Origin of the sequence: Rathayibacter sp. VKM Ac-2927 (assembly GCF_022815525.1) — a bacterium.
GTDB classification, from domain to species: domain Bacteria; phylum Actinomycetota; class Actinomycetes; order Actinomycetales; family Microbacteriaceae; genus Rathayibacter; species Rathayibacter festucae.
Window position 1 is genome coordinate 57672 of record NZ_JALGRT010000002.1, and the last position, 111812, is coordinate 169483.

Here is a 111812-nt window from a genome sequence, read left to right on the forward strand (position 1 = left end):
GTGCCCGTAGCCCCCACCCCCGGCACGTGAAACCGCCTCCGGCTCGCAGAACCCCCCGGTTCCCGCGAGCCGGAGCCGTTTCCGCGTGCCCGACCTCGCGCCTCCTGCTGGTCATTGCAAATTCGGCTTCTGACACCAGCGGATCTCGATACGCCCGCTGCGCGGGCTACTCGATCAGCAGGGGACGCGCCGCGGCCTCCCTCATGCTGGTCGAGTAGCCCCGCAGGGGCGTATCGAGACCCACCGCCGTCAGCAGGGCGGGTCTGCAGACTCAGCTTCTGACGCTGGTCGATCTCGAGCCACCCGCTGCGCGGGCTACTCGATCAGCAGAGGAGGGGGCGTCAGCCGCGGCCGCGCAGCGCGCCGACGATGGCGACCGTCGCGTAGTGCACGATCAGCGCCGCGATCCCGAAGCAGGCCAGGCCGCCGCTCGCCTCCGACCAGGGGCGGTGCGCGTCGGTCATGCTGCCGGGCATCACGATGTCGAGGGCGAAGAAGCCGACCGCGAGCCCGAAGCAGACGAAGCTGATGACCAGGAGCGCGCGGACCGCCTTGCCGACCGGGTCGTAGTAGCGCGGGTTCGTCATCGTGCCTCCGGTTCTCGTCCCTCGTGTCTACCCACCCGCGCCACCCCCCGCAACCACTCGACAGCCGCCCCCGCACCGCCCCCGGACGCACGAAACCCCGGCCTCCCCCTCCGCGAGATGCCACTTGTGCACGCGACACGCCGTGAAAAGAGTGCACAAGTGGTATCTCGCGGGAGGGACGCCGGGGGCGTCCGCTCACCAGACGGTGCGGGGTCAGGCTGCCAGGGGGAGGGTCGCCTTCGAGGTCACGACGAGGTCGTCGGCGACGGCGTCGACGCGGACGGCGCCGCCGTCGGTCACGTCGCCGGAGACGAACAGGTCGGCGATGCGGTCGTCGACCCAGCGCTGCACCAGGCGGCGGAGCGGCCGTGCGCCGTACTGCGGCTCGTAGCCGTGCTCGGCGAGCCAGTCGACCGCGGCCTCGGTGACCTCGAGCGAGACGTCGCGCGAGGCGAGGCGCGCACGGCTGGCCTCGAGCACCAGCCCGACGATCTCACGCAGCTGCGCGCGGCCGAGCCGGCGGAACAGCACGATCTCGTCGATCCGGTTGAGGAACTCGGGTCGCATCGCCTCGCGGAGCCGGCCCATCACGCGGTCGTGCAGGTCCTTCTCCGAGGCGAAGCCCTCGGCCGACTCGTCGCTCTGCGCGACGAAGCCGAGCGCACCGGAGCGCGAGGCGAGGAACTCCGACCCCAGGTTCGAGGTCATGATGATCACCGTGTTCCGGAAGTCGACCGTGCGGCCCTGACCGTCCGTCAGGCGTCCGTCGTCGAGCACCTGCAGCAGCAGGTTGAAGACGTCCGGGTGGGCCTTCTCGATCTCGTCGAAGAGCACGACCGAGTACGGGTTCCGGCGCACGCGCTCGGTCAGCTGACCGGCCTCGTCGTAGCCGACGTACCCGGGAGGGGAGCCGACCAGCCGCGAGACGGTGTGCCGCTCGCCGAACTCGCTCATGTCGAAGCGGATCACCGACTGCTCGTCGGCGAAGAGCGAGCCCGCGAGGGTGCGGGCCAGCTCCGTCTTGCCGACACCGGTCGGGCCGAGGAAGAGGAACGAGCCGACGGGCCGCGAGGAGTCGCCCATCCCGGTCCGGCTGCGACGGACGGCGCGGGCGACCGCGGCGACCGCGGCGTCCTGGCCGATGACGCGCCGGTGCAGCTCGGTCTCGAGCTGCGCGAGCCGGTCGCGCTCCCCCTCGGTCAGCCGCGACACCGGGATGCCGGTGGCACGGGCGACGACCGCGGCGATCTCGGCCTCGCCGACGACCGCCTCCTGCGAGACGGCTCCGTCGGCGGTCGCCGCGTCGAGCGACGCCTGGACCGCGGTGATCTCGTCGCGCAGGCGCGACGCCTCCTCGTAGTGCTCGGCCGAGACGGCCGCGTTCTTGTCGCCCTCGAGGGTGGCGAGCCGCGCGAGCAGCGCGTCGGTGTCGACCCCCGCGCCGAGCTTCAGGCGGAGGCGCGCGCCGGCCTGGTCGATCAGGTCGATCGCCTTGTCGGGCAGCACCCGGTCGGGCAGGTAGCGGGCGGAGAGCTCGACGGAGGCGCGCAGGGCGTCGTCGGTGAAGGCGACGCGGTGGTGCTCCTCGTAGGCGCCGCGGAGTCCGTGCAGGATCGCCACGGCGTCCTCGATGCTCGGCTCGCCGATGCGCACCGGCTGGAACCGGCGCTCGAGGGCAGGGTCCTTCTCGATGGTGCGGTACTCCCTGAGCGTGGTCGCACCGATCAGGTGCAGCTCGCCGCGGGCCAGCCGGGGCTTGAGGATGTTCCCCGCGTCCATGCCGCCCTCGCCCGCGCCACCGGCGCCGACGACGGTGTGCACCTCGTCGATGAAGACGATCAGCTCGCCCGAGTGGGCCGCGATCTCGTCCATCGTCGTGGTGAGGCGCTCCTCGAAGTCGCCGCGGTAGCGGGTGCCCGCGAGCATGGCGGGCAGGTCGAGCGAGACGACGCGCTTGTCGCGCAGCTGCTCCGGGACCTCGCCGGCCACGACCGCGCGGGCCAGGCCCTCGACGACCGCGGTCTTGCCGACGCCGGCCTCGCCGACGAGCACCGGGTTGTTCTTGGTGCGGCGGCTGAGGATCTCGACGGCCTGCTCGATCTCGTCCGAGCGGCCGATCACCGGGTCGAGCCGGCCCTCGCGGGCGAGCTCGGTGAGGTCGGTGCCGAACTTGTCGAGCATCGGGGTCTCGGACGCGGGTGCGCCCTGCTCGGGGACGGTCTGCTCGCCGGCGACGGTCTCGCGCAGACCCTGGGTGAGCGCCTCCGCGGTGACACCGGCACGGGCGAGGACCTGCCCGGCGGGCGCGTCCTGGCCGAGCACGAGCGCGAAGAAGAGGTGCTCGGGGTCGATGTAGGTCGAGCCGCTGGAGCGGGCGACCTGGTAGGAGTGGAAGAGCGCGCGCTGGGCGCTCGGGGTGATGGTCGCCGCGTTCTGCGAGGCCGGGGCCTCGCTCGCCTGCGGCAGGCGCGCCTCCGTGGCGGTCGCGATGGCGCCGGGGTCGACGCCGATGCGGCGGACCGCCTGCGACACGGCCTCGTCGTCGACGAGGACCCGCAGCACGTGCAGGGCGTCAAGCTCGGTCTGGCCGCGCTCGAGGGCGAAGCGCCCTGCGGACTGCAGGATGCTCTGGGTGCGTGCGCTGAGGAAGCGGCTGAGGTCGATGGACCGCGCCGCGCGGGCGCGCTCACCGTCGAGGTAGCGGGCGAGGAAGTCGTCGAACGAGCTCGCTCCGGCCTCGTTGAAGTTGTCGGGCACCAGTCCTCCTGAAAGAGTTGAGTCACTTGCACTCAAGTTCAACGCAGGGGGCCCTCCCCTATTCCCGCCAGCGAGATGCCACTTGTGCACGCCTTCTGCGGCGTGTCGCGTGCACAAGTGGCATCTCGCGGAGGGGGCAGACGAAGAGGAGGCACGGACCCTGTCCGGTCCGTGCCTCCCTGTGCGCCGACGCGCGTTTCTCCGGGGTGGGAGCTCTAGGGGACGATGTGGCCCGCGGCGCGGAACAGCTCGTACCACTCCGGACGCGTGAGCGGCAGGTCGGAGCCGAGGGCTGCATCGCGCACGCGCTGCTCGTTCGTCGTGCCGAGGACGACCTGCATCTTCGCCGGGTGGCGGGTGATCCAGGCGGTCGCGACGGCGAGGGGCGGGACGTCGTACTGGGCGGCGAGGCGGTCGAGGACCGCGTTCAGCTCGCCGTACTCGGGGTTGTCGAGGAAGACGCCGGTGAAGAAGCCGCTCTGGAACGGCGACCAGGCCTGCACCGTGATGTCGTTGAGGCGGCAGTAGTCGAGGATGCCCGCGTCGCGCATCACCGACTGGTCCTCGGCGATCATGTTCGAGGCCACGCCCTGCGCGATCATCGGCGAGTGCGTGATCGAGAGCTGCAGCTGGTTCGCGACGATCGGCTGGTTCAGCGACTTCTTGAGCAGCTCGATCTGGTACGGCGTCTGGTTGGAGACGCCGAAGTGCTTGACCTGGCCGGCGGCGTGCAGCTCGTCGAAGGCGCGGGCGACCTCGTCGGGCTCGACCAGCGCGTCGGGACGGTGCAGCAGGAGCACGTCGATGTAGTCGGTGCGCAGCGCCTTCAGCGAGCCCTCGACCGACTGCATCAGGTGCTCGTAGGAGAAGTCGAAGTACGGGCCGTCGCCGACGATGCCTGCCTTGGTCTGCAGGACGACCTGCTCGCGCTCGGACGGAGTGAGCGCCAGCGCCTCGGCGAAGCGCTCCTCGCAGCGGTGCAGCTCGCCGCCGTAGACGTCGGCGTGATCGAAGAAGTCGATGCCGGAGTCACGGGCGGTGCGGACGAGGTCGCGGATGGCGTCGTCGGTCATGTCGGGGATGCGCATGAGGCCGAGGACGACGTTCGGGGAGTCGAGGCCGGAGGCGCCGAGGGGGACGTGCTTCAAGGGAGTGCTCCTTCGTTGGATACCTCGACCACGGTACGGGCGCCGCCTGTGCGCCGTCCAACAGGGGGTGCTGGTGCGATTCATGCGCCGGAGTGGTGAATCGCGCGCCTTGCCGGGGAGAGGCCGCGGTGGGAGGCTGCCGCCATGACGATCGAGGTGCGTCCGGCCACCGTCTTCGACGACCTGGCGACGATGAACGGCCCGAAGCAGCCCGACGCGAGTGTGTGCTGGTGCCTGAGCTACCGGCTGCTCTCCTCCACCGAGAACAACGCCTTGCGGGGTACGGCCCGCGGCGAGCGGATGCGCGAGCTCGTCGCCGAGGATCCCCCGCCCGGCGTCCTCGCCTACGACGGCGGCGAGGTGGCGGGCTGGGCCGCCGTGCACCGCCGCGCCGACACCAGCTACGCGAAGAACCGCAGGATCCCGCACGTCGACGACCTCGACGTCTGGAGCGTCTGGTGCATCCGGGTCCGCCCCGGCTTCCGCAGGCGCGGGATCTCGCACGCCCTGCTCGCGGGCGCCGTCGACTTCGTTCGCGCGCACGGCGCCCCGGCGATCGAGGGCTACCCCGTCGACAACGCCGACGCGAAGGTCGAGCAGACGATGGCCTACGTCGGCACCCGCGCCCTCTTCGAGAAGGCCGGCTTCTCGCAGGCGGCGGACACCACCTCCGTGCTGAACGGCTTCCCGCGCGTGCTGATGCGGCTGCCGCTCGATTGACGCGACGTGATATCAGAGTGATATCGACTTGCTAGCATCACCTCGTGCAGACGAACTCGCTCGACACCGCCGCTGTGGTCCGCCGCGCTCGCGAGGACATCGGCATGTCGCAGAGCGCGCTCGCGCGAGCCTCAGGGCTCCAGCAGTCGAATCTCGCCGCGATTGAGACAGGCGCGCGGCGAGCCGGCCCGGAACTGCTCGCCCGCATCCTGCAGGCCGCCCGGTTGCGTCCTTCGCTGGCTCTCGAGCTGCTCGCGGACCAGGTCCGGGACCTCGCCGGCGAGCACGGACTGCACGACGTCCGCGTCTTCGGCTCCACGGTCCGCGGCACCGATCACGAGCGCAGCGACGTCGACCTGCTCGTCACCGCCGATCTCGCCGTCGACTACCTCGGACTAGCAGCTTTCCGCGGCAGGGCGGAGGAGCTGCTCGGCTTCCCCGTCGACGTGGTCGTCGACGACTCCGACAACGACGTCGTCCGGGCGATCCGAGAAGAGGCGGTAGCGCTGTGAACGGCTTCAGCGCGCGTCCGCGACGTCCAGACGACGACGACGGAAAGACTCAGCGCCTGGTCGTCGAAGTCGATCGCCTCAGCTCCAGGATGGAGAGGGCCGCACGCGACGGCCGTGACGAGTTCCTCGCGGCGGACTCGGACGGACGCGACATCGGCGCTCTAGCGCTGATCAATCTCGCCGATCTCGTCCACCGCGATCTGCCCTCGGAGGTTATCGGGCAGCTGCCCGCGCAGGACGTCGCAGGCCTGCGAGCGACGAGGAACATCGCCGCACACAACTACGCCGCCCTCGACAACGATCGCCTCTGGGCGACGATCACCGTCCACGCCCCCGCACTGCTCACCGCGATCCGCTCGGCGCTCCTCAAGCTCTGACCACTGAGTGATCCCGGGAACGAGGAACGGCTCCTCACCCGGGAGGGGAGGAGCCGTTCGCCGTGGAGGCCGGGACGTGGTGTCGACGCCTAGAAGTCCCAGTCCTCGTCCTCGGTGTTCACGGCCTTGCCGATCACGTAGGAGGAGCCGGAGCCCGAGAAGAAGTCGTGGTTCTCGTCCGCGTTGGGCGAGAGGGCCGACAGGATCGCGGGGTTCACATCGGTGACCTGCTTGGGGAACATCGGCTCGTAGCCGAGGTTCATCAGGGCCTTGTTGGCGTTGTAGTGCAGGAACTTCTTGACGTCCTCGGTCAGGCCGAGCTGGTCGTAGAGGTCCTGGGTGTACTGCGCCTCGTTGTCGTAGAGCTCGTAGAGCAGCGAGAACGTGTAGTCCTTGATCTCGTCGCGCTTGGCCTGGTCGACCAGCTCGAGTCCCTTCTGGAACTTGTAGCCGATGTAGTAGCCGTGCACGGCCTCGTCGCGGATGATCAGGCGCACCAGGTCCGCGGTGTTGGTGAGCTTGGCGCGCGAGGACCAGTACATCGGCAGGTAGAAGCCCGAGTAGAAGAGGAACGACTCGAGCAGCGTCGAGGCGACCTTCCGCTTCAGCGGGTCGTCGCCGCGGTAGTAGTCCATGACGATGGACGCCTTCTTCTGCAGGTTCGGGTTCTCGACCGACCAGCGGAACGCCTCGTCGATGTCCTGGGTGTTCGACAGCGTCGAGAACACCGAGGAGTACGACTTCGCGTGCACCGACTCCATGAACGCGATGTTCGTGTAGACGGCCTCCTCGTGCGGGGTGAGCGCATCGGGGATCAGCGAGACGGCGCCGACCGTGCCCTGGATGGTGTCGAGCAGGGTCAGGCCCGTGAACACGCGCATCGTGAGCTGCTGCTCGTCGTGGGTCAGCGTGTTCCACGACTGGATGTCGTTGGACAGCGGGACCTTCTCGGGCAGCCAGAAGTTGCTCGTCAGGCGGTTCCAGACCTCCACGTCCTTGTCGTCCTGGATGCGGTTCCAGTTGATGGCGTCGACGTGGCTGACCAGCTTGAGCTTCTCAGGGGGAGTCATGATCTCTTCTTCGTGCGGATAGGTCGTTCGAGACTGTCGGGGGATCGACGGGGGACGTTACAGCATGCAGCTGACGCAGCCGTCGACCTCCGTGCCCTCCAGCGCGAGCTGGCGGAGACGGATGTAGTAGATCGTCTTGATGCCCTTGCGCCAGGCGTAGATCTGCGCGCGGTTGATGTCGCGGGTGGTCGCGGTGTCCTTGAAGAACAGCGTCAGCGAGAGGCCCTGGTCGACGTGCTGCGTCGCCGCGGCGTAGGTGTCGATGATCTTCTCGTAGCCGATCTCGTACGCGTCCTGGTAGTACTCCAGGTTGTCGTTCGTCATGAACGGCGCCGGGTAGTAGACGCGGCCGAGCTTGCCCTCCTTGCGGATCTCGATCTTCGACGCGATCGGGTGGATCGAGGACGTCGAGTTGTTGATGTACGAGATCGAGCCGGTCGGCGGGACGGCCTGCAGGTTCTGGTTGTAGATGCCGTGCTCCATGACCGACGCCTTGAGCGCGCGCCAGTCGTCCTGGGTGGGGACGGCGATGCCGGCCTCGGAGAAGAGGCGGGAGACGCGCTCGGTGGCGGGCGCCCACTCCTTCTCGGTGTAGGTGTCGAAGAACTCGCCCGAGGCGTACTTCGAGTCGGCGAAGCCCTCGAAGGTGGTGCCGCGCTCGATGGAGATGCTGTTCGACGCGCGCAGGGCGTGGAAGAGCACCGAGTAGAAGTAGATGTTGGTGAAGTCGATGCCCTCCTCGGATCCGTAGTGGATCCGCTCGCGGGCGAGGTAGCCGTGCAGGTTCATCTGGCCGAGGCCGATGGCGTGCGACTTGTCGTTGCCGTCCTCGATCGAGCGCACCGAGGTGATGTGCGACTGGTCGGACACCGAGGTGAGGCCGCGGATCGCGGTCTCGATGGTGCGGCCGAAGTCGGGCGAGTCCATCGTCAGCGCGATGTTCAGCGAGCCGAGGTTGCAGGAGATGTCCTTGCCGATGCTGTTGTAGGAGAGGTCCTCGTTGTAGGTCGTGGGGGTGTTGACCTGGAGGATCTCGGAGCACAGGTTGGACATGTTGATGCGGCCCTTGATCGGGTTCGCCTTGTTCACCGTGTCCTCGAACACGATGTAGGGGTAGCCCGACTCGAACTGGATCTCCGCGATGGTCTGGAAGAACTCGCGCGCCGAGATCTTGGTCTTCTTGATGCGCGGGTCGTCGACCATCTCGCGGTACTTCTCGGAGATCGAGATGTCGCCGAAGGGCAGGCCGTAGACGCGTTCGACGTCGTACGGGGAGAAGAGGTACATGTCCTCGTTGTTCTTCGCGAGCTCGAACGTGATGTCGGGTACGACGACGCCGAGGGAGAGCGTCTTGATGCGGATCTTCTCGTCCGCGTTCTCGCGCTTGGTGTCGAGGAAGCGCAGGATGTCCGGGTGGTGCGCCGAGAGGTACACCGCTCCCGCACCCTGGCGGGCGCCGAGCTGGTTCGCGTAGCTGAAGCTGTCCTCGAGGAGCTTCATCACGGGGATGATGCCCGAGGACTGGTTCTCGATCTGCTTGATCGGCGCGCCGGCCTCGCGGATGTTGGAGAGCGAGAGGGCGACGCCGCCGCCGCGCTTGGAGAGCTGCAGCGCGGAGTTGATGCCGCGGGCGATCGACTCCATGTTGTCCTCGATGCGGAGGAGGAAGCAGGAGACGAGCTCGCCGCGCTGCGCCTTGCCCGTGTTGAGGAAGGTGGGGGTCGCGGGCTGGAAGCGGCCGGCGACGATCTCCTCGACGAGGGCGATCGCGAGCTTCTCGTCGCCCTGGGCGAGGCCGAGGGCGGACATGACGACGCGGTCCTCGAAGCGCTCGAGGTAGCGCTTCCCGTCGAAGGTCTTCAGCGTGTACGACGTGTAGTACTTGAAGGCGCCGAGGAAGGTCGCGAAGCGGAACTTCTTCGAGTAGGCGAGGTCGTTCAGCTCCTGGATGAAGTCGAACGAGTACTGGTCGAGGACGGCCTTCTCGTAGTACTCCTTCTCGACCAGGTAGTCGAGGCGCTCCTTGAGGGAGTGGAAGAAGACGGTGTTCTGGTTGACGTGCTGCAGGAAGTACTCGCGCGCCGCCTCGCGGTCCTTGTCGAACTGGATCTCCCCGTTCGGGCCGTACAGGTTCAGCATCGCGTTGAGCGAGTGGTAGTCCATCTGCGCGGCGTCCCGGGGGGCGTCGATCACTGCTGCGTCCAAAACGAGTCCAATCCTTCGTCGACGGCGCGGACGTCGTCGGGTGTGCCGAATACTTCGAAACGGTAGAGATGCGGCACCTCGCACTTGCGGGCGATGATGTCGCCGGCGAGGCAGTAGGCCTCGCCGAAGTTGGTGTTGCCGGCGCCGATGACCCCGCGGAGCAGGGCGCGGTTGCGCGGGACGTTCAGGAAGCGGATGACCTGCTTGGGGACCGCTCCCCCGCCGTTGCCCCCGCCGTAGGTGGGGAGGACGAGCACGTACGGCTCGTCGACGTGGAGCGTGTCGACCGCGGCGCCGTCCCGCCGGGAGTGCAGGGGGATCTGCTGTGCGGGCCGCCCGAGCTTCTGCATGAAGCGGTGGGTGTTGCCCGAGCTGCTCGAGAAGTACACGAGTCCGCTCATCGCGCGCCTCCCCCGTCCTTCCGTCGTCCGCCCTCGCGGGCGCTTGCGGACCCGCTCCCGCGGATCCTCCGCCGGCCCGGGGCAGAACCTGCGCACCCGGACCGGCGAAGCTGTGTGCTCCTGACCAGCTCAGCCCTCACTCCACCGGACCTCTCTGAGGTCCACGGGTGGTGAGTCGCAAGGCGGAGGAAGGAGCCGTAGCGGCGCTACGGCGACTGACGACAACGCCGCGAATCGCCGCCCGTGGGCCTCAGAGAGCGGAGATCTTGTCGGGGCGGAAGCCGGACCAGTGATCGTCGTCCGTGATGACGACCGGCGCCTGGAGGTAGCCGAGGGCCTTGACGGCGTCGAGGGCCTTCTCGTCGACGGAGAGGTCGAAGATCTCGTAGTCGATGCCCTTGCTGTCGAGGGCCCGGTAGGTCGCGGTGCACTGCACGCAGGAGGGCTTGGTGTAGACCGTCACAGCCATGGGTGTCGTCCTTTCGGAAGGAGGTGTCCCGAGGGCCGGATCCGGTGCCGCGCCGGGGTCCGGGCGGGCGGGGAGGCGGTCGTGGGGAGTTCTGATGTGGAGTGGTGCGGGGCGCTCGGAGACCGGGCGGCGGTGCCGGTGGGCCTCTCGGCCCGACCTGCTCAGCAATACTACATATAGTGGGCGGCCCGGCGGCAGCCCACTAGGAGTAGTAGTTACATCCGTGTAGTTATCCACCGGTCCTCCCCCGATCCATCCACAGGCCGGGGCCCGCGGACCCGCGGAAGGACGCGGATCTTCCCGAGTTATCCACCGCTGTGGACAGTCGCGATCCGTTCCCTGGGTACAACGCTCCCCGGCGTGTCGGCATGCCCGACATGCGGGTGCCGGGGCGCACGTCGACCACTACATCTAGGGGTCGGCGTGCTGCGAGGTCCATGGCTCGACGCTACGGCCGACCACCGACACCCGCGGGTGCGGACAGGCGCCGCCGGGGCGGCCTCGGCGGGGCCTCCGCGCAGCCCTCACGCACCACCACGGGTACTCGGGCAGCCGCACCGGCAGGGCCGACACCCGCCGCCGCGCGCCGTCAGGACGCGCGGCGCGCCAGCTCCGCCGCAACGGTCCGCAGGTGCGGCAGCGGGTCGGCGATCGCGGCGGCCGCCGACCCCGCCGCCTCGGTGAGCGAGCCCGCCGCGGCGAACGCGGTGGTCGGCGCCTGGATCGCCCCGGCGACCAGCATCGTGCGGGCGCCCGCCGCCTCCGCGAGCCCGAGCAGGTAGGAGGGGACCTTGCCGGCCATGGACTGCGCGTCGAAGCGCCCCTCGCCCGTGAGCACGACGTCCGCGCCCGCAACGAGGGCTGGGAGTCCGAGCGCCTCGCCGACCGCGGCCGAGCCGGGGGCCAGGCGCGCGCCCCAGGCGAGCAGGCCGAAGCCGGTGCCGCCGGCCGCGCCGGTGCCGGCCTCTTCCGGATCCGCGTCGAGATGCGCCGCGAGGTGGCGCAGGCCGTCGTCGAGGCGGAGCACGTCGTCGAGGGTCGCGCCCTTCTGCGGCCCGAAGACGTGCGCGGCTCCGGAGTCGCCGAGCAGCGGGTTGGTGACGTCGCTGAGGATGCGAGCGCCGCCCGCGGGGACGGGCCGCAGGGCGTGCCGGTCGACGACCGCGAGCTCGTGCAGCGCGCCGCCGCCGTCGCCGAGGTCGTGCCCGGAGACGGTGAGGAAGCGCGCGCCGAGCTCGCGCAGCGCCCCGACGCCGCCGTCGGTCGACGAGCTGCCGCCGATCGCCAGCAGCAGCGCGCGGGCGCCGGCGTCGAGCGCGGCGGCGATCGCCCGGCCGAAGCCGCGGGTGTGCGCGGTGAGCGGGCGCAGCGGATCGAGCAGCGTGATGCCGCTCGCGGAGGCGAGTTCGACCACAGCGGTGCCGTCCGGCAGCAGCAGCCAGGCCGTCTCGACGGGGCGGTCGTCGGGCCCGACCACGGTGAGCGTGCGGCGCTGCGCCTCCGGCACCGCGACCGCGAACGCGTCGACCGTGCCCTCGCCGCCGTCGGCCATCGGAGCGAGCACCAGCTCGTCGTCCGGCCGCACGCCGCGCCAGCCCTCGGCGAGCGCCTCCGCCACCTCGACTGCGGTCGCCGACCCCTTGAAGGAGTCGGGCGCGATGATCACTCTGCGGGCTCCGCTGCTCATGCGCTCCAGTCTGGCAGCGGCGCGCCCGGCCCCGAACAGACCGCGAATGGACGCTCGATGGGGTCTGCGCGTGACCCAGGACCCCTTCCGCGGCCATTCGCTCGCCTCCTGTGGAGAACGAGAGCGGGTATCTCCAGCCCTCGGGCAGGATGGCGCGATGCCGCGGCCCGCACCCCTCCCTCCCGCGCTCGCGGGGCGGGCGTTCTCGGTGCAGGAAGCGCTGGCAGCGGGGGTCGGGATCGAGCGGCTGCGCGCGAGTGATCTCGAGGCGCCGTTCCGGGGAGTCCGCGTTCCCCGAGGCCAGGCCGTGACCGTGGTGCAGCGCGCTCGCGCCTACGCGACCGTCATGGACGGATCGGTCTTCTGCGGCATCACCGCCGCCCGGCTGTGGCCGCTCGATCTGCCGCGGGAACCGCCCGGCGAGCCGCTGCACGTCGCGGTGCGGCCGCCGGCCCATGCGCCGCGCGGACGCGGTCTCGTCGGCCACTCCCTCGGCGACCCCCGGCTGCGCGCCGTCCGCCGCGGCGGGCTCCTCCTCGCGGACGGAGCGAGTCTCTTCCTCCAGCTCGCCTCGATGCTGTCGCTGGAGGACCTCGTCGCCGTCGGGGACGCGCTGGTGCTGGTCCCTGTCCGGCCTCAGCCGGGGCGGCCGTGGGTTCCGCTGCGCGAGCTGCGGAGGCGGGTCGAGGGTCACGAGGGACGCGGGGCCCGCGCGGTCCGACATGCGCTGGAGCTCGTCCGCGAGGGTGCGGAGTCGCGCCGCGAGACCCTCCTGCGCCTCGCGCTCGCGGCCGCCGGTCTCCCCGAGCCCGAGCTGCAGGCGGAGCTCGTCGACGCCGACGGGAGGATCGGGCGGGTCGATCTGCTGTTCCGCCGATGGCGGGTGGTCGTCGAGTACGAGGGCGACCACCATCGCACCGACCGCGCGCAGTGGGACCGCGATCTGATCCGCTACGAGCGCCTCGCCGCCGTGGGGTGGACCGTCGTACGCATCGCCTCCGCCTCCTTCGACGCGGACCTCGCCGGCTGCACGGACCGCGTCCGCCGCGCCCTGCTGGCCGGCGGCTGGCGCCCGTCGCGCTGACTGCACTCGACCGCCAGGGCCACTCGCAGATCGCCTCGCGAGCAGTTCCACGAACAGACGCCGACCGGCCTCCGGCGTGCGCGCACAGCCCGTTCTGCGTCCACTCGCCTGCCACGCGCCGCACGAGAGGACACGAACAGGGGGCCGCCACTCGCGCACGCCCCGGCATGCGTCCACTCGCGGATCGATCCGCTGCCGCCTCCTCGAAGAGACGCGACATGGGGTCCGCCTCGTGCGCACACCCCCGCATGCGTCCACTCGACGGACCCGGCCCGCGCAAATGGACCCGAACGGGGCGAAGGTAGACGTGCAGACCCCATCGCGCGTCCGATGGTTCCCGCGACAACGCCGCAGGCGGCCGTGCGGAAGCCGAACCGCCCGCGGGTCTCCGCGCGGTGAGCCGCAAGGCGGAGGAGGGCGCGATACCGGCGGTATCGCAACCGACGACAACGCCGCAGGCGGCCGTGCGGAAGCCGAACCGCCCGCGGGCCTCCGCGCGGTGAGCCGCAAGGCGGAGGAGGGCGCGATACCGGCGGTATCGCAACCGACGACAACGCCGCGGATCGCCGTGCGGAGACCCGCGGGCCTACGTGGGGGTGGACAGGCGGAAGCCGCGCTTGATCACGGTGGCGACCAGGCGCGGCTCGGGCAGGGCCTGGCGGAGGCGGCTGATGGCGACGTCGACGGCGTGGTCGTCGAGGGGCTCGGGGGCGGCGGCGGCGAGGACGGAGCGGGCGACGGTGGCGCCCTCGGCGGCGACCAGGGTGCGGAAGAGGGCGAGGGCGACGGGGGTGAGGGCGACGCGCGTTCCGGCGAGCACCGCGTGCCGGCCGCGCAGCTCGAGGGGGCCGTAGTCGGTGTCGATGCGGGGGGCGGACTGCTCGAGGTGCTCGCAGGTGAGGCGGATGAGCGCACCCATCCGGAAGCGGTCGGGGACGATCGGCAGGATCTGCGCCTCGACGAGGGGCGCGGCGGTGACCGGGCCGACGGCGGCCGCGACGACGGTCTCGCGGAAGGCGGCCTGGAGCTCGTCCAGCCGGCCGGCCGCCTCCGCGACGGTGAACAGCGCCTCGACGGCGGGCGCGCTGGTGAAGGTGACGGCGTCGAGGCCGCCGCAGCAGATCGCCTCGATCAGGCGGAGGACGCGGGCCGAGTCCTCGTGCGCGCTCCAGCGGTAGGGGGCGGCGGTGAGGACGGTCGCGCCGGCGTCGGTGAGGCGCTGCAGCTGCGCCGGGTCGGTGAAGCCGTGCAGCTGGACGGCGACGGTGCGGCCGGCGGCGCCCTCGCGCAGGGCGAGGTCGACGAGGGAGGTGGTGGTCTCGCGCTCGCTCATGCCGTGGTCGTCGAGGCCGGCGGCGCGGACGGCCCCGCGCGCCTTCGGGCCGCGGACGAGGATCCGGGCGTCCGAGAGCGCGTCGGTCAGGTCGTCGCCGAGGCCGGCGGCGTCGGCCGCCTCGAGCCAGCGGCGCATGCCGTAGGACGTGGTCGCGAGCAGGACGTCGGGGCGCGCGGCGACGATCGCGCGGGTCTCCGCCTCGAGGACGCCCTCGGTGTCGACGCCGCGCATCCGGATGGTGGGGGCGTGGGTGACGTCGGCGCCGCGGCGCTCGAAGGCGGCGATCAGGTCCTCGGAGCGGCGGTCCGAGGTGACGCCGATGCGGAAGCCGACGAGCTGGTCGGGCCGGAAGCCGGGCGATGCGGCGTCGGCGTCGGATCCGTCGGCGCCGGGGGCGGCGCTCGCGACAGCACCGGTCGCCTCGCCGCTCGCCTCGGTGCCGGTCATCAGCGGCCCCCTCGGGCGGTCACAGGGTGAGCGCATCGACCGCGCGGGCGATGCTCTCGGGATCCTGAGCATCATCGCACGCCGCCTGGCGCACGACCTCGCCGATGACGATGACCGCGGGCGAGCGCGGCGCCAGCTCGGCGAGCAGGCCGAGCACCCCGCCGACCGAGGAGATCGTGGTGCGCTGGGCGTGCGACCAGCCGCGCTCGACGATCGCCAGCGGCATGCCGGCGGCCATCCCGGCGCGCTGCAGCCCCGCGACGAGGTGCGGGAGCGTGTTCACGCCCATCAGCACGACCAGGGTCCCGCCGAGCCCGGCCAGGTGCCCGAGCTCCTCCTCGCTGAAGGGTGCGTGGCCCGAGACCACGGTGAACGCGCGGCTGACCTCGCGGTGGGTGACCGGGATGCCGGCGGCGGCGGGGACCGAGATCGCGCTCGTGACACCGGGAACGATCGTGAACGGCACGCCGGCGACGCGGCAGGCGCGCACCTCCTCCGACCCGCGGCCGAAGACGAACGGGTCGCCGCCCTTCAGCCGGACGACCTCGAGCCCGTCGAGCGCGCGGGAGACCATCAGCCGCTCGATCTCGTGCTGCGGGACGGCGTGGTGGCCGGGGGTCTTGCCGACGTCGATCAGCTCGGCGCCGGGCGCCCAGTCGGCGAGGCCGTCGTGCGGGCCGAGGCGGTCGAAGAGCACGACGTCGGCCTCGCGGAGGGCCCGGTGCGCGGCGAGCGTCATCAGCTCGGGGTCGCCGGGTCCGCCGCCGACGATGCTCACGTGCCCGATGCGGCGGTGTGCGGCGGGCGCCTCGTCGACGACCCAGACGCCATGGCGGGCGGCCTCCGCGGCCGCGGCCGCGCGGAGGGACGCTGCGCCCTCGACCCAGGCGATCAGGGCGGGACGGGCCGCGGGCAGGAGCGACGCGGAGGCGAGGCGCAGGCACAGCGCGTCGTCCGCGTCCCAGCGCTCCACGAGGGCGCCGGCCGCGCGGTAGCGGGCGAGGACGCGGCGGGTGCCGACGACGCTGCCGACGACGAGGACGCGGCGGCCGGTGAGATCGACGGAGAGCTGCATCACGCCTCCGATCCGGCCACGGCGGAGTCGGACGACGCGGCGGAGCCGGAGGGAGCGAACGGCGCGAGCGTCGCGGGTGCCGGCACCGACGCCGACGGCCCCACGACCGACACCGCGCCCGGCCCGATCGGGATCGACGTCCCGGCCACGAGCACCGGCCCGTCCGAGCGCTCGTCGCGCCCCGCCGGCCGGCTCTGCCCGCGCTCGCGGACCGTGCTCACCCGCGGATCCGCGGTGTCGGGCGCGTTGACGAAGGAGCGGAAGCGGCGCAGCCGGTCCGGGTCCGCGAGCGTCGCCGCCCACTCGTCCACGTAGGTGTCGACGTGGGTCGCCATCGCCGCCTCCAGCTCGGCCGCGATCCCGAGCGAGTCCTCGCAGACCACCTCCTTGACGTGGTCGAGGCCGCCGGGCAGGTCCTCCTGCCAGCGCGCGGTCCGCTGCAGGCGCTCGGCGGTGCGGACGTAGTACATGACGTAGCGGTCGATGTAGCGCACGAGCGTCTCGTCGTCGAGGTCCTGGGCGAGCAGCTGCGCGTGGGCCGGCTGGTAGCCGCCGTTGCCGCCGACGTAGAGGTTCCAGCCGGTGTCGGTCGCGATCACGCCGATGTCCTTCCCGCGCGCCTCGGCGCACTCCCGGGCGCAGCCGCTGACCCCGAGCTTGAACTTGTGCGGCGAGCGCAGGCCGCGGTAGCGCTCCTCCAGGAAGATCGCCATGCCGACCGCGTCCTGCACGCCGTAGCGGCACCAGGTCGAGCCGACGCAGGACTTCACGGTGCGCAGCGACTTGCCGTAGGCCTGGCCCGACTCCATCCCGGCGTCGACGAGGATCCGCCAGATCTCGGGGAGCTGCTCGAGGCGGGCGCCGAACATGTCGATCCGCTGGCCGCCGGTGATCTTCGTGTAGAGGCCGTACTGCTCGGCGACCTCCGCGATCACCTTGAGCTTCGCCGGCGTGATCTCGCCGCCCGGCACCCGCGGGACGACGGAGTAGGTGCCGTCCTTCTGCATGTTGGCGAGCGCGCGGTCGTTGGTGTCCTGGAGCGGCGCCTGGCCGGCGTCGAGGATGTAGCCGTTGGTCTGGGTCGCGAGCACGGAGGCGATGACGGGCTTGCAGACGTCGCAGCCGAGCCCCGAGCCGAAGCGCTCCATCACCTGCTCGGCCGAGGACAGGCCGAGGATCCGGACGGACTCGAACAGCTCGCTCCGGCTGAGCGAGACGTGCTCGCAGAGCGCGCGCGACACCTCGACGCCGGCGCGGGTCAGCTCGGTGTCGAGCAGCTTCTTCACCAGCGGCACGCACGAGCCGCACTGGGTGCCGGCGCGGGTGCAGGCCTTCAGCGGGCCGAGCTCGGTGCAGCCCTCGCCGATGGCGTGGCGGACGTCGCCCACCGAGACGTTGTTGCAGGAGCAGAGCTGCGCGTCGTCGGGCAGGTCGCCCGAGGGCACCTCGCCGCCGGCCGCCGCGAGGTAGGCGCTGGGCTCCGCGGGCAGCTCGCGGCCGAGCAGCGGGCGGAGCGAGGAGTAGGGACCGGCGTCGCCGACGAACATGCCGCCGAGCAGGGTGCGCGCGTCGTCCGAGACGACGATCTTCTGGTAGAGCCCGCGGGCGGGGTCGGCGTAGACGACCTCGAGCGCCCCCTCCCCCGCGCCGAGCGCGTCGCCGAAGCTCGCGACCTCGACCCCGGAGAGCTTGAGCTTGGTCGCGTCGTCCACGCCCGGGAAGGTGGCGTCGCCGCCCAGCAGGCGGTCGGCGACGACCTCCGCCATCGCGTTGGCCGGGGCGACGAGGCCGACGGTGCGGCCGTCGATCGCGGCGACCTCGCCGATCGCCCAGACGTGCGGGCGGCTGGTGCGGCAGGCCTCGTCGACGACGACGCCGCCGCGGGGCGCGACCTCGATCCCGACCGCGCGGGCGAGCTCGTCGCGCGCCGTGATGCCGATCGAGAAGACGACCATGTCGGCGCCGATGCTGGTGCCGTCGGTCATCGTGACGCCGAGCACGGTGCCCTGCGGCGAGGTGAGGACGGCGGTGGGGCGGTTGCCGAGGTGCAGGGTGACGCCCTGCGCCGCGATGATGCGGCCGAGCGCCTGCCCCGCGCCCTCGTCGAGCTGGGCGCTCATCAGCCAGCGGCCGGAGTGGATCAGCGCGGTGCGCGCGCCGAGCCGGTGCGCGCCGCCCGCGGCCTCGAGGCCGAGCAGTCCGCCGCCGACGACGACCACGCTCGCCGGGCGGCCGCGGCGAGCGCGGAAGGCGGCGAGGTCGGCGACGAGGCCGTCGACGTCCTCGAGGGTGCGGTAGACGCGGCCGTGCTCGGCGCCCTCGATCGGCGGCACGGTGGCGGAGGAGCCGGTGGCCAGCACGATCTCGTCGCCCTCGAACCAGCGGCCGTCGGCCAGCTGGACGCGGCAGTGCTCCGGGTCGAGCGCCACGACGCGGGAGGAGGTGACGAGCGTCGCCGACTCCCAGAGCGCGCCGTCGCCGAGGGTGAGGTCGGTCATCCCCTCGAGGCGCTTCGAGAGGGCGACGCGGTCGTAGGGGTGGTGCGACTCCTCGCCGAAGACGGTGATCTCGAGGGCGGTGGCGCCGGCGCGGGCGACGAGCGCGTCGACCAGGCGGTGGGCGGCGGGGCCGGCGCCGACGACGAGCACGCGTCGGGGGCCGGTGGGGATCGCTCCTCGGGATGTCATGGGCTCCACCGTAGGCAGGCGCGGTTTCGCCCCCGTTGCCCCTGCGTAACGTCGTGTGACCGACCTCTCACGACAGCGGTCCGGCATCGTGAGGGCTTCGTTACGCCCGTGACTCCGGAGGGGTGCTCCCGCGAAACGTGGGCTCTCTACCGTGGGGCTCACCGCCGCCGACCGGCCGCGGGCAGCACTCCTCCTCGGAAGGCGGGACGATGACCCTCCTCGATCAGCAGGTCACCGCCGGCCCCACGACGGCCCGCAGCGCTCCGGCCGGCACCGCGCCGGCCGCGACCTGGGTCCCCGTCTGCAATCGGCTCGAGCTGGAGCCGCTCTGGGGCGAGGCCGCGCTCGTCGGCGGCGTGCAGCTCGCGCTGTTCCTCCTCCCCGACGGCCGCGTCTTCGCCGTCTCGAACCTCGACCCGGCGACCGGCGCGGCTGTCCTCTCCCGCGGCATCGTCGGCTCCCGCGCGGTCGACGGCGTGCAGCGGGCGACGATCGCCTCGCCCCTCCACAAGGACGTCTTCGACCTCGAGACGGGCGTCTGCTACACCTCGCCGCGGCTTCACCTCGCCACCTGGAGCGTGCGGGAGACGGGCGGAGTGATCGAGGTCGCCCAGCGGACAGCGCTGGTCTGCGCCTCGCACGGCACCTCCGACGACGACGGCCGCACCGCGGTCGCCGCGCTGGTCCAGGCGGTCCGCGAGGCGAACCCCGCGGCCGAAGTCCTCGACTCCTTCGTCGACGTGCAGCAGCCCGACGTGCCGGCCTCCCTCGGCACGCTCGAGCCCGACCGCCCGGCCGTCGTCGTGCCGCTGCTGCTCTCGGCCGGCTACCACGTGCACGTCGACCTCGCCGAGGCCGCGGCGGAGGCGGACCGTCCCGTCCGCGTCACCGGCGCCCTCGGCCCGGACCCGCGGCTCGCCCGCGTCCTCGCCCGCCGCCTGCGCGAGGCCGGTCTCGCCGACGGCGACCGCGTCGTGCTGGCCGCGGCCGGCTCGAGCGATTCCGGCGCGGTCGCCGACTGCTGGGCCACCGGCCGCCTCCTGGCCGCCGAGCTCGGCCGCGACGTCGCCGTCTCCTTCATCTCGGCCGCCGAGCCGCGCGTCCCGGAGGCGGTGGCCGCCGAGCGCGCCGCCCACCCCGGCGCCCGCGTGCTCGTCTCCACCTACCTCCTCGCCCCCGGCTACTTCGCCTCGCTCGCCGCCTCGGCGGGAGCCGACCTCGCCACCGCCCCGCTGCTCACCGCCGTCGACCCGCCCGCGCGCGAGCTGGTCGACATCGTCTCCGAGCTCTTCGGCCGCAGCGCGTAAGCGCCCGGCCGCTCGACCTTCTCTCTGTCCTTCTCTCCCCGCACGCTCCCCGCTCTCTCGCCCCGCACTCTCTTCGGCGCGCCCGCGCCCACTCCCCGGAGGATCCGATGACTGCTGCACCGCCCACCACCGCCCCCGCCACCACCGGCCCCGCGACGACCGCCCCGTCGGGCCTCACCCGCCGCCCCGGCCGCTGGATCGACGGCTGGAACCCCGAGGACCCCGCGCAGTGGCAGGCGGAGGGGCGACAGGTCGCCGGCCGCAACCTGCGCTGGTCGATCTTCGCCGAGTTCCTCGGCTTCGTCGTCTGGCAGCTCTGGTCGGTCGTGGTCGTCCAGCTGCCCGCGGCGGGCTTCGACTTCAGCACCGGCGAGATCTTCTGGCTGATCTCGATGCCGAGCCTCGTCGGCGCGACGCTGCGGATCCCGTACACCTTCATGGTCCCCCGCTTCGGCGGGCGGAACTGGACGATCGTCTCGGCCGGCCTGCTGCTCATCCCGAGCATCGGACTCGCGGTCGCGGTGGGGAACCCGGACACGCCCTTCGGCGTGATGCTCCTGGTCGCGGCGCTGGCCGGCTTCGGCGGCGGCAACTTCGCCAGCTCGATGGCCAACATCACCTTCTTCTACCCGCACGCGCAGAAGGGCTACGCGCTCGGCCTGAACGCCGCGGGCGGCAACCTCGGCGCCTCGGTGGCGCAGCTGATCGTCCCGATCGCCGTCACGATCGGCGCCGCGGCCACGGTGAACCTGCCGCTGGCCGGCCTCATCTGGGTGCCGCTGATCATCGTCGCGATGATCGGGGCCTGGAAGCGGATGGACAACCTCTCGACCGCGAAGGCCGACGTCGCCGCCTCCCTCGCCGCGCTGCGCGAGCCGCACCTCTGGCTGCTGGCGGTGCTCTACATCGGCACCTTCGGCTCGTTCATCGGCTTCGCGGGCGTCTTCCCGAAGCTCATCGCCGACACCTTCCCCGAGTTCTCGCAGTTCTCCGTCGGCTCCGCGACGCTGACGCTCGCCTTCCTCGGCGCCCTGGTCGGTTCGCTCTCGCGGCCCTACGGCGGCCGGCTCGCCGACCGCTTCGGCGGCGCACCCGTGACGATCGCCGCATTCGTCGCCATGGGCGCCGGCATCCTCTTCGTCATCGCGACGCTGCCGCTCGGCAGCTTCTGGCTCTTCCTCGTCGGCTTCCTCGTGCTGTTCGCCTCGGCGGGCATCGGCAACGGCGCGACGTACCGGATGATCCCGACCGTCTTCGCCCTGCGCGCCCGGCAGAAGGGCGACGACGGAGTCGGCGCGCAGCGCACCGCGGCCGCGGCCCTCGGCCTGATCTCGGCGATCGGCGCCTACGGCGGCTTCGTCATCCCGCAGCTGCTCGGCTACTCGAAGACGACCTTCGGCGACTACACGACGGCGCTCGGCTGGTTCGTCGCCGCCTACGCCGTGATGCTCGCGATCACGGCGGGCGTCTACCTCCGCCTGGCCGCGAAGACCGGGACCCGGATCTGACGATGACCGCCGCTCCCGCCCCGACCGACTCGCACTGCCCGTACTGCGCCCTGCAGTGCGCGATGACGCTGACCCGGGTCGACGGCCCGACGCCGGTGAGCATCGCGGGGCGGGAGTTCCCGACCAACCGGGGCGGGCTCTGCGCGAAGGGCTGGACGGCCGCGGAGCTGCTCGCGAGCGGGCAGCGACTGCGCGCTCCGCTGATGCGCGGGTCGGACGGCACCTTCACCGAGGTCACCTGGGCGGAGGCGCTCGACGCGGTCGCAGCGGCCGTCACGAAGACCCAGGAACGGCACGGAGCGGACGCGGTCGCGGTCTTCGGCGGCGGCGGGCTGACCAACGAGAAGGCCTACCAGCTGGGGAAGTTCGCCCGGATCGCGCTCGGCACCTCGCGGATCGACTACAACGGCCGGTTCTGCATGTCCTCGGCCGCCGCCGCCGGCAACCGGGCCTTCGGCGTCGACCGCGGGCTGCCGTTCCCGGTGACCGACCTCGACGAGGCCGACACGATCCTCCTGCTCGGCTCGAACGTCGCGGCGACCATGCCGCCCTTCCTGGCGCACCTGGCCGGGGCGCGCTCGCGCGGCGGGCTGATCGTCGTCGATCCGCGCCGCTCCGCCACCGCCCGGCTCACCGAGGACGGCGCCGGACTGCACCTGCAGCCCGCGCCCGGCACCGACCTCGCGCTGCTGCTCGGCCTCACCCACCTCGTCCTCGCCGAGGAGCTGGCCGACCGCGACTACCTCGCCGCGCGCACGACCGGGTTCGACGCGGTGCGCCGCAGCGTCGCGTCCTGGTGGCCGGAGCGCACCGCCTCCGTCACGGGCGTTCCGGCCGAGCTGCTGCGCCGCACCGCCCGCCGCCTCGCCACCGGTCGCGCCTTCGTGCTGACCGGCCGCGGGGTCGAGCAGCACGTGGACGGCACCGACACCGCGACCGCCGCGATCAACCTCGCGCTCGTGCTCGGGCTGGTCGGGCGGCCGGGCTCCGGCTACGGCACCCTCACCGGCCAGGGCAACGGCCAGGGCGGCCGCGAGCACGGGCAGAAGGCCGACCAGCTGCCCGGCTACCGCTCGATCCGCGATCCGGAGGCGCGGCGCCACGTCGCCGGCGTGTGGGGCGTGGATCCGTCGACGATCCCCGGGCCGGGGCTGCCGGCCGTCGCACTCCTCGCCGAGCTCGGCCGCTCGGTGCACTGCCTGCTCGTGCACGGCTCGAACGTGGTCGTCTCGGCGCCCGACGTCGACGCGGTGCGGGCCGGGCTCTCCGCGCTGGACACGCTGGTCGTCTGCGACTTCTTCCTCTCCGAGACCGCGGCGCTGGCCGACGTCGTGCTGCCCGTGCCGCAGTGGGCCGAGGAGGAGGGGACGATGACCTCGCTCGAGGGCCGCGTCCTCCGCCGCCGCCGCGCGCTCGACCCGCCCGCCGGCGTCCGCAGCGAGCTGTGGATCCTGAGCGAGCTCGCCCGCCGCCTCGCCGCGCCGTCGACCTGGTCGACCGACCCGGCGGAGGTGTTCGACGAGCTGGCCCGCGCCTCGGCCGGCGGCGTCGCGGACTACTCCGGGCTCTCGCACTCGCTGCTCGACACCGGGATCGCCGCGTACTGGCCGTACCCCGCCGGCAGCACCGGCACTCCGCGGCTCTTCGGCGAGCACTTCGGCCACGCCGACGGCCGGGCCAGGATGGTCGCCGTCAGCACCGCTCCCCCGGCGCCGGTCGACGTCGGCGCCGAGCTGACGCTGATCACCGGCCGCTACCTGCAGCAGTACCAGTCGGGCACGCAGACCCGGCGGGTCGCCGAGCTCGACGCGGCGCGGCCCGAGGCGCGGCTGGAGATCCACCCGGCCACCGCCTCCCCGCTCGGCGTCCGCGACGGCGGACCGGTCTCGGTCGGCAACGCGCGCGGAGTGGTGCGGGCGCGCGCGAGCGTCACGGCCGACATCCGGCACGACACGGTCTTCCTGCCGTTCCACTACGCGGGCGAGCAGTGCGCCAACCTGCTGACCGAGGCGGTCGTCGATCCGATCTCCTCGATGCCGGAGTTCAAGCGGACGCGGGTCTGGATCCGCGCGGAAGGGGTGCTCGATGTCTGAGCCGATGAGGGCGGCAAGCGGAGCGGTCGCGCCCGAGCGGATCGTCCTGCTCGGCTACGGGCCGGTGGGCGCGCGCTTCGTCGAGGAGCTGCTGCCGGCCGTCCGCGCCGGGGCGGTCGCGCTGACCGTCGTCGGCGCGGAATCCGCCGACGCCTACAACCGCGTGCTGCTGGCCGAGTACGCCGTCGGGCGGGCGACCCGCGAGCGGCTCGACCTCGGCGACCGCGCCACGGCCGAGGCGGCCGGCGTGGTCTTCCGGCTCGGGGCCGCCGCCGTCGGCCTCGACCGCGCGCGCGGGGTCGTCCGCCTGCACGACGACGAGCGCCTCCCCTACGACCGCCTGGTCTTCGCGACCGGGGCCCGGGCGAACGTGCCGACCCTCGCCGGGATGGAGCGCTCGCGGCGCGACCGGCGGGTGCGCTCGGCACTGCCCGAGACGCTCGATCAGGGCGCGAGCCCGCTGCCCGAGCGCGTCGTCGCGCTGCGCGACCTCGACGACGCGCACGTCGTGCTCGACGCGGTGCGCGCCCGCTCCCGCATCGTGGTGCTCGGCGCCGGGGTGCTCGGGGTCGAGTTCGCGCTCGCCGCCGCCGAGCAGGGCGCCGAGGTCGTCGTGGTGCATCACGGCGACATCCCGATGGGGCGGAACCTCGATCCCGGCGGCGGGCGGATGCTCGCTGCGGCCGCCCGCGCCGCCGGCGTCGACATGGTGTCGCACGCCCGCTCCGAGAGCATCCTGCTCGCCCACGACGACCTGGGCCGCGCGCACTTCCAGGCGCTGGTCTGCGCGGACGGCAAGCAGATCGAGGGCGACCTGCTCGTGCTGTCCTGCGGGGTCGGGGCGCGCACCGAGCTCGCGGCGAGCGCCGACCTCGCGGTCTCGACCGGGATCCTCGTCGACGAGCACCAGCGCAGCTGGACGGACCCGCGCGTCTTCGCGATCGGCGACTGCGCCCACGTCGCGGCCCGGGGCTCGGCGCTGCCGGACGGCCGCGTGCCGGGCGGCCCGAGCGGCCTGATCGGCCCCGGCTGGCAGCAGGCCGACCGCCTCGCGGCGCGCATCGTCGCGGAGGCGGCCGGTCGCCCCGCCGACGAGCGCGTGCCGGCCGCGCGCCCCGCCGTGGTGATGCTGAAGGCCGAGGGCGTCGACCTGGTGGCGGGCGGCGATCCGACGGCCGAGCCCTGGGACGCCTGCGACGGCGCCCCGCACCCCGAGGTGACCGTCTGGGCGGATCCCGCCCGCGGCGGCTACGCCAAGCTCGTCACGGTCGGCGGAGTGCTGCGCGGCTTCGTCTCGGTCGGCCTGCCGCGCGTCGGCGCGGAGCTGACGCTGCTGTTCGAGCGCGGCTCCGAGCTGCCGGCCGACCGCTCGAGTCTGCTGCGGCTCGACGCTTCGGACGCGGGCGCGGCGCCGACCGGCGACCCGTTCGCTCCCGACGCGACGGTCTGCTGGTGCAACGGCGTCTCGGCCGGCACGATCGCGGACGCGGCGGCCGCGGGTCACGACACGGTCGCCTGCATCGGCTCGGCCACCCGGGCCGGCACCGGCTGCGGCGGCTGCACAGGCCGCATCGCGGAGCTGCTGGCGCGCACGGCCGTCCCGGCCTGACGGACGTCCACGAACACACCTGAATCGGGCCCCGGTTCCCGCATGCACCCCGACGCCTGATCCCTGAGGCTCGCGGACTCAGTCGGCGGCGTCCAGCGCCTCCGCCAGGCGGCGGGACACCGCGCGCAGCTCGAGCTCGGCGCCGCGGACGCGCTCCTCGAGGTCGGCCGTCCGCGACTCGCCGGCGGCGAGCAGCGGCGGAGTGACGGCCAGCGACTCCTCGGTCTCGCGGCGCAGCTCCGCCAGCGCGGCCCGGTCCTCGTCGAGGGCCGCGCGCAGCCCGGCCGTCTCCTCGCGCAGCGCCGCCGTCTCGGCGCGCACCGCCGCGAGCTCGTCCCGGAGCCCGGCCAGCTCGCCGCGGACCGCCGCGACCTCCTCGCGCACCTCCTCGGTGCGCAGCCGCGCCTGCTCGAAGTACGGCGCGACCATCCGGTGCACCGCCTCGCGCAGGGCGACGCCGCCCCGGCCGAAGCGGGTCGGCGCGGAGGCGGGGTCGGCCCTGAAGTCGTGGTCGTCGGTCATTCGTCGTCCCGTCCGGAGAAGCGGCGGTGGAGCACGTCCATCGCGCGGTGGTCCTTGTCCATGATCTCGGCCTCGAGGGCCGTGTCGGCGGCGCGCTCGGCGAGGCCCGGTCGCGAGCGGCGCTCGAGCGACCGCTCGAGCAGCTCGATCGAGCGCCCGAACGAGAGCGGTCCGCGGGCCGCCGCGCGCCCCCGCCGGCCGAGGGCCTCGAGGTCGGTCGCGCCGCTCACCACGTCGCTCATCGCCTCGAGCAGCGCCGGCGCCGAGCGGCGGATCTTGACGCAGTCGACCCCGTCGACGAGGAACTCGGCGACTCCGCTCGCGGCGGTCACGATCGGCACGCAGCCGGCCGCGGCCGCCTCCACCGGCGCGACGCCGAACGGCTCGCCCGCCCAGGTCGGGAAGAGGAAGGCGTCGGCGCGCCCGTGCGCGGCGAGCACCTCGTCGCGGGGGCGCGGGCCGTGGAAGGTCACGACGCCCTCGAGCCCCTGCGCCTCGGCGCGGGCACGGTAGCCGTCCACGTCGCCGTCGCCGTAGAGGTCGACCCGGAAGTCGCGGGTCCGCTCGGCGAGCGCGGCCGACGCCTCGAGCACGAGGTCGACGCCCTTGTGCTCGCCCAGCGACGCCGCGAAGGTGAAGCGCGTGACGCCGCCCTCGCGGTACGTCCGCGGGCCGTCGTCCTCGGGCACGACGACGCCGCGGCCGATCACCTCGACGTCGCCGAGCTGCAGCCCGCCCGCCTCGATCGTCTCGACGAGCGAGCGGCTCACGGCCACGATCTCGCCGCGGTCGAAGTGGTCGGCCCGGTCCGCACCGTAGACCGCGAGCACCTTCTCCGGCAGGCCGTCGACGAGCGCGTTCGGCGTGCGGTCGCCGAGGTTCCACAGCCAGCCCGCCTCGACCCGGCGCAGCAGGTCGACGATCGCGAGCCCGCCGATGCCCAGCAGGTTGAAGGCCACCACGTGGGTCGGGGCGAAGTCGCGCAGCTCCTCGAGCAGGATGCGGGTGTTCTCGAACCGCGACACCGCGCTCTCGTGGTGCATCAGCTGGGCGATCTCGCCGCCGGTCTGCGGCAGCGGGAAGTAGGTGCGCAGGCTCAGGGTGCGGTGCACCTCGACGCCGGACGGCTCCGGCGGCAGGTAGGTCGGCGTGGTCAGCACCCGCACGTCGTGGCCGCGGGCGGCCATCGCCTCGGCGACGCGGGCGCAGGTCATCTCGTAGCCGCCGAGCACCTGCGGCGGGTAGAGGTTGCTGAGGAAGAGGAGTCTCATGCGCTCGCTCCCTGCCGGTCGGCGTCCGCGGCGATGCGGGCGGTGACCTCGGGCGTGTAGCTGGCGCCGGCCTGGCGGTCGTTGCCGCCGTCCCAGTAGTTGACGAGGTAGAGGCCGGTCTGCTGCGTCCGCGGGACGAACGGGAAGAGCTCGGCGGCCGGCTCGATCTGCGCGACGCGGTAGCCCGCGTCGACGGCGCGCACGTGCAGCCAGATGTCGTCGGCGTCGGGCGCGACCTCCCGGAAGGCGTCGCCGTGCTCGGCGATCGCGACCATCAGCTCGCTCGGGAACAGCTGCCCGGACACCGAGGTGCCGAAGACGTCGAAACCGGCCCGCGTGTCCGCGACGGGCGGCCAGCTCGTGTACGGAGCGACGACACCGTCGGCGACGAGCACCCGGTGCGCGCGGTAGCAGAGCACCGTCTCGCGCGGGTAGCGCGAGCGGGCGTCGAGCAGACCCCGGAGCCAGCTGCGCGGATAGACGATGTCGTCGTCGGAGGTGACCAGGTCGCGCTCCCCCGCCCGCCCGGAGAGCAGGTGCGGGTAGTACTTGGTGTGCACGCGGTAGCCGTCGACCAGCCGGATCTCGAGGCCGCGGCGGCGCAGGCGCTCGAGGCTCGCGGGCAGCGCGGTGAACAGCGCCGGGTCGTCCAGCCAGAGCACGAGCCGGGCCGGGCGGGCGGACCCGCGGGCGATCGACTCGATCGCGACGTGCACGCGCCGGATCCGCTCGCCGTGGGTCGTCATCGTGACGACGACCTCGCCGGCCGGGTCGACGACCGGGCGGCGCGAGACGCGGTTGGCGAGGTCGAGGCCGAGCAGCTCGCGGCGGAACGCGAGCGAGCGCGGGTGGTCGATCGGGCGGGCGGCCACGACCGCGGCGCGGCGCTCACGGAGGTTCTGCGGGGCGGATCGGGCGCGGTGCGCCAGGCGGAGCAGGCGGGTGCGGGGGCGGAGCCGGGCCCCCAGCGCGGCGAGGCGCGTGCGGGGCCGGAGACGTCGGCCGAGCGCGGCGAGGGCGGAGTGCATCGGTCCAGGATAACCAGGCACCCCTGGACGGCCGGTGGTCTCAGCGGCCGCCGAGGACCGCGTAGGCCCGCACCGGGAAGGTGCCGAAGCCGCTCACCTTGGGCGGCACCGCGGTGAAGCGGGCTCCGGTGGCGGGGAGCTGCTCGAGCCCGCGGAGGTGCTCCACGACGTGCACTCTTCCGGCGAGGAGGAGGCTGTGGGCGGGCCGCTCGCCCCCGCCCTCGACGTCGTCGATGTTGACGGAGTCGATGCCGACGAGCACCGCGCCGCCGGCGATCAGCGCCTCCGCCCCGGCCGCGGTGAGGAACGGCGCGCCGCTCGCGTACCCGGGCGTGGCGAAGTGCGCGTCCCAGCCGGTCGAGAGCAGCACCGCGGCCCCGGAGACGTCGAGTCCGCCGAGCGCGTCGTGGTCGATCCCGCGCCGTCCCGCCGCGCGCGCGTCGACGACGACGGCGGGGAGGTCGACCAGCGTCTCGAGGTCGAGCCCGGCCAGGTCGGTGCCGCCCTCGTAGCGGTGGAACGGGCTGTCGAGGTAGGTGCCGGTGTTGCCGATCATCTCGATGACGTCCAGCGCGAACTCCGTGCCCGGTGCGTAGGCCGCTCGCGACGCCTCCCGCGTGAGGTGCGGCCGGATCCGCGGCGCCGGCAGGCCCGGGTAGGTCACCAGCCCGTCCGCGACGGTGTGACTGAGATCGACGATGCGTCGCGCGGAGGAGGTCATGCCTCCGATGCTGACAGCGGCAGGATCACCGCGCCCCTCGAAGAACTGCCACGGGCCACCGGAGGAGCGCCAGTCCGCACGCTCCTCCGGCACCACCGCTACTTCTTCGGCAGCGCCGCCGCGAGGTCCGCGATCAGGTCGCTCGCGTCCTCGATGCCGACCGACAGCCGCACCAGCGACTCCGACACCTCGAGCGGCGTGCCCTTGACCGACGCGTGGGTCATCTCGCTCGGGTAGCCGATCAGCGACTCCACGCCGCCCAGCGACTCCGCCAGCTGGAACAGCTCGGTCGACTCCGCGAACTTCCGCGCCGCGCGCGGCGTCGCCAGCTCGACCGAGAGCATGCCGCCGAACCCCGACATCTGGCGCTTCGCCAGCTCGTGGCCCGGGTGCGAGGGCAGGCCCGGGTAGTGCACGGCCGTCACGGCGGAGTGCCCGGCCAGGAACTCGGCGACCGCCTGCGCGTTCTTCGAGTGCCGCTCCATCCGGATCGCGAGCGTCTTGATCCCGCGCACTGTCAGCCAGGCGTCCATCGGGCTCGAGATCGCGCCGACCGCGAACTGCAGGAAGGCGACCTTCTCGGCGAGCGGGCCGGAGCGCAGCGCGAGCGCCCCGCCGACCACGTCCGAGTGCCCGCCGAGGTACTTCGTCGTCGAGTGCACGACCACGTCGGCGCCGAGCGCGAGCGGCTGCTGCAGCGCCGAGGAGGCGAAGGTGTTGTCGACGACCACGATCAGGTCGTGCGCGTGCGCCAGGTCGGCCAGCTCCGCGATGTCGCTGATGGTCATCAGCGGGTTCGACGGCGTCTCGACCCAGAGCATCTTGGTCTCGCCGGGGCGGATCGCGTGCTGCACCTCGCGCAGGTTCGACATGTCGACCGCGGTGTTGGTGATGCCCCAGGCCGCGTGCACCCGGTCGATCAGCCGGTGGCTTCCGCCGTACGCGTCGTTGCCGAGCACGATGTTGTCGCCGGGAGCGAGCGCCGCGCGGATCAGGGTGTCCTCGGCGGCGAGGCCGGAGGAGAACGAGTAGGCGACGTCCGCGCCCTCGAGCGAGGCGATCAGCTCCTGCAGCGAGTCGCGGGTCGGGTTCGCCGAGCGGGCGTACTCGTAGCCGCCGCGGAAGCCGCCGATCCCGTCCTGGACGAAGGTCGACGTCATGTAGACGGGCGGAACGACCGCGCCGGTGGTCGGGTCGAACTCCTGACCGGCGTGGATGGCGCGGGTGTCGAAGTGCTGCTTCTTGGGCATGATCGCGGGGCTTTCCTGGTCGAGGGGGTGGAGAAGAAGGGGGAGGGCGGCGCTCAGGCAGTCGCGAACGACAGGAGGTCCTGCCGGGTGATCACGGCGACCGGCTTGCCCTCGTCGGTGACGAGCAGGGCGTTCGCCTCGCTCAGCGCGGCGCGGGCCGCCGTGATGCTCTCGCCGAGGCCGATGAGCCGGAGCGCGTCGCCGGCGGAGGCGCCGATCGGATCGGTCATCGACGTCGCGCCGCTGAAGACGCGGTCGAGCAGCTCGCGCTCGTCGACCGCTCCGACGACCTCGCCCATCACCACGGGCGGCTCGGCGGTGAGGACGGGCAGCTGTGAGACGCCGTAGGTCGTCATGATCTCGATCGCGTCCCGGACGGTGTCGCTGGGGTGCACGTGCACGAGGGCCGGCAGATCGCCGGTACTCGGGTTGGCGGCGCGGGCCGAGAGCACGTCGCGGACGGTGCCCTCCTCGCGGTGCTCGAGGAAGCCGTAGGAGCGCATCCAGCGGTCGTTGAAGATCTTGCCGAGGTAGCCGCGCCCGCCGTCGGGCAGCAGCACGACGACCACGTCGTCGGGTCCGAGCTCGGCGGCGGCCTTGAGCGCGACCGAGACGGCGAGGCCGCTCGAGCCGCCGACCAGCAGGCCCTCCTCGCGGGCGAGGCGGCGGGTCATCGCGAACGACTCCGCGTCGCTCGAGGCGATGATCCGGTCGACCACGCTCGGGTCGTAGGCGCTCGGCCAGAAGTCCTCGCCGACGCCCTCGGTCAGGTACGGGCGCCCGCCGCCGCCGGAGTAGACCGAGCCCTCCGGGTCGGCGCCGACGATCTGCACACGGCCCTCCGACACCTCCTTGAGGTAGCGGCCGACGCCGCTGATGGTGCCGCCGGTGCCGACGCCCGCCACGAAGTGCGTGAGCTTGCCGGCGGTGTCGCGCCAGATCTCGGGGCCGGTGGTCTCGTAGTGGCTGAGCGGTCCGTTGAGGTTCGCGTACTGGTTGGGCTTGAAGGCGCCCGGGATCTCGCGCGCCAGCCGGTCGGAGACGGAGTAGTAGGAGTCCGGGTCCTCGGGAGCGACGGCCGTCGGGGTGACGACGATCTCGGCGCCGTAGGCGGTGAGCACGTTCCGCTTGTCCTCGCCGACCTTGTCGGGCAGGACGAAGACGCAGCGGTAGCCGCGCTGCTGCGCGACGAGGGCCAGGCCGATGCCGGTGTTGCCGCTGGTCGGCTCGACGATCGTGCCGCCGGGCTTGAGGAGCCCGTCGCGCTCGGCCGCGTCGATGATGCGGGTCGCGATGCGGTCCTTGGACGAGCCGCCGGGGTTGAGGTACTCCACCTTGACCAGCACGGTGGCCTGCACGCCGGAGGCGACCGGGCCGAGCTTCACGAGCGGGGTGTCGCCGATCAGGTCGAGCACCGAATCGGCGTACGCCATCCCGGAGTCCGGGCGTGCGGGAAGGGCTCGATCGAGGGTCATGCGGCCAGCGTATCAATCGCGGATCGCCGGATGACGGGGGTCGCCGAGACCCCCGGACGCGGCCCCGGCACGGTCCGCGGGAGAGTGGTTCAGCGCAGAGGAGTGCCCTATCGTGGGGGTCCTCGCGTCACCGCCGACCGGAACGGACACCGCCTGCAATGACCCCTCCGATCACCGCCACGACGCGGGGTCCGGCCGATGCACGCCTGCTCAGACTGCTCGGCCCCGCCATGGTCGCCGGAGTGGCTTACCTCGATCCGGGCAATGTCGCCAGCAACATGACGGCGGGCGCCCGCTTCGGCTATCTGCTCGTCTGGGTCGTCGTCCTCGGCAATCTGATGGCCTGGCTGATCCAGTACCTCTCGGCCAAGCTCGGCCTGATGACGGGCAAGAGCCTGCCCGAGCTGCTCGGCGAGCGCCTCCGCGGCCGCTGGGGCCGGCGGGCGTACTGGCTGCAGGCCGAGACGGTCGCGATCGCCACCGACCTCGCCGAGGTCATCGGCGGCGCGATCGCGCTGAACCTGCTGTTCGGACTGCCGCTGCTCGCCGGCGGACTCGTCACCGGGGCGGTGTCGCTGGTGCTCCTGGTGATCCAGACCCGCGGCGGCGCGCAGCCGTTCGAGCGCGTGATCACGGCGCTGATGGTGGTCATCGCCGTCGGCTTCACCGTGGGCGTGGTCGTCGATCCGCCGGACGCGGGCGCGGCGGCGGCCGGGCTCCTCCCCCGCTTCGACGGCTCGGAGTCGGTGCTGCTCGCCGCGTCGATCCTCGGCGCCACCGTGATGCCGCACGCGATCTACGCGCACTCGGCTCTCGCGCGCGACCGCTTCGGCCGCGTCGACGGGGTGACCGCCCGCCGGAGGATCCTCACCGCCACCCGGATCGACGTCACCGTCGCCCTCGCGATCGCCGGCACCGTGAACCTCGCGATCCTGCTGCTCGCCGCGCACTCGCTGTCCGGCGTCGCCGGCACCGACAGCCTCGAGGGCGCGCACGCCGCGATCGGCGCGGCCCTCGGCCCGGTCGTCGCGACGCTCTTCGCGGTCGGGCTCCTCGCCTCCGGCCTCGCCTCGACCTCGGTCGGCGCCTACGCCGGCGCGGAGATCATGCACGGGCTGCTGAACCTGCGGGTGCCGCTCGTCGCCCGCCGCCTCGTCACGCTGATCCCGGCGCTGATCGTCCTCGGGATCGGCTTCGACCCCACCCGCGCGCTCGTGCTCAGCCAGGTCGTGCTCTCGTTCGGCATCCCGTTCGCACTCGTGCCGCTCGTCGCCCTCACCCGCGACCGCGCCTTGATGGGCGACCAGGCGAACCGCTGGTTCACCACCCTCGGCGCGATCCTCGCCGCCCTCTTCCTGATCGTCCTCAACGGCCTGCTCCTCTGGCTGACCTTCACCGGCTGAGCGCGGCGCTGCATGCTCACCGGCTGACCCGCAGGCGCTGCATGCTGGTCGAGCAGCCCTGGTGGGGCGTATCGAGACCCGCCCACCCCGAGCACTCCCACCCCGCGTTGATCCGATCCGGAGCCTCGCTCGTTATCCTCTGAGAGCGCCTCTCAGGCGCCTGCGCCTCCCCCGGCGCGCCACCCCGCGATCAGAACGAGAGACGCCACCGTGCCCAAAGACACGATGTCCGCCAAGAACCGCGCCCGCCAGGACAAGGTCGAGGCCTACAAGCGCGAGCAGGCCAAGCGCAAGCGCAGCGGCCGGATCTGGATCTGGTCGCTCTCGGCCCTCGCCGTCGTCGCGATCGGCGGCATCGTCGCCGTCACCGTCTTCGGCAACCAGCAGATCGTCGAGGCCCGGCAGATCGACGGCCTGCAGACCTTCGAGAACGACGCGACCCACGTCGCCGGCACCGTCGACTACGCGCAGACCCCTCCCGCGGGCGGCCCGCACAACGCCGTCTGGATGAACTGCGGCGTGTACAACGAGCCCGTCCCGAACGAGAACGCCGTGCACGACCTCGAGCACGGCGCCGTCTGGGCGACCTACGACCCGTCCCTCCCGCAGAGCGAGGTCGACGCCCTGATCGCCGCGATGCCCGACACCTACGCGGTCGTCTCGCCCTACGAGGGCCTCGAGTCGCCGATCGTGCTCAGCGCCTGGGACGCCCAGGTCGCCATCGACTCCCCCGAGGACCCGCGCATCGACGCGTTCATCGAGCGCTTCTGGCAGTCCTCGACCGCGCCCGAGCCCGGTGCCCCGTGCACCGGAGGCATCGATGCGCCCGGCAAGCAGTAGGGGCCGCCTCCTCGTCGCGGCCGTCGCCGTCGTCGCCCTGCTCCTGGGCGCGGCGGGAGGCTACCTCTTCGGCGCCCTCGCCCCGTTCTCGTCCTCGGCCACCCCGTCGACGACGAGCGCGGAGGCCGGCTTCGCCCGCGACATGCAGGTGCACCACCTCCAGGGCGCCGAGCTGGCGATGATCGCGCGGGACCGCAGCGCCGACGACGAGGTGCTCACCGTCTCGAAGGACATCCTGCTCACCCAGCAGCAGCAGGCCGGTCAGCTCTTCGGCTGGCTGAACTCCTGGGGCCTCCCGCAGGCGGCCCCCGAGCCGTCGATGACCTGGATGGGCCGGCCGACCCTCGCCGGTGCCGCCGACGAGCACTCCTCGATGGGCATGTCCACGGAGGAGGACGTCGTCCCCGAGAGCATGCCCGGCCTCGCGACGCCCGAGCAGATCGCCGAGCTGAGCACGCTCACCGGCCGCGACTTCGACCGCAGGTTCCTCGAGCTGATGATCGCCCACCACCGCGGCGCGATCGACATGGCCGAGGCGCTGCTCGCCCGCAGCCGCGCCACTGTCGCCACCGACTTCGCCTCCTCCGTCGTGAAGGCCCAGGAGGCCGAGATCTCGCTGATGGAGCAGATGCTCGCCGACCGCCCGGCCGCCTGAGCGGCGTTCCGCCCGCACAACATCGGCTGAGAGCCGCCCTCATTCGCTCTCGCACGAAGGGGGGGCACGAAGATCGCGAAGGCGAAGGGGCGGCTGTGCGGGCGGGCGCCGAAGCTCTCGCCGAAGATCGAGGCGCACCTGGTCGCTGAGCATCGTGCCGGTGACTGCACTGTCGTGGAGCTTGCGACCGAGTTCGAGGTCGCTCGATCGACCGCGTACCGGGCGGTGCAGCGTGCGCAGTTGAAGGACGCGCGGACCGTGGAGGTCGCGCCGGCCCTTGACGCGACCGGTTGCGGTGAGTCGTTTCGAGCTGTCGCCGACCGACCAGGCGACGCCGCCGGCGGAGGGGACGCTGTCCAGGATCGCGGCAGAGGTCGTGGCGACACGAACTCGACGGCCTTCTCACGGAGACGTCTGCGGAAGTGCGCGTGGAGCACCGGCAATGCCGGAGCCCGGGACGGGAGTGCCGCTAGACGACGACGACCTTCCCGACGGCGACGGTGTTGGTGCTGCCGTAGCTGCGCACGCTGTAGTCGTAGTTCTGGCCTGGGGAGGTGCCGGAGTCGAGCTCCGCGGTGAAGGTCGCCGAGCCGGTCTGGTCTGTGGTGGCGTAGGTGGTGGCGTCGAATTCACCGCCGCGGTATCCGGGGTGGGAGAACATCAGGGCGCCGTCACCATTGGCGATCATCAGGTTCGCGACGACGCCCTGGCCGGCCGCGTCGAGGAACCGGACCCGGATGGGGAAGGTCTGTCCGGGTTCCGCCTCGATCGTCGGATCGAGGATTCGAAGCCCGACGGTCTCAGTGGGCTGGCTGGTGGCTGCCGCCGGTGCTGCGACCGCGAGAGCGACGGCGGGAGCGCTCCATGCCAGGCCTGTGAGTGCTCGGCGCGTCAGCGGTGCAGAGGTGGACGGGTGCTGAGGGGCGGACTGCTCCACGGATCTCTTTCTGTTCAGGGGAAGCGCGGCGCCCGAGCGGCGTGCTGGGCGGGACATGCTCGGTCGGTCAACCGCGCGCAGCTCAGCAGACCACAGATGACTCGTCCCGGGTGCGGAGATCGCCGGAATGAGACGACGAACTCAGAAGCAGTGGCTGTCCGTGTCGGCGCGGGGGTGGTGTCGTCCGAGGTCGTGGAGGATCTGGTGCATTCGAGGTGCCACGGGCAGATGAGCGTCGGGTCGTGGCAGCACTGCGCTCTCCGCTCGACCGCCGCCACGCGTGCAGAACATCGGCTGGGAGCCGCTCTCATCGCTGATCGGCGATGAGGAGCCGTCTCGGCTGATGTTGTGCGCGCTCCTCAGGAGCTGAGGGCGGTCTCGACCTGCTGGGCGTAGAGGGAGGCGTAGAGGCCGCGGCGCTCGAGCAGCTCGAGGTGGGTGCCCGACTCGACGATGCGTCCACCGTCGACGACGTGGATGACGTCGGCCGAGACGACCGTCGAGAGGCGGTGCGCGATGGCGATGGTGGTGCGGCCGCGGGCGGCGTCGTCGAGGGCGGTCTGCACGATCCGCTCCGAGACGGTGTCCAGCGCGCTGGTCGCCTCGTCGAGGATGAGGACGGCCGGGTCCTTCAGCAGCACCCGCGCGATCGCGAGGCGCTGCTTCTCGCCGCCGGAGAGCCGGTAGCCGCGCTCGCCGACGAGGGTGTCGTAGCCGTCGGGGAAGGACGCGATCGTGTCGTGGATGTTCGCGGACCGGGCGGCCGCCTCCAGCTCCTCCTGCGTCGCGGCGGGGCGGGCGTACCGGAGGTTGTCGGCGATCGTCGCGTGGAAGAGGTAGGTCTCCTGGCTGACGATGCCGATGTGCGAGACGAGCGACTCCTGCCGCAGCTCCCGGACGTCCGTGCCGGCGAAGCGGACGGAGCCCTCGGTGACGTCGTAGAGCCGGGGCACGAGGTACGAGATGGTCGTCTTGCCGGCGCCGGAGGGGCCGACGAAGGCGACGAACTCGCCCGGCGCGATCGAGACCGAGACGTGGTCGAGGGTCGGCCGGACGTCGTCGGTCTGGTCGGGGTAGCGGAAGACGACCTCGTCCAGCTCGACGCGGCCGAGCTCACCGTCGACGTCGCGGGCGCTCGCGCGGTCGGCGATGGCGGGCCGCAGGTCCAGGTACTCGAAGATGCGGGCGAAGAGCGCGCCGGCGGTCTGCAGGTCGAGCGCGACGCGCATCAGCCCGAGCAGCGGCCACATCAGCCGCGCCTGCACGGTGGTGAAGGCGACGACGGTGCCCGCGGTGACGGTCGTCCCCCCGAGGATCAGCCAGGCGGCGACGAGGTAGACGACCACGGGGATCACCGAGAGGAAGATCTGCACGGTCGCGAAGAACCACTGCCCGGACATCTGCTGGCGGACCTGGAGGTCGATCTGCCGGCCGTTCTCATCGGCGTAGCGGGTCACCTCCGACTCCTGGCGGCCGAAGCTCTTGGCGAGCAGGATGCCCGAGACGCTCAGCGTCTCCTGCGTGATCGCCGTCATCTCGGACAGCGACTCCTGCGTCTTCGTGGCGATCCGGGCGCGGACCTGGCCGACCCGGCGCTGCGCGATCACGAGCACCGGTGTGAGCACCACCGCAACGATCGTCATCTGCCAGGAGAGCAGGAGCATCGCGACGACGGCCGCGATCACGGTGACGGTGTTGCCGAGCACGCTCGAGACGGTGTTGGTGAGGACGCTGGCCACGCCGCCGACGTCGTTGGCGAGGCGCGACTGGATGACGCCGGTGCGCGTGCGGGTGAAGAAGCCGAGCTCCATCGCCTGGAGGTGGCGGAACAGCCGGATGCGCAGCTCGCCCATCACGCTGTTGCCGACCGTGGCGGTGAGGAAGGTCTGCCAGACGCCGAGCACGGCGGAGACCACCCAGATCAGCACCATCACGCCGACGAGCTCGAGCAGCACGGGGAGGTTCGGGCGGCCGTCGGGCGGGAAGAGCCCGCGGTCGAAGGCCAGCTGGGTGAGCAGCGGCGGCACGACGGTGAGCGCGGCGCCGACGAGCACGAGGGCGACGGTGAGCGTGAGCTTCGTGCGGTGGGCGTGGAAGAGCGAGGCGATCCGGGAGAAGAGGTGATCGATCCGCGGGGCGTCGGAGTTCTTCCGCCGCTGGGCGTCGGGGTCGCTGCTGGAGATCTTCCCGCGCACCGCGCCCGCGCGCATCCCGCCGCCGCTCGCGACGTCACCCATCCTGCTCATCGCTCGACCATAACCCCGGCCGCCGACACCGCCCGCGGCTTCCGCCCACGGCGAAGATGTGCTCAGCGGCGGGCCCTCGGGGGCGACCCTGCCGACCCCGACGGGCCGCGTCCCGCGGACTCCGCTCACCGGGTCTCGATACGCCGCGTCCCGCGGCTACTCGACCAGCATGAAAGGCGTGCGTCCCGGCGGATCACGAAACCACTTCCGGATCATGCTGGTCGAGTAGCCGCCGCAGGCGGCGTATCGAGATCCCGCCTCACCGGGCTGCGTCCTGCCGACTCATGCTGGTCGAGTAGCCCCGGAGGGGCGTATCGAGACCCGACGTCACCAGCAGGGCGGGCCTGCGGACTCGCGTTCTGACGGTGGTGGATCTCGATACGCCCGCTTCGCGGGCTACTCGATCAGCATGTCTGGGACGACAGAAGGCCCGGGCCCTGCGTGAGCAGGACCCGGGCCTCCGGTGCGGACCGTCAGCCCTTCGTGGCGCCGGCGAGCAGGCCGCGGACGAAGAAGCGCTGGAGGGCGAAGAACACGATCAGCGGGACGATGATCGAGATGAACGCGCCGGCCGTGAGGAGCTCCCACGACTGGCCGTACGAGCCCGACAGGTCCTGCAGAGCCTTCGTGATCGGCAAGCCCTGCCCGGAGGTGAAGACCGTCGCGACCAGCAGGTCGTTCCAGACCCAGAGGAACTGGAAGATGCCGAACGAGGCGATCGCCGGGACCGACAGCGGCAGCACGATGCGGAAGAAGATCTGGCCGTGGCCGGCTCCGTCCACGCGAGCCGCCTCGATGACCTCGCCGGGGATCTCCGAGATGAAGTTGTGGAGCATGAAGATCGCCAGCGGGAGCGCGAAGATCGTGTGCGCGATCCACACCTTCGCGTACGAGCCGTCCAACCCGTTCACCCCGAGCCCGGGGAGGATGTAGAGGTTGCCGATGCGGAGGCCGTCCGAGAACAGCTGCAGCAGCGGCACGAGGGCCATCTGGATCGGCACGATCTGCAGCGAGAACACGAGCACGAAGAGCGTGTTGCGGCCCTTGAAGTCGATCCACGCGAACGCGTAGGCCGCGAGGCTGGCGATCGTGATCGGGATGAGCGCCGCCGGCAGCGTGATGACCAGCGAGTTCACGAACGCCTTGCCCAGCGTCAGGCTGTCGCCGGAGTTGAGCGCGTTCGCGTAGTTGTCGAGGGTGAAGCCGGGGTTGGCGAAGATCGTCCACCAGCCGGTCGTCTTGATGTCGTTCGCGGGGCGGAACGACGAGATGAACAGCCCGAGGGTCGGGATGGTCCAGATCGCCGCGATGATCGCGGCCGCGAGCGTCGCTCCGCGCGAGGTGGTCGCCTTGCGGACCTTGCCGCTGGCCGCCTCGATCTTCGACTCGCCGCGGGCGAGCGCGCGCTCGGTGCTGCGGTCGACCGGAACCTGGATCGGAGTGGGCGTGACGCTCATCGGATCTCCCTCTGCTTGGCGAGCTGGCGGGCGTTGTAGACGACGATCGGGAGCACGAGCAGGAACAGGATGACCGCGAGGGCCGCGCTGTAGCCGCTGCGGGCGCCGAGCTGGAACTGGCGCACCATCTCGAAGGCGAGGACGGTGGTGTCGGAGCGGCCGCCGGTCATCGCCGAGACGATGTCGAAGACCTTCAGCGACGCGATCGAGATCGTGGTCAGCACGACCACGATCGAGGAGCGGATGCCCGGGACGACGACGTTCCAGAACGACTGCCAGGCGTTGGTGCCGTCGAGCGACGCCGCCTCCAGCTGCTCGGACGGCACGCCCTTGATGGCGGCCGAGAGGACCGTCATCGCGAAGCCGGCCTGGGTCCAGATCAGCACGACGACCAGGAACAGCGTGTTCCACGGCTCGAGGCCCAGCCAGTCGACGGGCGAGCCGCCGAACGCGGTGAGGATGCCGTTGAGGACACCGATCTGCTCGCCCTGGCGGGTGTCGTAGAAGAACTTGAAGATGATCGAGGCGCCGACGAACGAGATCGCCATCGGCATGAAGACCAGCAGCTTGAAGAACTTCTCGCCGCGGCTCTTGTCGATGAACACCGCGTAGGCCAGGCCGATCGCAGTGGCGGTGATCGGGGCGAGGAGCACCCAGACCACGGTGTTGAGGAACGCGGTCACGCCGTCCGGGCTGGTGAAGACCCAGATGAAGTTGTCGAGGCCGGCGAAGCCGGAGCCGTCGTTCTTCATGAAGGCGTTCAGCGCGGTCGTGATCGTCGGGTAGATCAGGCCGATCAGGATGAAGAAGGCGGCCGGAGCCATGAACGCGATCAGCTGCAGTCCGTAGCCCGCGCCTTTGCGGGACCGGAAGTCGAGCAGGAAGAGGATGCCGCCGATGACCGCCGCGACGACCGCGACCCACATCACCGAGTTGTAGAGGCCGAACGCGAGGAGGAGGACCACCGGGAGGAGGACGGTGACGGCGAGGCGGAGGACCGTGTAGCCGGTGCCGCGCCGCGGGGCGATCTCGACGAAGAAGAGGATGATCGCGACGACCGCCGCGAACGCCAGAAGGATGATGGGGATCTGCGCGAGCGGGGGGATGCTCGCCAGCCACTGGAAGAAGCCGGACATGGACGCCCTTTCGAGTGCGACTCTGAACTCTGGTGAGGCCCGGTCCGGCCGGACCGCGGGTGCGATCCGGCCGGACGGGCATCGGTCGAGGGCCGCCGCTCCGGGGAGCGACGGCCCTCTCCGCGACTGCTAGGAGGTGTAGCCGGCCTGGATCTCCTCGAGGACCTGATCGGTGCTCGAGCCGTCGATCCAGTCGACCATGCCCTTCCAGAAGCTGTCGGCGCCGACGGACTTAGGCATGAGGTCCGAGCCGTCGAAGCGGAAGGTGGTCTCCGGGTCCTGGAGGATGCCGATGGAGTCCTTCAGGATGTCGCTGCCGGCGTTGGCGGCGTCGAGGCCGGTGTTCGCCGAGATGACGCCACCGAGCTTGACGCGGCTGTTGGCCCAGTCGGCGCTGGCCAGGTACTCCTGGACCTTCGCGGTGTCCTCGTCGTTCGAGAACGCGGCGACCATCTCGCCACCACCGGTGACGGCCTGGGCGTCGCCCGCCTCCGCCGGCGGGGTGAGGAAGGCCCAGACGTCGCCGTCCTCGGCCACGTTGGCGCCGGCCGAGATCAGGAAGCCCTCGAAGAACGAGGCCTGGTGGGTCAGCGCGCAGGTGCCGTTGGCGACGTTCTGCGCGACGTCGCCGAAGGCGGTCGAGTTGATCGAGGAAACGTCGCCGTAGCCGGCGTTGACCAGCGTCGGGTCGAGGAGGATCGAGCCGACCTTGTCGAAGGCCGCCTTGATCTCGGGGTCGGTGAACGGGGTGTCGCCCGCGACCCACGAGTCGTACACGTCGGGGCCGGCCTCGCGGAGGACGGCGTCCTCGATCCAGTCGGTGCCCGGCCAGCCGGACGCCTCACCGGAGTTGAAGCCCGCGCACCAGGACGGTCCGCCGGTCTTCTCGGCGATGGTCTTGCCCAGCGCCTCCATCTCGTCCCAGGTGGTGGGAACGGAGACGCCCCACTCGGCGAACTTCTTCGGCGAGTACCAGATGTAGCCCTTGACGGAGGCCATCAGCGGCGCGCCGTACTGGGTGCCGTCGACCTGGCCGTACTTCTGCCAGTCCTCGGACCAGTTGTTCTGGACGTTGGTCAGGGCGCCCTCGGGCAGCTCCTGGACCTTGCCCGAGGCGACGGTGTCGGCGAGCAGACCCGGCTGCGGGAAGATCGCGAGGTCGGGGGTGTCGCCACCCTGGACCTTGATGCCGATCTGCTTCTCGAACTCCTTGTCGCCGGTGTACTTGATGTCGATGCCCGACTCCTTCTCCCAGTCCGCCCAGGACTGCTCGAGAAGGGTGGCCTCGTCGCCGTTGATGGTGCCGTAGACGTTGACGACGCCGTCGGCGGTGCCCACGGTGCCGGCGGAGCTGCCGCCGCCCGCGTTCGGGTCGTTCGGGTCGCTGCTGCTCGAGCAGCCGGCGAGGGCGATCCCGGCCGCTGCGAGAACGGCGACGGGAAGGGTGATACGGCGGTGCAGGGATGACCGCATGGTTCCTCCTCATTGAGTGGTGGTTCAGCCGAGGGCCGGTGCCGTCCGGCGGGCCGGCGGGCTGAGGCGACTCGAAGCAGGTGCTGCGACGACTCGGATGCTGTTGGTGGTTCCGTGCGGAGACTCTCCGAGCGGAACACCGGGTTCGTGTGGCTCGGGCCTCCACGGAGGGAAACCTTTCCACAAGATCGATGAAAGCACAACGGCGGTGATAGAGCGCTCTCTGAGATAACGATCCGGCGACGAACCGCGGGAATCCGGGCCGATGGACGGCCGGAGATCGATCTCGATGCTCCGGCCGCCCCGCGCGCGGGGTATAACTTTCTGGAACCGTTTCCAGCACCGACGCCGGACGGTCCGGGAGGAACGCCGTGCCAGGCATCGAAGAGGTCGCCGAGCTCGCGGGAGTGTCGAAGGCGACCGTCTCGCGCGCGCTGAGCGGCCGCGGCTACGTCTCCGCCGGGACGAAGCAGCGGGTCGAGCACGCCGCGTCGAGCCTCGGCTACGTCGTCTCGGCCAACGCCTCGAGCCTCGTCACCGGGCGCAGCAACAACGTCGCGGTGATCATCCCGGTGATCAACCAGTGGTTCTTCGGCGGGATCATCGAGGGCATCGAGCGCGCCCTGCTCGCCGCCGGCTACGACCTGCTCCTCTACAACATCGACAAGCACCACGACGCGCGCCGCAGCGTCTTCGAGTACTACCTCGTCCGCAAGCGCGTCGACGCGATCGTCGCCGTGACCCTCGAGATCTCGCCTGACGAGACGGAGGCGCTGCTCGCCCTGGGCAAGCCGATCGTCGGGATCGGCGACTCGCTCCCCGGCATCCCCACCTTCAGCATCGACGACGTCGCCGCGGCCCGGCTCGCCACCGAGCACCTGCTCTCCCTCGGCCACGAGCGCATCGTCCACATCGGCGGACTGGCGGAGGAGGAGATGGACTTCCACGTGCACACCAAGCGCCACGAGGGCTTCTCGCAGGCCCTCGCGGCGGCCGGACTCGAGCGCGAGGCCGGCCACTTCGTGCCGACCCGGTTCGACATCCCCGGCGGGCACCGGGCCGGGCGTCAGGTGCTCGGCGACCCGCGAGCCCGGCCGACCGCGATCTTCGCCGCCTCTGACGAGATCGGGATCGGGATCATCCTCGCGGCGCGCGAGCTCGGTCTCTCGGTGCCGGAGGACGTCTCGATCATCGGGATCGACGACCACCCGCTGGCCGAGCTGTTCGGCCTGAGCTCGATCCGGCAGGACCCGCGGCAGCAGGGCGAGCTCGCCGTCGCCCTCGTGCTGGAGGCGCTGGCCGCGATCGCCCGGGGCGAGGCGCCGCCGCCCGCCCGGCACACGACCATCCCCGCCTCCCTCGTCATCCGCACCAGCACGTCGGCGCCGCGGGGCGCGAGAATCGGAGCATGAGCGACTCCGAGTCCCCCTCCCCCGTCGTCCGCGATGCGCCCGAGCGCTCCCGCTTCGAGATCTCCGTCGGCGGCGAGACGGCCGGCTTCGCGGCCTACGTCCGCCAGGGCGACGAGGTCGTGCTGACCCACACCGTCGTCGACGACGCCTGGGAGGGCCACGGCCTCGGCAGCGTCCTCGCCCGCGCCGCGGTCCTCGCGGTGACGGAGGCGGGCGGCATGGTCGTCCCCCGCTGCCCCTTCATCGCGGCCTGGCTCCGCAAGCACCCCGACTCGGGCGCCCGCGTCCGCTGGCCCGACGACTGACGCGGGGCGGCCGCGTCCGCTCCATGCTGATCGAGTAGCCCGCGCAGCGGGCGTATCGAGACCCCCAGCATCAGAACAGGAGCCTGCAGACCCGCCGTACTGAGGACGCCGGGTCTCGATACGCCCCTGCGGGGCTACTCGACCAGCATGGGGCGGCGGACCTCGTCGGCGACGGCATGCTGATCGAGTAGCCCGCGAAGCGGGCGTATCGAGATCCCCGCGTCCGCTCAGGCGGGCGCGGTGCGGGAGCCGATCTCCTGGAGGGACCAGGTGTTGCCGTCCGGGTCGGCGAAGTGGGAGTACTTCACGCCGCCCATGTCCTGGACGTCGGACAGCTCGAGACCTCGCTCGACCAGCTCGGCGCGCGCGGCGGCGATGTCGTCGACGACGAGGTGCAGCCCGCGGACGACGCCGTCCTCCGGCCCGGGCCCCATCCCGGAGCCGATCACGATCGAGCAGGAGGAGCCGGGCGGTGTCAGCTGGACGACCCGCATCGACGGCGAGGGCCGGACGTCGTGGTCGACGTGGAAGCCGACGACGTCCGCGTAGAACGCCAGCGCCCGATCGACGTCGGAGACGGGCACGGGGACGAGTTCGAGTCGCATCTGCACGCGCTCATCCTGCACGAGTCGCTGACGATCGTGGGTCTCGATACGCCCCTCCGGGGCTACTCGACCAGCATGGAGAGGGCGGGTCAGTCGCGGGGGGCGACGACGAGGCGCTCGTGCATGATCTCGACGGCGCGCTCGAGGACGCGGCGGTCCTCGGGGCGGAGGTCGGCGAAGATCGGCGTGAGGGCGTCGCCCAGCTGGGTGCGCCAGGCACTGAGCGCGGCGGCGCCGTCGGGGGCGAGGCGGATCTGCCAGGCCCGCGCGTCGGCCGGGTCGGCGATGCGGTCGAGCCAGCCGGCCTCGACGAGGTTCTTCACGATCTTGGTCATCGTGGGCTGCGAGACGCGGCTCTGGGTCGCCAGCTCGCCCAGGCGCATCGGCCCCATCGACAGCAGCACCGACAGGGTGCGCCAGACCGCCTGCGACTCCTGGTTGTCGGTGGCCTGCGCGGCGAGGCGGGTGATCCGGTGCGTCACCGAGACGAAGTCGCTCAGCAGCTCGCTCAGCGACACCTCGCTGGGCGGCACGTCGCGGGCCGGCAGACCTGCGAGCGGATCGATAGCTGTCACCCGCCGATTCTAGAGGCTGCGTCGCGCGGCACCGGGGAGGCCGGTCACCCCCGGTCGGGGACCCGGGGCGGCGACGACAGCGCAGGGAGAACAGGGCGACGACGAGCGGGAACGACGAAGGGCGCCGCCTCCGAGGAGACGACGCCCTGCGCCGGTGGGGCCGCCCGAGGGAGGACCCGTGCACCCTGACGGGTGCGAGGGGATTACTTGACGGTGACGGTCGCGCCGGCGGCCTCGAGCTGGGCCTTGGCCTTCTCGGCGGTCTCCTTGTTGACGGCCTCGAGGACAGCCTTGGGGGCGCCGTCGACGACAGCCTTCGCCTCGCCGAGGCCGAGGCTCGTGAGCGCGCGGACCTCCTTGATGACCTGGATCTTCTTCTCGCCGGCGGCCTCGAGCACGACGTCGAACTCGGTCTGCTCCTCGACCTCTTCGGCCGGGGCGGCCGGGCCGGCGACACCAGCAGCGGCGACGGGCGCGGCGGCGGTGACCTCGAAGACCTCTTCGAACTTCTTCACGAACTCAGAGAGCTCGATGAGCGTGAGCTCCTTGAAGGCCTCGATGAGCTCGTCCTGCGTGAGCTTTGCCATGATTTTTCTCCTTGTTGTTTCTTGTCTACGAACCGCGTGCGCACTGCCTCCCGGAGGGAAGCGTCAGCTCGCGGACTCCTGCTTCTCGCGCAGTGCCTCGACCGTGCGAACGGCCTTGGACAGCGGCGCCTGGAACAGGTAAGCGGCACCGAAGAGCGAGGCCTTGAAGGCGCCGGCGAGCTTGCCGAGCAGCACTTCACGGGACTCGAGGTCGGCGAGCTTTCCCACCTCTTCCGCGGTCAGCGGGTTACCGTCGAAGTAACCGCCCTTGACCACGAGGAGAGGGTTTGCCTTGGCGAAGGCACGCAGCGACTTCGCGACGGCGACGGGGTCGCCGTGCACGAACGCGATGGCCGAAGGGCCAGCGAGCTCGGCGTCGAAGGACGAGATCCCGGCGTTGTTCGCCGCGATCTTGGTCAGCGTGTTCTTCACCACGGCGTAGGTCGCGTGCTCACTGATGTCCTTGCGCAGCGTCTTGAGCTGAGCAACAGTGAGACCGCGGTACTCGGTCAGCAGAACGGCGGTCGAACTCTGGAACTTCTCCGTGAGTTCGGCGACCGAGGCTTCCTTGTTCGCCATGGCTACTCCTGTGAATTCTCGTGCCGGTAGCCCGAAGGCACGCAAAGAAAAAGGCTCCGGCGCAGGAGCGCGGGAGCCTGGGGAACGCGATGAACGCGGAACACATCTCTTGCACACCTGCGCGGGCCATTCGCTTCGCGAATCCTTCGTCCGGTGGCGATCCGCGGGGCCTGGGCCCTGCTCGTGCGCACACCGGAAACCGGCGGTCTTTGGCTTCGGGAAGCGTACGACGTGGACGGGGTCGTGCGCAAGTCGGCCCCGCACGGGATGCTGGAGGGATGACCGGCCCGTCCTCCCCTCCCGACCCCGAGACCGGCGGGCACGCCGAAGGCGACCGCGCGACCGAGGGCGCGACCGACGCCGCGATCGCCGCCGTCGAGGGCGAGCTGAGCACCCTCTTCAACCGGGTGCGCGACGCGATGCGCTCCGCCGCCGAGCGCCTGCATCCGGAGCTGAGCACCGCGGGGTACCGGACGCTCGCCACCCTGGAGCGGCGCGGCCCGATGCACTCCGGCGCCCTGGCCGAGCTGCTCGAGACGGACAAGTCCTCGATCAGCCGGCAGATCTCCGCACTCGACCGCCTCGGTCTGCTGCAGCGCTCCCCCGATCCGGACGACGGCCGCGCGACGATCCTCTCGGTGCCGCCGGAGACCGCCGAGCGGATGCGGGCGATCCGCAGCTCCCGCCAGGCGCTGATGCACGAGGAGCTGCGCCGCTGGGACGCGGGCGACGTCGAGCTCTTCGCCGTCCTCCTGCGCCGCATCACCGCCCTGGACATGCGCGGCGCTACCACCGAGCCCGCCGACGGACAATCGGGCGCGGGCCCCGCGCCGACCGCGTAGCGTCCAGGGGGATGGAATCGCTCGCTCCTGCCTCCCTTCCCGACGACGTCGACGGCGCTCTGGCCCTCGCCCGCACCCTCTCCGCCGACCCGCCGCGGCCCGGCACCGGCCGCACCGCCGAGCTGCACGGCCTGCTGGAGCGCCTGGCCCGGCACGATCTCGGCGTCGCCCGCGCGATCGAGCCGCACCTCGACGCGCTCGCGATCCTCGGCGAGGCGGGCCTGTCCGCCGCGGACGTCGGCGTGCAGGACGACGCGGTCTGGGGCGTCTTCGCGGCGGAGGGCGGCGACGAGCCGCTCGTCGCGACTCCGGAGGGCGACGCCTGGCGACTGGACGGCGTGAAGCCCTGGTGCTCGCTGGCCGGCCGCCTGGACGCGGCGCTGATCACGGCGCACGTCGGTGAGGGCTCCGGCGAGCGCCGGCTCTTCGCCGCGCGCCTCGGCGACGACATCGCGACCCCGGAGGAGAACGCCTGGCACCCCCGCGGGCTGACCGAGATCCCGAGCGGACCGGTGCGCTTCGCCGGTGCGCGCGCCCAGGAGGTCGGCGCTCCCGGCTGGTACCTCTCGCGACCGGGCTTCGGCTGGGGCGGGATCGGCGTGGCCGCCTGCTGGCTCGGCGGGGCCCGTGGCGTCGCCGCGACGCTGGCACGTGCGGCCGCCCGCCGCGAGGACCCGCACCTGCTCGCGCACCTCGGCGCGGTGGACACCGCCCTGTCCGCCGGGCGCCGCGCGCTCGACGAGGCCTCGGCGCTGATCGACGGGGGCGAGGCCGAGGGCGCCCGCGGCGCACTGCTGGCCAAGCGGGTCCGCGGCACGGTCGCGAGCGCCGTGGAGGAGATCCTGCTGCGCGCCGGTCGAGCGCTCGGACCGGCTCCGCTGGCCCTCGACGCGGAGCACGCGAAGCGGGTCGCCGACCTCGCCCTCTACGTCCGCCAGCACCACGCCGAGCGCGACGACGCGGCCCTCGGCCGCGCGGTCCTCGCCAGCGGCGAGACGGAGGAGTGGTGAGCCGCGTCATCGAGTTCGACGGTCACCTCGAGGGCACCCCGGTCGAGCGCTGGTGCGAGGACGGGCGGCTCGACCGGCTGCCGGTCCTGCCGGAGGACGCACTCCTCGCCGTCGACCGCGTGCTCGTCGTGGTCGCGCACGCCGACGACGAGACGCTCGGCTGCGGCGGCACGATCGCCCTGGCCCGCCGCCTCGACGTCCCCGTGGACGTCGTGATCGTGACGGACGGCGGCGCGGCGCACGGCGCCTCCTCCCCCGGGGCCGCAGCCGCCCTCGTCGCCGAGCGGCGCGCCGAGGCCCGGGCCGCGCTCGACGAGCTCGGCGCCGGGATCGGCCTCGCCTTCCTCGACGTCCCCGACTCCGGCACTCCCGAGCACCGCGACCGGATCCTCGCCGAGGTGCTCGCCCGCGCCGCCGCCGAGCCCGGCCGGGTCCTCCTGCTCTCCACCTGGACCGGCGACGGCCACCGCGACCACCGCGTCGTCGGCGAGGTCTGCGCCGAGGCGGCCGAGACCCTCGGCCACCCGCTGCTCGCGGCGCCGATCTGGCTCTGGCACTGGGCCGCGCCCGACGACGCCGAGGTGCCGTGGCCGGCGCTCGTCCGGGTCGAGGCGGACGAGGACCTGCGGGAGCGGAAGGCCCGCGCCCGCGAGCGCTATCCGAGCCAGACCGCGCCGGGACCCGGCGGGATCGCCCCGGTCCTCCACCCGCTCTTCGTCCGGGCCTTCGCCGGCGACGACCGCCTGATCCGGGTCCGCTGATGGCCCGGCCGGAGCTAGCGCACGGCGATCCGACCGACAAGTGGCGGAGAGAAGCCCCGATCCTGCCTAGGCTCGGGGGGACGGACGGGCGCGGCCCCGGCGACGAGGACACGGGGATGAGCTACTTCGACGAGCTGTACGAGCGGCACGAGGACCCCTGGGGGTACACGAGCCGCTGGTACGAGGAGCGCAAGCGCGCCCTCACTCTCGCGAGCCTGCCCGAGCGGCGCTACGACTCCGTCCTCGAGATCGGCTCCTCGATCGGCGTGCTGGCCGAGGCTCTCGCCGCGCGGGCCGAGCGGCTGCTGGCGATCGACGTCTCGGCGGCCGCCGTGGAGCGGGCCGCCCGCCGGCTCGCGCCGCTCGCGCACGTGCGGGTCGAGCACCACGACATCACCCGCGGGGTGCCGGAGGGTCCGTTCGACCTGATCGTGCTCTCCGAGGTCGGCTACTACCTGGGGCGCGAGACGCTCGAGCGCACGCTGCGCGGGGTGCGCGACCGGCTCTCCGCCTCCGGCGAGCTCGTCACCGTGCACTGGCGGCACCCGATCGACGGCCTCGAGCTCGACGGCGACGCCGTGCAGAGCGCCGTCGCCGGCCTCGGCCTGCACCGCATCGCCCGGCACGAGGAGGAGGACCTCCTGCTCGAGGTGCACTCGCGCGACAGCCGCTCGGTGGCCCGGCGGACGGGCCTGCTGTGACCCGGATCGAGGAGCTGCTGGTGGTCGTGCCGGCCCACGACGAGGAGGAGCGGATCGGCGCCACCGTCGCGTCGGTCCTCCGGAGCGCCGCGCACCTCGCCACGACCGCCCCTGACGTCGCGGTCCGGCTGATCGTCGTGGCCGACGGCTGCACGGACGCGACGGTGGAGCGTGCGCGGGCCGCGGGCGCCGAGGTCCTCGAGCTCGAGCGCTGCGGAGTCGGCGCGGCGCGGGCGGCCGGGATCGCGCACGCCCTCGGCTCCGTCTCCGGCTCCGTCCCGGACGACCGGGTCTGGCTCGCGAACACCGACGCCGACACGGTCGTTCCGGAGGAGTGGCTGCTCGAGCACGTCGAGCACGCCCGCCATCACGACGCGCTGGTGGGCACGGTCCGGCCCGACCCGTCCGACCTCTCGCCGGAGATGTACGGCCGCTGGCAGCGCACCCGCGAGCGGGAGGAGTCGATCGGCAGCATCCACGGCGCGAACCTCGGCGTGCGCGCGAGCGCCTACCTGGCGGCGGGCGGGTTCGGCGGCGAGCCGCTGCACGAGGACGTCCTGCTGGTCGAGCGCCTGCACGCCGCCGGCGCCCGGGTGGGAGCGACCGACCGCGGCGAGGTGACCACCTCCGGACGCCGCCGCAACCGCGTGGACGGCGGCTACGGCCCCTACCTGCACGACCGGTTCGCGGACGCTCCGGTCTGCTGACCGCTTCGGTCGGGGACGACCTCTGCTACAACGCGCGGGCGCAAGCAGATCCGCGAGGCCGTTGTCAACGGTCCGGGCCTGAATTGTCACGGCATCCGCAGGAGAGTGGAATGGGGGCCGAGCACGACCCTGTGCTCTCTCCGATGGAAGGGTCACCGCATGAATCCCCGCCTCGTCCTGCTGGCGCTCGTCGCCCTCGCCGCGTACGTCTTCGGCGCCCGCGCCGGTCGCGGACGCTACGAAGAGCTCCGCCATCTCGCACTGGGTGTGTGGAACGACCCGGCCACGAAGAAGACGCGCAAGAAGCTCAAGAAGACCTCGAAGCGCGAGGCGAAGCACTTCACCGCGGTCGCCGACAAGGCACGCGCGAAGGTGCAGCGCTCACTCCGCTGATCGACATCATCTGCAAAGACGCCTTCACGACAGGCGTTGACGCTCGCACCGGAACGGCCGGTCGAGCACACTACGAAGGAGACACATCATGGGCATCATCGGTTGGATCGTTCTCGGCCTCATCGCCGGCGCACTCGCAAAGCTCATCCTCCCCGGCAAGCAGGGCGGCGGATGGATCATCACCATCATCCTCGGCATCGTCGGCGCCCTCCTCGGAGGATTCATCGGCGGCGCGCTCTTCGGGCGCGACGACCCGATGGGCTTCAACCTCGTCAGCATCATCCTCGCTGTCGTCGGCGCCATCATCGTGCTGCTGATCTACGGCGCGATCACCGGCCGCAAGTCCCGCGCGTAGTCACGCGACCCCCGAAGGCCCCCGGCATCCGTGCCGGGGGCCTTCGTCGTTCCCCGAGCGTCCGACGGCGCTGGACGACCGCCGATGTTCGCGGGACGCGCAAGGCCTTGCACCTGGGAGGCCCCGGGGCGTGGACTGTACTCCGGCCGCAAGCTCTCCGATGCGGCCGATCCCCGGACGAAAGGACGCTCGAGTATGAGCACGGACGCGAACACTGTCCCCACGATCACCCTCAACAACGGAGTCGAGATCCCGCAGCTGGGCTTCGGTGTCTTCCAGATCGACCCCGCCGAGACCAAGGACGCGACGCTCGCCGCCCTCGAGGTCGGCTACCGCCACATCGACACCGCCGAGATGTACGGCAACGAGGCCGGCGTCGGTGAGGCCGTGCGCGCCTCCGGCCTCGACCGCTCCGACGTCTTCGTCACCTCGAAGCTCAACAACGGCTTCCACGCCCGCGAGGACGCCCTGCAGGCGATCGACGACACCCTCGCCGAGCTGAAGTTCGACTACGTCGACCTCTTCCTCATCCACTGGCCGCTGCCGAAGGTCGGCGACTACCTGGAGACCTGGAAGGCGATGGAGGAGATCTACCGCAGCGGCAAGGCGAAGGCGATCGGCGTCTCCAACTTCCAGACCAACCACCTCAACCGGCTCCGCGCCGAGGCGACGATCGTCCCGGCCGTGAACCAGATCGAGGTGCACCCCTTCCTCACGCAGGAGGAGCTCCGCGCCTACGGCGTCGAGCACGGCATCGCGACCGAGGCCTGGTCGCCGATCGCGCAGGGCAAGGTGCTGGACGACGAGGCGATCGTGCGCATCGCGCACAGCGTCGACCGCTCCCCCGCGCAGGTCGTCCTGCGCTGGCACATCCAGCGCGGCGACATCGTCTTCCCGAAGTCGGTCACCCGCAAGCGCGTGGAGGAGAACTTCGCCCTGTTCGACTTCGAGCTGGACGACGAGTCGATGACCGCGATCTCCGCGCTCAACCGCGACGAGCGCACCGGCCCGAACCCGGACGAGTTCAACTACATCCCCAGCTGACCCCGGTCGGCTGAGCCCTCCGGCTCGCACGAACGCCTCCGGCTCGCGGGATCCTCGGATCCCCGCGAGCCGGAGGCGTCTCCACGTGCCGAACCTCCCGTGGGAGACCTCCGGCACGCGGAAGCACCCCCGGCACGCAGAAACCGCGGACTCCAGCGAGCCGGACACCGATCCACGAGCCGAAGCTCCCCAGACTGCACCTCCGGCACGCGGAATCACTCTCGGCACGTAGAAACCCCGGACTCCAGCGAGCCGAACACCGTTCCACGAGCCGAAGCTCCGCAGACTGCACCTCCGGCACGCGGACTCACTCTCGGCACGCGGAAACCGCGGATTCCAGCGAGCCGGACACCGTTCCGCGAGCCGAAGCTCCCCAGGCAGCACATCCGGCACGCGGAATCACTCTCGGCACGTAGAAACCGCGGACTCCAGCAAGCCGAACACCATTCCGCGAGCCGAAGTTCCCCAGGCAGCACCTCCGGCACGCGGAATCACCCCCGGCGCGCGGAAACGGCGGACACCAGCGAGCCGGACACCGATCCACGAGCCGAAGCTCCCCGCACCGCACCTCCGGCACGCGGAATCACTCTCGGCACGTAGAAACCGCGGACTCCAGCAAGCCGAACACCGTTCCACGAGCCGAAGCTCCCCGCACCGCACCTCCGGCACGCGGAAGCACCCCCGGCACGCAGAAACGGCGGACACCAGCGAGCCGGACACCGATCCACGAGCCGAAGCTCCCCGCACCGCACCTCCGGCACGAAGGATCACCGTCGGCACGCGGAAACCGCGGACTCCAGCGAGCCGGACGTCGTTCCACGAGCCCGAGGTCGGCCGGGCACGGCTCCGGCTCGCGGAAACGGCTCCGGCTCGCGGGATCCGTGGATTCCTGCGAGCCGGAGGGCGTTCCGCGGGCCGGGGCGGCGCGGAGGCGGTGGTGACTACTGCGAGTCGCGCCAGGAGTGCTCGGGGGCGTAGCCGAGCACCTCGCGGGCGTGGTCGATCGAGAGCAGGGTGTCGTTGACGCCGAGCTCGCCGCGCAGCTCGACGCCGGGGAAGACCTCGGCGACAAGCTCGTCGTTCGGACGGGTCATCACGGTGTCGGCCGCCGCGATGATGAAGCGGTCGAAGCCGGGCTCGCGATGCGCGAGGGCCTTCTCGACCGCCTGGGCGCCGTCGCGGCCGTCGATGTAGCCCCAGAGGTTCCACTTGCGCAGTGTCGCGTCGGCGTCGAAGGACGGGAACTCGGCGTAGTCCTCCTCGTTCATCACGTTGGAGAAGCGCAGGCCGATGATCGTCAGGTCCTCGTGCCAGCGGCAGAGCTCGATCGCCAGCTGCTCCTCGAGGTGCTTGGTCAGCGAGTAGACCGACTCCGGGCGGGCCGGGTACTTCTCGTCGACGGGGATGTACGGCGGCGGCACGTCGAACGGCAGGCCGAGCACGGTCTCGCTGGACGCGTAGACGATGCTGCGGATGCCTGCGCGGATCGCCGCGTGGAAGACGTTGAAGGTCGACGACATGTTGTTCTGGAAGGTCGCGATGTCCGGGACGATGCCCGGCGCCGGGACGGCCGCGAGGTGCACGACCGCGTCGATCCCCTCGTAGCGGTCGCCCACGGCCTGCAGGGCGTCGACGACCTGCCCGTAGTCGGTGATGTCGATGCTGATGACGCCCTCGCCGCGGGTTCCCGCGCGGTCGAGGACGAAGACGTCGTGGCCGGACTCGCGGAGACGGGTGACGACGCTGCGGCCGAGTTTCCCGGATCCACCGGTGACTGCGATTCTCATGCCTCGAACGCTAACGGGCCGCGGGCCTGCGGACGAGGGGCTGGCGGATCAGCCCGCGACGTGGAGGGAGATGCCGTCGCCGACCTCGGGCGTCGTCTCGTCGGCGACGAGCTCGGTCCAGCGGCGCAGCACGGCGGCGCCGGCCTCGTCGTTGATCGCGCCGTCGACCACGAGGATCGGGTACGGCTTGTCCGGGACGCCCTCCGCGGGACGGACGTCCACGTGGGCGACGTCGTAGGCGTGCTCGGAGAGCCAGTCGGCCATCGCGTAGTCGCTGCGGGAGTCGCCGACCGTGCGCCAGCGCTGCGGGATCGGGCCGGTGGCGCCGAGCAGCTCGACGGCGCGCTGGGCGCCGAGGTCCTTGCCGAGGCGGTTGGACTCGATGTCGGTGGAGATCACGGTCGGGTCGATGCGGTACTCGACGGCGCCGGTGTCGTTCGGGTAGCGGATGCCGCGGCGCTCGACGCCGAGGCCGGCCGCGGTCATGATCTGCAGGGCGTCGGCGTCGAAGACGAGCTGGCGCTCGAGGTAGTCCTCGCTGGAGAGGTCGACGAGCTGCTCGGCCGAGACCATCGCGCGCTTGGTCTCGTCGAAGAAGACCAGGTCGTCGTAGTCCTCGCGGATCATCCGCTCGAGGTCGCGGGCGACGGCCTCCGGGATCGCGAGCGACTCGTCGACGATCGGCTCGGAGGTGCCGCGGTAGTCGACGGTGAACCAGACGGCGCCCTTCTCGCAGACGCAGACGATCCGCGCGTCGGCCGAGACGCCGCGCTCGAGGAGCGGCGGCAGCACGCGCTCGCGCAGGAACGCGTCGGAGCGACCGGTGTTGAAGACGAGCGGGATGCCGGCGTTCGCGAGCGCGACGAGGTCGTCGGCGATCGAGTCGATGGCGATCGTGCGGCTGATCGGGCTGGCGATCGGGCCGTCGACGTCGAGGAGCAGGCCGAGCGGAGGCGGGGTGGAGGTCATCGTCTCTATTCTGCCGTGCGGGCGCGTCCGGCCGTCCCCGCGAGATGCCACTTGTGCACGCTTTCCTCGGCGTGTCGCGTGCATAAGTGGCATCTCGCGGAGAGCGCAGCTACTCGGACGTGGGGAGGACGATAGTGCGCTGCGTGAGGGTTCCGTCGGGGGACTCGACGGCGAGCGTGATCAGGGTCTCGGCGTCGCGGCAGGGGACGGAGAGGGCGGAGTAGCCGGTCGCGGAGAGGTCGACGGGGTCGCCGGCCCGGGCGTCGGTGGTGCCGACGGCGAGGCGGGCGGCGACACCGCCTTCGGTCTGCCAGGAGAGCGCGACGGGGACGGAGGCGGTGCGGTCGCCGGCGCAGTCGATCGTCGCGGGCGAAGCGGTGAAGGAGAGGACGGCGGCCGCAGTGGCGGCGGCGCCGGGGGCGGCCGAGGCGACGACGCCCTCGGTCGGGGAGGTCTCCGCGGGGGCATCGGTGGCCGTCGGTTCCGTCGCGGTCTCCGTGGACTCGGCCTCGGTGGGCGCGGTCGACGGGGCGGCGGCGGCCGAGGCGGAGGGGGCGACCGGGGTGGAGGTCGGGGCTCCGGCGCCGTCGGCGGGGCGGACGAGGAGGACGATCGCGACGATCACGGCGACGAGACCGAGGACGGCCAGGACGATCCCGAGGGTGCGGGCGGTACGGGGCGGCATCGGGACTCCTCGGTGGTGCGGGTGCGGCGGTGCGGGTGTGCAGTGGTGGGGTTGTGCGGAGAGAGCAGTGCGGGAGGGCCGGCGGATCGTGCTCGCCGGCCCTCGCGGGGCGGAGGCTACGCCTCCTCGACCTCGCGGCGGCTGCGGGCGATCAGCAGGGCGCCGAGACCGAGCACGAGCGCACCTCCCGAGAGCAGCAGCCAGGGGCCGGTCTCGACTCCGGTCGAGGCGAGACCGCCGGTGCCCGGCTTCGCGCCGGGAGCCGCGGTCGCCGTGGCGGTCGGCTCCGGAGCCGCGGTGGGCGCGGCCGTCGGCGTGGCGGTCGCGGTCGGCTCCGGAGTCGCGGAGGGCTCCGGGGTCACCGTCGGCTCGGGAGTCGCGGTCGGCTCCGGGGTGGCTGTCGGCTCAGGAGTCGCCGTCGGCTCGGGAGTCGCGGTCGGCTCCGGGGTCACGGTCGGCTCGGGAGTCGCCGTGGGCTCCGGAGTCGCGGTCGGCGTCGCCGTCGGCTCCGAGGTCCCCGGCAGCTCGACGGCCGCGCCCTCGGGCGCCACGGCGAGCAGCGCCCGGGCGACGTCGCTGAACGCGCCGACCGGGTGGTTGCGGAAGACCGGCGAGGTGCCGAAGAGGAAGCCCTCGGTGCCCGACTCCGTCGCGAACGAGACGGCCGAGGCCTGCCCGGCCGCGTCGCTCCGGGACTGCCCCTCGGAGGCGACCCAGTGCCCGGCGACGAAGGTGTCCTCGGCGGCGTAGCTCTGCTCCACCGTCACGGACGCGTCGAAGCCCTCGAACCAGAGCGCCGGCGAGACGAAGGCGGTGTCCTGCGGGTGGTCGCCGAGGATCCCGTCGGCCGGGGTCTCGACCGAGACGATGCCGTTGGACCCGCTGGTGCCGGTCTGCGCGGTCAGCGTCGCGAGGCCGAAGTCGGTCGCGAACGCCGCTCCCGCTCCGCCGCGGCCGACCACGTCGCCGCCCGCCGCGAGGAACTCCTCGACGGCGGTGCGGCCCGCGGCCTGCTCCGGGGTGAAGGACAGCGCGCGGCCGAGGAGCAGCACGTCGGCGTCGGTGAGGACGGTCTCGCCCGAGGCGAGCGTGTCCGCCGTGACGGCGACCGCGTCGGCGAAGCCGAGCTTGGCCAGCGCGTCGCGGTCCTCGTGGGAGCCGGAGTAGGCGACGCGGACGGCGGAGAGCGCGGTGCCGTCCTCGTCCTCGATACGCTCCGCCGTGGTCGCCGTGAAGTCGACGCCGAACTCGGCGGCGGCGGCCTTCGCGGCGGCGAGACCGTCGGCGTCGGCGCGGAGGGCGATCGTGCCGTCGGCGAACTGCTCGAGCGCGACTCCGGCGCCCAGGAGCGCGTTCACCGCCTGGTACTCGAGCACGCCGCGCGGCTCGAAGGCGAGGTAGCCGGCGTCGGCGGGGACGCTGCCGCTCGGGGCGACGGCGGTGACCGGCTCGAGCTCGACGGCGGGCATCGGGTCGAGCGTGGAGCCGACCGGGATCACGTCGGCGCCCCAGAGCAGCGAGAGACTCCAGGCCGAGACGTCGTACATCTCGGGCACGCGGTCGGAGATGTCGGTGCCGTCGGCGAGCAGCACGTTCGCGAGGCCGCGGACGGGCTGGTGCATGTCGACGACGTAGGAGCCGGCGGCGTAGGTCGTGCCGCCCGCGGTCATCGCCGTGGTCGTGCGATCGACCTCGACGCCGTGCGCGAGCAGCTGCGCGACGAGGGTCTCTGCGTCGGACGCCGAGCGCTGCGCGTCACCGGCGGGGATGACGTAGGCGCGGGGGTACTCGGTCGTGTAGACGTCGGTCTCGTCCCAGATCTCGGTCCACTCGGTCGGCGTGCCGGCCGGCAGGTCGGACGCGGCGACGTCGGCGGGGATCTCGACGGCCGGGGCGCCAGTGACACCGCGCTCGAAGATCTGCACCTGGTTGCTCAGCAGGGCGTCGCGGTTGGCCTCGATGTAGTCGACCGAGGCGTCCATGACGATCCCGGCGACCTCGATGTCGATGTCCGCGTTGGCCTGGCCCTCGGCGATCTGCTCGGGCGTCTCGTTCGCCGTGCGACCCAGCGGCAGCTCCACCGTGTTGGTGATCGCGCCCTGGAAGGCGACGTACTGCGGCGCGAAGATCGGAGGCCAGTCGTCCCAGCCCGCGCGGATGTCGCGGTAGGGGATCAGGATCTGGCCGGTGTTCTCGGTGGTGACGCTGCCGTCGGCGGCCTTGTAGGTGTTGCCGGGCACGTCCGCCTCGACGACGCGGCGCTCGATCTCGAGCGCGGTCGCGTAGGCGTGCGGCAGGAACAGGTCGTACTCGTAGTTCTCGCCGTGCGGCGGACCGCAGGGCTCGACCTGCAGGATGCCGGTGTAGCCGTGGATGTCGATGAAGTAGGTCGGCTGCAGGACGCTGGAGAGGTCGCGGATGACCGTCGCCTCGTTGGTCGCGCCGGTGATCATGTCGCGGTTGGGGTCGTAGCCGGCCGCGACGGCGCGCTGGCCGAGGGCCCGGCCGTCGGGGTTGTTGGTGACGGTGAAGTAGAGGCGGTTGCCCTCGAGGAGCGCCTCGGTCTCGGCGTCCTCGGCGGTGGCGACCTTCTCGATGTAGTTCAGGATCGCGTCGGATCCCTCCCACTCGTTGCCGTGGATGTTGCCGTTGAACCAGGTCGGCACCTTGTACTCGGCCATCAGCTCGGCGTCGGCGGCGGCCGCCTCCGGCTCGTTCTTCAGGCGGTCGCGCCACTCGGCCTGCTGCGCCGTCTCGGCGGCGGTCTCGGGAGCGGTGACGGTGACCAGGTAGATGTCGCGGCCGAGGCCCGACTTCCCGACCACCTGGGTCGAGACGCGGTCGGAGCGCGCGGCGAGGTCGTTCAGGGCCGGGGCGATCCGGTCGTACGGCGTGACGCCGCGGGTCAGCGAGGCGTCGGTCGGGTCGACCGCGACCTCGGTGAGGGCTTCCCGGTAGGGGTAGCTCGCGGGCTCGGTGATCGGCGCCGAGGCGGGGCGGACGAGGTCCACCCGCTCGAAGGCGGAGGCGGTGGTCGGTGTCGCGGTGGTCGGTGTCGCGGTGGTGGTCGCTGTCGCGGCGGGCGCGATCAGCAGACCGCCGGCGGCGAGCGCGAGGGCCGCGCAGCCGGAGGTCAGGGCGGTGCGTGTTCTCAAGCGGAGATCTTTCGTGTCGGAGGTCGGCGCGGACGAGGCTCCGCGCTCGCTCCTGCGTCATCGACCTCGGAGCAACGTGTGAACCCTCTCAGGAACCTAGGCCACCCGTGTTTCCGGCACGTGTCACGCCGGTCCCCCTCCGCGAGATGCCACTTGTGCACGCGACACGCCGTGAAAGGCGTGCACAAGTGGCATCTCGCGGCGGGGATCGGTGGGGGTCAGCCCAGGAAGAGGGAGAGGAGGAGGACCATGCCGAGGGCGAGGACGGAGGCGAGGGAGACGCCGACCGTCACCGACTTGAGGGCGCCGCGGACGGACTGGCCGAGGAAGCTCTGCAGCAGCCAGAAGGTGTTCGAGGTGACGTGGATGCAGAACAGCGCGCCGGAGCCGGCGGCGAGCGCGATCAGCAGCGGATCGAGTCCGAGCGTCGCGGCGACCGGGGCCACGACGCCCGCGGCGGTGATCGCCGAGAGGGTGACCGAGCCGACGGCGATGTGCAGCACGGCCGCCATCAGCCAGACCAGCAGCAGCGGCGCGGCGGCGTTCGCCGAGAAGTAGCCCTTGAGCAGCTCGCCGAGGTCGCCCTCCGCGATCACCGCCGCGAGCGCGCCGCCGACGCCGGTGAGCAGGAAGATCTGCCCGCCGTCCTGGAAGCCCTTCGCGACCGCCTTCTCCATCCGCGGAGTCCCGACGACGGAGCGGCCGACGAGGCCGGTCGCGATCACGGCGAGCAGCAGCGCGATCACCGGGTTGCCGAGGAACTGCAGCACCGGCACCTCCGCGCCCGCGACCGAGAGCACGGCCTGCGCGGCGATGAGCAGCAGCGCGAGGAGCATCGGGGCGAACAGCAGGAGCAGCGGGCGCTCGCGCGGGGCGTCGGCGTCGCGCGCGTCTGTGTCGCCGTCAGCGGTGGAGCGACCGGCCGCGGAGCCACCGCTCGAGGACCGCCCGGACCCCGCCGACCCGGATCCGCCGACCGCCTCGCTCCCGGCCCGCTCCCCCGCGGGCACCGTCGCGAGCCCGGCGGTCTCGTCGCGCACGACGAGCTGCTCGTCGCGCGCCGGATCCCAGAAGCCCAGGCGGAAGGCGAGCGACATCAGCAGGATCGTGACCACGACGGTCGGCGCGACCACCACGAAGCCGCCCAGCAGCATCACGCCGAGCGGAACGCCGAGCAGCCCGGCGAGCGCCACGGCCGCGAAGCCGGGCACCATCATCACGATGCCCATCTCGAGGCCGACGGCGAAGGTCACGGCGACGATGCCCGTGCCGGCGGGGCCGAGCCGCGGCGCAATCCTCCGGGCGAGCGGCGCCGCGATGACGATCAGGGCGTCGACGAAGATCGTCTGCAGATAGGTGGCGAAGGACAGCCCGAGCGCGTAAGGGATGCCGCGCTTGCCGAAGACCCGCAGCAGCCCCTCGACGAGGCGGACGACCGCGCCCATCTCGTTGAGCATCGCGCCGATCAGCACCCCCCAGCCGATCAGGAGCCCCGCCTCCATCATCACCTCGCCGAAGCCGCGGGTCATCGTCGAGACGGTGTCGACGGGGCCGAGCCCGGTGAGCAGCCCGATGGCCGCCGCGCCCACGGCGAGCGCGAGCACCGGGTTGAAGCGGAAGCGGACGATCGCGACGACGACCACGACGATGACCAGGGCGACGACGCCGAGGGTGTACCACTCCGGCATGACGCCTCCTCCGCCCGCGGCAATGCGGGCTCTCACACCCTAGGGGTGCGGAGGATCCGGCGCAGAGCACCCGCGCCGCCACGCGGGTCTGCCGCGGGACGGGGTCCGCCCCATGGACTCCTGGCCACCGCGGTCCTACGGTGTGCGCATCGGCGATTCCCGTCGCCGCGGTCGGAGCCGCGGATCGTTCGACCCGCAGCACTGCTCTGCCCGCACCCCGAGTGCAAAGGAGCACCTCGTGAACAAACGCCTCCTCCTCACCGCGGCCGCCGCCGTCGCGGTCACGACTCTCGTCTCGGCCCCCGTCGCCCAGGCCACCCCCTCCCCGCTGTCCTTCGTCTCCGTCACCGATCGAGCGACCGGACTCGTCTCGCCGCTCAGCTTCGCCGTCGATGCGGGCGGCACCGCCTACGTCGCGCAGAACTTCGCCGGGATGCTGACCAAGGTCGCTCCCTCCGGCGCGACCTCGACCCTGGTCAGCGCGCCCGGAACCGAGATCGGGGCCGTCTCGGTCCGCGGCTCCACCGTCTACTACAGCGAGGGCGTCCAGGAGGAGGGCGAGGCGCTGCTGCGATCGGTGCCGAGCGGCGGCGGAGCGCCGACGACCCTCGCCGACCTCGGCGCGTACGAGGCGAGCGCGAACCCGGATGCGGGCAACAGCTACGGCTTCCTCGGCCTGCCCGCCGAGTGCGCCGCCCAGGTGGACCCGGCGGTCGCCGGCCCCGCCTCCTACACCGGCCGGATCGACGTGCACCCCTACGCGTCGGCCGCGACCAGCGCCGGCGTCTACGTCGCCGACGCGGCCGGCAACGCGATCCTGAAGGTCACGCCGAACGGCGTCGTCTCGACCGTGGCGGTGCTGCCGCCCACGGCCCCGATCACGATCACGGCGGAGCAGGCGGCGGCCTTCGGCTTCCCGGCCTGCACAGCCGGCTACCGCTACTCGTTCGAGCCCGTCCCGACCGACGTCGAGGTCGGCCCCGGCGGCTGGCTCTACGTGTCGACGCTGCCCGGCGGACCGGAGGACGCCAGCCTCGGCGCTCGCGGCTCCGTGGTGCGGGTGAACCCGGCGACCGGCGAGATCCGCACGGTGGCCACCGGCCTGCTGAGCGCGACCGGCCTCGCGGTCGACCGCGTCACCGGCACGGTCGTGGTGACCGAGCTGTTCGGCGGCCCGGACGGCACGGGACGCGTGGCGCTGATCCTGCCGCGCACCTCGACGCCGATCACCGGACTCGCGGTCGTCTCGCCCGCGGCGATCGAGCTGCGGGACGGCGCTCTCTACGTCGCCCGCAACGCGTTCGTCCTCTCGCCGGAGGGCGCCCCGCAGCCGATCGGCACCCTGACGGTCGCCCGGCTGCGCGGCTTCGGAGCGGCGATGACCGCGGTCGGCTGAGGTCCGCTGCACTCCGCTGAAGTCCGCTGAGTCGCCCGGGAAGGCTCGTTCTCCAGCCCGAGAGCGAACCTTCTCGGGCGACTCAGGAGCTCCGGGCCCGCGCGGCGGGGGCTCGGCGTCGTCCAGGAGGAGGGAATAGCGTGGCGGGATGGCACTGACGCTTCCCGAGCCCCGGCTCCCCTCGCTCCTCGACTCCCCGGTGCTGCGCTGGGGAGTCCTCGCCCCCGGCTCGATCGCCGGCACCTTCGTCGCCGCGCTGCAGAAGCACACCCGGCAGCGCGTGGTCGCGGTCGGCTCGCGCTCGCAGGAGCGCGCCGATCAGTTCGCGCGGCGCTTCGGCGTCGAGCGGGCCTCGGTCGGCTCCGACGCGGTCGTGAACGACCCCGAGGTCGACGTCGTCTACATCGCCTCGCCGAACTCGGAGCACGCGCGCCAGGCCCTGCGCGCGATCGCGGCGGGCAAGCACGTCCTCATCGAGAAGCCGTTCGCCACCACGGCGGGTGAGGCCGAGATGATCGTCCATGCGGCGCGCGACGCCGGCGTCTTCGCGATGGAGGCGATGTGGATGCGCTACCTGCCGCAGATGGACGTGGTGCGGCAGCTCCTCGCGGACGGCGCGGTCGGCGCTCCCGCGCTGGTCTCCGCCGACTTCGGCGCGGCGTTCGCGTTCGACCCGGCCAGCCGCATCTTCGATCCGGCGCTCGCGGGCGGCGGCCTGCTCGACGTGGGCGTCTACGCCTCGTCCTTCGTCTCGATGGTGGCCGGGGCGCCGCAGAGCACCGTCGTCGCCGGCGCGCTGACCTCGACCGGGGTGGACGCGATGGCGACGATCGTCGGGCGGCACGCGCACGGGGTCCAGTCGGTCGCGACGTCGACCGTGCTGGCCCACACCCTGCACGCGGCGAGCGTCGCGGGCAGCGAGGGGCGGATCGACGTGCACCCCTCGTTCTGGACGCCGAGCGGCGTCACCCTGACCCGCGGCTCCGAGAGCGCCTCATGGCGGGATGACACGGGGCTGCAGGGCGGCGAGGGGCTGGCCTGGGAGGCGGTGCACCTCGCGCAGTACGTGGCGGAGGGGCGCACCGAGTCGCCGGTGCACCCGCTGGACGAGACGGTGCAGGTGGTGCGCACGCTGGACGAGGCGCGCCGTCGCCTGGGCGTCGAGGTCTGACGACAGCGGTTCGATCTGCAGGCGATCCGGCCACCGCGCGGCACTCCCCCGCGGAGGAGAGCGCGTTCCGGACGGCATCGCCTGCAGATCGCACGTCAGCCCGCGGGCAGCTCCACCCGGAAGCTGGTGCGCCCCGGCTCCGACTCGACCAGCACCCGTCCGCCGTGCGCCTCGACCACGGCCGCCACGATCGCCAGGCCCAGCCCGGTCGAGCCGGTGGTCCGCGCCCGCGAGGAGTCGCCGCGGGCGAAGCGCTCGAACAGCACCGGCACCAGCGCCTCGTCGATCCCCGGACCGGAGTCGGTGACCGTCACGACCGCGATCGGCCGGCCGCGCTCGTCGCGGTCCTCGGCGAGCGCCGCGACGACGCGCGTGCCCGGCGGCGTGTGCACCGTGGCGTTCCGCAGCAGGTTCGCGACCACCTGGTGCAGCCGGAAGCCGTCGCCGCGGATCTCGATCGGCTCCTCGGGCAGGTCGAGGTCCCACTCGTGGTCGGGGCCGGCGACGTGGGCGTCGGACACGGCCTCGATCAGGACCATCGTCAGGTCGACCGGCTCCTTCTCCAGATCGCGGCCCTCGTCGAGGCGCGCGAGCAGGAGGAGGTCCTCGACCAGTGAGGTCATCCTGGTCGCCGCCGACTCGATCCGGTCGAGCGAGTAGCTCGCCGACTCCGACAGCTCGACGTCGCCGCGGCGGGGCAGCTCGGCGTAGCCGCGGATCGCCGCGAGCGGCGTCCGCAGCTCGTGCGAGGCGTCGGCCACGAACTGGCGGACCTTGTTCTCGCTGGCCTGGCGCGACTCCAGCGCACCGCCGACGTGGTCGAGCATGCGGTTGAAGGCGGCACCCACCCGGCCGACCTCAGTGCGGACGTCGGCGTCCTCCTCCGGCACCCGCTCGATCAGCTCGACCTCGCCGCGCTCGAGCGGCAGCTCGGCGACGCGGGTCGCGGTCGCCTCCACCCGCTCGAGCGGCCGCAGCGCCACCCGGATGATCGCGGTCGCGATCAGGGCGACCAGCAGCATCGCGAGCAGGACGACGACGACCACCACGGTGGTCAGGGTCCGGAGCGTGTCCTCGGCCTCGCCGAGGGGCACTCCGACGATCACGACCGAGCCGTCGATCACGCGCGCCTCGGCGCGGTACTGGCCGAGGGCGTCGCCGAGATCGAGGGTGGTCGCGTCACCGGCGTCGGCGACCGCGGCGGCCAGCACGGAGTCGGCCGGGTCGGCGAACTCCTGGCAGGCCCCGGAGCTGTCGATGTAGGCGCCGGTGTAGGCACCGGTCGCCCCGAGCACCGCCGTGATCGTCTGGGTGTCCTGGTTCGGGCGTCCCTCGAAGTCGCCGCTCGGGCAGGTGGTCGCGCGCTCGATGGCGCTGGAGCCGGCGAACTGGCTCGGCCCGTCGAAGCCGGCCAGCCGGTCCAGCGACTCCGAGAGCTGCGTCTCCGCGTTGTCGTAGAGGATGCCGCGCAGCGACAGCACGCTGACCGTCCCGACGATCCCCGCGATCACCGCGACCAGCGCGACGACGGCGACGACCATCCGGCGCCGCAGCGTCCAGGGCGCGCGTCGGGACGCGTTCGAGCGGCGCAGCGCCGACCGGGTCGCGAAGTCGCCGAGTGTGGGCCGCAGCCGCCCGCCCTCGGTCGTCACTGCTCGGCGGGCTTCAGCAGGTAGCCGGCGCCGCGGACCGTGTGGATCATCGGCGAGCGGCCGGCGTCGATCTTCTTGCGGAGGTAGGAGATGTAGATCTCGACGACGCTCGACTTGCCGCCGAAGTCGTAGGACCAGACGCGGTCGAGGATCTGCGCCTTGCTCAGCACGCGGCGGGGGTTCCGCATCAGGAAGCGCAGCAGCTCGAACTCGGTCGCGGTCAGCTCGATGTCGGTGCCGGCCCGGCGCACCTCGTGGCTGTCCTCGTTGAGGACGAGGTCACCCACCACGACCTCGGGGTCGTCGGCGTCGTTGGCGAGCAGGGTGGAGCGGCGGATGAGCCCGCGCATCCGGGCGACGAGCTCCTCGAGGGAGAACGGCTTGGTGACGTAGTCGTCGCCGCCGGCGGTGAGCCCGGCGATCCGGTCGTCGAGCGCATCCTTCGCGGTGAGGAAGAGGACGGGGGTCTCGCTGCCGTCGGCGCGGATCCGCTGGAGCACCTGCAGCCCGTCGATGTCCGGCAGCATCACGTCGAGCACGATGACGTCGGGGCGGAACTCGCGGGTGATGGTGATCGCGGAGCGGCCCTCGGCGGCGGTGCGCACCTCCCAGCCCTCGTAGCGCAGCGCCATCTGCAGCAGATCGGTGAGGGTGCTCTCGTCGTCGACGACGAGGACGCGGATCGGCGTGCCGTCCGCTCGCTTGAGGCGGGTGCGCTGCGCGGAGGCGAGGTGCTTCGAGGGGGCCGGGGTGCTCATGTCTCCCCAGTATCAGGAGTTTTCTATGAGCGCGCTATGCCCGGGCGATGGGGCGGCTGTGCGCCGCCGGAGAAGCGCGACGACGACCGCCGCACCGCGCGCCACCACGGACAGCGGGCGGATCGCCCGCCGCTATCGTGCAGCGGGCGTGCACTCGCGCGCCCGGACGGACGGAGCAGAACGATGCCGGACTCCTCGCGGGCGATCGTGCGGCCGCTGGACGCCGCCGTCTCGGGCTTCGTCACTGTCCCCGGAAGCAAGAGCCTGACGAACCGGGCGATCGTCCTCGCCCTCGCCGCGCAGGGCACGTCGGTGCTGCGGCGCCCCCTCCGCAGCGACGACACCCGGCACGGCGCGACCGTCGCCCGTGCACTGGGCGCCACCGCGATCGACGAGGACGACGCGATCTCGATCACCGGGCTCGGTGCCCTCCGCCCTGTCGATCGGGCTGAGCTGCACGTCGGCTCGGCGGGCACGATCGCCCGCTTCCTGCCCTGCTTCCTCGCCTTCGGCGGGCCGGGCGAGTGGACGCTGACCGCGAGCGAGCAGATGACGCGGCGCCCGATGGCCGGCCTGTTCGCCGCGCTCGAGGCGTTCCCCGGCGCGCTCACCGCCCTCGGCGAGCCCGACCGCTACCCGCTTCGCGTCCGGGGCGGCGGCCACGCGCCGGCGGCGATCGAGGTCGACGGCGGCGTCTCCAGCCAGTACCTCAGCGGGCTGCTCCTCTCGGCGCCGCTGCTCGACCGCGACATCATCGTCCGCGCGCGAGGCGCCGTCGTCCAGGGCGCCTACGTCGACATGACCGTCGACTCGCTCCGCCGCTTCGGCGCGACCGTCGAGCGGAGCGCCGACCGCCGCGCCATCACCGTGCACGCGGGGCCCACCTCCGCGGTGGACCTCGAGATCGAGGCGGACGCGTCGACCGCCTCCTACTTCGCCGCGCTCCCCGCGATCCTCGGCGGGTCGATCCACCTGCCGAACGTCGAGCGCGCTAGCCGGCAGCCCGACACGCGCTTCCTCGAGATCCTCGAGCGGTTCGGCTGCGAGAGCGTCTGGAACGACGGCGGTCGCGGCGTGACCGTCACACGGCCCGGCGATCTCGACCGCCTGCGCGGCGGTGCGCGACTCGACCTCAACGACTGCTCCGACGTCGCGCTGACGACCGCCGCGCTCGCGGTCTTCGCCGACGCCCCGACCGAGATCGTCGGAGTGGAGCACATCCGCCAGCACGAGTGCGACCGGATCGACGCACTCACCGCCGCGCTGACCGCCTTCGGGATCGAGGTTGAGGAGCGGCCCGACGGCTGGCTGATCCAGCCTGGCCCCCCGCGCTTCGCCGAGATCGGCACCCGCGACGACCACCGCGTCGCCATGTCCACGGCCCTCGTCGCCCTCGGCGGAGCAGGCGCCGCGCTCGACCACCCGCGCTCCGTCGACAAGACCTGCCCCGAGTTCTGGGACCTGCTCGCGGGCGTCGGCGCGGACGTCGAGCTGGTCGAGTAGCCCCGCCGGAGCGTATCGAGACCCGCCGTCCTCACGAGGGCTGGTCTGCAGACTCTTCCTTCAGACGGTGGGCGGATCTCGATACGCCCGCTCCGCGGGCTACTCGACCAGCAGAGGGCGGCTCCCCGACATGCTGGTCGAGTAGCCCCGCAGGGGCGTATCGAGACCCACCGTCCTCAGCAGGCTGGGTCTGCAGACTCCACTTCCGGCGCCGGTGGATCTCGATACGCCCGCTCCGCGGGCTACTCGACCAGCATGGGCTTGCGCGTCGACTCCCGCGGCTAAGTGCACCTAGCGCTCGGAGGACGGCGCGGGCTCGTCGGCCGGGTCGGCGTCGAACTCCTCCGGGTCGACGACGGCCGAGCGGGCGTAGCCGCGCACGCGGCGGTCGATGAAGGTCGCGAACCAGAGGAGCACGCCGATCACGAGCAGCACGCCCGCGATCTCGTACTGCGCGATGTCGCGGCCGGAGGTGATCGGCAGCACCAGGTAGAGGCAGGCGATCGCACCGAGCACCGGCAGCACCGTCGGCGTCCGGAAGTGCGCGTGCTCCACCGGCTGGCGCCGCAGCACGAGCACCGCGACGTTCACCACCGCGAAGACCGCGAGCAGCAGCAGCGACGTGGTGCCGCCGAGCAGGACCGCGATCGGGTCGGACGGGTCGCGCGACACGTACGCGGTGAGCAGCAGCGCGAGGACGGTGGTGAACAGGATCGCCGCCCACGGCGTCCGCCGGCCGGCCAGCACGTTCTTCAGGAACGGCGGCAGCACGCCCTGCTTGCTCATCCCGTAGAGCAGGCGGCTGGCCATCATCATGTTGATCAGCGCGCTGTTCGCGACGGCGAAGAGCGAGATGAAGGGCAGCAGCGTCGAGATCGGGAAGTCCGGCGCGGCCGTCTCCACGACCGTCACGAGCGGCGTGTCGTTGCCGGCCAGCTCGCCGATCGGCACGATCGCGACGGCGAGCGTCGAGACCAGCACGTAGACGACGGCGGTGATGCCGAGACCGGTCAGCATCACCTTCGGGAAGATGCGGCTCGGGTCCTTGGTCTCCTCGGCCATGTTGACCGAGTCCTCGAAGCCGACCATCGCGAAGAAGGCCAGCGAGGTGGCGGTGCTGACCGCGAGCAGGAGCGACTTGTCCTCGGGCGTCTCGAACGCGACGACGCGGGAGAAGTCGGCCTGGCCGCCGAAGACCGCGAAGAAGCAGACGAAGATCACCAGCAGCAGGCCCGACAGCTCGATCAGGGTGAGCACCACGTTCAGGCCGACGCTCTCGGCGACTCCGCGCAGGTTGACCAGCGCGATGCAGACCATGAAGATCAGCGCGATGCTCAGCCGCGTGCCCGCGCCGTCGCCCAGGCCGAAGCCGATCGCGAAGTTGCTCGCGAACGCGCCGGAGGCGGCCGAGGCCGAGGTGATCCCGCTCGCCATCACGGTGAAGCAGACCAGGAAGGTGACGAAGTGGATCCCGAACGCCTTGTGCGCGTAGAGCGCGGCGCCGGCGGCCTGCGGGAACTTGGTCACCAGCTCGAGGTAGGAGCAGGCGGTCAGCGTCGCGACGACGAAGGCGATCACGAACGGCAGCCAGGCGGCACCGCCCACCTCAGAGGCGACCTGCCCGGTCAGCGCGTAGATGCCGGTGCCGAGGATGTCCCCCACCACGAAGAGGAGGAGGAGCTTGGGACCGAGGACCCGCTTGAGCTCGGGAGGTGCCGTTTTCTCGCTGGTCGCCGTCATGATCGCGCCTCCATCGGTTCGTACCGGGTGGCGCGAGCCTAGGGCCGCGCGGGAGGCAGGGGGAAGCCCCGAGGACGGGAACGACGGCGCGAGCGCGTCCGGAAACGCAGAAGCGCCAGGACCCCGAACCGGTCCTGGCGCTTCTGTGGCAGTGGGGTCAGAGAATGATCGGCAGCAGGTTGCAGAGACCGGTGAAGCCGAGGGCCTGGTTGCCGAGGCCCGTCAGGCGGGCGGTGGCGGAGTTGTTGCCCGCGTTCGACTCCGTGTAGCCGGCCGGGACGCTGGCCAGAGACAGGGTGAAGTTGGTCGCGACGAACGCTCCGAGGACTCCGGTGAAGCGCACCGTGGCGGACGGCGTGGCGCTGCCGATCGTGATCGTGCGGTTCGAGCCGACGAGCACGCCGACGGAGGCCGCGGTCGCCGTCAGCGTCACGTCGGCGAGCGACGGGCCCGAGAGCGTGAAGGTGGTGCCGGCCGGGATGTTCCCGGAGGCGGCGCTGATCGTGAACTCGGGGAAGGTTCCGAGCAGGCCGATGGTCGCGCAGCTCTTCGAGACGACGATGTCGACGGTCGCGTTCGACGCGGCGGCAGCGGGAGTGGCGATGGCGACGGCGACGACCGGCACGCTCCAGGCGGCGGTCTTGGCGAGCGAGCGGCGGGAGAGGGAGTTCTCGGGCACGGGTTCCCTTTCGAGGAGTCGGAGCGGAGGCCGTGCGTCGGAGGAGACCCCCGCGACCGGACAAGGGGAAAGCTAGGGAGCTGTCCCCCTTTCGATCCATCCCGGCGAACGCGGCGAGGATCACTCGAATCCGGCAGAACCTGTCTCCGGGCTGAGAGCCGCCTGCACGGCCGCGCGCGAGGATCCGCGCCGTTCCGGGCGCCACCGAGCGCCGCTCCGACGACCGGTGCCTCGGTCGCGTTCCTCGCCGAGGCGAGCCGACCCGCCGAGGAGGCCGATCAGGCGTCGCGAAACAGCGCGCCGCTGTCGGCCTCGGACGGTTCCCCCGCCGGTCGCGTCTCCGGACGTCCCGCCGGTTCAGGCGTCGTCGAGGTCCTCCGCGGCGCGCCGCAACCGCAGCAGCACCTGGAGCTCCAGCGCCCGCCCCCGCCACTCCCGGCCGAGCAGCCGGTCGAGCGCCGCGAGCCGCTGATAGACGGTGTTGACGTGCACGCGCAGCGCCGCTGCGGTGGCCGTGGGCCGGCGGCCCTGGTCGAGGAACACCTCGAGCGTCCGGAGCAGCGGGACGCCGCGCGCGGCCTCCTCGGCGAGCACCGGTCCCAGCTCGCGCGCCGTCTGGTCGCGCAGCTCCTGCCGGCCGGTGCGGCTGAGCAGGACCGCGAAGACGCCGAGGTCGGCCGCCCGCGCCAGCACGGCCGTCCGGCCGAGCGTCGTCATGACCCGCGCGGTCCGGCTGGCCTCCGCGTGCGCCGCGCGCAGCCCCGCGGGCTCGAGCACCGGCCCGGCCAGGCCCGCCGCCGGTGCCTCCTCGCCGCCCCAGCGCAGAGACAGGTCGAGGTCGGCGGGGACGACGAGCACCAGCTGACCGCGGTGCACCGCCGAGGCGACGCGCTCGCCGAGGCGCAGGCCCGCCACGTACCGCCGGGCGCGCTCGGGGTCGCCGCCCGCGACCACCACGAGGTGCGCCCGACGGGGATCGAGGCCCGCTCCCCACCAGCGCCGGCTCTCGGCGGCCGGGTCCTCCTCGCTCCGGCTGAGCAGGTCGATCGTGGCGATGTCGCGGCCGAGCTGCACCGCGCGGGCGGTCGCCCGAGCGCCGGCGAGGGTCAGCGCGATCAGCGGAGCGGCGCGCTCGACGAGCAGCGCCGCATCGACGGCGGGTGCAGCGGAGTCGGCGGGCTCCGCGTCGTCGACGACCAGCGCGCCGAAGAGGGTGCCCGCCGCCAGCACCGGCTGCACGAGCGCGTCTCCCACCCGGATCCGGCCCGGATCGCCCGACTCGCCCGCCCGGGCGAGCGCCGCCCCGATCGGCCCGGCGCCGGGGTGCGCGAACCAGCGCACCGGCGCGTCCGTCATCGCCCGCACCCGCTCGACGAGGGAGTCGGGGTCGCCGCCCGCGAGCACGGCCGCGGTGAGCTCGGCGTCCAGGCGCAGCGTCGCCGCCAGCCCGTCGCGCGCGTCCCGCAGCTCCTGCGCTCTGCTGGCGTTGTCGAGCGCGACCGCGGCGTGCGCGGCGAGCGCCGTCAGCAGGCTGATCTCGTGCTGCCCGAAGCGCCGCTCCTCCCGCTTGGCGGCGAGCAGCACGCCGAGGATCTGCCCGCGCACGCTGAGCGGCACGCCGAGCAGGCCGCGGATCGACTCGGCGGCGGCGGCGCGATCGGCGCGCGGCTCGTGCACGAGGGTCTCGTCCGCCGCGTAGTCCGAGGTCCACCGGGGCGCTCCCGCCTCGAGCACGGCGCCGACGAGCCCGGCCGAGCTCGGCAGGCGCACGCCGACCAGGTGCGCCGAGCGGTCCCCGCTGGCGACCCGGATCTCGAGGTCGTCCTCGGCGATCAGCACCACGTAGGTCAGGTCGACGCCCAGCAGCCGCCGGGCCTGGTCGACCACCTCGACCAGCAGCTCGCCCGGATCGGCGACGGAGGCGAGCCGGCCGGCGATGTCGTTCAGTGCCGCCAGCTCGACCGCGCGGTGGCGCCGCTCCTGCAGCAGCACCGCGATCTCGACGGCCGCGCGCGCCTCGGCGTCGACGACGGACTCCTCGGCGCCCGCCGCCAGCAGCGCGACGCGGTGCGCCTCGAGCGCGGGCAGGTCGGCCTGGTCCGCGAGGAGGTCGAGCCACTGCTGCCGTGCCATGGAGGCATCCTCCACCCTGCGGCTCGAGAGTGGAAGGTCCGTCCATTGTCGGCGAGGGCGGGGAGGACCGAGAGTGGAGCGTCCCCGAGCGGTACCGCCGCCCCCAGCTCAGGAGCTCCCCATGAACAACGTCGTTCCCCACCCCGATCACGGCCTCTCCGACGTCGCGCCGACGCCCGGCAGCGCCGGCCCCGCCGCCGTCGCCGACACCCCGCCCGTCCTCACCGGACCGCTCCGGCTGCGCCGGCTCTCGGTCGGCCTCGCCCTCGTCTACGTCGCGATCCTCGCGATCAACTCCGGCGGGCTCGGCATCCTCATCCCGAACCTCGTCGCCGACCTCGACGCCGCGAACAAGATCGGCAACCTCGCGATCGTCACCACGGTCGCCTTCCTCGCCAACGTCTTCGCGCAGCCGATCGCCGGCGCACTGTCGGACGCGACCCGCTCGCGCTTCGGCCGCCGCTCCCCCTGGATGATCGGCGGGGCGCTGCTCGCGGGCGGCTTCGTCCTCGGCCTCCCGCTGGCGAGCTCGGTGGTCATGGTCGCCGTGATCTGGCTCGTGGTCCAGCTCGGCCTCAACGCCCTGCAGGCCGCCGCGACCGCCCTGGTGCCCGACCGCTTCCCCGCGGCCAAGCGCGGCGGCGTCTCCGGCATGATCGGCCTCGGCATCACCGTCGGCAACGCGGCCGGCGCCGTCATCGCCGGCTCCACGGTCGGCTCGGGCGCCCTGCCCTACGTCGTCCTCGCCGTGCTCCTGCTCGTGATCGTCGCGCTCTTCGTCGTGGTCGACCCCGACCGCTCCAGCCGCGACGACGTCGCCGCGCCCCGCCAGACCCTCGGCGAGTTCCTCCGCGGCTTCTGGGTCGACCCCCGCAAGCACCCCGACTTCGCCTGGGCCTTCGCGGCGCGCTTCCTGATGGTCATCGGCTTCTACGGCGCGCAGACCTTCGGGCTCTACATCCTGCGCGACTACATCGGCCTCAGCGACGAGGCGTCCAACGGCTTCGCCGCGCAGATCGGCATCGTCCTCCTGCTCGGCGTGCTGATCTCCGCGCTCACCAGCGGAGTGCTGTCCGACCGGATCGGGCGCCGCAAGCCCTTCATCGTCTGGGCCTCGGTGATCATGGCGATCGGCCTCGCCGTCCCGCTGGTGCTGCCGACCACCACCGGCATCCTGATCTACAGCTTCCTGCTCGGCCTCGGCTTCGGCGCCTACATCTCGATCGACCTCGCCCTGATGACCGAGGTGCTGCCCGTCTCGATGACCTCCGGCGCCAGCACCGCGGGCCGCGACCTCGCCATCCTCGGCCTCGCCACGACGCTCCCCCAAGCGCTCAGCCCCTCGATCGCGGCCGGGCTCGTCTCGCTCACCGGCGGCTACCCCGTGCTGTTCGTCTCGGGCATCGTGTTCGTGGTGCTCGGAGCGCTCGCGGTGATCCCGATCAAGTCGGTCCGCTGACCGGCACGGCCCCGGGACCCGCGGCGGGGTCCCGGGGCCGACCTGCGTCCGCCGCCCCCTGCTCCCCTGGCCGCCCCTCGAGAAAGACGGACCGATGCGACTCCACACCACGACGACCGGAGACGGCGAGCGCCGGCTGGCCCTCGTCCACGGCCTCGGCGCCGACGGGGCGACCTGGGCGCCGCTCGCCGAGCGGCTGGTCGCGACCGGCGAGTACACCGTCACCACGGTCGACCTCCGCGGGCACGGCCTCAGCGACCGCGCCTCCCGCTACCGCCTCGACGACTTCGCCGACGACCTCGTCGAGACCCTGCCGGCGGGCCTGGACGGCGTCGTCGGGCACTCGCTCGGCGGCGCGGTGCTGGTGCGCGCGGTGCCGCGCCTCCGCCCCGCGCAGGCGGTCTACCTCGATCCGGGCTTCGCGCTCGCGCTGCCCACCGCCGGAATCGCGGGGCGGCTGTTCTGGGCGGTCCCGCAGCTCACGATGGGCGTCGCCGGCCTGGTGCAGGCCCGCAAGGGGGCCGCGGTGCGCCGCGGCTACCCGCCGGAGATCCGCGCCGCGCTGGACGACGCGCGCGGCCGGTTCGACGCCTCGATGGCGATCGGCGTCTTCCGCGACGTCGCCTTCCACCCGGTCGCGGTCGGCGCTCCGGCCGTGCCGTCGGTCCTCGTGCTCTCCGACGACTCGCCCGCCGTGCTGCCCGATGCCGTCGTCGACCGGCTCGAGGCGGCGGGCTGGGGCGTGCGGCGCGTCCCCGGCGTGCACCACGACCTGCACCTCGAGGCGCCGGAGCGGACCTTCGAGCTGGTCGCCGGGCTCCTCCGTCCCGGCGCGGAGCGGCGCTGACCGGCACGGCACCCCATGGCGAGCCGACGGGCCCGGCGGCGCACATCGGCGACTCATAGACGACCGAGACGAGCCGCATAGCGCGCCTTCCTACTGTCGGGACGTCGAGCGGACCCCACCGCTCGGCCTCCCCGACCGAAGGACGCCATGTTCGCCACCTATCTCCGGCGAGAGCTGACCAACCGCCGCCGGCAGACGATGATCATCGCCGCCGGAATGGCGCTCGCCATCGCCCTCGTGATCCTCGTCACCTCGTTCTCCGCCGGAGTCCGCAGCGCCCAGGCCTCGGTCCTCGAGTCCGTCTACGGCGTCGGCACCGACATCACCGTCACCCAGGCCGCCGTCGCCCCGACGGAGGGGCAGGCCCCCGGCCAGCGCTTCGACTTCGGCTCGACCGACGGGACGACCGACGACGGCACCACCTCCGTCAGCCAGTCGCGCCTCGAGGCCGACCGCGGCACGACCACCTTCGACGCCTCGGCCGTCGCCACCGCGCAGGGCGTGACCGACGTCTCCGCCGCGATCGGCGTCCTCGCGCTGAACAACACGACCTTCAGCGGACAGCTGCCCGACTCCGCCCAGCAGGGCGGCACCAGCGGCACCGGCGGCACCGCGGGTCAGGGCGCCGCAGGCACCGCTCCGGCGGCCGGCGAGGCGCCCACGGGCGGCCCGGACGGCGCGGGAGGCTCCTCCTTCGGCGTCGACTCCTTCTCGGTGCTCGGCCTCGACCCGGCCGGCTCCGCGATCGGCCCCCTGGCCGACGTGAGCCTCACCGACGGCCGCACGTTCACCGCGGACGACGCGGGCCAGAACGTCGTCGTCGTCGACTCCTCCTACGCGACCACGGCCGCGCTGTCCGTCGGCTCGACCGTCGACATCGGCGGCACCGACTTCAGCGTGATCGGCATCGTCACGACCGACTCCACGGACGCGAGCACCGCCTCCGACACGTACATCCCGCTCGACGTCGCCCAGACCCTCTCCGGCCAGGCCGGACTGATCTCCTCCGTCTACGTCCAGGCCGCCTCCTCCGAGGACATCTCCTCGATCCAGACCGCCCTGCAGACCGCGCTGCCCGACGCGACCGTCTCGACGCAGGCCGACCTCGCCTCGAGCGTCTCCGGCTCGCTCTCCACGGCGGGCAGCCTCGTGGCGAACCTCGGCACCTGGCTCTCGCTGCTGGTCCTCGCCGCCGCGTTCCTGATCGCGATCCTGTTCACCGTCTCGGGCGTCACCCGGCGCACCCGCGAGTTCGGCACGCTCAAGGCGATCGGCTGGAGCAACGGCGCGATCGTCCGCCAGGTGGCCGGCGAGTCCGTCGTCCAGGGGCTGATCGGCGGCGCCGCGGGCATCGTCCTCGGGCTCGTCGGCGTCACGATCGTGAATCTGATCGCGCCCACCCTCTCGGGCACCTCCACCACCACCTCGGCGATGGGCGCCGGCGGTCCCGGCGGCGGCTTCGGCGGAGGCGGCCCCGGCGCCGCGCAGACCGCCGCGGCCACCGAGGTGGCGCTCTCGCTCCCCGTCACCGTGCCGGTCATCCTGCTCGCGGTCGGCCTCGCCGTCCTCGGCGGACTCCTCGCCGGAGCCCTCGGCGGCTGGCGCGCCTCGCGCCTGCGCCCCGCGGCCGCGCTCCGCTCGGTCGGCTGACCCCCTCGTCTCCTCGTCTCCTCGACTCCTCGTCCCCGGAAGGACACCCGCATGTACACCCTCACGAACGTCACCAAGAGCTACGACGGAGCGAAGACGACGGTCACCGCGCTGAAGGACGTCACCCTCACGATCCCGGACGGGCAGATGGTCGCGATCCAGGGCCCGACCGGCGGCGGCAAGTCGACGCTGCTGCAGATGCTCGGCGCGCTCGACCGGCCCACCTCGGGCACCGTCGTCCTCGGCGAGCACGAGATCTCCTCGGCGGGCGACGCGCGCCTCGCCGCGATCCGGGCGCGGGAGGTGGGGATCGTCTTCCAGAGCTTCAATCTGATCCCGACGCTCACCGCGCTCGAGAACGTCGAGACGGCCCTCGCTCCGCAGCGCATCCCGCGGGCGGAGCGGGCCGAGCGGGCGAAGGCGGCCCTCGCCTCCGTCGGCCTCGCGGACCGGCTCGACCACCTGCCCGCCGAGCTCTCCGGCGGTCAGCAGCAGCGCGTCGCGATCGCCCGCGCACTGGTCAAGAACCCGACGGTGCTCCTCGCCGACGAGCCGACCGGCGCCCTCGACGAGGACACCCGCGACGACATCATGACCCTGCTCGAGACCCTCTGGAAGGACCTCGGCCTCACCCTCGTCATCGTCACCCACGACTCCGCCGTCGCCCGTCGCGCCCAGCGTCGCCTGCACCTCAAGAACGGCCACGTCCGCGACGTCGCCTGAGCCCATGCTGATCGAGCAGCCCGCGCAGCGGGCGTATCGAGATCCACCACCGTTCGAACAGCGGGTCTCGATACGCGCTGCGCGCTACTCGACCAGCAGAAAGCGCCTGCTCCTCGGTCGGCCGCGCCTCCCGCTGAGGCCCCGCCTCAGCCCGCGTGCTCCCGCAGGAACGCCAGCGCACGCGGCCACGCGTCCGTCGCCGCGTCCGCCCGGTACATGCCCTCGTTCGCGTCGTTGAAGAACGCGTGCCCGGCTCCCGGATACACGACGATCTCCACGTCCTTGCCCGCGGTCGCCTCGCGGATCCCGGGGACCTGCGCCATCAGCGGTTCGTCCTGGTCGCCGTAGAATGCGAGGACCGGCACGCGCAGCGAGCCGAGCTCCTCCGCCGAGGCCGTGTTGTGCCCGTAGAACGGCACCGCCGCGGCCACGCGCGGCTCCGCGAGCGCGAGGGCCCAGCTGAAGGTCCCGCCGTAGCAGAAGCCGGTGACCGAGACGCTCGTCGTCCCCTCCTCTCGCAGGAGCCGCTCGACCAGCGCCCGGAGGATCGCGATCGTCCGCACCGCGTGCTGCGGCGTGAACACCGGGGCGAAGAACGTCCGCAGCTCCACCTGGCGCGGCAGCCGGCGCACCGGGTGGTCGTAGTCCGCGCGCTGCTCGGTCTCGAGCTGCTCGAGCAGCCCGCTGTCGGCGAGCAGCTCGGGCGCGACGATGCGGAAGCCCTCTGCCGCGTAGCGGTCGGCGACCGAGCGGATGTGGCCGTCGACCCCCCACACCTCGTGGATCAGGATCAGGACGCGCCCGCCCTCTCCGCTGCAGTACACCGGTACATCGTGGTCGGCCAGGGTCCAGGTCTCATCGCTCGTGGGCATCTGCGCACCCTAGCCCCGCCGGCCGGGAGCACACCCACCGGTGGACCTCCGGCACGCAGAACCTCGTCCGGCTCGTCGAACCGGCCGATTCCCGCGAGCCGGAGCCGATTCCGCGAGCCGGAGGTGCCCCGGAGGTGTGCTCAGCCCGCCGCAGCAGTGAGCGGCGGCGCGACGAGGATCTCGTCCCACTCCCCCTCGGGCCGCTCCCAGCGGAAGCCGTGCCGCTCGTAGAGCCGGCGCGCGGCGCTCCCCCGCAGCACGTCGAGGCGGAAGGGCCGGTCGGCGCGCCCGTCCTCGAGCATCACCCGCCGGAGGACCGCCCCGCCGATCCCGCGCCCCTGCGCGGCGGTCGCGAGGTAGAAGTGCTCGATCCAGACCGCGTCGTCCTCGAGGCGCGACGCGATGCAGCCGACGACCTGGCCGTCCGCCTCGATCACGCGGGTGTGCTCGGGCCGGTAGCCGTCCAGGAAGCGGTGCCGCACCCGGTGCTCGTCGTAGCGGTCGAGCCGCTCGAGGTCGGGCCGCATCACGACGGCGCGCAGCTCGGCGATCACCGGGGCGTCGTCGAGCCGCCCCGCCCGGAGGCTCCAGCGCGGAACCCCGTCGAGCTCAGCGCCCACGGGGCTTCCGGGTCCGCCGCACCGCCGGCCGCGCGGTACCGCCGGGGCGGGCGGGCTTCTTCTTCCCGCCGCCGGCCTTCTCCAGCTTCTCCCGCGCCTCGCGGGCCTTCGCCTTCGCCGCCTTCGCCCGCGACTCGACCTTCGGCGTCGCCGCGGTGCCGCGCGTGGTGTTCGCGCTGCGGCCGCGGACCACGCCGATGAAGTCCTCGACGTCGTCGGTCTTGTCCTCGGTCGCCCAGGCGAGCCGGACGCTCGTGGGCGCGACTCCGGTGACGGGGACGACCCGCACGTCCTTCCGGCTGTGCACGCGGGCGACGGACTGCGGCACGATCAGCACGCCGACTCCGGCCGCGACCTGCTCGACGGCGTCGTCGAGGCCGGCCATCCGCGGCAGCGCCCGGCGGGTGCCGTCCGCGATCTCCGCGGCGAGCGCCGCCCACTCCGGCACCGTCTCCGGCTCCTGCAGCAGGTGCTCGTCGGAGAGGTCGGCGACGTCCATCTCCTCGGCGTCGGCGAACGCGTGCTCGCGGGGCAGGATCGCGACGGGCTGCTCCTCGTAGAGCAGGATCGAGCTGACGGAGTCACTGCGCACGTCCCCGCGCACGAAGACGATCTGGGCGCGGCCGTCGCGCAGCACCTCCTCCTGCTCGCTCTCCGCGATCGGGAGCACGCGGAGCCGCAGGTCGGGGCGGCGCTCGGACCAGACCCGGGTCCACTTGGTCGGCGTGACGCCGGGCACCAGGGCGATCAGGAGCGCGGGGCCCTCGGGCTCGGCGCCCTCCGGCTCGGCGTCAACGGGCTCGGTGGCGTCGGGCTCGACGTCGTCCGGCTCCGGCATCTCGAGGTCCGTCTCAGCGGCATCGGCCCCGTCGTCCAGGCCGACCGCGTCCTCGCGGGGTGCCGGCTGCTCGCGGGGGTCCGGCTCGTCGCTCATCCGTCCAGGGTAGGTCCTGCGCGCCCACCGGTAGGGTTGCCGCATGGCCAAGGCGACACAGACGATGAAGGCTGCGACCGCGGCGAAGAAGCTCCAGATCTTCCTCCCCGCGACTCCGGAGGAGTTCCAGGAGTCGGCGATCACCCGCGAGCAGTACGACGACCTCGTCGCGAACCCGCCCGAGTGGCTGACGACGCTCCGCGAGACCGGCCCGCACCCGCGCCCCGTGATCGCCTCGCGCCTGAACGTCTCGATCTCGGGCCTCGCCCGCGGCGGCATCGACGAGGCGCTGACCACCGAGCAGATCCAGGCCCTCCTCGACGAGGTCCCCGAGTGGCTCCGCGTCGAGCAGAACTCCTACGCCGAGGTCCGCCGCGAGCAGGCCCGCCTCAAGTCCGAGCGAGCCGCGAAGGACGCCGAGTCCGCGTAAGCCGGACTCCCGCGAGATGCCACTTGTGCACGCGACACGCCGTGAAAAGCGTGCACAAGTGGCGTCTCGCGGAGGCGGCGAGGCCGGGACGTCCACCCAGGCGCCCGCCGCCGAGGCGTCGAGGACGGCGTCGGTGATGCGGGCGGCGCGCAGGCCGTCCGCGAAGGTCGGCAGACCCTCGACCTCGGCACCCGCGACGGCGGCGTAGGTGTCCCGGGCGAACGCGGTGAACGCGTCCTGGTAGCCCATCGGATGCCCGCTCGGCACGATCGAGAGCCGCGCCGCATCCGGGCGCAGGATCGACCCGTCGCGCGGAACGAGCGTCGCGCTGTCGCGCCGCCCGACCCACAGCGTCTCGGGCAGCTCCTGCTCGAACCGCAGCGACTCCTCGAGCCCCGAGACCTCGAGCACCAGCTCGTTCCGGTGCCCGGCGGTCACCTGCGAGACGAGCAGCGTGCCGACGGCGCCGCCCGCGAGGCGGACGATCACCCCGGCGGCGTCCTCCGTCTCGACCCGACGCCCGCCGCGCTCCGCGTGCACCGTGCTCGTGAGCGACGCGAGCGACGCGATCCGCTCGCCGGTCACGAACTCGAGCAGATCGACCAGGTGCGAGCCGATGTCGGCGAAGGCGCGCGAGCGCCCGCCCGCCGCCGGGTCGACCCGCCAGTTGTCGTCGGAGGCGCCGAGCAGCCAGTCCTGCAGATAGCTCCCGCGCACCGTCACGAGCCGCCCGGTCTCACCGGCCGAGACCCGCGCCCGCGCCTCGCGCACCATCGGGTGGAACCGGTAGGCGAACGGCACCGTGGCGACCACTCCGGCGGCCGACGCGGCGTCGACGAGCGCAATCGCCTCCGCCGTCGTCGCCGCGAGCGGCTTCTCGCAGACCACGTGCTTGCCCGCCGCGATCGCCGCCAGGGCGAGCTCGGCGTGCGTCCCGTTCGGCGTGCAGACGTGCACCACGTCGATCGAGTCGTCCTCGATCAGCGCGCGAGCGTTGTCGTAGGCGACCTCGAAGCCGAGCTCGCCGGCCGCCCGCTCGCCCTTCGCCGGGCTGGAGGAGGCGATGCCCGCGAGCACCGCGCCCGCACTGCGGGCCGCCCGGCTGTGCACGGCGGCCATGAAGCCGCCGCCGAGCACGCCGACCCGCAGGGGTCCGCCCATCAGACGAGCGTCGCTTCGCTCGGGTCCCAGTCCTCGGGCAGAGCGGGGCGCGGCGCGACGGTGCTCTCGACGAGCACCTTCTCGCCGGTCTCGGCGGCCTCGAGCAGCGACAGCATCACGTCGGTCACGTGGTAGGCCAGATCGCCCGAGGCCGCCTCGGGACGGTCGGCGCGGATCGCGCGCGCGAGCTCGAGCACGCCGGTGCCGCGCGAGGCGGTCGAGCCGGTCGCCTGCACGACCTCCGGCTCGGACTCGCCGCGCCGGTACAGCGTCAGCTCGCCGTCGTGCATGTTCGGGTCGGGGAGCACGAGGGTGCCCTCGGAGCCGTTGATCTCGACGAAGCCCATCCGCGGCAGGCTCGACTCGAAGCTCCAGACGCCCTGCGCCGAGGCGCCGGACTCGAAGCGCAGGAGCCCGCCGATGTGCGTCGGGATCGTCACGGGGAACTCGGTGCCCTCGCGTGGGCCGGAGCCGACCGTCCGGGTGGCCCGGGCCTGCGAGGAGACCGCGGTCACGCTCTCGACCGGGCCGAGGTTCTGCACGAGGGTCGTGATGTAGTACGGCCCCATGTCCAGCAGCGGTCCGCCGCCGGTGGTGAAGAAGAACTCGGGGTTCGGGTGCCAGCCCTCGGGGCCGGGGCCCTGGAAGAGCGTGATCGCCGAGAGCGGTGTGCCGATGGCTCCGCCCTCGATGAGGCGCTGCGCGGTCTGCAGGCCGGCGCCGAGGAAGGTGTCGGGCGCCGTCGCGACGCGCAGCCCCTTCTCCTTCGCGAGCGCGAGCAGCTCGACGCCGCTGTCGCGATCGAGCGAGAACGGCTTCTCGGTCCAGACGTGCTTGCCCGCCTCGACGGCCTGGCGCGCCACCTCGACGTGCGCGGCCGGGATCGTGAGGTTCACCACGATCTCGATGCCGGGGTGCGCGAGCAGCTCGTCCACCGTGCCCGAGGCCGGCACGCCGAACGCCTCCGCCTGCGCCTGCGCGCGGTCGAGGTCGATGTCCGCGACGAAGAGGACCTCGAGGTCGGGGAAGACGGTGAGGTTGGTCAGGTACTGCGTGCTGATGTTGCCGGCGCCGATGACGCCGACGCCGACGCGCCCCGCGCCGCTCATGCGCCGAGCTCCGAGACGTAGCGGAGGCCGGAGGCGAGGCCCTCGAAGACGTCGCCCGCGTAGGCGTCGAACTCGAGGACGGCCAGGGCCTGCGGGGCCGCGGCGAGGATCGCCGGAACGTCCATCGCCCCCTCGCCCGCGGGCAGCTGCTCGAACGTCTCCTTCGAGATCGGCCCGTCCTTCACGTGCAGGAACTGCACCCGGTCACCGAGGCGGCCGAGCACCTCGACCGGGTCGTCACCGCCGACCGCGGCCCAGTAGGTGTCCAGCTCGAGGACGATGCGCGGGTCGAGCAGGCCGGCGAGGTGCTCGAAGGCGCTGCGGCCGTCGACGCGGTTCTCGAACTCGAAGGCGTGGTTGTGGTAGCCCAGCACCAGCCCGCGCGAGGCGGCGGAGTCGACGAACCCGTTGAGCTCGTCGGCGATGGCCTTCACGCCGTCGGCGCTGGTCCAGCGCTCCGGGTCGACCATCGGGTCGATCACGGTCTGCACCCCGAGCGAGGCGGCGAGGTCGAGGATCTCCTCGACCGGCGCCCCGGCCTCGAGCAGCCGGGCGTGCGCGCTCGGCGCGGTGAGGCCGGCGGCCGGGAGGGCGGAGCGGTAGGCGTCGGCGCGGTTCACCAGGTCGAAGAGCTCGACGTTCGCGAAGCCGAGTCCGGCGAGCCGGTCCAGCGCGGCCGGCAGGTCCTCCGCGAGCGCGTCGCGGACCGAGTAGAGCTGGACGGAGAGGTCTGAGGGTGTGGCCACCGGGGGGTGCTCCTGATCGACGTCGAACATTGGTCCCCCGACCCTACGCGGACTTTTGCTTCCCGCCAAGCAAAACCCCGCGCCGCGGCGCGGGAAAGCGTGCTCCCGACGCGCAGAAGCCGACCCCCCTGTGGTTGACTCCACCCATGTCCCCGCGCCGCCGCTCCTCGATCAGCGCGGTGGGCGAGCTGCTGCTCCTGCTCGCCGACGGAGCGCCGCGCACCCGGGCCGACGTCGTCGCCGAGACCGGCCTGCCCCGCGCCGCCGTCTCCGCGCAGCTCGACGCGCTGATCGCGACGGGTCTCGTCGCCCGCCGCGACGACGCCCCCTCCTCCGGCGGGCGCCCGGCCGGCCGCGTCGCCTTCGACGCCCGCGCGCGCAGCCTCCTCGTCATCGACTTCGGTGCCGCGCACGCCACCGTCGCCCTGACGGACCTCGACGGCCGCGTCCTGGCCGAGCGGCGCGAGGCGATCGCGATCGCCGACGGCCCGCAGGTCGTCCTCGGCCACGCCCTCGACGTCGCCGACGCGCTGCTCGCGCAGACCCCCGGCGCCGGTCCGCTCGCGGGCGTCGGCGTCGGCGTCCCCGGCCCGGTCGAGCACGCGACCGGCCGCCCGGTGAAGCCGCCGATCATGCCCGGCTGGGACCGCTTCGACATCCCCGCCGCGGTCGGCCGCCGCCTCGCCGTCCCCGTCCTCGTCGACAACGACGTGAACCTGCTCGCGCTCGGCGAGCACGCCGCCCACTACGCCGACGTCGACGACCTCCTCTACGTGAAGGTCTCCACCGGCATCGGCGCCGGCATCGTCAGCGGCGGCGCCCTCCAGCGCGGCGCCCTCGGCGCGGCGGGCGACCTCGGCCACGTGCAGGTGCCCGGCGATCGCGGCGAGGCCGACCTCGAGGCGATCGCGAGCGGCTCGGCCATCGCCCGCCGCCTCACCGCCGCGGGCCTGCACACCGCCGCCGGCCTCCCGGTCGCCCGGACCTCCGACGTCGTCGCCCTGCTCACCGCCGGCGAGCCGACCACCGTCGAGCTGACCCGCGCCGCCGGCCGCGACCTCGGCGAGGTGCTCGCGACCTGCGTCAACCTGCTCAACCCCTCCGTCATCGTCATCGGCGGCAGCATCGCGGAGGCGAGCCACGAGGTCCTCGCCGGCGTCCGCGAGGTGGTCTACCGCCGCTCCCTCCCCCTGGCGACCCGCGCCCTCGACATCGTGCAGGCCTCCGGCGACACCGGCGGCGGCGTCCGCGGCGCCGCCCTGATGGTCCGCCGCCACCTGCTCTCCCCCGCCGAGGTCGACGCCTTCCTCAGCGCCTGAACCGGCCTGGGCCCGGGCCGACCTCCCCCCGCCGACGGCGTGCCGGTTGGGCAGGACGGCCCGGGAGGCAGAGAATGAATCGGTGCCCGATCTGCAGCTCTCGTTCCCCTGGGAGACGCAACCCGTCTTCGTGGACGCGAAGCCGCCGCACCTCCGCCGGATCGTGGCCGACTCCTCCGACCGCGTCGCCTGGCTGCGCGCCCGCTCGCGGGGCATCACCGCGACCGACGTCGCGCGCCTGTCCTCCCCCGCGGCCATCGATCGCGCCGCGCTCGACAAGCTGTACGGCTCGAGCTTCAGCGGCAACGCCTTCACCGACCACGGCCGCGCCCGCGAGCCGGAGATCGCCGCCTGGGTGCTCCGCGAGCACGCGATCGAGCCGAGCAGCACCCTCTTCCACGCGAGTCAGGAGCGCCGCCACCTGGCCACTCCCGACGGCATCGGCCTCCGCGAGGACGGCCGCCTCGAGCTCTGCGAGATCAAGACGACCTCGAAGCAGTGGCGCAGCATCCCGCGCCACTACCTGCGCCAGGTCTTCTGGCAGCAGTACGTCCTCGGCGCCGAGCGCACCCTCGTCGTCTGGGAGCAGCACCGCGATTTCGTGCCGATCGACGCCGTCCCCGAGTTCCGCTGGGTCGACCGCGACGAGGACGAGATCCACGTGCTGGTCCGCCTCGCCGGCATGCTGATGGCCGAGCTGCACGAGAGAACGCGCGCGGGCCGGCGGTGACCGCCCTGCTCCTGCACGGCCTGGGCGGCGACCGCTCCCAGCCGCTCGGCCTCCTGCGCGCGGCGCTGCCGGCCGGCACCGAGGTCATCGCCCCGGACGTCCGGGCGCACGGCGCCTCCGAGCTGATCGGCGGCGCCGCCGACTTCTCGCTCGACGCCCTGGCGGACGAGGTGACCGAGCACGTGATCCGGGCCGGAGCCGCGCACAAGCCGCTCACCGTCCTCGGCATCTCGATGGGCGCCGCGATCGCCCTGCGGCTCGCCAGCCGGAAGGTCCTGCCGATCGACCGCGCCGTGTTCGTGCGCCCCGCCTTCACCGCGGAGCCGCTGCCGGACAACCTCACGGTCTTCCCCGTCATCGCGCAGCTGCTGCACGACCACGGCGCCAAGCGCGGCGAGCGGCTCTTCCGCGCCTCCGGCCTCTTCGAGCGCGCGGCCCAGGTGTCGCCCGCGTCGGCGGAGGCGCTCTGCCTGCAGTTCCGCTCGCCGCAAGCGCAGGAGCGCGCGGTCCGCCTGGCCGAGATCCCGCGGAACGCCGCCTACCGCGACTCCGGCGAGCTCGGCGAGGTCATCGCGCGCACGCTCGTGATCGCGGCCGACCGCGACCCGGTGCACCCGGTCGCGGTCGCCGAGCAGTGGGCTAGGGCTCTTCCGGACGCAGACCTCGAGCAGGTCCCGTCGCGGGACGCAGGTCTGTCGCAGCAGCAGGAGCGGATCCGCGGTCACGTCCGGGAGTGGCTCGGTCGCTGAGCTCCCGGCCGGTCGCGGCCGCCCGGAACTCCTCGCCCGCCCGCCCACCCTTGAACTCCTCGCCAGCGAGGACGAGCCCGACGACGGCCAGCCAGAGCACCGCGATCGCCGTCGCGACGAACTCGAGGGTGCCGCCGACTCCCAGCCACAGCCGCAGCAGCGAGAAGATCGCGCCGGTCCCGGCGACCAGGGCCACCGCGACGCCCGCGACCAGTGACAGCCGGGCGACCCCGGGCCGCTCCCGCGCCGTGGCGAGCTGCAGCATCGCCAGGCAGGCCGCGGAGAAGCCGAGCACCGCGGCGGAGGTGTGGATCAGGTCCTGCCAGCTGAACCGCGGTCCGACCGGGAGCGGGCAGCCCGCCGAGCAGGTCACCTGCGAGGCGAGCGCGAAGCACAGAGCGGCGAGGAGGATCGCCAGCGCGGGCCGGAAGCCGGGCAGCAGCCGCGTCCGCACCGCGCGGGCCCCGATCGCGATGGCGACGCCGCCGGCCGCGACCAGCAGCAGCGCGATGCGGAAGGTCCCCGCCGTCGGCAGGTCCGGCGCGCCCATCTCGCTGACGTAGACCCAGCGGCTCGTGCCGATGCTGAAGCGGGCTGCCAGCAGCAGAGCGAGTCCCGCGAGGACCAGGAGCGCCCCCGCCACGAGAAGGGGGCCGTTCGCTCGTCGTCGCACCCCCTCATGGTGCCAGACGGCACAGGGAGCGCCACCCGGGGACCGGGTCGCCGCCCTCCCCTCCCGTACGGGGGACAGGAAGGCTTTCTTCTCCGAGGGGTGACACCGCCGAAACAGCCCGGACTCATTACCGGGCTTGACTGAACGCGGCGCGCGGAAGCGGGGTCGGTCGGGGCGGACAGCCGCCTCCCGCCTGCTCGAAGGACCACCGGCGCCGGATCAGGAAAGGGCGATGATGCACAACAGCGCGCTCGGCCACGGCCTCGCGATCGGCGACATCCCGGAGGAGGTGGTGCTCCCCGAGACGATGACGGCGGCGGTCATCGACGCCCCGGGCGACTGCTCGGTCCTCCACCTGGCGACGGTGCCCACGCCGACCGCGATCAACGCCGAGTTCGCCGTCAAGGTGATCGCGGCGGGAGTGAACCCGCTCGACGTGAAGACGCGAGCGGGCAAGGGAGTCGCCGCGCAGATCCCCTCCTACCCGGCGGTGCTCGGCCACGACTTCTCCGGCATCGTCGTCTCGAGCCCCTATCCGGCGCACCCGCTGCGCCCCGGTGACGAGGTCTACGGCTTCGTGATGGTGCCGCGCTACTCCGGCTCCTACGCCGAGTACGTCAGCGTCCCGAGCGTCTGCCTGGCCCGCAAGCCGTCGACGCTCTCGCACGTCGAGGCGGCGGGGGTGCCGCTCGCCGCGCTGACCGCCTGGGGCATGGTCGTCGAGCTGGCGAAGGCGCACGAGGGCCAGCGGATCCTGATCCACGCCGGGTCGGGCGGCGTCGGGCACTTCGCCGTGCAGTTCGCCGCCTACTTCGGTGCGTCGGTGATCGCGACCGGCTCGACCCGCAACCTGCAGTGGCTGCGCGAGCTCGGCGCCGACCAGGTCATCGACCACACCACCGAGCGCTTCGACGAGCTGCTGTCCGGCGTCGACGTGGTGATCGACCTCGTCGGCAACGTGCACGACAGCACGGGCTCCCGCTCACTGTCGGTGCTGCGCCCCGGTGGGCTGATCGTCAACGCGCCGACCGGCAGCTGGCCGGAGTTCTTCGAGGAGGCGGCGGCCGCGGGAGTCCGCGCCTCCACCTTCCGCGTCGCCCCCGACGGCGCCACGCTCGGCGTCGTCTCCCGCCTGCTGGAGTCCGGCGACGTCCGCGTCTTCATCGACGGCGTCTTCCCGCTCTCCGCCGCCGGCGCCGCGCACGCGCAGCTCGAGACCGGCCACACCCGCGGCAAGCTCGTCCTCACCGTCGCCGAGGGCTGACCCCCTCCCCTCCCGCGAGATGCCACTTGTGCACGCGACACGCCGTGTCGGGCGTGCACAAGTGGCATCTCGCGAAGGGAAGCAGGACGTCAGGGCAGGGGGCGCTCGAGGACGAAGTCCTCCTCGAGACGGCCGCCGACGAGGAAGTGCCGGATGCCGACGACCTCGAAGCCGTGCTTCGCGTAGAAGCGGCGCGCGCGCTCGTTCTCCTGGTTCACGCCGAGCCAGACGCTGAGGGCGCCGATCGCGCGCGCCTCGTCGAGGGTCGCGGCCATCAGCCGGGCCGCGATCCCCGAGCCGTGCCGGTCGGGCAGCGCGTAGCACTTGCTCAGCTCGATCGTCGGCCGGACCGTGACCGCGACCGCCGCCTCGGGGTCGGACGGCTCGCCCCGCACGAGCATCGTGTAGCCCAGCGCGCCGGAGTCGTCCTCCGCCAGGAACAGCACGCGGCCCGAGTCGGCGAGGTAGCCGCGGAAGCGCTCGACCGACAGCACGGTCCGGATGAAGTCCGCCTTCGCCTGGTCGGTGACGTGCGGCGGGCAGGCGAGCGGGAAGGTCGCGGCGGCGACGGCGGCGAGCTCCTCGGCGTCAGCGGCCGAGGCGCGGCGGACGGTCACGGGGTCGATGCTCGGGGGGAGGGAGTCGGACACGCCGTTCAGTATGCCCGGCGCACGCGGCGCCCCTGGAACGACGAAGGAGGGGACCCGCCGAAGCGGATCCCCTCCCGTCACTGCCTGCGCAGCTCAGTGCTGTGCCGAGGCTCAGGCCAGGACGTTGACGTCCAGCGGGATACCGGGGCCGAAGGTCGTCGAGACGGCGGCCTTCTGGATGTAGCGGCCCTTCGAGGAGGACGGCTTCAGGCGGACGATCTCGTCGAGAGCCGTCTTGAAGTTCTCCTGGAGCTGCTCCTCCGTGAAGGCGGCCTTGCCGACGACGAGGTGCACGTTGGCGTGCTTGTCGACGCGGAACTCGATCTTTCCGCCCTTGATCTCGGTCACGGCGCGAGCCACGTCCGGGGTCACGGTGCCGGTCTTCGGGTTGGGCATGAGGCCGCGGGGGCCGAGCACCTTTCCGAGACGGCCGACCTGGCCCATGAGCTCCGGGGTCGAGACCGCGGAGTCGAACGAGGTGTAGCCGCCGGCGACCTTCTCGATGAGCTCGGCGCCGCCGACCTCGTCGGCGCCCGCGGCGATCGCGGCCTCAGCGGCCGGACCGGTCGCGAACACGATGACGCGAGCGGTCTTGCCCGTGCCGTGCGGCAGGATGACCGTGCCGCGGACCATCTGGTCGGCCTTGCGCGGGTCGACCCCGAGCTTGAGCGCGACCTCGACGGTGCTGTTGAACTTCGCGGAGCCGGTCTCGCGCGCGAGCGCGACGGCCTCGTCGGCGGTGTAGAACTTGCCCTCTTCGAGCTTGGCGGCGGCGGCCCGGTAGGCCTTCGACTTCTGTGCCATGTTGTTTCTCCTTGAAACGAGAATGTGGTTCTAGAGCCTGGCGGGCTCTCCCACGGTGTGAGTTCTGGAAAGGCGGAGGGACTAGCCCTCGACCGTGATGCCCATCGAGCGAGCCGTGCCGGCGATGATCTTCGAGGCGGCCTCGATGTCGTTCGCGTTGAGGTCGGCCTGCTTCGCCTCGGCGATCTCGCGGACCTGCGCCATGGTGAGCTTCGCGACCTTCACGGTGTGCGGGGTCGACGAGCCCTTGGCGACGCCGGCGGCCTTCTTGATGAGCTCCGCCGCGGGCGGGGTCTTCAGGATGAAGGTGAACGAGCGGTCCTCGTAGACGGTGATCTCGACGGGGATGACGTTGCCGCGCTGCGACTCGGTCTGCGCGTTGTACGCCTTGCAGAACTCCATGATGTTGACGCCGTGCTGACCGAGCGCCGGACCGATCGGGGGGGCCGGGTTCGCGGCGCCCGCCTTGATCTGGAGCTTGATCAGGCCGGTGACCTTCTTCTTGGGGGCCATTCAGGATTCCTTTTCTCAGGGTTCGAGCGGTCGGGGGCTCCCGGCCGCTCTCCCGCGCATCCGACGGAGCCGGATCGCGGTGGAGGAGGGTCGGTCGGCGCACACGCGGACGGGCGCCGACACGAAAACCCGTACGAGCTTACACGGCCGAGGCCCTCCCCGACAGTGCGGGAAGGGCCTCGGCCGGACGGGAACCCGTCGTCAGAGCTTGGTGACCTGGTCGAACGACAGCTCGACCGGGGTCTCGCGCTCGAAGAGCGAGACGAGGACCGTGAGCTTGCCGCTCTCGGGCTTGATCTCGCTGATCGAGCCGGGAAGACCCGCGAACGAGCCCTCCTTGATCGTGATGGTCTCGCCGATCTCGAAGTCGACCTCGGCGGGCAGCACGCGCTGCGCCTGCTTCTGTCCCTTGACGCCGGCCGTCTTGGACGGCGCGACCTCCTTGATCTCGACCAGGCTCTTCAGCATCGTGAAGGCCTCCTCGAAGCGCAGCGGCGTCGGGTTGTGGGCGTTGCCCACGAAGCCGGTGACGCCCGGAGTGTGGCGGACGACCGACCACGAGTCCTCGTTGAGGTCCATGCGCACCAGCACGTAGCCGGGGATGCGCACGCGGGTGACCATCTTGCGCTGGCCGTTCTTGATCTCGACCACGTCCTCCATCGGGACCTGGACCTCGAAGATGTAGTCCTCGGCCTCGAGGGAGACCTTGCGGTTCTCGATGTTCGACTTCACGCGCTTCTCGAAGCCCGCGTAGGAGTGGATGACGTACCACTTGCCCATCTTGCCGCGCAGCTCGGCGCGGAACGCCTCGTACGGATCGATGTCGGCGAGGTCCTCGCCCTCGGCCTCGGCGTCCTCCGCGGCGACCTCGGCCTCGTCCTCGACGGCCTCGAGGGCCGCTTCGGCCTCCTCGACGGTGTCGATGTGCGCGGCCTCGTCGACGGCCGAGTCGGCCTCGGGGTCGTCCACGGAGCCGATCGCGTCGAGCGCGGCCTCGAGGTCCGACGCGAGGTCGTCCTCGGACTCGTTCTCGTCGATGACGCTCAGGGCGCCCTCCTCGGCGGGCTCGACGGCGTCCTCAGCCTGGATCTGGGTGTCGCCCTCCTGAACCTCGTCGACCTCGGACGACTGCTCGGCGGCGGTGGCCCAGTCGACGTCGTCGCGGTTTCTGTCAGACACTCGTAACTCTCTCTCGATCGATCGGCCGCGTCCCGTCGGGATTCGCGTGCCGCTGCCGTCGGCGTCCCCCGCTCGTGCGGACGGGACGCTCCCGGGTCGGGTGGCGGGGGTCAGGACGCCGGTGTGCCGAACACGTAGGTCACGGCGAGCGCGAACACCCAGTCCAGCAGCGACACCAGCGCCATCATGATCACGACGAAGATCAGGACCACGACGACGTAGTTGCCGAGCTCCTTGCGCGTCGGCGTGACGACCTTCTTCAGCTCGGCGATGACCTGCCGGATGAAGAGGGCGATGCGCGCGAACGGACTGCGCCGCGCCTCGCGCTGCTGATTGGCGATCGCGACGACGTCCTCGCTCGGCTCGTCGACTGCTTTCCCGGCCACCTGCACGCACCTTTCCCGCACCGGAACCTCCGGTGTGGCCGACCGCCCGTGGGCGGTCCTGGACCGATGACCGCTGCATCGCGGGGACCGCGAGCGACGGGCATCGATGTGCAGGGCGGACAGGGCTCGAACCTGCAACCTGCGGTTTTGGAGACCGCTGCTCTACCAATTGAGCCACCGCCCTATGGATGCCGTTGCGAGCATCCGAGGAGGAGTCGAACGTCTTCGGGAGCCTCAGCAACCGCCTCGGGCGCTGTGAATCCTGGCAGCGTTCGACTACCGCAGACGAGTGTACGTGGACCCGCTGGACGTGTCCAGCCGGGCGCGACCCGTCGCCTGGAGGCCCCCGCGCCCGCGCGATACGCTGGCCGTCGTGTCCTCCACCACGCGCATCTCCGCCCGCATCGCCGCCATCGCCGAGTCCGCGACCCTCAAGGTCGACGCGAAGGCGAAGGCACTCCAGGCCCAGGGGCGGCCGGTGATCTCCTACGCCGCGGGCGAGCCCGACTTCACCACGCCGCAGCACATCGTCGAGGCCGCGTCGGCCGCGGTGCTCGACCCGAGGAACTACCGGTACACGCCGGCGGCCGGTCTGCCCGACCTGCGCGAGGCCATCGCCGAGAAGACCGCGCGCGACTCCGGCTGGGCCGTCGAGGCGTCGCAGGTCGTCGTCACCAACGGCGGCAAGCAGGCCGTCTACCAGGCGTTCCAGACCCTGCTCGACGACGGCGACGAGGTGCTCGTGCCGACCCCCTACTGGACCACCTACCCCGAGGCGATCAAGCTCGCCGGCGGCGTCCAGGTCGACGTCTTCGCCGGCGCGGACCAGGGCTACCTGGTCACCGTCGAACAGCTGGAGGCCGCGCGCACCGAGCGCACCAAGGTCCTCCTCTTCGTCTCCCCCTCCAACCCCACCGGCGCGGTCTACTCCGCCGAGCAGACGCGTGAGATCGGCGAGTGGGCCGAGGAGCACGGCCTCTGGATCATCGCCGACGAGATCTACCAGAACCTGGTCTACGCGGCCGAGGGGCAGGACGACGCGAGCCCGCTCACGCGCGCGACCTCGATCGTCGAGGCCGTCCCCGCGCTGCGCGACCGCACGATCCTCGTCAACGGCGTGGCCAAGACCTACGCGATGACCGGCTGGCGCGTGGGCTGGATGGTCGGCCCCGCCGACGCGATCAAGGGCGCCTCCAACCTGCAGTCGCACCTCTCGAGCAACGTCTCGAACATCTCGCAGCGCGCCGCCATCGCCGCCCTCACCGGCCCGCAGGAGCCCGCCGAGGAGATGCGCCTCGCCTTCGACCGCCGTCGCCGCGCCATCGTCGACGCCCTGAACGCGATCGACGGCGTCGACTGCCCGACCCCCGGCGGCGCGTTCTACGTCTACCCGGACGTCCGAGGACTGCTGAACCGCGAGTGGGACGGCGTCACGCCGACCACCTCGCTGGAGCTGGCCGACCTGATCCTCGAGAAGGCCGAGGTCGCGACGGTCCCCGGCGAGGCCTTCGGACCCAGCGGCTACCTCCGCCTCTCCTACGCGCTCGGCGACGACGCCCTGCTCGAAGGCGCGAAGCGCCTTCAAGCGCTGTTCGGTTCCACTAGCTGATCTCCTCCTTCGTCGTCGATCAGCCGCGGTCGGCTTCCTGAGGTGGATGCGTTCCGCAGAGCGTCCTGCGTCCGCGCACGACGATTCGCTGGCACGCGAATCGCCGGTTGCGCTCGACCCTGCTGCCCAGGAGCCTGAATCCGGGGTCGCGAGATGCCAGTTGGGGGCGTGACACGCCGGGTGGGGTGGGCGCAAGTGGCATCTCGTGGGGACGGATGACTGTGCTCGGGAGGTGGGACAGGGCACGCTGGGGGGATGACGCCTGACGACGCCGTTCGTGTCCGTGATCTGCGGAAGGACTACGGCGGTGCTCCCGCCCTCACCGGGGTGTCGTTCGAGATCGCGCGAGGCGAGACGTTCGCACTGCTCGGGCCCAACGGGGCGGGCAAGTCGACGACGATCGAGATCCTCGAGGGCTACCGCGACCGCTCGGGCGGCGAGGCGTCGGTGCTCGGCGTCGACCCGCGGCACGGCGACCTCGCCTGGAAGTCGCGGCTCGGGATCGTGCTGCAGTCCAGCGGCGAATCGGGAAACGCCACGGTCCGCGAGCAGATCGCCCACTTCGCGAGCCTCTACCCGAGCCCGCGCGACGTCGACGAGACGATCGAGGCGGTCGGCCTCACGGCGAAGGCGCGCTCGCGGATCGGCAAGCTCTCCGGCGGGCAGCGCCGCCGCGTCGACGTGGCGCTGGGCATCGTGGGCCGTCCGGAGCTGGTGTTCCTCGACGAGCCGACGACGGGCTTCGACCCGGAGGCGCGGCACGCGTTCTGGGACCTGGTCGCGCTGCTCAAGAGCGAGGGCACGACCATCCTGCTCACCACGCACTACCTCGACGAGGCCGCGCACCTCGCCGACCGGGCCGCGGTCATCGCGGGCGGCCGCCTCCTCGCGATCGGGCGGATGGACGAGATCGGCGGCGACGAGGCCCGCGTGCCGATCGTCCAGTGGCAGGAGGACGGCGCGCAGCGTCGCCTCCGCACCCCGGAGCCGGCCCGCGTCGTCGCCGAGCTGAGCGCTCGCCTCGGCGAGCCGACGGCCCTCGAGGTCCTCCGGCCCAGCCTCGAGGACATCTATCTGGACCTGATCCGCGACGACCGCGCCGGAGACACCGCCCTCGATGTGATCGGAGAGCCGGCATGAGCGCCGTCGCCACCCCCCGCCCCGCGCTGCGCACCGGTGTCGGCCGCACCCTCCGGCTCGGCGCCGCCCGCGCCCGCTACGAGGTGCGCTCGTACTTCCGCGCGCCGGACCAGGTGTTCTTCACCTTCCTCTTCCCGGTGCTGCTGCTCGCGATCTTCTCGGTCGCGTTCGGGGACGGCGCGGTGATGCAGGCGGACCCGCAGGACCCGGGCATCAGCATGGCCGAGTACTACGTGCCGGGACTCGCGGCGGCGGGCATCCTGCTCTCCGGGGTGCAGAACCTCGGCGTGGACATCGCCATCGAGCGCGGCGACGGCACGCTCAAGCGCCTCGCGGGCGCTCCCCTGCCCGTCCTGAGCTACTTCCTCGGCAAGTTCGGCCAGGTGCTCGTCACCAGCGCCGCGCAGACGGCGCTGCTGCTCGCGGTCGCTGCGACCGCCTTCTCCGTGCCGCTGCCGACCGACGGCGGCCGCTGGGCGACCTTCGCCTGGATCTATCTGGCCGGAGTGGCGACCTCGGCGATCCTGGGCATCGCGGTCTCCGCCCTCCCCCGCACCGGGAAGAGCGCGACGGCCGTCATCGTCCCACCGCTGCTCGTGCTGCAGTTCGTCTCGGGGTCCTACCTCTCCTTCACGACCCTGCCGGACTGGCTGCAGACGATCGCGAGCGTCTTCCCGCTCAAGTGGATCGCGCAGGGCATGCGGGCGGTCTTCCTGCCGGCCGACTTCGAGCAGGCCGAGGTCAACGGCGACTGGGACCTGACCGGGGTCGCGATCGCCCTCGGCATCTGGCTGGTGCTGGGCCTGATCGCGAGCCGCCTCACCTTCCGCTGGATCCGCCGCGACGCCTGACGCCCACATGCTGGTCGAGTAGCCCCGCAGGGGCGTATCGAGACCCGGCGGTGCCAGCAGGGCGGGTCTGCAGACCATCGTCCTGACGCCGGTGGATCTCGATACGCCCACTTCGCGGGCTGCTCGATCAGCAGGGAACGGACCGCTCCGCGGGCTGCTCGATCAGCATGCTGGCGCGCGCCGCGCGGTCCGTCGCGCGGGGGAGTCAGACGGTGGTGCCGACCACCACGGGCTCGGGGTGCAGCAGGATGCCGAACTCGGCGAGCACGCGGCCCTGCACGTAGCGGGCGAGCTCGGCGATCTGCTCGGCGGTCGCTCCGCCGCGGTTCGTGAGCGCGAGGGTGTGCTTGCTCGACACCGCGGCGCGCGAGCCCGGGAGCGAGAAGCCGCGGGCGATCCCGGCGTGCTCGATGAGCCAGGCGGCGCTGAGCTTGACCAGCGCGTCGGGCGAGGTCGGGGCGGGCAGCCGGATCGGCGCCCCCGCCTCGACGTCGGCGAGGGCGGTCACCAGCGGGGCCTCGCTCGCCGGCGTCTCCGGCCAGCGCGGCGCGGTCGGCGGAAGTCCGCTCGCGGCCGCGACGGTGACGATCGGGTTGGTGAAGAAGGAGCCGGCGCTGGCGGTGTCCGGATCCTCCGGATCGAGCACCATCCCCTTCGCGCCGCGCAGCCGCAGCACGCTCGCGCGCACTTCCGCGAGCGGCACGCGGTCGCCCAGCTCGACGCCGAGCGCACTGGCTAGCTGGCCGTAGGCGACGGGAGCACCGAGACCCGCTCCGCCGACGTCCTCGAGGGCGAATTCGACGGCGAGGACGGCGCCGCGTCGACCCTGCTTGACGGCGGAGGTCCGGTAGCCCAACTCGAGCTCGGCGGCGGTCAGTCGCACGGGCTCCTGTGCGCCCTCGTCGAGGAAGTCGACCGCGACGAGGGTGTCGGAGAGCTCCTGGCCGTAGGCGCCGATGTTCTGCACCGGCGACGCGCCGACCGTTCCGGGGATGCCGCTGAGCGCCTCGAGTCCCGCCCAGCCGCGCTCGACGGTCGCGGCGACCAGGCCGTCCCACGACTCGCCCGCCTGCACGCGGAGGTGGACAGCGCCGGGCCGGTCCGTCTCGAGCCGCTCGATCCCGGTCGTGCGCACGCGCACCACGGTCCCCTCGACTCCGTCGTCGCCGACGAGGAGGTTGGAGCCGCCGCCGAGCAGCAGCCAGGGCTCGTCGTCGGCCCACACCTCGCGGAGGGCGGCGACCAGCTCGGCCTCGGTGGCCGGCTCGAGCAGGCGCTCGGGGACTCCCCCGACGCGCAGCGTGGTGAGGGTGGAGAGGGCGGGTGTCGTCATCGGTGCGGGATCAGGCCAGCGAGACGCGCGCCTGCGCCTTGCCGAGCACCGCCTGGCCGCCGTACGTCACGGCGAGGTCGATGCGCGCAATCCCGGCCTCGGTGTCGAGCGCCCCGACCTTCGCGACGACGTCGAGCTCGGCGCCCTCCTTCGGGTCGACGACGACGGGCCGCGTGAAGCGGACCTGGTAGTCGACGACACGGCCGGGATCGCCGACCCAGTCGACGACGACCTGCACGGCGGTGCCCATCGTCAGCATGCCGTGGGCGAGCACGCCGGGCAGCCCGACCTCGGCCGCGACGTCGTCGCGGTAGTGGATCGGGTTGAAGTCGCCCGACGCACCCGCGTAGCGCACGAGCGAGCCGCGCTCGAGGTGGAAGCTCCGCTCGCCGACGACGTCGCCGACGGTGAGCTCGGACAGGACGGGGCGCTCGGCGCTCATTCGTCTCCCCTGACGACGAGGGTGGACAGGGCGGTCACGACGTGGGCACCGTCTGCGTCGACCATGGTCGACTGCGTGGTGATCATCGAGTGCGCGCCGAGCTGCTTGATGCTGGCGACCGAGAGGGTCGCGGTCAGCTCGTCGCCCGCGACGATGGGGCGCGAGTAGCTGAAGCGCTGGTCGCCGTGGACGACCCGGCTGAAGTCGATGCCGGCGTCGGGCGCGGCGAGCAGCTGGGCGAGGGTGAACTCCTGCACCACCACGGCGAAGGTCGGCGGTGCGACGACGTCGCGGTAGCCGGCACGGCGCGCGGCCGCGGGGTCGAGGTGGAGAGGGGACTCGGCGGAGACGGCGCGCGCGAACTCGCGCACCTTCTCGCGGCCCACCTGGTAGGGCTCCGTCGGCGCGAACACGCGCTCGGTGAGGTCGGGGTTCACTGGCACCCGGCCATCTTAGGCGCTGGCCTCGGAAGCCTCCGGGGCCCCTGGCGCCCTCCGAGGTCCCTCCCCCTCGACGAGGGTCATGCACGTATGACCATCGGCAATTACCCACGCGCGTATGGGTGACCGCGGACGATTCTTCTCCGAAGCTGGCGAGCATGTCCACACCTGACCCCGAACGCGACTGGATGACCTACGCCCGCGAGCTCGGCACGAACCTCCACCGCGCCCGGATGGCCAAGGGCGAGAGCCAGGAGCGCATCGCCCACGCCGCCGGACTGGCGGGCTACACCTACCAGAAGTTCGAGAAGGGCGAGTCGAAGCCGGGCTCGCCCGCGAACCCGCAGCTGAAGACGCTCTTCGCCCTCTGCGAGGCCCTCGACATCGAGCTCTCCGACCTGCTGCCGCCGAACCCGCCCCGCTCATCCGGCTCCGCCGGGGCCGAGTAGCCGCAGCGTCGCCTCGACGCCGCGCGCCAGCCGCGCCGCCGCGCTGAGATCGAGGTCCACCGCGCCGAGCCCGTCGGATTCGAGGCGCAGCCGCTCCTCGCCCCGGCCGCCGGGCCGGCACAGCGAGACGTGCACGACGGCGGCGACGGGCTCGCCCGCCGCACCCTCCCCGCACCAGAGCACGAGCGGGAGCGACTGCGCCCGGGAGCGGTGCAGCCGCTCCTCGGGGCACTCGATCTCGTCGTGCTCCCCTGCGCACCAGCGGGGGCACTCGTCGTCGTCTCGCCTGTTCTGTCGTCCGTCCATGTTCCGCACCAATCGTTCGAGGCGCACAGCACACCAGGCGGCACCGACATCGCGGCGGGCCCGCCGACCGGATCCCCCAGGGATGTGGACAGGCACCCGGCACCTCCCCCCTGTGGAGGAATGCTGTCACTGTGCCATACCGGGATGGCGGCCCCGCGGGCCGCGTCAGCGGTGGACGATCAGCCAGGTCGCGACGGCCGTCGTGGCGCCGCGGTTGATCATCCGATGACCGCGCTCGCAGGGGAACGTGATCGCGTCCCCCGCTGCGAGGACCACGGTCTCGTCCTCGAACTCGACGGTGAGCTCGCCGAGCGTGACGGTCCCGATCTCGATCCCGTCGTGGCGCAGGAACCGGCGCTGCGCGGTCGAGGTCGCCCCCGGCGGATAGGTCGATTCGAAGAAGTCGACCGCGTCGACGGGCTGCGGCGCCAGCCGGCGGAAGAGCACACCGCCCTCGAGGAGGACGGGAGCGACCTCGCCCGCGCGGACGACGGCCGTCGTCAGCCCCGCGCCCTCTCCGCCGCTCGGCCCGCCCGGCTCACCGACCGCCGCGCCGCCGGCGGCGGTCTCGTCGAAGACGACGGAGAGCGGGACGCCGAGGGCGCCGACCATCGCGATGAGGCGCCCGACCGACGGCTGCATGGCCCCCCGCTCGATCTGCGAGACGGCGCTGGCCGAGATGCCGAGCTCGCGGGCGAGTGCGCGCAGCGACATCCCTGACGCGAGACGCAGCTCGCGCAGGCGCGCGCCGACGCCTTCGCGGACCGCCCCGGGGAGCGCGGCGGCGACGTCCGGAGCCGCGGAGACCGCGGAATCCCGGGCGGTCTCGTCGGTGGGCATTCGGGACGCCGTCCTCTCCTCGGTGATCGTCACACAGCTGTAACGGGGGCGAAACGAACGCGGCCCGGCGGAGCCCTAGGTTCTCCCGTGTGAAGTCATCACTTCACACGATCCGAACGCCCACCGCTCGCGCGGAGGCGGCCGATCGCCACGGCCGACCGCCTCGACCACCCTGACACATCCGCTCCGTGCGCCGACCCGCGCACCCGCCCGAGAGGTGGATCCACCATGACCGACCGCGCCACTGCACCCCGCATCGACCCGTCGACCGCGCCGCCCGCTGAGAGCGCCGGGCTCGCCGGCCCCTCGCTCGTCAAGCCGGGCTACGACGACCGCCTCGCCAACGAGGACCTCGCCCCGCTCGTCAAGCAGCGCTGGTCGAGCTACAACATCTTCGCGTTCTGGATGTCGGACGTGCACAGCGTCGGCGGCTACGTCACCGCCGGCTCGCTCTTCGCGCTCGGCCTCGCCGGCTGGCAGGTGCTGGTGGCCCTCGTGGTCGGCATCGTGATCGTGCAGGTCTTCTGCAACCTCGTCGCGAAGCCCAGCCAGGTCACCGGCGTCCCCTACCCGGTGATCAACCGCGCGATCTTCGGCGTCCGCGGGGCGAACATCCCCGCGATCATCCGCGGGCTGATCGCCATCGCCTGGTACGGCGTGCAGACCTACCTCGCCGCGCAGTCGCTCAACATCGTGTTCCTCAAGTTCTTCCCGGCGATGGCCTCCTGGAACACCGCCGAGGCCTCCTTCCTCGGCCTCTCCGCCCTGGGCTACCTCTCCTACGCGATCCTCTGGGTCGCCCAGGCCGCTCTCTTCTGGCGGGGCATGGAGTCGATCCGCCGCTTCATCGACTGGGCCGGCCCCGCCGTCTACGTGGTGATGCTCGTGCTCGCGATCTACCTCGTCTCGCAGGCCGGCTGGGAGAACATCTCGCTGAACCTCGGCTCGGGCGAGCCCCTCGACCTCGGCGCCTCGATCCCCGTGATGATCTCGGCGGTCGCCCTGGTCGTCTCCTACTTCTCCGGCCCGATGCTGAACTTCGGCGACTTCTCCCGCTACGCCCGCAGCTACCGAGCGGTGAAGAAGGGCAACCTCCTCGGCCTGCCGATCAACTTCCTCTTCTTCTCCCTGCTCACCGTGATCACCGCCTCCGCGACGGTCCCCGTCTTCGGCGAGCTGATCACCGACCCGATCGAGACCGTCGAGCGGATCGACACCTGGTTCGCCGTCCTGCTCGGCGGGCTCACCTTCGTCATCGCGACGATCGGCATCAACATCGTCGCCAACTTCATCTCGCCCGCGTTCGACTTCTCCAACGTCAACCCGAAGAAGATCAGCTGGCGGATGGGCGGCATGATCGCCGCCGTCGGCTCGGTGCTGCTCACCCCGTGGAACTGGTACTCCAACGACACCGCGATCCACTACACGCTCGGCATCCTCGGCGCCCTGATCGGCCCGCTGTTCGGCGTCCTGATCGCCGGCTACTACCTGGTCAGCCGTCAGCGCGTCTGGGTCGACGACCTCTACACGATGAGCGAGAAGGGCCGCTACTGGTTCTCCCGCGGCTTCAACCCCAACGCCGTCTGGGCCACCGTGATCGGCGGCCTCCCCTCCGTCCTCTCCGTACTCGTCCCGCGCTGGATCGAGGAGGCGGGTGGCCCGTCCTTCACCTGGCTCGGCGACTACAGCTGGTTCCTCGGCTGCGTCCTCGGCTTCGTCGCGATGGCCGTCCTCGAGCGCCGCTCCCCGCGGATCGGCCGCCTCGAGGAGGACCTCGCGAACGTCAGCGACGGCAGCACGGTCTGACCCGAGCCCTCCCCCACCCGCCCCTGACCCGGCCTCGCCATCCACTCCATCCTCCAGAAGTTGCGGTAGTCGCGCATGACTACCGCAACTTTCGAGGACTGGCCGGTGGCGTGGTGGCCGTTCCACCCCTGCAGCATCCCGAGGAGCGCCCGTGCGCATCACCGTCGTCAACCCGAACACCAGCGAGCGCATGACGGAGGCGATCGGCCGCGCCGCGCGGTCCGTCGCCTCGGTCGGCACCGAGATCGTCGCCGTCACCCCGCCGATGGGGCCGGCCTCGATCGAGAGCCACTACGACGAGGCGCTGGCCGTCCCGGGGCTGCTGCACGAGATCGTCCGCGGCGACGCGGCGGGCAGCGACGGCTACGTCGTCGCCTGCTTCGGCGACCCGGGGATCGACGCGGCCCGCGAGCTCGCCCGCGGACCGGTGATCGGCATCGCCGAGGCCGCGATGCACATGGCGTCACTGGTCGGCCGGCGGTTCAGCGTCGTCACCACGCTCTCGCGCACGAGCGGGCGGGCCTGGGACATCGCGCACCGCGCCGGGTTCGACCGGGCCTGCGCGGGAGTGCACGCCTGCGACATCCCGGTGCTCGAGCTCGACGACCCGCACTCCGACGCTCGCCGGGTGATCCTCGAGGAATGCGCCGCCGCGCTCGCGACGGACGGCTCCGACGTGATCGTGCTCGGCTGCGCCGGGATGGCCGACCTCTGCCGCGACCTCTCCCGCGAGCTCGGCGTCCCGGTGATCGACGGGGTCGCCGCCGCGGTCCGGCTGGTCGAGGGCCTCGTCGCGATGGGAGTCACGACCTCGCGCCGCGACGAGTTCGCGGCACCGCGCCCGAAGGAGATGACGGGGCTGCTCGCCCCGTTCGCGCTGGCCTGAGGCGAGCGCACGACCCGGGACGCACGAGAGGGCCCGGGAGCAGATGCTCCCGGGCCCTTCGTGTGCAGCGGCTAGGACTGCTGCGCGCTCCGGCGACGGCGCGTCACGACGAGCGACGCGAGACCGAGCGCCAGCAGCGCGGCCGCACCGGACGCGAGGCCCGCGGTCTCGACGCCGGTCTCGGCGAGCGCCGAGCCACCGCGGGTGCTGCCGCCCGTGGTGGAGACGGTGGTCGTCGTGCCCTCACCGGGCTGCGGGACGTGAGCGCGGTACTGCAGGTACTCGAGACCGCCCTCGAGGACGCCCAGGGTGCCGACGATCGTGACCATGGCGTCGACGTGGCCGGGGGTCACCGGGTAGCTGTAGGTGCCGCCGGCGTAGGAGGAGGAGTCGAGCACGATCTCGTCGAGCTTCACCGCGACGAAGGGGTGGTCCTCGGTCGGGCGGTCGTAGTCGGCCGCCCAGATGACGAAGGTGATGCTGTCGAGGCAGTCGACGGTCTCGACCGACGGCAGGACGACGGTCATGACGCCGTTCGTCGTGCTCGCGGTGACGTCGCCGCTCTTGCTCTTCACGATGCGTCCGTCGTTCGGGGCGAGGCACGCGTGGTAGGCGGCCGCGTCGGCCTCGTACTGCTCGGCCGAGACGTCGGGGACGTCGAGGTGGATCTGCTCGCCGATGGTCTCGCGGGTGCTGCCCTGGACGTCGCCGTCGAATCCGTAGATCGCCACGAGGATGTCCTGATCGCCGGCGGGCAGGTCGCCGAGCCCGAGGGTGACGCCGCGGAAGTCGCGGCCCTCGATCGGGATCGTCGTCAGCAGCTCGAGCGAGTAGCCCAGGTCGGTCGGGCGCTCGTAATCGAGGTTCCAGACGCGCAGCTCCGCGCGCTCCCAGCAGGACGTGGTGCGGATCGGCGGGATCGTCACGCTGACCGCGGCGCCGGACAGGGTGGCCGACACGTCGCCCATGACCTCCTCCGCGACCGGCCCGCCGCCGGGGACGTCGCAGATCGGGTCGATGCCGGGGGCCGGCGTCGCGGTGGGGGTCGCAGTGGCCGACGGCTCCGGCGACGGAATCGGCGATGTCGTCGGGACGGCGGTGGGGGTCGCCGTCGGCGTCGCCGTGGGGGTCGGGGTCACTGTCGGCTCCGTCGTCGCGGTCGGAGTCGCGGTCGGAACAGCCGTCGGCGTCGGGGTGGTCGGAGTCGCGGTCGGGACAGCGGTCGGAGTCGACGTCGCGACGACGGTCGCGGTCGGCTCCGGAGTGCTGGTCGACGCGGCGGCGGCCGGGGCGATCAGGCCGCCGGCGAGGCCGACGACGAGGGTGAGGCACGCGACACGCGAGCGCGAGCGGAGAGAGGTCCCCCGGAGAGACATGGATGTATTCCTTCTCGAGAATGTGGAAGCGGGATCGGCGCCGAAGCTGCCCCCGTGGCGCCTGGCTGATGTCTATCAGCGGCCTGAACATCCGCACATCCCCCGCGAGGTCGCGTTCTGCATCGATCGCGTAACGGCGCTTCCGGCAGGTCTGGACACACCTCTCGGGCGGCTCGACCGACCGACGACCGGACCCTCCCGCGGGCACGCCGAAGGCCTGGAAGCGATGACTCCCGGGCCCCGGCGGTGAAGCGGGCCGGCACCGACAGTGCGATGGTCTCGGGGCCGGTGGCGACCGAGATCTCGCCGTCGAAGGTCACGGTTCCGGGCGCGGCCGTCGGCTCCGGAGTGGGTTCCGGGGACGTCGTCGGGACGGCCGTGGGGGTCGCAGCCGGCGTCGGCGTTGCGGTGCCGGTCGGCTCGGGAGTCGCGGCCGAAGTCGCGGTCGGGACAGCCGTACCTCGCGCCGCGACGAGTTCGCGGCACCGCGCCCGAAGGAGATGACGGGGCTGCTCGCCCCGTTCGCGCTGACCTGAGGCGAGCGCACGACGCGGGACGCACGAGAGGGCCCGGGAGCAGATGCTCCCGGGCCCTTCGTGTGCAGCGGCTAGGACTGCTGCGCGCTCCGGCGACGGCGCGTCACGACGAGCGACACGAGGCCGAGCGCCAGCAGCGCGGCCGCACCGGAGGCGAGGCCCGCGGTCTCGACACCGGTCTCGGCGAGCGCCGAGCCACCCGAGGTCGTGGTCACGGCGCCGGACGCGACGGTCAGGTGGATCTGATCGCCGACGTACTCGCGTCCGGTCTCACCGCCGTCCACGAATCCGGCGATGGTGACGCGGACGTCATTGTGACCGGGAGTGGTCGCGTAGGTCCGCGTCGCGCCGGGGAAGTAGCCGCCATCGAAGGGGATCGTGCCGAGGAGGACTGGCGTGAAGTCGTCGAGCTCGTTCGGCCGCTCGTAGTCGAAGGAGAAGATCCGGATCTCACCGCGCGGGACGCAGGCGATGGTGTCGAGCTCGGGGACGGTCACGGTCACGGAGCGGACACCGGCGGTCGCGGTCACCGGGCCCGAGAGCGACTCGACGACGTAGTTGCGGTTCGCGCCGAGGCAGGCCTCGAGGTCGGAGGCGTAGAGCGTCGCGACCTGCGTGTAGGGCTCGAGGATCCACGTCGGGGACCCGTCCACCGACTGGATGACGGTGACGGTGACGGTGTACTCGCGGCTGGTGCGGACCGGGACGGTCAGGGTCCCGCCGGCGTAGCCCTCGTCTCCGACGACGACCTCGGCGCTGGCGATGTCCTCCGTGGTCTCGGTGAGGGTCGGCATGATCGCGAGGATGATCGTCGATCCGTCGGTGCAGTCCGCCAGCTCGGAGGGCGGCACGGTCGCCGTCACGGTCCCCGGCTGGGTCAGGTCGACCGTGAGAGCCGCGGCGTCGAAGGGGAGAGCCGGCGGCACGAACGGGTCGCAGCCGGGCGCGGCGGGCTGCGGCTCGGCAGGCGTCGGCTCGGGGGGCGCGGACGGGGTCGTCGTGGGCACGACCGTGGGAGTCGCGGTCGGGGTCGCCGACGGCGTCGCGGTTCCGGTCGGCTGCGGGGTCGCGGTCGGGGTCGCGGTCGGGACGGCCGTCGGAGTGGGGGTCGCGGTCGGAGTCGACGTCGCGACGGCGGTCGCGGTCGGCTCCGGAGTGCTGGTCGACGCGCCGGCGGCCGGGGCGATCAGGCCGCCGGCGAGGCCGACGACGAGGGTGAGGCACGCGAGACGCGAGCGCGAGCGGAGAGAGGTCCCCCGGAGAGACATGGATGTATTCCTTCTCGAGAATGTGGAAGCGGGATCGGCGCCGAAGCTGCCCCCGTGGCGCCTGGCTGATGTCTATCAGCGGCCTGAACATCCGCACATCCCCCGCGAGGCCGCGCTTTGCATCGATCGCGTAACGGCGCTTCTGGGAGGATTGAGCCATGGCGATCCTCCGCGACCTGGCCCTCGGCGCACGGCTCTTCGGCAGGGGGTTCGGCACCTGGGTCCGCTCGCCCCGGGCGATGCTCCTCGGCGCGATCCCACCCCTGATCGTCGGCCTCGTCTTCGTCGGCGTCCTGGTGCTCGTGGTCACCCGGATCGACGCCGTAGTGCGCGCGCTGACGCCGTTCGTGGACGGCTGGGACGACGCCTCGGCCGGCACCGTCCGCCTCCTGCTCTCGATCGCCGCGGTCGGGGCGATCGTCGCACTCGGCGTCGTCCTCTTCGCCGCGGTCACCCTGCTCGTCGGCGACCCCTTCTACGAGCGGATCTGGCGCGGCGTCGAGAACGAGCTCGGCGGTGTGCCCGACGAGCACGAGACGGGCTTCTGGCGCGGACTCGGCCGCACACTGCGCGACTCCTCGGTGCTGGTCGGCACCTCGCTGGCAATCGGCGTCGTGCTGGTGCTGCTCGGGATCATCCCGGTCGTCGGGCAGGTGGTCGGGCTGATCGCCGGCGCGCTCGTCGGCGGCCGGGCGCTCGCCCTCGAGCTGACCGGGTTCGCCGGCGATGCCCGCGGACTCGCACTGCGCGATCGCCGCCGGCTCCTCGGCGAGCGCCGCGCGGTGTCGCTCGGCTTCGGCATCGCGGTGTACCTGGCCTTCCTGATCCCGGGCGGCGCGGTGATCGCGACACCCGCGGCGACGGCCGGGGCGACCCTCCTGCTCCGCACTCTCCGCGGCGAGTCGACCGAGCGGATCGACCCGGCGCCCGACGCCGCGACCGCCTGATCGGGTGGCCGCCCGAGCGGCGCCTCCCCTAGACTTCCCCCGTGCTCACGTCGACCCTCCGCCCCTGGTGGCCCGCCTCCTAGGCAGGCCGACGCGCAGACTCCTCTCGCACACGACCGCCTCGACCGGGCGGTCGTTCTGCATGTCGGGGCCCGGGTGAGGGACACCCCGACCCAAGGACCACGATGACCTCGCTCCTCTCCCGCATCCTCGCCTCCGACGGATCGCTGCCGTTCGCGGTCGTCCTCCGGCAGGGCCGGACGGACGTCGACGTCTTCACCGGCGACGTCGTCGACGTCGAGGGCCTCGCCGACATCCCGCTCGACGGCGCCGACGTGCTGACCCTCGTGCCCTACCGCCAGGTGCGCGAGCGCGGCTTCGCGGCGAAGGACGACGGCGCCCCGCTGCGGAACCTCGTCGTCCGGGAGCGCGAGAGCGTGCCGCTCGCCGAGGTGCTGCGGCTGCTGCCCGAGCGCGAGATCCCGGTGGAGGAGCGCGGCTTCGACGTGCCCGACGAGGAGTACGCGGAGATCGTGCGCCGGGTGATCGACGACGAGATCGGCCGCGGCGAGGGCGCGAACTTCGTCATCAACCGCGCGTTCGTCGCGCACACGGACGCTCCCGCAGTCGAGGCGGTGCTGGCCTGGTTCCGGCGGCTGCTGACCGACGAATCGGGCGCCTACTGGACCTTCGCGATCCACACGCCCGGCGCCGACGGCTCGCCGGCCGTCACCGCGGTCGGCGCGACGCCCGAGCGCCACGTCTCCGTGCGCGACGGCGTGGCGATGATGAACCCGATCAGCGGCACCTTCCGCCACCCCGCGGCCGGCCCGACCGGCGCCGAGGTGCTGGCGTTCCTCGCCGACGTCAAGGAGAGCGAGGAGCTCTTCATGGTGGTCGACGAGGAGATGAAGATGATGAGCGCGGTCTGCCCGAACGGCGGCCGGATCCTCGGCCCGTTCCTCAAGCAGATGTCGCGCCTCAGCCACACGGAGTACCTGCTCGAGGGGCGCACCGACCTCGACGTCCGCGAGGTGCTGCGGCTCACGATGTTCGCGCCGACCGTCACCGGCTCGCCGATGGAGAACGCCTGCGCCGTGATCGCGGAGTACGAGAAGGAGCCGCGCGGCTACTACTCCGGTGTCCTCGCCCTGTTCGAGCCGGAGGAGCACGGCTACACGGTCGACGCGCCGATCCTGATCCGCACCGCGTACCTCCGCGAGGACGGCCGGCTCACCGTGCCGGCCGGCGCGACGCTCGTGCGGCACTCGACGCCGGAGGGCGAGGTCGCCGAGACCCGCGCGAAGGCGTCCGGGGTGCTCTCCGCACTGGGGCTGCTCCCCCACCGCGACATCCCGCCGGCGATCGACCTCAACGCGCAGCCCGGCGTGCAGGAGGCGCTCGAGGCGCGCAACGAGCGGCTCGCGTCGTTCTGGCTGCGGCCGCAGGCGCCGGAGCACATCGAGGGGCTCGCCGGGCACACCGCGCTCATCGTCGACAACGAGGACCAGTTCACGACGATGCTCGCGCACCAGCTGCGCCACCTCGGCATGGACGCCCGGGTCGAGCGCTGGTCGAGCGTCGAGGACGTGCTGAGCGACGACCTCGTGGTGTTCGGCCCCGGCCCCGGCGACCCGCGCGACGACTCCGAGCCGAGGATCGCGCGCCTGCGGGCCCTGATGACGGAGCGGCTCGCCTCGGAGCGGCCGATGCTCGCCGTCTGCCTCAGCCACCAGATGCTCTCGCTGCTCGCGGGGCTGCCGGTCGAGCCGCTGCCCGCGCCCCGGCAGGGCGTGCGGCTGGCGGTCGACGTGTTCGGCGAGGACGCGGCGATCGGCTTCTACAACACCTTCTCCTCGGTCGCGGACGCGGACATGTCGAGCACCCCGCTGCTCGACCTCGAGATCTCGCGCGACCCGGCGACGGGGATCGTGGACGCGCTGCGCGGGGAGGGGATCGCCTCCGTGCAGGGGCATCTCGAGTCGGTGCTGTCGTCCGACGGCCTGCGCACGCTCGAGCGACTGGTCCGCACCGCGACCTCGCAGCCGGCGCGCGCGTGAGCGACGTCCGGCTGATCGCGTCGCCGTCCTACTCCGCCGAGCTGCGGGAGGCGGTGGCCGCGAGCGTCCGGGCGGCGGCGGAGGCGGCGCGCGGCTGGTACGGCCGCGGCGACAAGCTCGCCGCCGACGCGGCCTCGGTCGCGGCGATGCGCGCGGTGCTGGCCGAGGCGCCGTTCGCCGGCGTGGTCGTGATAGGCGAGGGCGAGAAGGACGACGCGCCGATGCTCGCGAACGGCGAGCGGCTCGGCCGGGCGGACTCCCCCTCCTGCGACGTCGCGGTCGACCCGCTCGACGCCACGCGGCTGGCGGCGGAGGGGATCCCCGGCTCGGTCTGCGTCATCGCGCTCGCCCCGCGCGGCACGATGCTCGACCCGCGCGGCGTGTTCTACATGGACAAGCTGGTCTGCTCCGGCGCGGGGGCGGGAGTCGTCGGGCTGGACCTGCCGCCCGCCGAGAACGCGCGGCGGCTGGCCGACGCCCTTCGCAAGCCGGTCTCCGAGCTGGTGGTCGCCGTGCTGGACAAGCCGCGGCACGCCGGACTGATCGCCGCCCTCCGGGAGGCCGGTGTCGCGCTGTCGCTGCGCGGCGAGGGCGACGTCTCGGTCGCGATCGAGGCCGCGGATCCCTCCGGCAGCGTCGACCTCGTGCTCGGCATCGGCGGCACGCCCGAGGGCGTCGTCGCCGCCTGCGCCGTCCGCGCCCTCGGCGGCGTGATGGAGGGCCGCCTCGCCCCGCAGACCGCCCTCGAGCGCGCGAACGCCCTGGCCGTCGGCCACGACCTGACCCGCCTGCTGACCCTCGACGACCTCGTCTCCTCCCCCGACGTCCTCTTCGCCGGCTGCGAGGTCTGACGCTTCTCCGCGAGATGCCACTTGTGCACGCCTTTCACGACGTGTCGCGTGCACAAGTGGCATCTCGCGGAGGCGGTGGTCAGGGGGCGGCGACGCCGTGGCGCCAGTAGCCGATGAAGGTGATGGCGCGCTTGTCGACGGCGCGGTCGGCGACGAGGTGGCGGCGGGCGCCGGTGGCGAGGGAGGACTCGCCGACGGCGAAGACGGAGGGGCGGCCCGCAGGCAGGGTCGCATCGCGGAGGACGGCGAGCGCGTGCTCGCCGGGACGGGCGTGCGCGTCGGCGCGCGGCAGCCAGTGCAGAGTGACGGCGTCGGACGCGACGACGGGCTGGCGGTCCGCCTCGGAGGGCAGCTCGAGGAAGACGTGCGCGGCGCGGTCCTCGGGCAGCGAGGCGAGGATGCCCGCGACCGCCGGCAGACCCGTCTCGTCGGCGACGAGCAGGCACCAGTCGGAGCCGTCGGCCCGGCGGTAGCCGAGCCCCTGGTCGAGGATGCCGACCCGGTCGCCGACCGCGGCGGTGAGGGCGAAGGTCACGGCGGGCCCCGACTCCCCCGGCTCGCCGTGCACGACGAAGTCGACGTCGATCTCGGGTCCGCCGTCGGCGCCCTCGGCCCGGTAGCGGCGGACGGTGTAGTTGCGGACCACCGGCCGCTGCGCCTTCGGCATCGCGAGGTACTGCGCGTACCAGAGCGCGCTCGAGCGAGTCGGCAGCCGCAGCGCCTCCTGCCCGGGCCGCGGCAGGAAGAGGCGGAACCACTGGTCGTGGCCGAGCGGGTGCAGCAGCGCGACCCCGGGCCCGCCGAAGGTGACGCGCTGCATCCCCGGCGTCACGCGCGCGGTGCGGACGACCTCGACGGTGACGACCTGCGGATCGGTGGGGCGGGTCGGGGCGGACGAGCGGGCCATGCGGAGCCTCCGTACTGCGGGCGGACGCACCGCCGGATTTGGTGAGGCTTACCTTACCCAGCCGCTCCTCGAGCATCCGACAGCGCGCCGACGATGAGCTCCGCGAGATGCCACTTGTGCATGCCTTTCACGGCGTGTCGCGTGCACAAGTGGCATCTCGCGGAGGGGGTGCGGCCCGCGCAGCAGGGACGAAGCGGGCGCGCCGTAGAGGGTCGGCAGGCGGAGCGGTCCTCGCCGGAGGCCGACCGGTCGGCCGTGCTGAGCACAGGCCGGTACGCAGCTGCTCGCCTGACCCTCGAAGAAGGGTATGTGACATTTGCTCGCTGAGTGGTCATATAAATGTGGTTGCGGCGCTGGGTCCGACCGACGGATCGAGGGACGGCCATGAAGAGATCGACACGAATCGCTTCCATCGCAGGAGCAGTCCTGCTGAGCGTCGGAATGGCGGCGACGGCGCAGGCGAACGTCTTCGCTGACAGCTTCGACAAGAACGCCGGCGGGTTCCAGTCGCCGACGTCGACCACCTACCAGACGAAGTACGAGTCGAATCGCAACGGCACCATCCAGCTCCGGGAGATCGGCAGCGACTACAAGATGGACGCGCAGATGTGCCAGGCGCTCGTCAACTGCGACAAAGGCACGAAGATCTTCTCGATCACCGACGACAACATCGTCCACGGGCTCCCGAACAGTTATGCGGCGGGTACCGAGACTCTCACGTCCGCGCTTCGAACGACTCCTTTCACCATCTATCAGGTGCACGTGCGCGGTCAGTGGCAGGCCTGGTAGAGCCGGAACCCGACCATCGACACGACCGTGCCGTCGCGCTTCGCACTGGTCCTCACCGATCTGCGGTCGTCGTTGCGCTGGCCGCAGGCGCTCCTCGGTGCGATCCTCGTCCTCGGTCCGACGGCTCTCGGGCTGGCGGAGGTGGGCGGCGGTGTCTACCGCGATGAGCTGGACGTCTACTCCCAGTTCATGATCTCCCCGATGATCATTCTCTTCCCCGTCTTCATCACGACGGCCTGCTGCAGCGGCACCGCTGCCGAGATCAGGAACAGGTTCGTCGTCCTCGTCCGCGCGCGGACGGATCTCCGGTCCTACCTGGCGACCCGGATGATGAGTGTCGCCCTCGGAGGATTCGTGCTCGGCTTCGTCGCCGCACTCCTTCCCGGACTGATCGCCTTCGGGATCTGGCCGGAGCTGGGTGCGCCCTTCATCGATCCGGTCGTGTACGGACTCGCACCGGACGAGGTGGAACGGAACGCCCTGGAGCGCGTGAACTACTCGCAGCTGCTCGCCTTCGGGTGGCCGGTGTACCTGATCGGCTACTCCTCGGTGCTGGGTGCCTGGGGCGCGATCACGGCGGTGGCCGGGGTGCTCGCACTGGTCGCACTGAAGAACCTGGGGCCGGCGATGGTGCTGCCCGCAGTGATCTTCTTCGTCGAGACGATGGCTGTCGCTCTGGTCGACCATCCACTTCTCGGATTCATGTACGGAGCCTTCCCGTTCGGTCTCGATCAGGCACCGATCGGCATCATGGTCCTGCCGCTCGCGGTCGCTGGAGCCGCGACGGTTCTCGCCGCACGGCGGGTCCTCGGCAGAGCCCAGCGACTCCCGGCGCTGACATGATCGCCTCGCTCTCCCGCCGTGTCCGCCTGCTGCTCGCCGGCTGGGCGCTCGCGGCTGCCGCCGCGTACTCGATCCACCAGCGGATGCTCTGGACCGCGTCGGGTTCCTCGTTCGGATTCGTCGACGTGGCGGTCGAAGTCGTGAACGACCCGCTCTTCGTCTGCTACGGACTGGGAGCGCCGTGGTGCATCGCCTTCTTCCTGGCGTCGAGGTCCCTCCCTCCGGAAACCGTGCGCATTCGGGCAGGATCCCTCAAGAACGTGCTCCTCGTCCTCCTGCGCAGCGACGCGGCGAGTGCTGCGGTCGTCCTGTTCGGTGTGCTGACGACGTGCTGGGTGTGCTCCCTCGGGCTGGTGAACGACGTCGCGCGCGTGCCCGGATCGGTGAGTGCGCTGCTCTCGGACGTTGCGCTGCCCCCGCCCGTCGGAGTGCTGCTCCAGCTCCCGCTCCTCCTGCTCTTCCTCGCGACGATCGGGTCCCTCCTCTCCGCCTGCTGGGTGCTCTCAGGCGGGAGTGTCCTCGTCGGGCCGGCGGCGACGGTGCTGCTCGGCTGGTTCGCCGTCTCGGCGGCGGGGGGACTCCCGAGGGACTCCGCCGTCAGCTCGGCGTTCCTCTCCAGTTCCTCGCTCCACCTCGGGCGGCCGTTCGGCGTGCTGGCCGCCGTCGTCGTCCTCCTCTCGATCGAGGTCGTCCTCCTCGGCGCCGTCCGGGTCCAGGATCACCGGCTGTCCGGAGCGGCGCGGTCCTGGGGTGCCGGATGGGCGGCGTACGTCCTCCTCCTCGGCACGGCCGCGCTCGGGCCGACGGGGCTCCAGTCGGTCTCCGAGGGGAATCCGGCACCCGGGGTCGAGGGAAGAGTCCTCGGTCCTCTCTTCGCGGGCCCAGTGGGCGCTCTCGCACCCACCCTGTTCTCCGTCCTCGTCGTCACGGGCTTCGCGATGACCTGGCAGCTCAGCGAGCTCGATCCCCGGCGCCCGATCCTCCGCTGCGAGCTGATCCGGTTCGGATCGAGCGGCGCTCGGAATCGGCGACTCGGCGCAGGGCTCCTCGCCCGTGCACTCGGAGTGAGCGCGCTCGTCGGCGCTCTGGCCGGTGCCGAGGCGCTCCTGCGGGGCGCCCCCGGCGAGCTCGCGTCCTTCGTCGACCCGGTGGTGGGCTATCAGCTCCTGGTGAACGGAACGCTGCAGCTGACACTGGTCGCGGTCGCCGCCTCCGCCTTCGCGCCGCTCGCCGGATCGGGCGCGGCCCCCGCGGCCTTCTCGGCCGGATTGGCCTTCCTGCCGAGCGAGCTCCTCGAGGGCAACCCGCTCGGCATCGCGGGTCTGTGGAGGAGCGCGGGGGGCTGGCCGAGCGTCCTCCACGGGACGGCGCTGGCGCTGGGGAGCGCCTGCATCGTCCTCATCGCAGCAGTCATCGCGTCTCGACTGGTCGAGAGGCATCCAAGAACAGAAAGAGGTCGCTCATGACGAACGCCATCACGGTCGAGGGTGTGTCCAAGAGCATCCGCGGGAATCTGCTCTACAGCGAGGTCGCGTTCGAGCTGCGCCGAGGCGGGCTCTACGCCCTCCTCGGTCCGAACGGCTCCGGGAAGTCGGTCCTGCTCCGACTGCTCTGCGGCTTCCTCAGGCCGGACTCGGGCAGCATCAGCGTCGACCCTTCGATCTCGCCTGAAGGGCGGACGTTCCCGGACGGCTTCGGGATCACGATCGACGGCCCCGCCTACATCGCAGGCCTCTCCGCGGAGCGGAACCTCATACGACTGGCCGCGATCCGCAAGCGCATCGGGATCGAGGAGATCCGCGCGACGCTCGCCTCGGTACGTCTGCAGAGCACGGGGCGCTCAGCGGTCCGCACCTTCTCCTCGGGCATGAAGCAGAAGCTGTCCCTCGCGCAGGCTCTGATGGAGGACCCGAAGGTGCTCCTCCTCGACGAGCCGTTCACCGCGCTCGACACGGAGAGCGTCGCGGTCGTCAAGGAAGTCCTCCGCGAGCGAGTGGCCCAGGGTGTCACCGTTCTGCTGACGATGCACGGCGAGGCGGACTTCCTCGCCGAGTGCGACGGCGTCCTCCGGATCGAGAACCGCACGATCTCGACGCTCTGACGACCGGCCGTCTCCGCGAGATGCCACTCGTGCACGCCTTTCACGGCGTGTCGCGTGCACAAGTGGCATCTCGCGGAGGGGGTGCAGCGGGGACGACGAAGGCCCCGGCTCGACGTGCGAACCGGGGCCTTCTCGATGTAGCGGGAGCGGGACTTGAACCCGCGACACCACGATTATGAGCCGTGTGCTCTAACCACCTGAGCTACCCCGCCGCACGTTTCCGGAGGCTGGCCTGCCGGGAACGGAGCCCCCTGTGGGAATCGGACCCACTACCTCTTCCTTACCAAGGAAGTGCTCTACCAATGAGCTAAGGGGGCGCACCTGCGGGTCTGACTGCCCCTCTCGGGGCGTGCCCGCGATTTGGCACCGTTAGACGATAGCACCTCCACGGGGCCGTGTTGACCGCGGGGTGGAGGGGGTGGTCCGGGCGGGGTGGATCTCGATACGCCCGCTCCGCGGGCTACTCGAGCAGCATGAAGGCGCCGATGGAGCAGCCGCGCAGCGGCGTATCGAGACCCGCCTACGAGCG

At 72.4% G+C, this 111812-nt stretch carries 103 protein-coding genes, 3 tRNA genes and 1 pseudogene (2 of these 107 cut by a window edge); 47 read left to right on the top strand and 60 right to left on the bottom strand.

The window, feature by feature from the left end; translation table 11 throughout:
- Nucleotides 1-10, top strand: partial view of a transglycosylase domain-containing protein gene (locus MT353_RS05510; RefSeq protein ID WP_243623805.1) — the end only. The gene continues 2600 nt to the left of window position 1, outside the view; 10 of the gene's 2610 nt are visible here — the last part of the coding sequence; its start codon lies off the left edge, out of view; its stop codon occupies nucleotides 8-10.
- Nucleotides 11-341: 331 nt separating this feature from the next.
- Here MT353_RS05510 and MT353_RS05515 read toward each other — a convergent pair whose 3' ends face one another.
- The 3 genes from MT353_RS05515 to MT353_RS05525 all read right to left on the bottom strand — a co-directional run bounded on the left by MT353_RS05515 (nucleotide 342) and on the right by MT353_RS05525 (nucleotide 4492).
- On the bottom strand, nucleotides 342-587 hold the full coding sequence (locus MT353_RS05515) for a hypothetical protein (protein WP_123447765.1): 246 nt from the start codon (nucleotides 585-587) through the stop codon (nucleotides 342-344).
- Between the two features lie 213 nt (nucleotides 588-800).
- Complete coding sequence (locus MT353_RS05520; protein ID WP_243623806.1) at nucleotides 801-3344, bottom strand: ATP-dependent Clp protease ATP-binding subunit; 2544 nt, start codon at nucleotides 3342-3344, stop codon at nucleotides 801-803.
- Nucleotides 3345-3559: 215 nt separating this feature from the next.
- Entirely contained in the window at nucleotides 3560-4492 is a 933-nt protein-coding gene (locus MT353_RS05525) for an aldo/keto reductase (protein WP_279400574.1), read from the bottom strand.
- A gap of 144 nt (nucleotides 4493-4636) precedes the next feature.
- On the opposite strand from MT353_RS05525, the gene MT353_RS05530 reads away from it, so the two are divergent.
- The 3 genes from MT353_RS05530 (at nucleotide 4637) to MT353_RS05540 (ending at nucleotide 6101) form a co-directional block, all read left to right on the top strand.
- Nucleotides 4637-5212 (top strand): GNAT family N-acetyltransferase, encoded by a 576-nt coding sequence (locus tag MT353_RS05530; RefSeq protein WP_243623807.1) that lies wholly within the window; start codon nucleotides 4637-4639, stop codon nucleotides 5210-5212.
- A gap of 44 nt (nucleotides 5213-5256) precedes the next feature.
- Nucleotides 5257-5724 (top strand): XRE family transcriptional regulator, encoded by a 468-nt coding sequence (locus MT353_RS21890; RefSeq protein WP_243623808.1) that lies wholly within the window; start codon nucleotides 5257-5259, stop codon nucleotides 5722-5724.
- An 89-nt stretch (nucleotides 5725-5813) separates the two neighbouring features.
- Nucleotides 5814-6101, top strand: coding sequence for a HepT-like ribonuclease domain-containing protein (locus MT353_RS05540; protein ID WP_243598395.1), 288 nt, complete (start codon nucleotides 5814-5816; stop codon nucleotides 6099-6101).
- 89 nt (nucleotides 6102-6190) lie between these two features.
- Here MT353_RS05540 and nrdF read toward each other — a convergent pair whose 3' ends face one another.
- The 5 genes from nrdF to MT353_RS05565 all read right to left on the bottom strand — a co-directional run bounded on the left by nrdF (nucleotide 6191) and on the right by MT353_RS05565 (nucleotide 11933).
- Entirely contained in the window at nucleotides 6191-7171 is a 981-nt protein-coding gene (gene nrdF, locus MT353_RS05545; protein WP_123447769.1) for a class 1b ribonucleoside-diphosphate reductase subunit beta, read from the bottom strand.
- A gap of 57 nt (nucleotides 7172-7228) precedes the next feature.
- On the bottom strand, nucleotides 7229-9334 hold the full coding sequence (gene nrdE, locus MT353_RS05550; RefSeq protein WP_123447869.1) for a class 1b ribonucleoside-diphosphate reductase subunit alpha: 2106 nt from the start codon (nucleotides 9332-9334) through the stop codon (nucleotides 7229-7231).
- A 26-nt stretch (nucleotides 9335-9360) separates the two neighbouring features.
- A complete protein-coding gene (nrdI, locus tag MT353_RS05555; RefSeq protein WP_123447770.1) occupies nucleotides 9361-9777 on the bottom strand; it encodes a class Ib ribonucleoside-diphosphate reductase assembly flavoprotein NrdI in 417 nt (138 codons plus the stop codon).
- A 250-nt stretch (nucleotides 9778-10027) separates the two neighbouring features.
- Nucleotides 10028-10246, bottom strand: a complete 219-nt coding sequence (gene nrdH / locus MT353_RS05560; protein ID WP_123447771.1) for a glutaredoxin-like protein NrdH — start codon at nucleotides 10244-10246, stop codon at nucleotides 10028-10030.
- 589 nt (nucleotides 10247-10835) lie between these two features.
- On the bottom strand, nucleotides 10836-11933 hold the full coding sequence (locus MT353_RS05565; RefSeq protein WP_243623809.1) for a glycerate kinase: 1098 nt from the start codon (nucleotides 11931-11933) through the stop codon (nucleotides 10836-10838).
- Nucleotides 11934-12090: 157 nt separating this feature from the next.
- Here MT353_RS05565 and MT353_RS05570 point away from each other — a divergent pair, with 157 nt between their 5' ends.
- Nucleotides 12091-13017, top strand: a complete 927-nt coding sequence (locus MT353_RS05570; RefSeq protein ID WP_243623810.1) for an endonuclease domain-containing protein — start codon at nucleotides 12091-12093, stop codon at nucleotides 13015-13017.
- 586 nt (nucleotides 13018-13603) lie between these two features.
- Here the strand turns inward: MT353_RS05570 and MT353_RS05575 are convergent.
- From MT353_RS05575 to nirB, 3 genes are read right to left on the bottom strand one after another with little or no spacing between them, the layout of a single operon-like run.
- Nucleotides 13604-14800, bottom strand: a complete 1197-nt coding sequence (locus MT353_RS05575) for a uroporphyrinogen-III synthase (RefSeq protein WP_243623811.1) — start codon at nucleotides 14798-14800, stop codon at nucleotides 13604-13606.
- A 19-nt stretch (nucleotides 14801-14819) separates the two neighbouring features.
- Nucleotides 14820-15875 (bottom strand): uroporphyrinogen-III C-methyltransferase, encoded by a 1056-nt coding sequence (gene cobA, locus MT353_RS05580; RefSeq protein ID WP_243623812.1) that lies wholly within the window; start codon nucleotides 15873-15875, stop codon nucleotides 14820-14822.
- Nucleotides 15875-18562: a nitrite reductase large subunit NirB gene (gene nirB, locus MT353_RS05585; protein ID WP_243623813.1), complete on the bottom strand. Its 2688-nt coding sequence runs from the start codon at nucleotides 18560-18562 to the stop codon at nucleotides 15875-15877. Before nirB ends, cobA begins: the two co-directional genes overlap by 1 nt.
- A 209-nt stretch (nucleotides 18563-18771) precedes the next feature.
- Between nirB and nirD the strand changes: the two genes are divergently transcribed.
- The 4 genes from nirD (at nucleotide 18772) to MT353_RS05605 (ending at nucleotide 25079) form a co-directional block, all read left to right on the top strand.
- Nucleotides 18772-19869, top strand: a complete 1098-nt coding sequence (nirD, locus tag MT353_RS05590) for a nitrite reductase small subunit NirD (protein ID WP_243598389.1) — start codon at nucleotides 18772-18774, stop codon at nucleotides 19867-19869.
- Nucleotides 19870-19976: 107 nt separating this feature from the next.
- Nucleotides 19977-21377 carry an MFS transporter gene (locus MT353_RS05595; protein ID WP_243598388.1) on the top strand — a complete coding sequence of 467 codons (1401 nt, stop codon included), beginning with the start codon at nucleotides 19977-19979 and terminating at the stop codon, nucleotides 21375-21377.
- Between the two features lie 2 nt (nucleotides 21378-21379).
- Nucleotides 21380-23470, top strand: a complete 2091-nt coding sequence (locus MT353_RS05600) for a molybdopterin oxidoreductase family protein (protein WP_243623814.1) — start codon at nucleotides 21380-21382, stop codon at nucleotides 23468-23470.
- On the top strand, nucleotides 23463-25079 hold the full coding sequence (locus MT353_RS05605) for an NAD(P)/FAD-dependent oxidoreductase (RefSeq protein ID WP_243623815.1): 1617 nt from the start codon (nucleotides 23463-23465) through the stop codon (nucleotides 25077-25079). The genes MT353_RS05600 and MT353_RS05605 overlap by 8 nt, the downstream gene beginning before the upstream one ends.
- 78 nt (nucleotides 25080-25157) lie before the next feature.
- On the opposite strand, the gene MT353_RS05610 is transcribed toward MT353_RS05605, so the two are convergent.
- The 6 genes from MT353_RS05610 to MT353_RS05635 all read right to left on the bottom strand — a co-directional run bounded on the left by MT353_RS05610 (nucleotide 25158) and on the right by MT353_RS05635 (nucleotide 31304).
- The gene (locus tag MT353_RS05610) at nucleotides 25158-25601 is read right to left on the bottom strand and encodes a hypothetical protein (protein WP_243598385.1); all 444 of its coding nucleotides are present in this window, start codon (nucleotides 25599-25601) and stop codon (nucleotides 25158-25160) included.
- Nucleotides 25598-26872, bottom strand: a complete 1275-nt coding sequence (locus tag MT353_RS05615) for a glycosyltransferase family 4 protein (protein WP_243623816.1) — start codon at nucleotides 26870-26872, stop codon at nucleotides 25598-25600. The genes MT353_RS05610 and MT353_RS05615 overlap by 4 nt, the downstream gene beginning before the upstream one ends.
- Nucleotides 26869-27900 carry a hypothetical protein gene (locus MT353_RS05620; RefSeq protein ID WP_243623817.1) on the bottom strand — a complete coding sequence of 344 codons (1032 nt, stop codon included), beginning with the start codon at nucleotides 27898-27900 and terminating at the stop codon, nucleotides 26869-26871. The genes MT353_RS05615 and MT353_RS05620 overlap by 4 nt, the downstream gene beginning before the upstream one ends.
- A 40-nt stretch (nucleotides 27901-27940) precedes the next feature.
- Nucleotides 27941-28621, bottom strand: a complete 681-nt coding sequence (locus MT353_RS05625) for a cyclase family protein (RefSeq protein WP_243623818.1) — start codon at nucleotides 28619-28621, stop codon at nucleotides 27941-27943.
- Between the two features lie 98 nt (nucleotides 28622-28719).
- A complete protein-coding gene (locus MT353_RS05630; protein WP_243623819.1) occupies nucleotides 28720-29871 on the bottom strand; it encodes a cystathionine gamma-synthase in 1152 nt (383 codons plus the stop codon).
- 53 nt (nucleotides 29872-29924) lie between these two features.
- On the bottom strand, nucleotides 29925-31304 hold the full coding sequence (locus MT353_RS05635; protein ID WP_123447782.1) for a cystathionine beta-synthase: 1380 nt from the start codon (nucleotides 31302-31304) through the stop codon (nucleotides 29925-29927).
- Between the two features lie 200 nt (nucleotides 31305-31504).
- On the opposite strand from MT353_RS05635, the gene MT353_RS05640 reads away from it, so the two are divergent.
- From MT353_RS05640 to MT353_RS05650, 3 genes are all read left to right on the top strand, one after another.
- Entirely contained in the window at nucleotides 31505-32749 is a 1245-nt protein-coding gene (locus MT353_RS05640) for an Nramp family divalent metal transporter (protein ID WP_123447783.1), read from the top strand.
- A gap of 210 nt (nucleotides 32750-32959) precedes the next feature.
- Nucleotides 32960-33589 carry a DUF3105 domain-containing protein gene (locus MT353_RS05645; protein ID WP_243598380.1) on the top strand — a complete coding sequence of 210 codons (630 nt, stop codon included), beginning with the start codon at nucleotides 32960-32962 and terminating at the stop codon, nucleotides 33587-33589.
- A complete protein-coding gene (locus tag MT353_RS05650) occupies nucleotides 33570-34244 on the top strand; it encodes a DUF305 domain-containing protein (RefSeq protein ID WP_132437601.1) in 675 nt (224 codons plus the stop codon). Before MT353_RS05645 ends, MT353_RS05650 begins: the two co-directional genes overlap by 20 nt.
- Before the next feature lie 469 nt (nucleotides 34245-34713).
- Here MT353_RS05650 and MT353_RS05660 read toward each other — a convergent pair whose 3' ends face one another.
- From MT353_RS05660 to MT353_RS05680, 5 genes are all read right to left on the bottom strand, one after another.
- Complete coding sequence (locus MT353_RS05660) at nucleotides 34714-35181, bottom strand: hypothetical protein (protein WP_243623820.1); 468 nt, start codon at nucleotides 35179-35181, stop codon at nucleotides 34714-34716.
- A gap of 359 nt (nucleotides 35182-35540) precedes the next feature.
- The gene (locus MT353_RS05665; protein WP_243598700.1) at nucleotides 35541-37418 is read right to left on the bottom strand and encodes an ABC transporter ATP-binding protein; all 1878 of its coding nucleotides are present in this window, start codon (nucleotides 37416-37418) and stop codon (nucleotides 35541-35543) included.
- A gap of 482 nt (nucleotides 37419-37900) precedes the next feature.
- On the bottom strand, nucleotides 37901-38884 hold the full coding sequence (locus tag MT353_RS05670) for a carbohydrate ABC transporter permease (RefSeq protein ID WP_123447787.1): 984 nt from the start codon (nucleotides 38882-38884) through the stop codon (nucleotides 37901-37903).
- Complete coding sequence (locus MT353_RS05675; RefSeq protein ID WP_132437600.1) at nucleotides 38881-40020, bottom strand: carbohydrate ABC transporter permease; 1140 nt, start codon at nucleotides 40018-40020, stop codon at nucleotides 38881-38883. Before MT353_RS05675 ends, MT353_RS05670 begins: the two co-directional genes overlap by 4 nt.
- 129 nt (nucleotides 40021-40149) lie before the next feature.
- A complete protein-coding gene (locus MT353_RS05680) occupies nucleotides 40150-41493 on the bottom strand; it encodes an ABC transporter substrate-binding protein (RefSeq protein WP_243623821.1) in 1344 nt (447 codons plus the stop codon).
- Between the two features lie 371 nt (nucleotides 41494-41864).
- Here MT353_RS05680 and MT353_RS05685 point away from each other — a divergent pair, with 371 nt between their 5' ends.
- Together MT353_RS05685 and MT353_RS05690 are read left to right on the top strand one after the other, a co-directional pair.
- Nucleotides 41865-42905 (top strand): LacI family DNA-binding transcriptional regulator, encoded by a 1041-nt coding sequence (locus tag MT353_RS05685; protein ID WP_243623822.1) that lies wholly within the window; start codon nucleotides 41865-41867, stop codon nucleotides 42903-42905.
- Nucleotides 42902-43210, top strand: coding sequence for a GNAT family N-acetyltransferase (locus tag MT353_RS05690; RefSeq protein ID WP_243623823.1), 309 nt, complete (start codon nucleotides 42902-42904; stop codon nucleotides 43208-43210). The genes MT353_RS05685 and MT353_RS05690 overlap by 4 nt, the downstream gene beginning before the upstream one ends.
- Before the next feature lie 227 nt (nucleotides 43211-43437).
- Here the strand turns inward: MT353_RS05690 and MT353_RS05695 are convergent, their stop codons facing one another.
- From MT353_RS05695 to rplJ, 4 genes are all read right to left on the bottom strand, one after another.
- Nucleotides 43438-43821 carry a VOC family protein gene (locus tag MT353_RS05695; protein ID WP_243598376.1) on the bottom strand — a complete coding sequence of 128 codons (384 nt, stop codon included), beginning with the start codon at nucleotides 43819-43821 and terminating at the stop codon, nucleotides 43438-43440.
- An 83-nt stretch (nucleotides 43822-43904) separates the two neighbouring features.
- The gene (locus MT353_RS05700; RefSeq protein WP_243581350.1) at nucleotides 43905-44390 is read right to left on the bottom strand and encodes a MarR family winged helix-turn-helix transcriptional regulator; all 486 of its coding nucleotides are present in this window, start codon (nucleotides 44388-44390) and stop codon (nucleotides 43905-43907) included.
- Nucleotides 44391-44593: 203 nt separating this feature from the next.
- Nucleotides 44594-44977 (bottom strand): 50S ribosomal protein L7/L12, encoded by a 384-nt coding sequence (rplL, locus tag MT353_RS05705; RefSeq protein WP_055791021.1) that lies wholly within the window; start codon nucleotides 44975-44977, stop codon nucleotides 44594-44596.
- 63 nt (nucleotides 44978-45040) lie between these two features.
- Entirely contained in the window at nucleotides 45041-45556 is a 516-nt protein-coding gene (gene rplJ / locus MT353_RS05710) for a 50S ribosomal protein L10 (protein ID WP_123447792.1), read from the bottom strand.
- A 278-nt stretch (nucleotides 45557-45834) separates the two neighbouring features.
- Here rplJ and MT353_RS05715 point away from each other — a divergent pair, with 278 nt between their 5' ends.
- From MT353_RS05715 to MT353_RS05750, 8 genes are all read left to right on the top strand, one after another.
- Complete coding sequence (locus tag MT353_RS05715; RefSeq protein ID WP_243623824.1) at nucleotides 45835-46398, top strand: MarR family winged helix-turn-helix transcriptional regulator; 564 nt, start codon at nucleotides 45835-45837, stop codon at nucleotides 46396-46398.
- 11 nt (nucleotides 46399-46409) lie between these two features.
- Complete coding sequence (locus MT353_RS05720) at nucleotides 46410-47408, top strand: acyl-CoA dehydrogenase (RefSeq protein WP_243623825.1); 999 nt, start codon at nucleotides 46410-46412, stop codon at nucleotides 47406-47408.
- Nucleotides 47405-48169 (top strand): PIG-L deacetylase family protein, encoded by a 765-nt coding sequence (locus MT353_RS05725; protein ID WP_243598373.1) that lies wholly within the window; start codon nucleotides 47405-47407, stop codon nucleotides 48167-48169. Before MT353_RS05720 ends, MT353_RS05725 begins: the two co-directional genes overlap by 4 nt.
- A 116-nt stretch (nucleotides 48170-48285) precedes the next feature.
- Nucleotides 48286-48870, top strand: a complete 585-nt coding sequence (locus MT353_RS05730) for an SAM-dependent methyltransferase (RefSeq protein WP_243623826.1) — start codon at nucleotides 48286-48288, stop codon at nucleotides 48868-48870.
- The gene (locus MT353_RS05735; RefSeq protein ID WP_123737362.1) at nucleotides 48867-49577 is read left to right on the top strand and encodes a glycosyltransferase family 2 protein; all 711 of its coding nucleotides are present in this window, start codon (nucleotides 48867-48869) and stop codon (nucleotides 49575-49577) included. The genes MT353_RS05730 and MT353_RS05735 overlap by 4 nt, the downstream gene beginning before the upstream one ends.
- A gap of 159 nt (nucleotides 49578-49736) precedes the next feature.
- Nucleotides 49737-49970, top strand: a complete 234-nt coding sequence (locus tag MT353_RS05740) for a YtxH domain-containing protein (protein WP_123447798.1) — start codon at nucleotides 49737-49739, stop codon at nucleotides 49968-49970.
- Nucleotides 49971-50058: 88 nt separating this feature from the next.
- Complete coding sequence (locus tag MT353_RS05745) at nucleotides 50059-50325, top strand: GlsB/YeaQ/YmgE family stress response membrane protein (protein ID WP_056041656.1); 267 nt, start codon at nucleotides 50059-50061, stop codon at nucleotides 50323-50325.
- Between the two features lie 195 nt (nucleotides 50326-50520).
- Complete coding sequence (locus MT353_RS05750) at nucleotides 50521-51369, top strand: aldo/keto reductase (protein WP_243598372.1); 849 nt, start codon at nucleotides 50521-50523, stop codon at nucleotides 51367-51369.
- Nucleotides 51370-52310: 941 nt separating this feature from the next.
- Here MT353_RS05750 and MT353_RS05755 read toward each other — a convergent pair.
- The 5 genes from MT353_RS05755 to MT353_RS05775 all read right to left on the bottom strand — a co-directional run bounded on the left by MT353_RS05755 (nucleotide 52311) and on the right by MT353_RS05775 (nucleotide 59653).
- The gene (locus tag MT353_RS05755; protein ID WP_123447800.1) at nucleotides 52311-53156 is read right to left on the bottom strand and encodes an NAD(P)-dependent oxidoreductase; all 846 of its coding nucleotides are present in this window, start codon (nucleotides 53154-53156) and stop codon (nucleotides 52311-52313) included.
- A 48-nt stretch (nucleotides 53157-53204) separates the two neighbouring features.
- Nucleotides 53205-54125 (bottom strand): hypothetical protein, encoded by a 921-nt coding sequence (locus MT353_RS05760; RefSeq protein ID WP_207901789.1) that lies wholly within the window; start codon nucleotides 54123-54125, stop codon nucleotides 53205-53207.
- A gap of 109 nt (nucleotides 54126-54234) precedes the next feature.
- A complete protein-coding gene (locus tag MT353_RS05765) occupies nucleotides 54235-54810 on the bottom strand; it encodes a hypothetical protein (protein ID WP_243623827.1) in 576 nt (191 codons plus the stop codon).
- Between the two features lie 116 nt (nucleotides 54811-54926).
- On the bottom strand, nucleotides 54927-57965 hold the full coding sequence (locus MT353_RS05770) for a M14 family zinc carboxypeptidase (protein ID WP_243623828.1): 3039 nt from the start codon (nucleotides 57963-57965) through the stop codon (nucleotides 54927-54929).
- Between the two features lie 218 nt (nucleotides 57966-58183).
- Nucleotides 58184-59653 carry a GntP family permease gene (locus MT353_RS05775; protein WP_123737367.1) on the bottom strand — a complete coding sequence of 490 codons (1470 nt, stop codon included), beginning with the start codon at nucleotides 59651-59653 and terminating at the stop codon, nucleotides 58184-58186.
- Nucleotides 59654-59891: 238 nt separating this feature from the next.
- On the opposite strand from MT353_RS05775, the gene MT353_RS05780 reads away from it, so the two are divergent.
- Together MT353_RS05780 and MT353_RS05785 are read left to right on the top strand one after the other, a co-directional pair.
- Nucleotides 59892-61049, top strand: a complete 1158-nt coding sequence (locus MT353_RS05780) for a ScyD/ScyE family protein (protein WP_243598367.1) — start codon at nucleotides 59892-59894, stop codon at nucleotides 61047-61049.
- 148 nt (nucleotides 61050-61197) lie between these two features.
- Entirely contained in the window at nucleotides 61198-62220 is a 1023-nt protein-coding gene (locus MT353_RS05785; protein ID WP_243623829.1) for a Gfo/Idh/MocA family protein, read from the top strand.
- Nucleotides 62221-62315: 95 nt separating this feature from the next.
- On the opposite strand, the gene MT353_RS21895 is transcribed toward MT353_RS05785, so the two are convergent.
- Both MT353_RS21895 and MT353_RS05795 read right to left on the bottom strand, forming a co-directional pair.
- Complete coding sequence (locus tag MT353_RS21895) at nucleotides 62316-63872, bottom strand: cell wall metabolism sensor histidine kinase WalK (RefSeq protein ID WP_243598365.1); 1557 nt, start codon at nucleotides 63870-63872, stop codon at nucleotides 62316-62318.
- The gene (locus tag MT353_RS05795; RefSeq protein ID WP_123447806.1) at nucleotides 63869-64630 is read right to left on the bottom strand and encodes a response regulator transcription factor; all 762 of its coding nucleotides are present in this window, start codon (nucleotides 64628-64630) and stop codon (nucleotides 63869-63871) included. The genes MT353_RS21895 and MT353_RS05795 overlap by 4 nt, the downstream gene beginning before the upstream one ends.
- Before the next feature lie 183 nt (nucleotides 64631-64813).
- On the opposite strand from MT353_RS05795, the gene aroA reads away from it, so the two are divergent.
- Nucleotides 64814-66133 (top strand): 3-phosphoshikimate 1-carboxyvinyltransferase, encoded by a 1320-nt coding sequence (gene aroA, locus MT353_RS05800; RefSeq protein ID WP_243623830.1) that lies wholly within the window; start codon nucleotides 64814-64816, stop codon nucleotides 66131-66133.
- A gap of 291 nt (nucleotides 66134-66424) precedes the next feature.
- On the opposite strand, the gene MT353_RS05805 is transcribed toward aroA, so the two are convergent.
- The 3 genes from MT353_RS05805 to MT353_RS05815 all read right to left on the bottom strand — a co-directional run bounded on the left by MT353_RS05805 (nucleotide 66425) and on the right by MT353_RS05815 (nucleotide 70685).
- Nucleotides 66425-67873, bottom strand: coding sequence for an APC family permease (locus MT353_RS05805; RefSeq protein WP_243598363.1), 1449 nt, complete (start codon nucleotides 67871-67873; stop codon nucleotides 66425-66427).
- A gap of 157 nt (nucleotides 67874-68030) precedes the next feature.
- Nucleotides 68031-68552, bottom strand: coding sequence for a hypothetical protein (locus tag MT353_RS05810; RefSeq protein ID WP_243598362.1), 522 nt, complete (start codon nucleotides 68550-68552; stop codon nucleotides 68031-68033).
- Nucleotides 68553-68909: 357 nt separating this feature from the next.
- Nucleotides 68910-70685 (bottom strand): GAF domain-containing protein, encoded by a 1776-nt coding sequence (locus MT353_RS05815; protein ID WP_243623831.1) that lies wholly within the window; start codon nucleotides 70683-70685, stop codon nucleotides 68910-68912.
- A gap of 121 nt (nucleotides 70686-70806) precedes the next feature.
- On the opposite strand from MT353_RS05815, the gene MT353_RS05820 reads away from it, so the two are divergent.
- The 4 genes from MT353_RS05820 (at nucleotide 70807) to MT353_RS05835 (ending at nucleotide 75364) form a co-directional block, all read left to right on the top strand.
- On the top strand, nucleotides 70807-72144 hold the full coding sequence (locus MT353_RS05820; protein WP_243623832.1) for an MFS transporter: 1338 nt from the start codon (nucleotides 70807-70809) through the stop codon (nucleotides 72142-72144).
- 94 nt (nucleotides 72145-72238) lie between these two features.
- Entirely contained in the window at nucleotides 72239-72991 is a 753-nt protein-coding gene (locus tag MT353_RS05825) for an alpha/beta fold hydrolase (protein ID WP_243598360.1), read from the top strand.
- Between the two features lie 147 nt (nucleotides 72992-73138).
- Nucleotides 73139-74641, top strand: coding sequence for an ABC transporter permease (locus MT353_RS05830; RefSeq protein ID WP_243598359.1), 1503 nt, complete (start codon nucleotides 73139-73141; stop codon nucleotides 74639-74641).
- Between the two features lie 51 nt (nucleotides 74642-74692).
- Nucleotides 74693-75364, top strand: coding sequence for an ABC transporter ATP-binding protein (locus tag MT353_RS05835; protein ID WP_243598358.1), 672 nt, complete (start codon nucleotides 74693-74695; stop codon nucleotides 75362-75364).
- A 146-nt stretch (nucleotides 75365-75510) separates the two neighbouring features.
- On the opposite strand, the gene MT353_RS05840 is transcribed toward MT353_RS05835, so the two are convergent.
- From MT353_RS05840 to MT353_RS05850, 3 genes are all read right to left on the bottom strand, one after another.
- The gene (locus tag MT353_RS05840) at nucleotides 75511-76236 is read right to left on the bottom strand and encodes a dienelactone hydrolase family protein (protein WP_243623833.1); all 726 of its coding nucleotides are present in this window, start codon (nucleotides 76234-76236) and stop codon (nucleotides 75511-75513) included.
- A gap of 140 nt (nucleotides 76237-76376) precedes the next feature.
- A complete protein-coding gene (locus tag MT353_RS05845) occupies nucleotides 76377-76856 on the bottom strand; it encodes a GNAT family N-acetyltransferase (RefSeq protein WP_243598356.1) in 480 nt (159 codons plus the stop codon).
- Entirely contained in the window at nucleotides 76846-77790 is a 945-nt protein-coding gene (locus MT353_RS05850) for a LysR family substrate-binding domain-containing protein (protein WP_243623834.1), read from the bottom strand. Before MT353_RS05850 ends, MT353_RS05845 begins: the two co-directional genes overlap by 11 nt.
- A 64-nt stretch (nucleotides 77791-77854) precedes the next feature.
- Between MT353_RS05850 and MT353_RS05855 the strand changes: the two genes are divergently transcribed.
- Complete coding sequence (locus MT353_RS05855) at nucleotides 77855-78220, top strand: DUF5997 family protein (protein ID WP_374204695.1); 366 nt, start codon at nucleotides 77855-77857, stop codon at nucleotides 78218-78220.
- A 99-nt stretch (nucleotides 78221-78319) separates the two neighbouring features.
- On the opposite strand, the pseudogene MT353_RS05860 reads toward MT353_RS05855, so the two are convergent.
- The 3 genes and pseudogenes from MT353_RS05860 to MT353_RS05870 form a co-directional block, all read right to left on the bottom strand.
- Nucleotides 78320-79381 (bottom strand): annotated as a pseudogene (locus tag MT353_RS05860) (Gfo/Idh/MocA family protein); the annotation flags it as partial.
- Nucleotides 79381-80490, bottom strand: coding sequence for a Gfo/Idh/MocA family protein (locus MT353_RS05865; RefSeq protein ID WP_243623835.1), 1110 nt, complete (start codon nucleotides 80488-80490; stop codon nucleotides 79381-79383). The pseudogene MT353_RS05860 and the gene MT353_RS05865, both read right to left, overlap by 1 nt.
- On the bottom strand, nucleotides 80487-81236 hold the full coding sequence (locus MT353_RS05870) for a sugar phosphate isomerase/epimerase (protein WP_243623836.1): 750 nt from the start codon (nucleotides 81234-81236) through the stop codon (nucleotides 80487-80489). The genes MT353_RS05865 and MT353_RS05870 overlap by 4 nt, the downstream gene beginning before the upstream one ends.
- A 146-nt stretch (nucleotides 81237-81382) precedes the next feature.
- On the opposite strand from MT353_RS05870, the gene MT353_RS05875 reads away from it, so the two are divergent.
- The 3 genes from MT353_RS05875 to MT353_RS05885 all read left to right on the top strand — a co-directional run bounded on the left by MT353_RS05875 (nucleotide 81383) and on the right by MT353_RS05885 (nucleotide 84034).
- A complete protein-coding gene (locus MT353_RS05875; protein WP_243581335.1) occupies nucleotides 81383-82555 on the top strand; it encodes an ROK family protein in 1173 nt (390 codons plus the stop codon).
- Between the two features lie 82 nt (nucleotides 82556-82637).
- A complete protein-coding gene (locus MT353_RS05880; RefSeq protein ID WP_374204687.1) occupies nucleotides 82638-83285 on the top strand; it encodes a YqaJ viral recombinase family protein in 648 nt (215 codons plus the stop codon).
- Nucleotides 83282-84034, top strand: coding sequence for an alpha/beta fold hydrolase (locus MT353_RS05885; RefSeq protein WP_123737385.1), 753 nt, complete (start codon nucleotides 83282-83284; stop codon nucleotides 84032-84034). Before MT353_RS05880 ends, MT353_RS05885 begins: the two co-directional genes overlap by 4 nt.
- On the opposite strand, the gene MT353_RS05890 is transcribed toward MT353_RS05885, so the two are convergent.
- Entirely contained in the window at nucleotides 83925-84707 is a 783-nt protein-coding gene (locus tag MT353_RS05890) for a DUF998 domain-containing protein (RefSeq protein WP_243623837.1), read from the bottom strand. The two genes, MT353_RS05885 and MT353_RS05890, sit on opposite strands and share 110 nt — an antisense overlap.
- A gap of 235 nt (nucleotides 84708-84942) precedes the next feature.
- On the opposite strand from MT353_RS05890, the gene MT353_RS05895 reads away from it, so the two are divergent.
- Nucleotides 84943-85971: an NADP-dependent oxidoreductase gene (locus MT353_RS05895; protein WP_374204696.1), complete on the top strand. Its 1029-nt coding sequence runs from the start codon at nucleotides 84943-84945 to the stop codon at nucleotides 85969-85971.
- Nucleotides 85972-86060: 89 nt separating this feature from the next.
- On the opposite strand, the gene MT353_RS05900 is transcribed toward MT353_RS05895, so the two are convergent.
- The 6 genes from MT353_RS05900 to MT353_RS05925 all read right to left on the bottom strand — a co-directional run bounded on the left by MT353_RS05900 (nucleotide 86061) and on the right by MT353_RS05925 (nucleotide 89687).
- Nucleotides 86061-86621: a GNAT family N-acetyltransferase gene (locus MT353_RS05900; RefSeq protein WP_243623838.1), complete on the bottom strand. Its 561-nt coding sequence runs from the start codon at nucleotides 86619-86621 to the stop codon at nucleotides 86061-86063.
- A 111-nt stretch (nucleotides 86622-86732) separates the two neighbouring features.
- Nucleotides 86733-87425, bottom strand: coding sequence for a 50S ribosomal protein L1 (rplA, locus tag MT353_RS05905; RefSeq protein WP_123447821.1), 693 nt, complete (start codon nucleotides 87423-87425; stop codon nucleotides 86733-86735).
- A gap of 81 nt (nucleotides 87426-87506) precedes the next feature.
- Nucleotides 87507-87938, bottom strand: a complete 432-nt coding sequence (gene rplK / locus MT353_RS05910) for a 50S ribosomal protein L11 (RefSeq protein ID WP_123737387.1) — start codon at nucleotides 87936-87938, stop codon at nucleotides 87507-87509.
- A gap of 201 nt (nucleotides 87939-88139) precedes the next feature.
- A complete protein-coding gene (nusG, locus tag MT353_RS21900; protein WP_123447823.1) occupies nucleotides 88140-89117 on the bottom strand; it encodes a transcription termination/antitermination protein NusG in 978 nt (325 codons plus the stop codon).
- A gap of 110 nt (nucleotides 89118-89227) precedes the next feature.
- Complete coding sequence (secE, locus tag MT353_RS05920) at nucleotides 89228-89503, bottom strand: preprotein translocase subunit SecE (protein WP_123447877.1); 276 nt, start codon at nucleotides 89501-89503, stop codon at nucleotides 89228-89230.
- A gap of 111 nt (nucleotides 89504-89614) precedes the next feature.
- Nucleotides 89615-89687 (bottom strand) — tRNA-Trp (locus tag MT353_RS05925).
- Nucleotides 89688-89867: 180 nt separating this feature from the next.
- Between MT353_RS05925 and MT353_RS05930 the strand changes: the two genes are divergently transcribed.
- The 3 genes from MT353_RS05930 to MT353_RS05940 all read left to right on the top strand — a co-directional run bounded on the left by MT353_RS05930 (nucleotide 89868) and on the right by MT353_RS05940 (nucleotide 93103).
- A complete protein-coding gene (locus tag MT353_RS05930; protein ID WP_374204697.1) occupies nucleotides 89868-91112 on the top strand; it encodes a pyridoxal phosphate-dependent aminotransferase in 1245 nt (414 codons plus the stop codon).
- Between the two features lie 255 nt (nucleotides 91113-91367).
- Nucleotides 91368-92252 (top strand): ABC transporter ATP-binding protein, encoded by an 885-nt coding sequence (locus MT353_RS05935; protein ID WP_123737390.1) that lies wholly within the window; start codon nucleotides 91368-91370, stop codon nucleotides 92250-92252.
- On the top strand, nucleotides 92249-93103 hold the full coding sequence (locus MT353_RS05940) for an ABC transporter permease (RefSeq protein WP_243623840.1): 855 nt from the start codon (nucleotides 92249-92251) through the stop codon (nucleotides 93101-93103). Before MT353_RS05935 ends, MT353_RS05940 begins: the two co-directional genes overlap by 4 nt.
- 205 nt (nucleotides 93104-93308) lie before the next feature.
- On the opposite strand, the gene MT353_RS05945 is transcribed toward MT353_RS05940, so the two are convergent.
- Genes MT353_RS05945 through MT353_RS05955 form a run of 3 tightly spaced genes read right to left on the bottom strand, consistent with a single transcriptional unit; the run spans nucleotide 93309 to nucleotide 95321 of the window.
- Complete coding sequence (locus MT353_RS05945) at nucleotides 93309-94436, bottom strand: UDP-N-acetylmuramate dehydrogenase (protein ID WP_132437570.1); 1128 nt, start codon at nucleotides 94434-94436, stop codon at nucleotides 93309-93311.
- Nucleotides 94437-94446: 10 nt separating this feature from the next.
- On the bottom strand, nucleotides 94447-94878 hold the full coding sequence (locus tag MT353_RS05950) for a MaoC family dehydratase (RefSeq protein WP_243623841.1): 432 nt from the start codon (nucleotides 94876-94878) through the stop codon (nucleotides 94447-94449).
- Nucleotides 94875-95321 (bottom strand): MaoC family dehydratase N-terminal domain-containing protein, encoded by a 447-nt coding sequence (locus tag MT353_RS05955; protein ID WP_123705306.1) that lies wholly within the window; start codon nucleotides 95319-95321, stop codon nucleotides 94875-94877. Before MT353_RS05955 ends, MT353_RS05950 begins: the two co-directional genes overlap by 4 nt.
- A 155-nt stretch (nucleotides 95322-95476) precedes the next feature.
- Here MT353_RS05955 and MT353_RS05960 point away from each other — a divergent pair, with 155 nt between their 5' ends.
- Complete coding sequence (locus tag MT353_RS05960) at nucleotides 95477-95767, top strand: helix-turn-helix domain-containing protein (protein WP_123737395.1); 291 nt, start codon at nucleotides 95477-95479, stop codon at nucleotides 95765-95767.
- Here the strand turns inward: MT353_RS05960 and MT353_RS05965 are convergent.
- Both MT353_RS05965 and MT353_RS05970 read right to left on the bottom strand, forming a co-directional pair.
- Entirely contained in the window at nucleotides 95741-96073 is a 333-nt protein-coding gene (locus MT353_RS05965) for a hypothetical protein (RefSeq protein ID WP_123737396.1), read from the bottom strand. The two genes, MT353_RS05960 and MT353_RS05965, sit on opposite strands and share 27 nt — an antisense overlap.
- Before the next feature lie 165 nt (nucleotides 96074-96238).
- Complete coding sequence (locus tag MT353_RS05970) at nucleotides 96239-96913, bottom strand: helix-turn-helix domain-containing protein (RefSeq protein WP_243598342.1); 675 nt, start codon at nucleotides 96911-96913, stop codon at nucleotides 96239-96241.
- 228 nt (nucleotides 96914-97141) lie between these two features.
- On the opposite strand from MT353_RS05970, the gene MT353_RS05975 reads away from it, so the two are divergent.
- Together MT353_RS05975 and MT353_RS05980 are read left to right on the top strand one after the other, a co-directional pair.
- Entirely contained in the window at nucleotides 97142-98719 is a 1578-nt protein-coding gene (locus MT353_RS05975; protein ID WP_243623842.1) for an NCS1 family nucleobase:cation symporter-1, read from the top strand.
- A gap of 151 nt (nucleotides 98720-98870) precedes the next feature.
- Entirely contained in the window at nucleotides 98871-99605 is a 735-nt protein-coding gene (locus tag MT353_RS05980) for an aspartate/glutamate racemase family protein (protein ID WP_243623843.1), read from the top strand.
- A 71-nt stretch (nucleotides 99606-99676) separates the two neighbouring features.
- Here MT353_RS05980 and MT353_RS05985 read toward each other — a convergent pair whose 3' ends face one another.
- The gene (locus tag MT353_RS05985) at nucleotides 99677-100981 is read right to left on the bottom strand and encodes an LPXTG cell wall anchor domain-containing protein (RefSeq protein ID WP_243623844.1); all 1305 of its coding nucleotides are present in this window, start codon (nucleotides 100979-100981) and stop codon (nucleotides 99677-99679) included.
- Between the two features lie 607 nt (nucleotides 100982-101588).
- Nucleotides 101589-102785, bottom strand: a complete 1197-nt coding sequence (locus tag MT353_RS05990) for a hypothetical protein (protein WP_243623845.1) — start codon at nucleotides 102783-102785, stop codon at nucleotides 101589-101591.
- A gap of 158 nt (nucleotides 102786-102943) precedes the next feature.
- Between MT353_RS05990 and MT353_RS05995 the strand changes: the two genes are divergently transcribed.
- From MT353_RS05995 to MT353_RS06005, 3 genes are all read left to right on the top strand, one after another.
- Entirely contained in the window at nucleotides 102944-103732 is a 789-nt protein-coding gene (locus MT353_RS05995) for an EI24 domain-containing protein (protein WP_243598337.1), read from the top strand.
- A 185-nt stretch (nucleotides 103733-103917) separates the two neighbouring features.
- Nucleotides 103918-105792, top strand: coding sequence for an anthranilate synthase family protein (locus MT353_RS06000; RefSeq protein WP_243623846.1), 1875 nt, complete (start codon nucleotides 103918-103920; stop codon nucleotides 105790-105792).
- Entirely contained in the window at nucleotides 105789-106643 is an 855-nt protein-coding gene (locus tag MT353_RS06005; RefSeq protein ID WP_243623847.1) for a fructose-bisphosphatase class II family protein, read from the top strand. The genes MT353_RS06000 and MT353_RS06005 overlap by 4 nt, the downstream gene beginning before the upstream one ends.
- Before the next feature lie 79 nt (nucleotides 106644-106722).
- On the opposite strand, the gene MT353_RS06010 is transcribed toward MT353_RS06005, so the two are convergent.
- Nucleotides 106723-107550, bottom strand: coding sequence for a siderophore-interacting protein (locus MT353_RS06010; protein WP_243623848.1), 828 nt, complete (start codon nucleotides 107548-107550; stop codon nucleotides 106723-106725).
- A 384-nt stretch (nucleotides 107551-107934) separates the two neighbouring features.
- Here MT353_RS06010 and MT353_RS06015 point away from each other — a divergent pair, with 384 nt between their 5' ends.
- The 4 genes from MT353_RS06015 to MT353_RS06030 are packed head-to-tail and all read left to right on the top strand — an operon-like array spanning nucleotide 107935 to nucleotide 111283.
- Nucleotides 107935-108339 carry a hypothetical protein gene (locus tag MT353_RS06015; protein ID WP_132437558.1) on the top strand — a complete coding sequence of 135 codons (405 nt, stop codon included), beginning with the start codon at nucleotides 107935-107937 and terminating at the stop codon, nucleotides 108337-108339.
- A gap of 27 nt (nucleotides 108340-108366) precedes the next feature.
- A complete protein-coding gene (locus MT353_RS06020) occupies nucleotides 108367-109182 on the top strand; it encodes a hypothetical protein (protein WP_243623849.1) in 816 nt (271 codons plus the stop codon).
- Nucleotides 109179-110648, top strand: coding sequence for a hypothetical protein (locus MT353_RS06025; RefSeq protein WP_243623850.1), 1470 nt, complete (start codon nucleotides 109179-109181; stop codon nucleotides 110646-110648). Before MT353_RS06020 ends, MT353_RS06025 begins: the two co-directional genes overlap by 4 nt.
- Nucleotides 110645-111283: an ATP-binding cassette domain-containing protein gene (locus tag MT353_RS06030; RefSeq protein WP_243623851.1), complete on the top strand. Its 639-nt coding sequence runs from the start codon at nucleotides 110645-110647 to the stop codon at nucleotides 111281-111283. The genes MT353_RS06025 and MT353_RS06030 overlap by 4 nt, the downstream gene beginning before the upstream one ends.
- A 138-nt stretch (nucleotides 111284-111421) precedes the next feature.
- Here the strand turns inward: MT353_RS06030 and MT353_RS06035 are convergent.
- The 3 genes from MT353_RS06035 to MT353_RS06045 all read right to left on the bottom strand — a co-directional run.
- Nucleotides 111422-111495 (bottom strand) — tRNA-Met (locus MT353_RS06035).
- Between the two features lie 33 nt (nucleotides 111496-111528).
- Nucleotides 111529-111600 (bottom strand) — tRNA-Thr (locus MT353_RS06040).
- 203 nt (nucleotides 111601-111803) lie between these two features.
- Nucleotides 111804-111812: the end of an aldo/keto reductase gene (locus MT353_RS06045; RefSeq protein ID WP_243623852.1), read on the bottom strand. The gene runs 969 nt beyond the window's last position; the window shows 9 of its 978 coding nt (coding positions 970-978); its start codon lies off the right edge, out of view; its stop codon occupies nucleotides 111804-111806.

What these genes read in the sequence shown, in the direction of transcription:
- MT353_RS05940 (WP_243623840.1), top strand. Translation starts at nt 92,249, where the DNA reads ATGAGCGCCGTCGCCACCCCCCGCCCCGCGCTGCGCACCGGTGTCGGC.
- MT353_RS05865 (WP_243623835.1), bottom strand. Translation starts at nt 80,490, where the DNA reads ATGAGCGGCGCGGGGCGCGTCGGCGTCGGCGTCATCGGCGCCGGCAAC.
- nirD (WP_243598389.1), top strand. Translation starts at nt 18,772, where the DNA reads ATGACCCTCCTCGATCAGCAGGTCACCGCCGGCCCCACGACGGCCCGC.
- MT353_RS05950 (WP_243623841.1), bottom strand. Translation starts at nt 94,878, where the DNA reads ATGAGCGCCGAGCGCCCCGTCCTGTCCGAGCTCACCGTCGGCGACGTC.
- nrdI (WP_123447770.1), bottom strand. Translation starts at nt 9,777, where the DNA reads ATGAGCGGACTCGTGTACTTCTCGAGCAGCTCGGGCAACACCCACCGC.
- rplL (WP_055791021.1), bottom strand. Translation starts at nt 44,977, where the DNA reads ATGGCAAAGCTCACGCAGGACGAGCTCATCGAGGCCTTCAAGGAGCTC.
- MT353_RS05570 (WP_243623810.1), top strand. Translation starts at nt 12,091, where the DNA reads ATGCCGCGGCCCGCACCCCTCCCTCCCGCGCTCGCGGGGCGGGCGTTC.
- MT353_RS05615 (WP_243623816.1), bottom strand. Translation starts at nt 26,872, where the DNA reads ATGAGACTCCTCTTCCTCAGCAACCTCTACCCGCCGCAGGTGCTCGGC.
- rplA (WP_123447821.1), bottom strand. Translation starts at nt 87,425, where the DNA reads ATGGCACAGAAGTCGAAGGCCTACCGGGCCGCCGCCGCCAAGCTCGAA.
- MT353_RS05765 (WP_243623827.1), bottom strand. Translation starts at nt 54,810, where the DNA reads ATGCCGCCCCGTACCGCCCGCACCCTCGGGATCGTCCTGGCCGTCCTC.
- MT353_RS05605 (WP_243623815.1), top strand. Translation starts at nt 23,463, where the DNA reads ATGTCTGAGCCGATGAGGGCGGCAAGCGGAGCGGTCGCGCCCGAGCGG.
- MT353_RS05825 (WP_243598360.1), top strand. Translation starts at nt 72,239, where the DNA reads ATGCGACTCCACACCACGACGACCGGAGACGGCGAGCGCCGGCTGGCC.
- MT353_RS05650 (WP_132437601.1), top strand. Translation starts at nt 33,570, where the DNA reads ATGCGCCCGGCAAGCAGTAGGGGCCGCCTCCTCGTCGCGGCCGTCGCC.
- MT353_RS05540 (WP_243598395.1), top strand. Translation starts at nt 5,814, where the DNA reads ATGGAGAGGGCCGCACGCGACGGCCGTGACGAGTTCCTCGCGGCGGAC.
- MT353_RS05690 (WP_243623823.1), top strand. Translation starts at nt 42,902, where the DNA reads ATGAGCGACTCCGAGTCCCCCTCCCCCGTCGTCCGCGATGCGCCCGAG.
- MT353_RS05595 (WP_243598388.1), top strand. Translation starts at nt 19,977, where the DNA reads ATGACTGCTGCACCGCCCACCACCGCCCCCGCCACCACCGGCCCCGCG.
- MT353_RS05755 (WP_123447800.1), bottom strand. Translation starts at nt 53,156, where the DNA reads ATGAGAATCGCAGTCACCGGTGGATCCGGGAAACTCGGCCGCAGCGTC.
- MT353_RS05875 (WP_243581335.1), top strand. Translation starts at nt 81,383, where the DNA reads ATGTCCCCGCGCCGCCGCTCCTCGATCAGCGCGGTGGGCGAGCTGCTG.
- MT353_RS05820 (WP_243623832.1), top strand. Translation starts at nt 70,807, where the DNA reads ATGAACAACGTCGTTCCCCACCCCGATCACGGCCTCTCCGACGTCGCG.
- MT353_RS05680 (WP_243623821.1), bottom strand. Translation starts at nt 41,493, where the DNA reads ATGCGGTCATCCCTGCACCGCCGTATCACCCTTCCCGTCGCCGTTCTC.
- rplJ (WP_123447792.1), bottom strand. Translation starts at nt 45,556, where the DNA reads ATGGCGAACAAGGAAGCCTCGGTCGCCGAACTCACGGAGAAGTTCCAG.
- MT353_RS05850 (WP_243623834.1), bottom strand. Translation starts at nt 77,790, where the DNA reads ATGAGCGACGAGCCGGACCCCCGCGAGCAGCCGGCACCCCGCGAGGAC.
- MT353_RS05665 (WP_243598700.1), bottom strand. Translation starts at nt 37,418, where the DNA reads ATGGGTGACGTCGCGAGCGGCGGCGGGATGCGCGCGGGCGCGGTGCGC.
- nrdE (WP_123447869.1), bottom strand. Translation starts at nt 9,334, where the DNA reads ATGGACTACCACTCGCTCAACGCGATGCTGAACCTGTACGGCCCGAAC.
- MT353_RS05715 (WP_243623824.1), top strand. Translation starts at nt 45,835, where the DNA reads ATGACCGGCCCGTCCTCCCCTCCCGACCCCGAGACCGGCGGGCACGCC.
- MT353_RS05815 (WP_243623831.1), bottom strand. Translation starts at nt 70,685, where the DNA reads ATGGCACGGCAGCAGTGGCTCGACCTCCTCGCGGACCAGGCCGACCTG.
- MT353_RS05895 (WP_374204696.1), top strand. Translation starts at nt 84,943, where the DNA reads ATGCACAACAGCGCGCTCGGCCACGGCCTCGCGATCGGCGACATCCCG.
- MT353_RS05515 (WP_123447765.1), bottom strand. Translation starts at nt 587, where the DNA reads ATGACGAACCCGCGCTACTACGACCCGGTCGGCAAGGCGGTCCGCGCG.
- MT353_RS05730 (WP_243623826.1), top strand. Translation starts at nt 48,286, where the DNA reads ATGAGCTACTTCGACGAGCTGTACGAGCGGCACGAGGACCCCTGGGGG.
- MT353_RS06015 (WP_132437558.1), top strand. Translation starts at nt 107,935, where the DNA reads ATGAAGAGATCGACACGAATCGCTTCCATCGCAGGAGCAGTCCTGCTG.
- MT353_RS05720 (WP_243623825.1), top strand. Translation starts at nt 46,410, where the DNA reads ATGGAATCGCTCGCTCCTGCCTCCCTTCCCGACGACGTCGACGGCGCT.
- MT353_RS05945 (WP_132437570.1), bottom strand. Translation starts at nt 94,436, where the DNA reads ATGACGACACCCGCCCTCTCCACCCTCACCACGCTGCGCGTCGGGGGA.
- MT353_RS06000 (WP_243623846.1), top strand. Translation starts at nt 103,918, where the DNA reads ATGACCTCGCTCCTCTCCCGCATCCTCGCCTCCGACGGATCGCTGCCG.
- aroA (WP_243623830.1), top strand. Translation starts at nt 64,814, where the DNA reads ATGCCGGACTCCTCGCGGGCGATCGTGCGGCCGCTGGACGCCGCCGTC.
- MT353_RS05530 (WP_243623807.1), top strand. Translation starts at nt 4,637, where the DNA reads ATGACGATCGAGGTGCGTCCGGCCACCGTCTTCGACGACCTGGCGACG.
- MT353_RS05675 (WP_132437600.1), bottom strand. Translation starts at nt 40,020, where the DNA reads ATGTCCGGCTTCTTCCAGTGGCTGGCGAGCATCCCCCCGCTCGCGCAG.
- MT353_RS05975 (WP_243623842.1), top strand. Translation starts at nt 97,142, where the DNA reads ATGACCGACCGCGCCACTGCACCCCGCATCGACCCGTCGACCGCGCCG.
- nirB (WP_243623813.1), bottom strand. Translation starts at nt 18,562, where the DNA reads ATGACATCCCGAGGAGCGATCCCCACCGGCCCCCGACGCGTGCTCGTC.
- MT353_RS05970 (WP_243598342.1), bottom strand. Translation starts at nt 96,913, where the DNA reads ATGCCCACCGACGAGACCGCCCGGGATTCCGCGGTCTCCGCGGCTCCG.
- MT353_RS05625 (WP_243623818.1), bottom strand. Translation starts at nt 28,621, where the DNA reads ATGACCTCCTCCGCGCGACGCATCGTCGATCTCAGTCACACCGTCGCG.
- MT353_RS06030 (WP_243623851.1), top strand. Translation starts at nt 110,645, where the DNA reads ATGACGAACGCCATCACGGTCGAGGGTGTGTCCAAGAGCATCCGCGGG.
- MT353_RS05750 (WP_243598372.1), top strand. Translation starts at nt 50,521, where the DNA reads ATGAGCACGGACGCGAACACTGTCCCCACGATCACCCTCAACAACGGA.
- MT353_RS05775 (WP_123737367.1), bottom strand. Translation starts at nt 59,653, where the DNA reads ATGCCGGAGTGGTACACCCTCGGCGTCGTCGCCCTGGTCATCGTCGTG.
- nrdF (WP_123447769.1), bottom strand. Translation starts at nt 7,171, where the DNA reads ATGACTCCCCCTGAGAAGCTCAAGCTGGTCAGCCACGTCGACGCCATC.
- MT353_RS05600 (WP_243623814.1), top strand. Translation starts at nt 21,380, where the DNA reads ATGACCGCCGCTCCCGCCCCGACCGACTCGCACTGCCCGTACTGCGCC.
- rplK (WP_123737387.1), bottom strand. Translation starts at nt 87,938, where the DNA reads ATGGCCCCCAAGAAGAAGGTCACCGGCCTGATCAAGCTCCAGATCAAG.
- MT353_RS05740 (WP_123447798.1), top strand. Translation starts at nt 49,737, where the DNA reads ATGAATCCCCGCCTCGTCCTGCTGGCGCTCGTCGCCCTCGCCGCGTAC.
- MT353_RS05855 (WP_374204695.1), top strand. Translation starts at nt 77,855, where the DNA reads ATGAAGGCTGCGACCGCGGCGAAGAAGCTCCAGATCTTCCTCCCCGCG.
- MT353_RS05745 (WP_056041656.1), top strand. Translation starts at nt 50,059, where the DNA reads ATGGGCATCATCGGTTGGATCGTTCTCGGCCTCATCGCCGGCGCACTC.
- MT353_RS05805 (WP_243598363.1), bottom strand. Translation starts at nt 67,873, where the DNA reads ATGACGGCGACCAGCGAGAAAACGGCACCTCCCGAGCTCAAGCGGGTC.
- MT353_RS05620 (WP_243623817.1), bottom strand. Translation starts at nt 27,900, where the DNA reads ATGCACTCCGCCCTCGCCGCGCTCGGCCGACGTCTCCGGCCCCGCACG.
- MT353_RS05965 (WP_123737396.1), bottom strand. Translation starts at nt 96,073, where the DNA reads ATGGACGGACGACAGAACAGGCGAGACGACGACGAGTGCCCCCGCTGG.
- MT353_RS05785 (WP_243623829.1), top strand. Translation starts at nt 61,198, where the DNA reads ATGGCACTGACGCTTCCCGAGCCCCGGCTCCCCTCGCTCCTCGACTCC.
- MT353_RS05985 (WP_243623844.1), bottom strand. Translation starts at nt 100,981, where the DNA reads ATGTCTCTCCGGGGGACCTCTCTCCGCTCGCGCTCGCGTGTCGCGTGC.
- MT353_RS05840 (WP_243623833.1), bottom strand. Translation starts at nt 76,236, where the DNA reads ATGCCCACGAGCGATGAGACCTGGACCCTGGCCGACCACGATGTACCG.
- MT353_RS05830 (WP_243598359.1), top strand. Translation starts at nt 73,139, where the DNA reads ATGTTCGCCACCTATCTCCGGCGAGAGCTGACCAACCGCCGCCGGCAG.
- MT353_RS05995 (WP_243598337.1), top strand. Translation starts at nt 102,944, where the DNA reads ATGGCGATCCTCCGCGACCTGGCCCTCGGCGCACGGCTCTTCGGCAGG.
- MT353_RS05835 (WP_243598358.1), top strand. Translation starts at nt 74,693, where the DNA reads ATGTACACCCTCACGAACGTCACCAAGAGCTACGACGGAGCGAAGACG.
- MT353_RS06010 (WP_243623848.1), bottom strand. Translation starts at nt 107,550, where the DNA reads ATGGCCCGCTCGTCCGCCCCGACCCGCCCCACCGATCCGCAGGTCGTC.
- MT353_RS05760 (WP_207901789.1), bottom strand. Translation starts at nt 54,125, where the DNA reads ATGACCTCCACCCCGCCTCCGCTCGGCCTGCTCCTCGACGTCGACGGC.
- MT353_RS05630 (WP_243623819.1), bottom strand. Translation starts at nt 29,871, where the DNA reads ATGCCCAAGAAGCAGCACTTCGACACCCGCGCCATCCACGCCGGTCAG.
- MT353_RS05635 (WP_123447782.1), bottom strand. Translation starts at nt 31,304, where the DNA reads ATGGCGTACGCCGATTCGGTGCTCGACCTGATCGGCGACACCCCGCTC.
- MT353_RS06025 (WP_243623850.1), top strand. Translation starts at nt 109,179, where the DNA reads ATGATCGCCTCGCTCTCCCGCCGTGTCCGCCTGCTGCTCGCCGGCTGG.
- MT353_RS05960 (WP_123737395.1), top strand. Translation starts at nt 95,477, where the DNA reads ATGTCCACACCTGACCCCGAACGCGACTGGATGACCTACGCCCGCGAG.
- MT353_RS05990 (WP_243623845.1), bottom strand. Translation starts at nt 102,785, where the DNA reads ATGTCTCTCCGGGGGACCTCTCTCCGCTCGCGCTCGCGTCTCGCGTGC.
- MT353_RS05565 (WP_243623809.1), bottom strand. Translation starts at nt 11,933, where the DNA reads ATGAGCAGCGGAGCCCGCAGAGTGATCATCGCGCCCGACTCCTTCAAG.
- MT353_RS05610 (WP_243598385.1), bottom strand. Translation starts at nt 25,601, where the DNA reads ATGACCGACGACCACGACTTCAGGGCCGACCCCGCCTCCGCGCCGACC.
- cobA (WP_243623812.1), bottom strand. Translation starts at nt 15,875, where the DNA reads ATGCAGCTCTCCGTCGATCTCACCGGCCGCCGCGTCCTCGTCGTCGGC.
- MT353_RS05795 (WP_123447806.1), bottom strand. Translation starts at nt 64,630, where the DNA reads ATGAGCACCCCGGCCCCCTCGAAGCACCTCGCCTCCGCGCAGCGCACC.
- MT353_RS05935 (WP_123737390.1), top strand. Translation starts at nt 91,368, where the DNA reads ATGACGCCTGACGACGCCGTTCGTGTCCGTGATCTGCGGAAGGACTAC.
- MT353_RS05640 (WP_123447783.1), top strand. Translation starts at nt 31,505, where the DNA reads ATGACCCCTCCGATCACCGCCACGACGCGGGGTCCGGCCGATGCACGC.
- MT353_RS05575 (WP_243623811.1), bottom strand. Translation starts at nt 14,800, where the DNA reads ATGACCGGCACCGAGGCGAGCGGCGAGGCGACCGGTGCTGTCGCGAGC.
- MT353_RS05670 (WP_123447787.1), bottom strand. Translation starts at nt 38,884, where the DNA reads ATGAGCGTCACGCCCACTCCGATCCAGGTTCCGGTCGACCGCAGCACC.
- nrdH (WP_123447771.1), bottom strand. Translation starts at nt 10,246, where the DNA reads ATGGCTGTGACGGTCTACACCAAGCCCTCCTGCGTGCAGTGCACCGCG.